This is a genomic window from Lactobacillus sp. MRS-253-APC-2B (assembly GCF_012843675.1).
Classification (GTDB): domain Bacteria; phylum Bacillota; class Bacilli; order Lactobacillales; family Lactobacillaceae; genus Limosilactobacillus; species Limosilactobacillus pulli.
In genome coordinates, this window is sequence record NZ_JABAFO010000001.1 from 230687 (window position 1) to 323559 (window position 92873).

General features: G+C 46.7%; 86 protein-coding genes, 5 tRNA genes, 1 rRNA gene, 1 other RNA gene, 3 pseudogenes and 2 other annotated features (1 of these 98 cut by a window edge). Of the genes and pseudogenes, 8 read left to right on the forward strand and 88 right to left on the reverse strand.

Annotated elements, in window-relative coordinates; genetic code table 11:
• From HF864_RS01115 to HF864_RS01130, 4 genes are all read right to left on the reverse strand, one after another.
• Positions 1 to 721, reverse strand: partial view of an APC family permease gene (locus tag HF864_RS01115; RefSeq protein ID WP_169461291.1) — the 5' end (the start) only. Its footprint begins 881 nt before the window's first position; only the first 721 of its 1602 coding nucleotides appear in the window; it begins with the start codon at positions 719 to 721; the stop codon falls past the left edge of the window.
• Between the two features lie 135 nt (positions 722 to 856).
• Positions 857 to 2479 (reverse strand): chaperonin GroEL, encoded by a 1623-nt coding sequence (gene groL / locus HF864_RS01120; RefSeq protein ID WP_169461292.1) that lies wholly within the window; start codon positions 2477 to 2479, stop codon positions 857 to 859.
• Positions 2480 to 2528: 49 nt separating this feature from the next.
• Positions 2529 to 2813, reverse strand: coding sequence for a co-chaperone GroES (groES, locus tag HF864_RS01125; protein WP_169461293.1), 285 nt, complete (start codon positions 2811 to 2813; stop codon positions 2529 to 2531).
• A gap of 231 nt (positions 2814 to 3044) precedes the next feature.
• A complete protein-coding gene (locus HF864_RS01130; protein ID WP_169461294.1) occupies positions 3045 to 3692 on the reverse strand; it encodes a redox-sensing transcriptional repressor Rex in 648 nt (215 codons plus the stop codon).
• A 340-nt stretch (positions 3693 to 4032) separates the two neighbouring features.
• Between HF864_RS01130 and HF864_RS01135 the strand changes: the two genes are divergently transcribed.
• A complete protein-coding gene (locus HF864_RS01135; RefSeq protein WP_169461295.1) occupies positions 4033 to 5964 on the forward strand; it encodes an ABC-F family ATP-binding cassette domain-containing protein in 1932 nt (643 codons plus the stop codon).
• A 50-nt stretch (positions 5965 to 6014) separates the two neighbouring features.
• Here the strand turns inward: HF864_RS01135 and HF864_RS01140 are convergent, their stop codons facing one another.
• The 38 genes and pseudogenes from HF864_RS01140 to tadA all read right to left on the reverse strand — a co-directional run bounded on the left by HF864_RS01140 (position 6015) and on the right by tadA (position 40418).
• On the reverse strand, positions 6015 to 6977 hold the full coding sequence (locus HF864_RS01140; protein WP_169461296.1) for a ketopantoate reductase family protein: 963 nt from the start codon (positions 6975 to 6977) through the stop codon (positions 6015 to 6017).
• Between the two features lie 124 nt (positions 6978 to 7101).
• The gene (locus HF864_RS01145) at positions 7102 to 7401 is read right to left on the reverse strand and encodes a CHY zinc finger protein (protein WP_205882236.1); all 300 of its coding nucleotides are present in this window, start codon (positions 7399 to 7401) and stop codon (positions 7102 to 7104) included.
• A complete protein-coding gene (locus tag HF864_RS01150; protein ID WP_169461297.1) occupies positions 7398 to 8384 on the reverse strand; it encodes a biotin--[acetyl-CoA-carboxylase] ligase in 987 nt (328 codons plus the stop codon). Before HF864_RS01150 ends, HF864_RS01145 begins: the two co-directional genes overlap by 4 nt.
• An 11-nt stretch (positions 8385 to 8395) precedes the next feature.
• The gene (locus tag HF864_RS01155; protein ID WP_169461298.1) at positions 8396 to 8947 is read right to left on the reverse strand and encodes a biotin transporter BioY; all 552 of its coding nucleotides are present in this window, start codon (positions 8945 to 8947) and stop codon (positions 8396 to 8398) included.
• A 105-nt stretch (positions 8948 to 9052) separates the two neighbouring features.
• The gene (locus HF864_RS01160) at positions 9053 to 10240 is read right to left on the reverse strand and encodes a pyridoxal phosphate-dependent aminotransferase (protein ID WP_169461299.1); all 1188 of its coding nucleotides are present in this window, start codon (positions 10238 to 10240) and stop codon (positions 9053 to 9055) included.
• 41 nt (positions 10241 to 10281) lie between these two features.
• Positions 10282 to 13725 (reverse strand): pyruvate carboxylase, encoded by a 3444-nt coding sequence (locus tag HF864_RS01165; protein WP_169461300.1) that lies wholly within the window; start codon positions 13723 to 13725, stop codon positions 10282 to 10284.
• Positions 13726 to 13937: 212 nt separating this feature from the next.
• Positions 13938 to 14702 carry an enoyl-ACP reductase FabI gene (gene fabI, locus HF864_RS01170; protein ID WP_169461301.1) on the reverse strand — a complete coding sequence of 255 codons (765 nt, stop codon included), beginning with the start codon at positions 14700 to 14702 and terminating at the stop codon, positions 13938 to 13940.
• A gap of 15 nt (positions 14703 to 14717) precedes the next feature.
• The gene (gene accA, locus HF864_RS01175) at positions 14718 to 15491 is read right to left on the reverse strand and encodes a carboxyltransferase subunit alpha (RefSeq protein WP_169461302.1); all 774 of its coding nucleotides are present in this window, start codon (positions 15489 to 15491) and stop codon (positions 14718 to 14720) included.
• Positions 15484 to 16335, reverse strand: a complete 852-nt coding sequence (locus tag HF864_RS01180; protein ID WP_169461303.1) for a carboxyl transferase domain-containing protein — start codon at positions 16333 to 16335, stop codon at positions 15484 to 15486. Before HF864_RS01180 ends, accA begins: the two co-directional genes overlap by 8 nt.
• Entirely contained in the window at positions 16332 to 17702 is a 1371-nt protein-coding gene (gene accC, locus HF864_RS01185; RefSeq protein WP_169461304.1) for an acetyl-CoA carboxylase biotin carboxylase subunit, read from the reverse strand. Before accC ends, HF864_RS01180 begins: the two co-directional genes overlap by 4 nt.
• 9 nt (positions 17703 to 17711) lie before the next feature.
• Positions 17712 to 18146, reverse strand: coding sequence for a 3-hydroxyacyl-ACP dehydratase FabZ (gene fabZ, locus HF864_RS01190; protein ID WP_169461305.1), 435 nt, complete (start codon positions 18144 to 18146; stop codon positions 17712 to 17714).
• A gap of 3 nt (positions 18147 to 18149) precedes the next feature.
• The gene (gene accB / locus HF864_RS01195) at positions 18150 to 18575 is read right to left on the reverse strand and encodes an acetyl-CoA carboxylase biotin carboxyl carrier protein (RefSeq protein WP_169461306.1); all 426 of its coding nucleotides are present in this window, start codon (positions 18573 to 18575) and stop codon (positions 18150 to 18152) included.
• 7 nt (positions 18576 to 18582) lie between these two features.
• The gene (gene fabF / locus HF864_RS01200) at positions 18583 to 19815 is read right to left on the reverse strand and encodes a beta-ketoacyl-ACP synthase II (protein ID WP_169461307.1); all 1233 of its coding nucleotides are present in this window, start codon (positions 19813 to 19815) and stop codon (positions 18583 to 18585) included.
• Positions 19816 to 19824: 9 nt separating this feature from the next.
• The gene (gene fabG, locus HF864_RS01205) at positions 19825 to 20556 is read right to left on the reverse strand and encodes a 3-oxoacyl-[acyl-carrier-protein] reductase (RefSeq protein ID WP_169461308.1); all 732 of its coding nucleotides are present in this window, start codon (positions 20554 to 20556) and stop codon (positions 19825 to 19827) included.
• Positions 20547 to 21479 (reverse strand): ACP S-malonyltransferase, encoded by a 933-nt coding sequence (locus HF864_RS01210; protein ID WP_169461309.1) that lies wholly within the window; start codon positions 21477 to 21479, stop codon positions 20547 to 20549. Before HF864_RS01210 ends, fabG begins: the two co-directional genes overlap by 10 nt.
• Position 21480: 1 nt before the next feature.
• Complete coding sequence (locus HF864_RS01215; protein ID WP_169461310.1) at positions 21481 to 21729, reverse strand: acyl carrier protein; 249 nt, start codon at positions 21727 to 21729, stop codon at positions 21481 to 21483.
• Positions 21730 to 21769: 40 nt separating this feature from the next.
• Positions 21770 to 22744, reverse strand: a complete 975-nt coding sequence (locus HF864_RS01220) for a beta-ketoacyl-ACP synthase III (RefSeq protein WP_169461311.1) — start codon at positions 22742 to 22744, stop codon at positions 21770 to 21772.
• Between the two features lie 16 nt (positions 22745 to 22760).
• Positions 22761 to 23190 (reverse strand): annotated as a pseudogene (locus tag HF864_RS01225) (MarR family transcriptional regulator).
• 72 nt (positions 23191 to 23262) lie between these two features.
• Positions 23263 to 23709 (reverse strand): 3-hydroxyacyl-ACP dehydratase FabZ, encoded by a 447-nt coding sequence (gene fabZ, locus HF864_RS01230; RefSeq protein WP_169461312.1) that lies wholly within the window; start codon positions 23707 to 23709, stop codon positions 23263 to 23265.
• Positions 23710 to 24011: 302 nt separating this feature from the next.
• Positions 24012 to 25064, reverse strand: a complete 1053-nt coding sequence (tsaD, locus tag HF864_RS01235) for a tRNA (adenosine(37)-N6)-threonylcarbamoyltransferase complex transferase subunit TsaD (protein WP_169461313.1) — start codon at positions 25062 to 25064, stop codon at positions 24012 to 24014.
• Positions 25065 to 25066: 2 nt separating this feature from the next.
• Positions 25067 to 25633, reverse strand: a complete 567-nt coding sequence (gene rimI, locus HF864_RS01240; RefSeq protein WP_169461314.1) for a ribosomal protein S18-alanine N-acetyltransferase — start codon at positions 25631 to 25633, stop codon at positions 25067 to 25069.
• A complete protein-coding gene (gene tsaB / locus HF864_RS01245) occupies positions 25617 to 26342 on the reverse strand; it encodes a tRNA (adenosine(37)-N6)-threonylcarbamoyltransferase complex dimerization subunit type 1 TsaB (protein WP_169461315.1) in 726 nt (241 codons plus the stop codon). The genes rimI and tsaB overlap by 17 nt, the downstream gene beginning before the upstream one ends.
• A 106-nt stretch (positions 26343 to 26448) precedes the next feature.
• Complete coding sequence (galE, locus tag HF864_RS01250) at positions 26449 to 27447, reverse strand: UDP-glucose 4-epimerase GalE (RefSeq protein ID WP_169461316.1); 999 nt, start codon at positions 27445 to 27447, stop codon at positions 26449 to 26451.
• A gap of 108 nt (positions 27448 to 27555) precedes the next feature.
• Positions 27556 to 28515 (reverse strand): Ppx/GppA family phosphatase, encoded by a 960-nt coding sequence (locus tag HF864_RS01255; protein ID WP_169461317.1) that lies wholly within the window; start codon positions 28513 to 28515, stop codon positions 27556 to 27558.
• Complete coding sequence (locus tag HF864_RS01260; RefSeq protein WP_169461383.1) at positions 28508 to 30757, reverse strand: RNA degradosome polyphosphate kinase; 2250 nt, start codon at positions 30755 to 30757, stop codon at positions 28508 to 28510. The genes HF864_RS01255 and HF864_RS01260 overlap by 8 nt, the downstream gene beginning before the upstream one ends.
• A gap of 4 nt (positions 30758 to 30761) precedes the next feature.
• Positions 30762 to 32261, reverse strand: coding sequence for an exopolyphosphatase (locus HF864_RS01265; protein ID WP_169461318.1), 1500 nt, complete (start codon positions 32259 to 32261; stop codon positions 30762 to 30764).
• A 353-nt stretch (positions 32262 to 32614) separates the two neighbouring features.
• Complete coding sequence (locus HF864_RS01270) at positions 32615 to 33376, reverse strand: acyl-ACP thioesterase domain-containing protein (RefSeq protein ID WP_169461319.1); 762 nt, start codon at positions 33374 to 33376, stop codon at positions 32615 to 32617.
• Positions 33377 to 33394: 18 nt separating this feature from the next.
• Entirely contained in the window at positions 33395 to 34261 is an 867-nt protein-coding gene (gene rsmI / locus HF864_RS01275; protein ID WP_169461320.1) for a 16S rRNA (cytidine(1402)-2'-O)-methyltransferase, read from the reverse strand.
• An 11-nt stretch (positions 34262 to 34272) separates the two neighbouring features.
• Complete coding sequence (locus HF864_RS01280; protein WP_169461321.1) at positions 34273 to 34623, reverse strand: DNA replication initiation control protein YabA; 351 nt, start codon at positions 34621 to 34623, stop codon at positions 34273 to 34275.
• 18 nt (positions 34624 to 34641) lie between these two features.
• Positions 34642 to 35658, reverse strand: a complete 1017-nt coding sequence (gene holB, locus HF864_RS01285) for a DNA polymerase III subunit delta' (protein WP_169461322.1) — start codon at positions 35656 to 35658, stop codon at positions 34642 to 34644.
• Positions 35659 to 35694: 36 nt separating this feature from the next.
• A complete protein-coding gene (locus HF864_RS01290) occupies positions 35695 to 36015 on the reverse strand; it encodes a cyclic-di-AMP receptor (protein ID WP_169461323.1) in 321 nt (106 codons plus the stop codon).
• Between the two features lie 34 nt (positions 36016 to 36049).
• Complete coding sequence (gene tmk / locus HF864_RS01295; protein WP_169461324.1) at positions 36050 to 36691, reverse strand: dTMP kinase; 642 nt, start codon at positions 36689 to 36691, stop codon at positions 36050 to 36052.
• Positions 36692 to 36704: 13 nt separating this feature from the next.
• Positions 36705 to 36956, reverse strand: coding sequence for a YaaL family protein (locus HF864_RS01300; protein ID WP_169461325.1), 252 nt, complete (start codon positions 36954 to 36956; stop codon positions 36705 to 36707).
• 9 nt (positions 36957 to 36965) lie between these two features.
• Positions 36966 to 37565, reverse strand: coding sequence for a recombination mediator RecR (gene recR / locus HF864_RS01305; RefSeq protein WP_169461326.1), 600 nt, complete (start codon positions 37563 to 37565; stop codon positions 36966 to 36968).
• Between the two features lie 12 nt (positions 37566 to 37577).
• Positions 37578 to 37886 (reverse strand): YbaB/EbfC family nucleoid-associated protein, encoded by a 309-nt coding sequence (locus HF864_RS01310; RefSeq protein ID WP_169461327.1) that lies wholly within the window; start codon positions 37884 to 37886, stop codon positions 37578 to 37580.
• A gap of 32 nt (positions 37887 to 37918) precedes the next feature.
• Entirely contained in the window at positions 37919 to 39652 is a 1734-nt protein-coding gene (gene dnaX, locus HF864_RS01315) for a DNA polymerase III subunit gamma/tau (RefSeq protein WP_169461328.1), read from the reverse strand.
• Positions 39653 to 39782: 130 nt separating this feature from the next.
• Positions 39783 to 39879, reverse strand: an RNA gene (gene ffs, locus HF864_RS01320) — signal recognition particle sRNA small type.
• A 47-nt stretch (positions 39880 to 39926) separates the two neighbouring features.
• Complete coding sequence (tadA, locus tag HF864_RS01325) at positions 39927 to 40418, reverse strand: tRNA adenosine(34) deaminase TadA (protein WP_346774600.1); 492 nt, start codon at positions 40416 to 40418, stop codon at positions 39927 to 39929.
• 263 nt (positions 40419 to 40681) lie between these two features.
• On the opposite strand from tadA, the gene nrdH reads away from it, so the two are divergent.
• The 3 genes from nrdH to nrdF all read left to right on the forward strand — a co-directional run bounded on the left by nrdH (position 40682) and on the right by nrdF (position 44224).
• Positions 40682 to 40903, forward strand: coding sequence for a glutaredoxin-like protein NrdH (nrdH, locus tag HF864_RS01330; RefSeq protein WP_169461329.1), 222 nt, complete (start codon positions 40682 to 40684; stop codon positions 40901 to 40903).
• An 87-nt stretch (positions 40904 to 40990) separates the two neighbouring features.
• Positions 40991 to 43162, forward strand: a complete 2172-nt coding sequence (gene nrdE, locus HF864_RS01335) for a class 1b ribonucleoside-diphosphate reductase subunit alpha (RefSeq protein WP_169461330.1) — start codon at positions 40991 to 40993, stop codon at positions 43160 to 43162.
• 42 nt (positions 43163 to 43204) lie between these two features.
• A complete protein-coding gene (gene nrdF, locus HF864_RS01340) occupies positions 43205 to 44224 on the forward strand; it encodes a class 1b ribonucleoside-diphosphate reductase subunit beta (RefSeq protein WP_169461331.1) in 1020 nt (339 codons plus the stop codon).
• Between the two features lie 68 nt (positions 44225 to 44292).
• On the opposite strand, the gene brnQ is transcribed toward nrdF, so the two are convergent.
• The 5 genes and pseudogenes from brnQ to rplJ all read right to left on the reverse strand — a co-directional run bounded on the left by brnQ (position 44293) and on the right by rplJ (position 51110).
• Positions 44293 to 45663 (reverse strand): branched-chain amino acid transport system II carrier protein, encoded by a 1371-nt coding sequence (brnQ, locus tag HF864_RS01345; RefSeq protein WP_169461332.1) that lies wholly within the window; start codon positions 45661 to 45663, stop codon positions 44293 to 44295.
• A 110-nt stretch (positions 45664 to 45773) separates the two neighbouring features.
• Positions 45774 to 46007: a binding site (T-box leader), on the reverse strand.
• A 171-nt stretch (positions 46008 to 46178) separates the two neighbouring features.
• Entirely contained in the window at positions 46179 to 48818 is a 2640-nt protein-coding gene (gene adhE, locus HF864_RS01350; protein WP_169461333.1) for a bifunctional acetaldehyde-CoA/alcohol dehydrogenase, read from the reverse strand.
• A 335-nt stretch (positions 48819 to 49153) separates the two neighbouring features.
• Positions 49154 to 50053: pseudogene (locus HF864_RS09585) on the reverse strand (phosphatase PAP2 family protein).
• A gap of 110 nt (positions 50054 to 50163) precedes the next feature.
• Complete coding sequence (gene rplL / locus HF864_RS01360; protein WP_169461334.1) at positions 50164 to 50529, reverse strand: 50S ribosomal protein L7/L12; 366 nt, start codon at positions 50527 to 50529, stop codon at positions 50164 to 50166.
• 74 nt (positions 50530 to 50603) lie between these two features.
• Positions 50604 to 51110, reverse strand: a complete 507-nt coding sequence (rplJ, locus tag HF864_RS01365) for a 50S ribosomal protein L10 (protein ID WP_169461335.1) — start codon at positions 51108 to 51110, stop codon at positions 50604 to 50606.
• Between the two features lie 28 nt (positions 51111 to 51138).
• Positions 51139 to 51258, reverse strand: a sequence feature (ribosomal protein L10 leader region).
• A 321-nt stretch (positions 51259 to 51579) separates the two neighbouring features.
• On the opposite strand from rplJ, the gene HF864_RS01370 reads away from it, so the two are divergent.
• Positions 51580 to 52908: an amino acid permease gene (locus HF864_RS01370; protein WP_169461336.1), complete on the forward strand. Its 1329-nt coding sequence runs from the start codon at positions 51580 to 51582 to the stop codon at positions 52906 to 52908.
• Positions 52909 to 53445: 537 nt separating this feature from the next.
• Here HF864_RS01370 and rplA read toward each other — a convergent pair.
• The 16 genes from rplA to HF864_RS01450 all read right to left on the reverse strand — a co-directional run bounded on the left by rplA (position 53446) and on the right by HF864_RS01450 (position 67658).
• Complete coding sequence (rplA, locus tag HF864_RS01375) at positions 53446 to 54138, reverse strand: 50S ribosomal protein L1 (RefSeq protein WP_006500486.1); 693 nt, start codon at positions 54136 to 54138, stop codon at positions 53446 to 53448.
• A 94-nt stretch (positions 54139 to 54232) separates the two neighbouring features.
• Entirely contained in the window at positions 54233 to 54658 is a 426-nt protein-coding gene (gene rplK, locus HF864_RS01380; protein WP_033934284.1) for a 50S ribosomal protein L11, read from the reverse strand.
• 148 nt (positions 54659 to 54806) lie between these two features.
• On the reverse strand, positions 54807 to 55358 hold the full coding sequence (gene nusG / locus HF864_RS01385; protein WP_033934283.1) for a transcription termination/antitermination protein NusG: 552 nt from the start codon (positions 55356 to 55358) through the stop codon (positions 54807 to 54809).
• A 114-nt stretch (positions 55359 to 55472) separates the two neighbouring features.
• On the reverse strand, positions 55473 to 55652 hold the full coding sequence (secE, locus tag HF864_RS01390) for a preprotein translocase subunit SecE (protein ID WP_169461337.1): 180 nt from the start codon (positions 55650 to 55652) through the stop codon (positions 55473 to 55475).
• Positions 55653 to 55664: 12 nt separating this feature from the next.
• Entirely contained in the window at positions 55665 to 55814 is a 150-nt protein-coding gene (gene rpmG, locus HF864_RS01395; RefSeq protein ID WP_169461338.1) for a 50S ribosomal protein L33, read from the reverse strand.
• A gap of 59 nt (positions 55815 to 55873) precedes the next feature.
• Positions 55874 to 56455, reverse strand: coding sequence for a sigma-70 family RNA polymerase sigma factor (locus HF864_RS01400; protein WP_169461339.1), 582 nt, complete (start codon positions 56453 to 56455; stop codon positions 55874 to 55876).
• Between the two features lie 232 nt (positions 56456 to 56687).
• Complete coding sequence (locus HF864_RS01405) at positions 56688 to 57926, reverse strand: MFS transporter (protein ID WP_169461340.1); 1239 nt, start codon at positions 57924 to 57926, stop codon at positions 56688 to 56690.
• A gap of 3 nt (positions 57927 to 57929) precedes the next feature.
• Positions 57930 to 59225, reverse strand: coding sequence for an ectonucleotide pyrophosphatase/phosphodiesterase (locus HF864_RS01410; RefSeq protein WP_169461341.1), 1296 nt, complete (start codon positions 59223 to 59225; stop codon positions 57930 to 57932).
• 56 nt (positions 59226 to 59281) lie between these two features.
• Positions 59282 to 60028 (reverse strand): 23S rRNA (guanosine(2251)-2'-O)-methyltransferase RlmB, encoded by a 747-nt coding sequence (rlmB, locus tag HF864_RS01415; protein ID WP_169461342.1) that lies wholly within the window; start codon positions 60026 to 60028, stop codon positions 59282 to 59284.
• Positions 60018 to 60431: a Mini-ribonuclease 3 gene (locus tag HF864_RS01420; protein ID WP_169461343.1), complete on the reverse strand. Its 414-nt coding sequence runs from the start codon at positions 60429 to 60431 to the stop codon at positions 60018 to 60020. The genes rlmB and HF864_RS01420 overlap by 11 nt, the downstream gene beginning before the upstream one ends.
• Before the next feature lies 1 nt (position 60432).
• Positions 60433 to 61845: a cysteine--tRNA ligase gene (gene cysS / locus HF864_RS01425; protein ID WP_169461344.1), complete on the reverse strand. Its 1413-nt coding sequence runs from the start codon at positions 61843 to 61845 to the stop codon at positions 60433 to 60435.
• 307 nt (positions 61846 to 62152) lie between these two features.
• The gene (locus HF864_RS01430; RefSeq protein WP_169461345.1) at positions 62153 to 62761 is read right to left on the reverse strand and encodes a phosphatase PAP2 family protein; all 609 of its coding nucleotides are present in this window, start codon (positions 62759 to 62761) and stop codon (positions 62153 to 62155) included.
• A gap of 129 nt (positions 62762 to 62890) precedes the next feature.
• Positions 62891 to 64390: a glutamate--tRNA ligase gene (gene gltX / locus HF864_RS01435; protein ID WP_169461346.1), complete on the reverse strand. Its 1500-nt coding sequence runs from the start codon at positions 64388 to 64390 to the stop codon at positions 62891 to 62893.
• Between the two features lie 74 nt (positions 64391 to 64464).
• Complete coding sequence (locus tag HF864_RS01440) at positions 64465 to 65655, reverse strand: PIN/TRAM domain-containing protein (protein WP_346774599.1); 1191 nt, start codon at positions 65653 to 65655, stop codon at positions 64465 to 64467.
• A gap of 46 nt (positions 65656 to 65701) precedes the next feature.
• Positions 65702 to 67078, reverse strand: a complete 1377-nt coding sequence (radA, locus tag HF864_RS01445; protein WP_169461347.1) for a DNA repair protein RadA — start codon at positions 67076 to 67078, stop codon at positions 65702 to 65704.
• A gap of 40 nt (positions 67079 to 67118) precedes the next feature.
• The gene (locus HF864_RS01450) at positions 67119 to 67658 is read right to left on the reverse strand and encodes a dUTP diphosphatase (RefSeq protein WP_169461348.1); all 540 of its coding nucleotides are present in this window, start codon (positions 67656 to 67658) and stop codon (positions 67119 to 67121) included.
• A gap of 158 nt (positions 67659 to 67816) precedes the next feature.
• Between HF864_RS01450 and HF864_RS01455 the strand changes: the two genes are divergently transcribed.
• The 3 genes from HF864_RS01455 (at position 67817) to HF864_RS01465 (ending at position 70263) form a co-directional block, all read left to right on the forward strand.
• Entirely contained in the window at positions 67817 to 68116 is a 300-nt protein-coding gene (locus tag HF864_RS01455; protein WP_169461349.1) for a GNAT family N-acetyltransferase, read from the forward strand.
• Positions 68117 to 68129: 13 nt separating this feature from the next.
• Positions 68130 to 68810, forward strand: a complete 681-nt coding sequence (gene rpiA / locus HF864_RS01460; RefSeq protein WP_169461350.1) for a ribose-5-phosphate isomerase RpiA — start codon at positions 68130 to 68132, stop codon at positions 68808 to 68810.
• Between the two features lie 115 nt (positions 68811 to 68925).
• On the forward strand, positions 68926 to 70263 hold the full coding sequence (locus HF864_RS01465) for a C1 family peptidase (RefSeq protein WP_169461351.1): 1338 nt from the start codon (positions 68926 to 68928) through the stop codon (positions 70261 to 70263).
• Between the two features lie 51 nt (positions 70264 to 70314).
• Here the strand turns inward: HF864_RS01465 and HF864_RS01470 are convergent, their stop codons facing one another.
• The 25 genes and pseudogenes from HF864_RS01470 to rrf form a co-directional block, all read right to left on the reverse strand.
• The gene (locus HF864_RS01470; protein ID WP_169461352.1) at positions 70315 to 71184 is read right to left on the reverse strand and encodes an alpha/beta hydrolase; all 870 of its coding nucleotides are present in this window, start codon (positions 71182 to 71184) and stop codon (positions 70315 to 70317) included.
• Positions 71174 to 71869 (reverse strand): 2,3-bisphosphoglycerate-dependent phosphoglycerate mutase, encoded by a 696-nt coding sequence (locus HF864_RS01475; protein WP_169461353.1) that lies wholly within the window; start codon positions 71867 to 71869, stop codon positions 71174 to 71176. Before HF864_RS01475 ends, HF864_RS01470 begins: the two co-directional genes overlap by 11 nt.
• A 178-nt stretch (positions 71870 to 72047) precedes the next feature.
• The gene (locus tag HF864_RS01480; protein ID WP_169461354.1) at positions 72048 to 73001 is read right to left on the reverse strand and encodes an AEC family transporter; all 954 of its coding nucleotides are present in this window, start codon (positions 72999 to 73001) and stop codon (positions 72048 to 72050) included.
• Between the two features lie 111 nt (positions 73002 to 73112).
• Positions 73113 to 74081 (reverse strand): beta-galactosidase small subunit, encoded by a 969-nt coding sequence (locus HF864_RS01485; protein WP_169461355.1) that lies wholly within the window; start codon positions 74079 to 74081, stop codon positions 73113 to 73115.
• Complete coding sequence (locus tag HF864_RS01490) at positions 74065 to 75948, reverse strand: glycoside hydrolase family 2 TIM barrel-domain containing protein (RefSeq protein WP_169461356.1); 1884 nt, start codon at positions 75946 to 75948, stop codon at positions 74065 to 74067. The genes HF864_RS01485 and HF864_RS01490 overlap by 17 nt, the downstream gene beginning before the upstream one ends.
• Before the next feature lie 241 nt (positions 75949 to 76189).
• Positions 76190 to 76275: transfer RNA gene (locus tag HF864_RS01495), tRNA-Leu, on the reverse strand.
• Positions 76276 to 76318: 43 nt separating this feature from the next.
• Positions 76319 to 76768: a SprT family protein gene (locus HF864_RS01500; protein ID WP_169461386.1), complete on the reverse strand. Its 450-nt coding sequence runs from the start codon at positions 76766 to 76768 to the stop codon at positions 76319 to 76321.
• A gap of 25 nt (positions 76769 to 76793) precedes the next feature.
• Positions 76794 to 78956, reverse strand: coding sequence for a Tex family protein (locus tag HF864_RS01505; RefSeq protein WP_169461357.1), 2163 nt, complete (start codon positions 78954 to 78956; stop codon positions 76794 to 76796).
• Positions 78957 to 79072: 116 nt separating this feature from the next.
• Entirely contained in the window at positions 79073 to 79903 is an 831-nt protein-coding gene (gene nadE / locus HF864_RS01510) for an ammonia-dependent NAD(+) synthetase (protein WP_169461358.1), read from the reverse strand.
• A gap of 19 nt (positions 79904 to 79922) precedes the next feature.
• Complete coding sequence (locus tag HF864_RS01515; RefSeq protein ID WP_169461359.1) at positions 79923 to 81386, reverse strand: nicotinate phosphoribosyltransferase; 1464 nt, start codon at positions 81384 to 81386, stop codon at positions 79923 to 79925.
• Between the two features lie 12 nt (positions 81387 to 81398).
• Positions 81399 to 82100 carry a GntR family transcriptional regulator gene (locus tag HF864_RS01520; protein ID WP_169461360.1) on the reverse strand — a complete coding sequence of 234 codons (702 nt, stop codon included), beginning with the start codon at positions 82098 to 82100 and terminating at the stop codon, positions 81399 to 81401.
• A gap of 137 nt (positions 82101 to 82237) precedes the next feature.
• Positions 82238 to 82960 carry an amino acid racemase gene (locus HF864_RS01525; protein ID WP_169461361.1) on the reverse strand — a complete coding sequence of 241 codons (723 nt, stop codon included), beginning with the start codon at positions 82958 to 82960 and terminating at the stop codon, positions 82238 to 82240.
• Positions 82961 to 82988: 28 nt separating this feature from the next.
• A complete protein-coding gene (locus tag HF864_RS01530; RefSeq protein ID WP_169461362.1) occupies positions 82989 to 84641 on the reverse strand; it encodes a TrkA C-terminal domain-containing protein in 1653 nt (550 codons plus the stop codon).
• 103 nt (positions 84642 to 84744) lie between these two features.
• Entirely contained in the window at positions 84745 to 86094 is a 1350-nt protein-coding gene (locus HF864_RS01535) for an MFS transporter (RefSeq protein ID WP_169461387.1), read from the reverse strand.
• A gap of 177 nt (positions 86095 to 86271) precedes the next feature.
• On the reverse strand, positions 86272 to 86916 hold the full coding sequence (locus HF864_RS01540; protein ID WP_169461363.1) for a hypothetical protein: 645 nt from the start codon (positions 86914 to 86916) through the stop codon (positions 86272 to 86274).
• Between the two features lie 69 nt (positions 86917 to 86985).
• Positions 86986 to 87057: transfer RNA gene (locus HF864_RS01545), tRNA-Gln, on the reverse strand.
• A 7-nt stretch (positions 87058 to 87064) separates the two neighbouring features.
• Positions 87065 to 87145, reverse strand: a tRNA-Tyr gene (locus HF864_RS01550).
• Between the two features lie 87 nt (positions 87146 to 87232).
• Positions 87233 to 88081, reverse strand: a complete 849-nt coding sequence (locus HF864_RS01555; RefSeq protein ID WP_169461364.1) for a metallophosphoesterase — start codon at positions 88079 to 88081, stop codon at positions 87233 to 87235.
• A gap of 90 nt (positions 88082 to 88171) precedes the next feature.
• Complete coding sequence (locus HF864_RS01560) at positions 88172 to 89671, reverse strand: peptide MFS transporter (RefSeq protein WP_169461365.1); 1500 nt, start codon at positions 89669 to 89671, stop codon at positions 88172 to 88174.
• A 374-nt stretch (positions 89672 to 90045) separates the two neighbouring features.
• Positions 90046 to 90624 (reverse strand): TIGR01440 family protein, encoded by a 579-nt coding sequence (locus HF864_RS01565; RefSeq protein ID WP_205882240.1) that lies wholly within the window; start codon positions 90622 to 90624, stop codon positions 90046 to 90048.
• Between the two features lie 133 nt (positions 90625 to 90757).
• A pseudogene (locus HF864_RS01570) lies at positions 90758 to 91447 on the reverse strand (zinc-binding dehydrogenase); the annotation flags it as partial.
• A gap of 165 nt (positions 91448 to 91612) precedes the next feature.
• Positions 91613 to 92254 carry a sugar O-acetyltransferase gene (locus HF864_RS01575; protein WP_169461367.1) on the reverse strand — a complete coding sequence of 214 codons (642 nt, stop codon included), beginning with the start codon at positions 92252 to 92254 and terminating at the stop codon, positions 91613 to 91615.
• A 167-nt stretch (positions 92255 to 92421) separates the two neighbouring features.
• Positions 92422 to 92494 (reverse strand) — tRNA-Thr (locus HF864_RS01580).
• Between the two features lie 29 nt (positions 92495 to 92523).
• Positions 92524 to 92596 (reverse strand) — tRNA-Asn (locus tag HF864_RS01585).
• Positions 92597 to 92601: 5 nt separating this feature from the next.
• Positions 92602 to 92718, reverse strand: a 5S ribosomal RNA gene (rrf, locus tag HF864_RS01590).
• Positions 92719 to 92873: the final 155 nt, after the last annotated feature.

The following is a 92873-nucleotide window of genomic DNA, read 5'->3' on the forward strand; positions in this document are numbered from 1 at the left end:
GATAGATGTTTTTTTGTGGATCCTTCATCTCGCCACCCAAATTGACGACCGTTTGAAAGGCATCGTATGAAAAAATAATTCCGGCTACCGTTGTCGCCTCAAAAATCGAACGGCTGCCATAGGGCATAAAGCCTTGAACGCTGTGACCAAAGTTGCCGGTATGAAAACCACTCAGCATCAAAACAACAATCGTCAAAGTCGGCATCAGCAGCTTAAAAATCGAGATCAAGCCCGTAAAATGAGTTAAGATCTTAACTGACCAGAAATTGATCAGCGTAAAAACGATCATAAACGCAAAGACCACCAGCAGCCCTTGATTGGTAATGCTGCCATGGCTGACAAAGCTGCGCGTCCAGTTGGCCCAGCTCCATGGCCATGAGCTCATGTATTGAACCGAGGCTACAGCTTCAATCGGAATCAGTGTAATCAAAGAGACCCAATTAGCCCAAGCAGCTACGAATCCCAACAACGGGCCGTGACTGTATTGAGCATAGCGGCTCATGCCCCCGCTTTCTGGAAACATCGCCCCTAATTCTACGTAGTTAAAGGCAATCACCATGATGATGATCGCCCCTAAAATCCAGGAAATAACCGCTGCCGGCCCCGCAATTCTAGCCGCTTCGCCAGCCCCAAACAGCCATCCGGATCCAATTAATGAATTCAGAGCCAGTAAAATGACGGAAGTTAAAGACATTTTCTGACTAGGTATTTTTGATGACATAAAAATTACTCCACTAAATAAGTTAGCGCCCATCATTTTAATGGACATAACTAACAGAATACCACTAAGTGGCCATTAAACGCAAAAAAGCGTCTCAACTTAAAGTCGAGACGCTTTTTATTCATCCAATAAGGATTACATCATGCCGGCGCCGCCTTGAGGAGCAGCTGGCTGATCATTCTTTGGTTCTGGCTTGTCAGCAACAACGGCTTCCGTAGTCAGCAGCATTGCAGATACTGAAGCAGCGTTTTGCAGAGCCGAGCGCGTAACCTTGGTTGGGTCAACGATACCAGCGGCAACCATATCTTCAAACTTGTCAATGGCAGCGTTGTAGCCAATACCAGGCTTTTCGCTCTTCAAACGGTTAACGATGATTGAGCCTTCAACCCCGGCGTTTTCAGCGATTTGACGAACTGGAGCCTCAAGAGCCTTCTTAACGATGTTGACACCAGTTTCTTCATCGTCACTTTCGGTTTCAACGTTTTCCAGGGCTGGAATAACGTTGATCAGTGCCGTACCACCACCAGGTACGAAACCTTCTTGAACGGCAGCCCGCGTAGCGTTCAAGGCATCTTCAACACGGTACTTCTTTTCCTTAAGCTCAGTTTCCGTAGCGGCACCAACCTTGATTACGGCAACCCCGCCCGACAGCTTGGCCAGACGTTCTTGAAGCTTTTCCTTGTCAAATTCAGAAGTCGTGTTGGCAATGGCCTGCTTGATTTGTTCAACCCGTTCGGCAATAGCGTCCTTGGCACCGTTACCGTCAACGATGGTCGTGTTGTCCTTGGTTACGGTAACCTTGTTGGCAGAGCCAAGTTGAGCCACCGTAGCATCCTTTAAGCTCATGCCCAGGTCGTCAGAAATAACCGTACCGCCAGTCAGAATGGCAATATCTTGCAATTGAGCCTTACGACGGTCACCAAAACCAGGCGCCTTAACAGCGCAAACGTTGAACGTCCCACGGATCTTGTTCAAAACCAGCGTTGGCAGAGCTTCACCAGTAATGTCGTCAGCAATGATCAGAAGCGAGCGGCCTTCTTGAACGACTGCTTGCAGCAATGGCAAAATATCTTGAATGTTGCTGATCTTCTTGTCAGTAATCAGAATGTATGGGTTATCCAGGTCGGATTCCATCTTGTCCGTGTCAGTTACCATGTATTGAGACATGTAGCCGCGGTCAAAGCTCATCCCTTCAACCACGTCAACCGTCGTGTCAACGCCACGGCTGTCTTCAATCGTGATAACGCCATCGTGACCAACCTTTTCCATAGCATCGGCAATCAGTTCACCGACTTCTGGGTTGGCAGCCGAGATCGAAGCGATTTGAGCAATGTCATCTTTGCTTTGAACTTCGTGGCTCATCTTGTGCAGTTCTTCAACGGCTGCCTTGGTAGCCTTGTCAATCCCGCGACGAATGCCGACCGGGTTGGCACCGGCGGCAACGTTTTTCATACCGGCGTTAACGATAGCTTGCGTCAAAACGGTTGCAGTCGTCGTACCGTCACCGGCGTTGTCGTTGGTCTTGGAAGCAACTTCAGAAACCAGCTTGGCACCCATGTTTTCAAAGTGGTCTTCCAGTTCAATGTTCTTGGCAATCGTAACCCCGTCGTTGGTAATCGTAGGAGCACCGTAGCTTTGTTCCAAAACGACGTTGCGACCCTTAGGACCAATCGTCGTCTTAACGGTATTGGCCAGCTTGTCTACCCCACGCAGCATTGCCTTGCGTGCATCTTCAGAAAATTTGATTTCTTTTGCCATTTTAGATTTTCACCTCATTAATATTGATCGAATGCGAAAACAAGTCTACTTAGTCAACAATGGCAACCAGGTCTTTTTCACGAACGACCAGGTACTTTTCACCCTTGTATTCAACTTCATTGCCTGCGTACTTGTCAAACAGGACGCGGTCGCCTTCCTTAACGGCTGGAGCAACTTTTTGACCATTGTCCAGGTAGCGGCCTTCGCCAACTGCGACAACCGTACCCGTCGTTGGCTTATCCTTGGCATTGTTAGCCAATACGATTCCGCCAACCGTCTTTTCTTCAGCTTGTTCCGCTTTAAGAACAACGCGATCTCCTAATGGTTTTAACACGTTAATCCCTCCATCAATCATCATTAATAATTCAGATATTTATTTAGCACTCTTATCACCTAAGTGCTAATTACATGATCTACTATATCATGATCTTGCCAAAATGCAACAATTATTTTGACCAATTTTGACTATTAGACTTTTAAAAACGCTTTAGTTGCTGATATCAAGGCATTTTGACTTTTTGATCAATAATTAAAAAAACACGGCGATTGCTCGCCGTGCGTTACACTATTTTTGACCATCTTTGGCATTGTTGTTTTCAATAAAGTAGATCAGCGTCTGCAGCTCATTGGTCAGGTCAATGTTTTGCACCTGAACGTCTTTTGGCACTGACAGGCGTACCGGCGTAAAGTTCAAGATACCGTGTACACCGGCCTCAACCAGCTCATCAGTAACTGCTTGTGACTTTTCACCGGGAACCGTTAAAATGACAACGTCAATCTGCTGTTCCTTCAGCTGCTTTTTCATCTCACCGACTGGGTAGACAGGAATCCCACTCTTAACGGTATTGGCCAGAGCAGGTTTAGGATCAAAGGCGGCACTGATCCGCAGATTGGTACTTTGATGAAAGTTATAGTTCATCAGGGCACTGCCCAAGCTGCCGACCCCGACCAACGCCACACTGGTCAGCTTGTCTTGATTCAGGATACCCTTGAAAAAGTTTAAAAGCTTTTCCACATCATAGCCATAGCCTCGTTTGCCCAATTCGCCAAAATAGGAAAAGTCGCGTCGAATCGTTGCTGAGTCAACCTTGACTGCTTCTGACAGTTCAGTTGATGAAACCCGCCGCTTGTTGGCATTAAGCAAAACGTTCAGATACCGATAGTAGACCGGCAACCGCTTAGCCGTGGCACGGGGAATTTTACGCGTTGCCATTAATAGATTCCTCCAATTCAGATTCTAGTTTGTGAAAATTATTCCTTTATTATTTTAGCAACTCAGCCAGACTTTGTGAACTATTTTCCAAGAAAAGAATCTTTTTTTCATACTTAACGTGCCTTTTATTATGCTACAGGGATCGATGCTTGTCCATGAGGAATTTGTGAAAAACCGATTGCTGTTTTGATTATGCGCATCTGATCATTTGCTCTCGAACCGATTTTTTACACACTAAATTAAATGCTTAACATTGTCGTCACTCGGCTCAATCTCGCCAGTCCACTCAATCTTGTGCTACAATCTTACTGATTATCTACAATAAAAATGAGGTTGAACTATGCTCTTATTGCAAACCAATAACGTTGAGCGTCGTTTTGGCAGCGATGTCTTGTTTCACAATATGAATATGCAGATCCAAGATCACGGCCGTACTGCCCTGGTTGGCCGTAACGGTGCCGGTAAAACGACTTTCTTAAAGATCGTTGCTGGCCTGACCGAGCCCGATGAAGGCACGGTCACTCATGCTCGTGATCTCACGATTGGCTACTTAGCCCAAAATCAAGGACTCGACAGTCAAAACTCAATCTGGGCTGAATTAGACAGCGTTTTTGCTCCCCTACACGATCTAGAACGTCAGCTGCATGATCTGGAAGAACGATTAGGAACGCTTGCTCCTGACGATGCTGACTATCAAGAAATACTAGCCAGCTATGATCGACTGTCGGAACAGTTTAAAAAGCAAGGCGGCTATGAATATGCCTCCCGGATGCGGGGTGTTTTGCATGGTTTTGGCTTTGGCGAAGAAATGTATGACACCTCAGTCAATGCGCTTTCTGGCGGTCAAAAGACCAAGCTGGCCCTAGCCAAGATTTTGCTACAGTCGCCTAATCTTTTAATCTTAGACGAACCGACCAATCACTTGGATATGGGTGTTTTAAGTTGGTTGGAAGATTATCTTAAAAGCTACCAGGGTGCGCTCTTGATCGTCTCTCACGACCGTTACTTTTTGGATCGCGTCGTTACCGATGTTTATGATCTGGACAACCGGACCCTGATTCACTATACCGGCAACTACACTCAGTTTGTTACCCATAAGCGTGAACGACTGCAAGCGGAATGGAAGCACTATGAGCAGCAGCAAAAAGAAATCGCCAAACTGGAGGATTTCGTCAATCGCAATATCGTGCGCGCATCAACAACCAAACGAGCTCAGGCCCGGCGCAAACAGCTGGAGAAAATGGATCGCCTGGAGCGTCCAGTGACTGATGATGCCTCGATTCACTTTCAGTTTCACAGTGATCATGACTCTGGCAACGAGGTCTTAGATGTTTTTGATCTCAACATTGGCTATCAGGATCAAAAACTGGCTGGACCATTATCGTTTAAGGTCCGCAAAGGCCAGCGCATCGGTATCATCGGACCAAACGGAATTGGCAAGTCCACATTGTTAAAAACGCTTTTGAAAAAGATTCCCAAACTCAGTGGCACGATCAAGTTTGGCGCCAACTTAGAGATTGGCTATTACGACCAGGAACAACAGCAGCTGCACCCCGAAAAAACCGTTTTAGAAGAAGTCTGGGACGATCATCCCGAAGTTTCTGAAAAAGATATTCGCTCGCTTTTAGGCAGCTTCTTGTTTGTTGGCGATGACGTCTACAAACCGGTCAGTGCTCTTTCTGGTGGTGAAAAGGCACGTCTTGAGCTGACCAAGCTGTCATTTATGCCGATCAACTTCTTGATCCTTGATGAACCAACCAATCACTTGGACATCGACAGTCGTGAGGTCTTGGAAACTGCTATCAATGAGTTTGACGGTACCGTCTTATTCATCTCGCATGACCGCTACTTCTTAAATCAAGTAGCTACTGACATCCTGCACATGACGGCTGATGGCATGACCCATTATGAGGGCAACTATGACGACTATCTAACCCAGCAGGCCAAAACATCAGCTGCCATTCAGCCTACAGTCAAGACCAAACAGTCAGCGGGTCAAGCCTCCTATCAGCAGAGCAAAGAAACCCAGCGTGCCCGGCGCAAACTGCAGCGTCAGGTCGACCAATTGGAGACTCAGATGGGCGAGTTGGAAGACAAACAAGCGACCATCGAAGCCCAGATGGCTCAACCAGAGATTGCTACCGATATTGCCAAGCTGACTGATCTGCAAAAAGAACTGGATGCTTTAAAAGCGCAAAGTGAGGAAATCGAGCTGCAATGGACTGAGGCAGCTGAAGCTTTGGAGAAATTTAACCAAGAAAATCCTGAATAATAAAAGACCGCCGAATCTGTCTTAATTCAGCGGTCTTTTGTTGTTTGTAACTATTGACGGAACTTACGGGTATTTTCAGCTAAATGAACCAGCCCCCGCAAGAAATCATGAGTCGTGGCCTCATAATCATACTTTTTGCCCAGTTCGTAGATGTAGCCATTGATGTAGTCGACTTCGGTGTTACGGCCATTGTGCATGTCTTGATACATTGAAGGATAATGTAATGGATTACCAACCCGGCTGACGTATTCAACCGTCTTCCATTCGGTTTCGCGATCATTAAGCAGCTTGATACCGGCTCGTTCGGTCACATCATAAGCCTCATTGATCAATTGCTTGCTCAAGCGTTCGGCACCTGGGTAGTCGATGAATTGACCCATTTGAATCTCAAACAGCGTGCAGATCGTGTTGACAACTGAATTAAAGACAACCTTGGTCATCAACGTTCCCAAAAAGTTGGTCGTCAGTGTTGGATTTAAGTTGGCAGCCTTAAAGTCGGCGATAATCTCATGCGTGCGTTCGTCTGGTTCTTCGGTCTCATTGGCAACATTGATCGATCCGGCACCCGGCTTGCCGATAAAGTCAACGTCACCAGCCTTGTTTAAGACGGTCCCGATCAGACACGTACCGGCCAAGACATGTTCTTTAGGGAAATATTTGTTCAGTTTTTTAATGTGGCCCATCCCGTTCATACCAGAAAAGACGTACTGTTTTTCAGGCTTAAAGAAGTGAGCCGAACGTTCCAGGAGGTCTTGCAGCGTCATCTGCTTAGCAAAAACGATAAACACGTCGGGCTCACCTTGGTATTCTTCTGGTGAATAGATGTTGACCGGTACCAGATGGCGGTTTTCATGATCACGGGAAACATAGACCCCGCCTTGTTTTTTGATGGTCTCAACTTCTGGTGCCCAGTTGTCGACAAAATCAACCTGTGCCCCCGCATTTTCCTGCAGCAGCACCCCAAAGCGCAATCCCATTGCACCTGCACCTAAAACCGTATATCGCAGTGTCATTTTTATCACTGATCCTTTCGTAACCTTAATTAAAATATGTTATTGGGCTTAAATCATTATTCATCTTAATCAACGCCTCATATTCTAATCTTGTTTTAATTAAAAATCAATGATAAAAAGTGATTTATTTAAAATAGATCTGGCCATGCAGACTGCATTTTGGATTAAAAGCATGCCCACAGCGCGGACAGGTTCCCAACTGATATTGATCGAATCTCATCAGACAGCCACAGATACCGCACATAACCGGCCAATCATCTTTATTGCTGGCGGCAAAACGATGGTTCTCCAGTGCATCATGGCACTGATAACAGGCATAGTATCTTTGACAGCGCGCGCATTTCATTGCTGCCACGTCAACTGACAGGTGGTAATGGATACAGCGACCCGCCTGATCCAGATCCAAGCCATAAATCCTCATCATGACATCATCCCTGGCAGATTAACCTTGGTAACCTCGCCACTGATAAATGATTGCTTGGTTCCATCGGCAAGCTCTACTACCAGGCCACCTTGCTCATCAATATCAATTGCTGTTCCAACGACCTGACGATTGCCAATTTTGAGTTCGACTGGCCGATTCAAGACCAGTGAATGATCACGATACTCCGGCAAAAACTTTCCAGAATCATACTCGTGATAGATGCTCATGATCTCTACCAACAGTTCAGCAGCCAAACGATTACGATCAACGGTCTGGCCAGGAACAATGCTGCCGGCCTTTTGGGCAAATTCATTTGGGAAATCTGCTGTCGATAGATTGATGCCAATACCGACAATCAATGCTGCCGACGAGGCTGATTCAAGCTCCAGCGTAGCTTCGGTCAAAATGCCGCAGACTTTGTGACCATTCATGTAAATATCGTTGACCCATTTATATGAAAAATCATGATCGGGAAAAGTCCGTTTAAGCACGTGACCGACCGCAACGGCGACCCCAGTTGTCAAAAGACCGATCTTAGGCAAGGCACTCATTGGGTTGTGCGGCAACACCAGACTGAAATAAAGCCCGGTTTTTTGCGGCGAATAGAACTGACGCCCCCGTCTGCCATAACCAGCTGTCTGCTGATCAGCCAAAAAAGCAACCGGTCGATCGGGCTGATGGCTGCTGAGATACTGCTTAGCCCAGTTTTGCGTTGAGTCAATCGATCTGGCAGTATGAATCTCACCTGCAAAGCGGCCCTTGGTCTGCATTTTAATTACAGCACTATCCAAGTGATCAGATCCCAAATAGCGATAGCCAAGCGAACGCTGACTTTCAATCCGATGTCCTTGTTTACGCAAGGCATCGACGCCTTTCCAAATGCTTTCGCGACTAATGCTCAGCTTTTGGGCCAACTGACTGCCTGAAACCCACTGATTTTCATTAAGCAAAAAAATCTTCAGCAGCTCATCTTTGGTACTCATCGTTATTCCCCCTAGTCTAGGTTCAGCGTTGGTACGCTGCGCAGCTGACGAGCAATGGCAACGGCAACGCCTGCTTTAATCAAATCACCGGGAATAAAGGCCAGGTTAGACATCAAAGCGGCTGCCAGCGTCATATGCGACTGCCAGCTGAGCCAGACCGAGCCCGTAACATCAATAAACACCACGCCAGCAACGATCACCATTAAAAATTCCTGCCACCAGTTCCAGCTGCCGCCAAAATGTCTCCGCAGACTACCAATCAAAAGCGGCGTAAACAGCCATGCCAAAAGATAGCCACCGGTTGGCCCGGCAAAAACGGCAATACCACCGCTGCCACCAGTCAAAAATGGAAAACCAACCGCTACCAAAAACAGCAGCAATGCAACTGAGGTCGTTCCCTCTTTGGGACCAAGCAGCTCACCAGCCATCATGACTCCCATATTTTGCAAAACGATTGGTACTGGAATAAAACCCAATGGAATTCCTGGAATCATGCCTAAAACGATCAACATGGCCGTCATCAAAGCAGTCTGTGTTAAATGAACTATATTTTGTCGTTTCATTTTATCCCTCTTTTTCTTGTCACCCACTTTTTTAAAAATGGGTGACAATATTTTTAAAACAAGAGCTCAGCTCGCATTGAACTGAGCTCAGTAATTGACGATTAATTATTTTTGATGGTTGGCCATAAAGGCTTGAATCCGCTGTACGGCTTCTTTCAAAACATCCATGCTGGTTGCATAGCTGATCCGTACATGATTTTCCATCCCAAAGGCGGCGCCGGGAACGACTGCCACATGGGCCTCTTCAAGCAGGGCATTGACAAACTCGTCAGTTGAGGCAAATCCGGTCAGCTTAACTGCCTCGCTGACGTCTGGAAAGGCATAGAAGGCACCGGCTGGCTTAACGTCCAACTTAAAGCCAGGAATCTCATTTAATAATGGATAAAGCGTGTTGATGCGTTCTTCGTAAGTAGCGCGCATTTCTTCAACACAGGACTGGTCACCAGTAATAGCTGCCAGAGCTGCATATTGACTAACAGCGGCCATGTTGCCGGCTGCATGACTCAAGAACGTCTTCAATCCCTTGACTACGTCAGCATCAGCAATTGCGTAGCCAACGCGCCAGCCGGTCATTGAATAGGTCTTGGACATTCCGTTGACCAGAATCGTCTGCTGGCGAATCTCAGGCGACAGATCCAACAGTGAAACAAACTTGGTACCATTGTAAACCAGCTTGCCATAGATATCGTCGGCAATCACGATCACGTTATGCTCAACGGCCCAATCACCAATTGCCTGCAGCTGCTCACGCGTATAGACGGCACCAGATGGGTTGTTTGGCGTATTTAAAATCATGGCCTTGGTCTTAGGCGTGCGAGCGGCTTCCAGTTCTTCTGGCGCAACCGTCAGACGGCTTGCTGCCGGCTTGACGAACACCGGCTTGGCACCGGCCAGCTTGACTTGTTCGCCATAAGTTACCCAGTAAGGCAATGGGATCAAAACTTCATCGCCTTCGTTAAACAGTGCTTGTCCCAGGGCGTACAGCGTCATTTTGGCACCATTCATTACTACTACGTTGTCGGCTGTGAAATTGGTGCCATGATCAGCGTTTTCCTTATCGGCAATTGCTTTTCGCAAAGGCTCGATACCGACTGCCGCGGTGTAGAAGTCAACGTCACCGGATTCAATTGCCTTGATAGCGGCCTGACCGATATGTTTTGGCGTATTGAAGTCTGGCTGACCAATCGAAAGGTTTAAGACGTCAATACCTTGTGCCTTCATCGCCTTGGCCTTGCCGGACAAAGCCAGCGTTGCTGAGGGTTGAATGTTGCTTACGCGTTCTGAAATTTCCACTGTTTTAACCTCGCTTTACAAATCAATGCTGCTAAATCTGATTAGCTTAAAGGACTCATCTGAATCAAAAGATCTTGACTTTCCATCGTTGAACCAGCCTTGGCGTAGACTTTGTCGATCTTGCCGTCAAATGAAGCCTTGATCGTTGTTTCCATCTTCATGGCCTCAGTTACGACCAGCGTCTGGCCCTTCTTGACCTCATCACCGTTTTCGACCATCACGTCAACGACCGTTCCGTTAAGCGGCATCCCAATCTGACCTGGATCGTGCGGATCGGCTTTTGGTACGCTAACCTTGGCCGTAGCGGCATGCGTTTGATCCTTGACCGTCAAGACCAGCTGCTGGCCGTTTTCAGAGAACAGCAGTTGACGGTTACCATCAACGTCCATGTCTGAAACGGTATTAAGCTGCAAAATTTCGGTCCGCCCTGGCCGCAGGTTGACGTAGATCTTTTCTCCTGGCCGCATGCCTTGGTAAAACGTGTTCGTATCCAGGACGCCAATCTGGCCATACTGGCGATTGCGCTTGACGTAATCCAAAAAGACGTCTGGATAAAGCACGTAGCTGATGACCTCTTCGGCAGTTGGCTGACGCTTCAGCTGTTCAGCCAATTCCTTGGTCGTCTGATCAAAGTCAACTGGCTTGGCCAGACTGCCGGGACGTACTGTAATGGCAGGATGATCCTTTAAGACAACTTGCTGCAGCTGCTTTGGAAAGCCACCATATGGCTGTCCCAAATCACCAGCAAAGAAGTTGACGACTGATTCTGGGAAGTCCAGCGTCTTGCCACGTTCCAAGATATTACTGCTGTCCAGACCATTTTGAATCATAAAGATGGCCATATCGCCAACCACCTTGGAACTTGGCGTAACCTTAACGATGTCGCCGAGCAGGGCGTTAACTTCACGATACTTGGCCTTGACCTCATCAAAGTCGTCCAGTCCCAGTGACTTGGCCTGCTGCTGCAGATTGGAGTACTGACCACCAGGCATTTCCGTCTGGTAGATATCGGTCTGTGGCGACGTGATGCCGTTCATGAAGTCTTGATACAATGGCTTGACCTGAGCCCAGTAATCATTGATCTTTTCAACCGTTTCAATATCCAGTTCTGGTTGCCGCTCATTGCCAGCCAGAGCATAGTAGAAGCTGCTCATGCTTGGCTGACTCGTAGTCCCAGAAAGTGCGCTGGAAGCCACGTCAACCACGTCAACTCCGGCTCTGGTAGCCTGAACGTAGGTTGCAACCCCATTGCCGGTCGTGTCATGCGTATGCAGGTGAACCGGTACGTCATACTTGCTCTTCAGCTCACCAACCAGCTCATAGGCTGCCTGTGGCTTGAGCAGACCGGCCATGTCCTTGATCCCGATGATCTGGGCGCCGGCATCAACCAATTGACCAGCCAGCGTCTTGTAGTAGTCCAGCGTGTACTTGTGCTCGTCAGGACTAAGCAGGTCACCAGTGTAGCACATCGTTCCTTCCGCAATCTTACCGGTTTGACGAACGTATTCAATGCTTTTTTGCATCTGTTCAATCCAGTTCAGACTGTCAAAGATCCGAAAGACGTCAACGCCATCTTCAGCACTCTTGTCGATAAACTTCTTTAAGGCGTTATCTGGATAGTTCTTGTAGCCAACCGCGTTTGATCCCCGCAAGAGCATCTGCAGCATGGTATGTGGCATCTTTTCACGCAGAATCTTCAGACGTTCCCAAGGATCCTCACCCAAGAAGCGATAGGCCACGTCAAAGGTTGCGCCACCCCATACCTCAGCAGAGAAGACGTTTGGCATGGCACGATCATAAAGATCTGCAATTGGCAGCATGTCCTTGGTCCGCATCCGCGTGGCAAACAGACTCTGGTGGGCATCCCGCATCGTCGTATCAGTAATCAAAACGCGCTTTTGATCACTAACCCACTTCATAGCAGCCTCAGCCCCGTCACGATCCAAGATGTCCTTGGCATTGACGATTGGCAGGCCATTGTGACGTTCCAAATTGATCTTTGGTGCCTTCAATTCAGCAGCATGGACCTGTTCGCGTGCCTTAACGCCATTAAAGCCATTAACGGTAACGTCACCAACGTAGGTCAGCAATTGCTTGGCTGAGTCTGGCTTTTCGTGCTTAAAGTCAAATAATTCTGGTGTCTGATCAATAAACGTCGTGTGGGCCTGCCCAGCCTCAAAGACTGGATGGTGCAGCACGTTTAGCATAAATGGAATGTTGGTCTTAATCCCGCGAATCTGGAACTCATGCAGTACCCGAATCATACGACGGACGGCTGACTTAAACGTCCGTGCATGAACGCAGGCCTTAACCAGCAGTGAGTCAAAGTATGGCGTGATTACGGCTCCCGCATAGGCATTGCCCCCGTCAAGCCGCACGCCCATCCCACCAGGTGAACGATACGTTTCAATGCGACCCGTGTCTGGCATAAAGTTGTTTTCAGGGTCTTCGGTCGTAACCCGACATTGGATCCCATAGCCGTTGTGCTCCAATTGATCTTGAGCCGGCAGCTCGAGATCCTTATATAAATCAGCACCATCGGCAATCAGGATCTGTGACTGCACAATGTCGATATCGGTAATCAATTCCGTAACAGTGTGCTCAACTTGAATCCGCGGATTGACCTCAATAAAGTAAAAGTCATCATCGGTTACCAGAAATTCAACCGTCCCGGCATTTTGATAGTGTACGCTTTCCATCAGCTTAACGGCTGCCTGGCAGATTGCCTGGCGCCGTTCTTCATTTAGAGCCAGGCTGGGCGCAAACTCGATCACTTTTTGATTCCGCCGCTGAACCGAACAGTCTCGCTCAAACAGATGCATGACGTGCCCGTGTTGGTCAGCCAGAATCTGAACTTCAATATGTTTAGGATTCTTCAGATACTTTTCAACGTAGAGCTCATCATCGCCAAATGACTGCTTGGCCTCGCTGCGAGCTCGGTCGTAGGCGCCATCAAGCTCATCATCATTATGAACGATCCGCATCCCGCGGCCACCGCCACCCATGGCTGCCTTGATCATAATCGGATAGCCATGCGTATGAGCAAATTTGCGAACCTCATCAATTGACTGAACTGGCTCATCCGTACCGGGAATCGTCTTCAAGCCAGCCTTGACCGCAACTTCCTTAGCCGCAACCTTGTCACCAAACAGCTGCAGCTGACGAACGGTTGGGCCGATAAAGATAATGCCGTTGTCCGCACATTTTTGTGCAAACTCTTCATTTTCAGCTAAAAAGCCGTAACCGGGATGCACCGCATCGGCACCGGTCTGCTTAGCGACCCGAATAATGTCATCCATGTCCAGGTAGGCTTCGATTGGCTTTTTGCCGGCACCAATCTGATAAGCCTCATCCGCACGGAAACGATGGACGCCATATTCATCTTCCTTGGCGTAAACGGCAACCGTCTTCAGACCCAATTCATGACAGGCCCGTATGATCCGGACTGCTATTTCACCACGATTGGCAATTAAAACTTTCTTCACGAAATACACCACCTTGAACAATCGTCAACAGTAACGAACTTTCTCCCTACCTCAAGGCAAAATTATATCATAAATTTTTAGCTTGATTGTCTAAAAAATGAGAAATCAATAAGATTTATCGAGCAAAAACGAACCATTTTTTTATTTTTAAAACTGCCTAGCAATTTTTCGCAAAATTAAAAGGATTCAGAGCGCTGAATCCTTTTAATTAGTTAGATTAAATGAACACCTTTGTCAACGTAAATGACATCGCCGGCGATTCCTTTTGAAAGATCACTCATCAAAAAGGCACAGGTACCGCCGATCTCTTCCAAAGTCACAGATTGACCATCAGTCGTCCGATCCTGCGACATCTTTAAAAGATCGCTATGGTTGTCGATTCCAGTAACGGCCAGCGTCTTCATGGCCCCTGCAGAAATAGCGTTTACTCGTACACCCATTGAACCCATGTCGCGAGCCAAATAGCGAACACTGGCCTCCAGTGCCGCCTTGGCTACTCCCATAACGTTATAGTTTGGAATTGCCCGCTCCGAGCCAAAGTAGGTCAGAGTCGCAATGCTGGCCGGATCATTAAGCAGATCCAGTTCATGAGCAGCCTTGGCAACGGCAATCAGTGAATAGGCCGAAACATTTTGAGCCAGGGCATATCCTTCACGACTGACGTTTAGAATCGAGCCACTCAGTTCTTCTTTTTTTGCATAGGCAATTGCATGCACCAAACCATCAACCTTGCCAAATCGCTTCTTAATGGCCTTAAAAGCTGTCTGAATGCTGTCATCGTTGGCAACGTCGCATTCAATCAGGCGCTGTTCGTCATTTACCAAACGACTGATGCTTTTTTTCATGCGTTCATTTTGGTAGGTATAAATGACGGTTGCCCCTTGTTTTTCCATTTCCTGGGCACATCCCCACGCAATTGAGCGCTTATTGGCCACGCCCATGACAATGATTCGCTTATTGCTTAAAATTCCTTCCATTATTTTCTTCCCTCACTAAAACTTTCTAAATCGCTGCTGACGACGCTGTAACAGCTCAGTAGGCGTTAACTGCTGCAAAGCTGCCAATTCACGAGTCAAGACTTCATCCAGATTGGCAATTACGGCTTGATGATCAGCCGGTTCAGCAATGATCCCTTCTATGATCCCTTGCTTTTTTAGAGCCTGAGGCGTCAGCTGCATGATTTCAGCGGCCTCAGCTGCCCGTGAACTGTCTTTCCACAGAATCGATGCAAAACCTTCTGGTGAAAGAATCGAATAGGTACTGTTCTCAAGCATCCAAACCTCATCACCGCATGCCAAGGCCAGCGCCCCGCCACTGCCGCCTTCACCAAAAACGACCGTAATAATTGGAATGGCCAGCTGGCTGATTTCCAAGAGATTCTGAGCGATTGCCGCACCCTGACCGTTTTCTTCGGCTGATTGCCCCGGATAGGCACCTGGTGTATTGACAAAGCAAAAGACCGGCCGTTTGAATTTTTCAGCCTGCTTAATCAAGCGCAGCGATTTTCGATAGCCGCCTGGTTCCGGACAGCCAAAATGGCATGCCATGCGTTCTTCAATGGTCTGGCCGCGATCAGTAGCAATCACGGTGACTGGCTGACCATGAAAATCGGCAATTCCGCCTTTAATGGCCGGATCATCAGTGCCATTGCGATCACCGTGCAGTTCAATAAAATCAGAAAATAATTGCGTTAAAATCTCGGCACTGGTGATCTTTTCCTCGCTGCGGGCAGCTTTAACAATCTCAACAGCTGTTTTTTCAGACACGCATGGCACCTCCCATCTTAAGCAGGCGCTTTAGGACTGCCTTTTCATCGGACCGCTTGACGATTGCATCAACAAAGCCATGTTTGAGCAGGTTCTCAGCTGCCTGCAGGTCATCAGGAATCTTTTGGTGCATCGTCTGTTCAATCACTCGCCGACCGGCAAAGCCAACCAATGCATGCGGCTCAGCCAAGGTAACGTCGCCTTGCATAGCAAAGCTTGCTGTCACCCCACCAGTCGTCGGGCCCGTTAAGACAACCGTGTAGAGCAGGCCGGCCTGATCATGAATAGCGACGGCATTGCTGATCTTGGCCATCTGCATCAGCGAATGAATTCCTTCTTGCATCCGTGCCCCGCCAGAAGCCGTAACAATGATGACCGGCAGCTGATGTTTGGTTGCATATTCAAACAACCGCGTAATCTTTTCGCCGGCTACGGTCCCCAAAGATCCCATGATAAAACCAGGATCCATGATGCCTAAAGCCACTCGATAGCTGCCAATTTCAGCCACGCCGGTTAAGACGGCATCATTGAGTGCTGTCTTTTCCTGGGCGGCTTTTAACTTGGACTGATAGCCAGGAAACGATAATGGATCCTTGGTCTGCAGATCATTATCCATTTCCTCAAACTCATCAACCAGCCATTTGAGACGCTGTCTGGCACCAATTCGAAAGCCATAATAACATTGAGGACATTGAGCATAGCAGTCCAACTGACGACTGACGATCGTCAAGCCGCACTGCGGGCACTTGCGCAACAGGTCATCGGGAACCTTGGCATCGGCTTTGCGATCAGCTTTGACGTGGCGTTCGCTAAGCGTATTCTTTTTTTGAACGTAAAGCTTCACTTGCCGTCCTCTCCTTTCCAACACGGCATGAAGTCCTGCTCCAGATAATTGGTTGTCATCGTCCCTTGCAAAAATTCAGAATCATTTAAGATTGCCAGATGAAAATTCTGATTGGTCGTAATCCCGGTAATCACCATCTCACCAAGCAACCGCTTAAGTTTTTCAATCGCCTCAATTCGATCATGTCCCAAGGCAATTACCTTGGCAATCATCGAGTCGTAATAAGGCGTTACCTTTGCTTGCGGATAGAGTGCGGTATCGATTCGCATCCCCAGATTGCCGACTGGCAGATATAGATAATTGATTGTGCCAGTCGAAGGCATAAAGTCTTTTTGTGGATCCTCAGCATTGATGCGACATTCAATTGCCACCCCATGCAGCTTGATGTCGTCTTGCTTAAAAGGCAGCTGCTCACCGGCGGCAACCATCACCTGCGCTTTAACCAGATCAATACCGGTTACCATTTCCGTAACGGTGTGCTCAACTTGAATACGCGTATTCATTTCCATGAAATAAAAATGATGCGTCTGATCCATTAAAAACTCCAAGGTTCCGGTATTCCGATAGTCGATTGCTCGCACTGCCTTGAGTGCCAGTTGTCCTAAATACTGTCGCTCATTTTGAGTAATCAGCGAACAGGGACTTTCCTCGATTACCTTTTGCTTATTGCGCTGCAAAGAGCAGTCACGCTCTGGAAACCAGACGGCATGGCCAAAGTCGTCACAAAAGACTTGAACCTCAATATGCTTGACGTTTTCTAAAATCTTCTCCAGATACATTCGGTCATCATTAAATGATATCCTGGCCTCGCTTTGCGCCTCATCAAACGCACGCTGCATCTGCTGCTCATCTTCTATGCGCCGAATTCCCTTGCCACCACCACCAGCAGCGGCCTTTAGCAAAACCGGATAGCCGATCTTTTCAGCTACTGCTCTGGCACTGGCTGCATCGCTAAGATAACCATCACTGCCGGGAATTACCGGAACGCCGCTTTTTTTCATCTGTTCTCTGGCATGTTCCTTGTTGCCCATCAGATCAATCGTTTGCGCCTTAGGACCAATAAAGACGATTCCACAGGCTTCACACATCTCAGCAAAAGCCGCATTTTCCGAAAGAAAGCCAAAGCCAGGGTGAATTGCCTGGGCACCCGTACCGATTGCGGCCGCTAAGATATTCTGCATATTCAAATACGAATCCTGGGGCCGAGCACTGCCAACACAGACAGCCTCATCAGCCAACTGAACGTGCAGACTGTCGCGATCTGCTGTTGAATATACGGCTACGGATTTGATCCCTAGTTCCCGTAAAGAGCGAATGATCCGCACTGCGATCTCGCCACGATTGGCTACCAATACTTTCGAAAACATACTCTTCACCTAGCCAATCAAAAAGGTAAGCTCTGCTGTGCAGGCCTTTTTCCCGTCAACCGTTGCAATTCCCTTGCCAAGTCCCACGTGACCACGAACCTTTTCCAGCTCTACTTCCAATCTCAGCGTATCTCCGGGCCGCACAACCTTACGAAACTCGGCGGACTTGATGCCGCCAAAATAAGCCGTTTTGCCCTTAAACTCCGGCTCAGACAAAAGCGCTACAGCTCCAGTCTGTGCCAGCGACTCAACGATCAGCGCACCCGGCAGCACCGGATTTTTTGGAAAGTGGCCATTAAAGACCTCCTCATTGATCGTAACGTTGCGAATTGCTGTCGCCTTCTTGCCTGGTTCCAGCTCAACCACACGATCGATCAAAAGCATCGGATAACGATGTGGAATAATCTTTTGAATCGCATTTGAATCCAAAATCGTTTCAGTCATTGACTAATCCTCCGTAACTTCAAACAAGGGCTGATCAACCTCTACCAGTTCGCCATTTTTAACCTTGACTGCACTAATGACGCCATCCTGATCGCTTTTAACCTCGGTCATCATCTTCATCGCCTCAATAATGCAGACGATATCACCCTTATGCACGCGATCACCGACTTTAACATAGGCCGGCTGCTCTGGCTTGGCCTGCAGATAGACCGTACCGACCAGCGGTGCTTTGATCTGCTGAGCAGCTGCAGTAGTTGCTTGCGCCGGATACTCAACGGGCGGGATCGTTGCCGCACTTGTAGCCGTCGTGCTGACTGCCTGCTGATTCTTGCTTAGGTAAAGATGAAAGGATCCGTCATCGATTTTTAGTTCTCTGGTGTCAGAGGCTTCAAACGCCTTCATTAAGTGTTGAACGTCTTTTAATTCCAATTAAAAATCACTTCCATTTTCGAAAAGCCAATACGGCATTATGTCCACCAAAACCAAATGAGTTGCTCAGCGCATATTCGGCTTCTGGCTGGTTTTGATTGGTTTGATCAACCAGATTGACCTGGCAATCCGGATCTTGATTTTCACAGCCAATGTTTGGCGGCAAGATGCCTTTTTGCAATGCTGCAACGGTAATTACTGCCTCAATAGCTCCAGCTGCCCCCAGCAGATGACCTGTCATTCCTTTGATTGAGCTGACCATTACCTTGCTTTGATCGCCAAAGACCTTGTTGATTGCCAAGGCCTCACCGGCATCATTGGCATGCGTAGCCGTACCGTGTGCATTAATGTAGTCGACCTTGTCTGGTTCAATTCGGGCCTCGTCGATTGCCTGCTGCATGGCTCTTGCCGCACCACGACCTTCTGGATCAGGAGAAGTAATGTGATAGGCATCGCCAGTCGCACCATAGCCAACAATCTCGCCCAAGATTTTAGCACCGCGCTTTTGGGCATGCTCAAGGCTTTCCAAGACCATCGCAGCACCGCCTTCACCAAGAACGAATCCATTACGATCCTTGTCAAATGGTCGCGAAGCTTTCATTGGGTCAGTCGTTGTACTAAGGGCCGTTAAAGCCGCAAAGCCAGCAATGCCAATCTCGTTGACGGAAGCTTCCGAACCGCCCGCAATCATGACTTGGGCGCGCCCTTCCTTAACTTGACGATAGGCCTCACCAATCGAGTTCGTTCCTGTTGCACAGGCCGTCACGATTGACGTACATATATTTTGGGCATTAAAGCGGATGGCAATGTTGCCGGCTGCCATATTGGCAATCGCCATTGGCACAAACATTGGCGAAACCCGCTTAGGACCCTTGTCGTGCATCTTGATCACTTGTTCTTGGATCGTGGTCAGGCCACCGATCCCCGATCCATAAATAACGCCCAGATCCTCAGGGGCCGTATTTTCCTCATTGATACCAGCCATCGCAACTGCCTCAGCTGCTGTTTGAATGGCATATTGTGAATAAAGATCCATCCGCCGCGCGGCTTTTTTGCCAACAACTGCGCCGGGATCAAAATCGTCAATCTGACCGGCTACCGTAATGCCAGTTGGCTCTGCGTCAAACTTGGTGATTGGCTTGATGCCGATCTTACCAGCTAAGGTGTTCTCAACAAACTTATCAAAGCCATTGCCGTTTGGGGAAACAGCCCCCATACCTGTAATTACAACTCTTGTCATAAGCTTCTCCTAAATCGTCATCCCGCCATCAACTACGATCGTCTGCCCGGTTACATAATCATTCTGGGCTAAAAACAAAGCCGTCTGCGCGATTTCTGCCGGTTCGCCAAAACGCTTTAAAGGCAGGCTCTCTAAAATCTGGTCCTGCGCTTTTTGCGGCATAGCAGCCGTCATGTCGCTGGCAATCATCCCCGGTGCAATGGCATTACAGCGAATCCCTCGCAGTGCGCCTTCTCTAGCTACCGTCTTAGTTAAGCCAATGATTCCCGCCTTGCTGGCTGCGTAGTTGGCCTGACCAGCATTACCATGCAGACCAACAACGCTGGCCAGATTGATAATGACACCGTGCCGTTGCTTATACATCTTTTTGAGCAGCGACTGAATCATCAAAAATGGTCCTCTTAGATTAACTTGCAAGACCTCATCAAAATCAGTCGTTTTCATGCCAATCAAGAGCTTGTCGCGTGTAATGCCGGCATTATTGATTAATACGTCAATACCGTCAAATTTCTCCCACGCAGTCTTGGTCAGTTCCTTGACGACCTTTTCATCACTGACATCGCCAGGTAAAAAGGCGTATTCAGCACCCAGTTCATCCAGCTGCTGTTTTAAAGAATCTGGCAGCTCATGTCTGGCATTTAAGATCACGCGGCTGCCAGCCTTAGCAAATGCCAGGGCCGTGGCAGCACCGATTCCTCTTGAACTGCCAGTAATCAGTACCGTCTTGTCGGTTAGCTCCATTGGGCATGCTCCTTTACAAAGTTCTCATAGTCCTGACGCGTTTCAATATGCTCTCTTGTCAGCCCCGCAGCAACTTGCTTGGCAAACTTGCTAAGCGTCTTGCCAGGACCAATTTCTAACGTCCCATCGATTTGAAAGTGATCGATCAGATACTGCAGATCCTCACCAAAATGCGTTGGCACAGCCAATTGACGCTCCAAAATTGCAACCGTTGCTTCAGGTTGAAAAGGTGCAATGATCGTATTGCTGATAACGGGTAGCTTAGGCTGAGCAAACCCAACCCCTTGCAGGCGCGTCTTCATTTTTTGGCGCGCCCCATTAAATAATGGCGTATGGAAGGCCCCGCTGACGTTTAATTTGATGACCCGCTTGGCTGCTTGATGCTCATTTAAAAGATCAACGACTTCTGCAATCCCTGCTTGCTTTCCACCAATTACCAATTGCCGTGGCGAGTTGTAGTTGGCGACCCAAGCATTTGCAGCTTGTTCACAGATCTTTTCAACTTTTTCAACGTCAGGATCGATTACGGCAGCTAAGGTACTTGAAACCTCATCCGCATCTGCTTGCATGTATTCACCGCGATCCTTGAGCAGTGCAAAGCCAGCATCGATTGACAAGGATTCAGCCGCCATCAAGGCTGGATATTCACCTAATGAAAGTCCGATCATGCCGGTTGCTGGCAAGTTGGGCAAATCTCGCTGCAACATGCGCCAGATTCCCAGACTGAAAGCTGCCAAAGCTGGCTGGACGTATCTGGTCTGGTTCAACTCGCCATGCTCGCTTTTCAAGAGCTTGATGATATCAAGGCCTGCAGCCTCACTAGCTTGACTGAGCGTCTGTGAAAACGTCGCGTCTTCAAGCAGGTCGCAACCCATCTGCGGCTTTTGTGCTCCTTGACCGCTAAACAGAATCCCCAGTCGCATCCTAGTCTTCCTTAGCTGCCAATTGCTTAGCTACCAGTTCAACGACATCGTTGATCGTTTCGGCACCGTCTTCAACGTCCAGTTCAATGTCAAACTTGTCTTCCAGTTCGTTCATGATTTCAAAAACATCCAGGCTGTCGGCTTCCAAGTCTTCTTTGATCTTGGCATCCAGCACGATCTTAGCTTCGTCGATGTCCAGTTCTTCAGCTGCGATTTCTTGTACCGTTGCAAAAATTTCTTCTTTAGTCATTTGTTTGTCCTCATTTCTTTTGTTAGTTAATTGTTAAAAACTAATATCTCAAAATAATCGTTCCCGTCGTCAGACCGCCGCCAAAACCACTCAAGGCTAAAATATCGCCTCGTTTGATCATTCCTTTTTCAATACATTCGTCTAAAAGAATCGGTTCGCTGGCGGCAGAAGTATTGCCATATTCAGCAATGTTGATGGGAAACTTTTCTAAAGGCTGATCGAGGCGCTTGGCTACCTGCTTAATAATGCGGGCATTGGCCTGATGCAGCAAAAAAACATCAATCTGATCCAGCGTCAGACCGCTTTGTGAGCTGGCAGCCAAAATCGATTTGGGAACCTCATGCGTGGCAAAACGGTAGACCTCTCGTCCATTCATCTTAAACGGCGTCAGTCTCGTCAGCTGCTTGGGAAAATCACATCCTGACGTCGTATTGCCAGCACTGAGCTCATCGCTGAACTCACCAAACGTCTTGAGGTGGGTACCAAGCAGCGTTGGTGTCTCAACCAGCGTCTGTTCCAGTAAAACGCCACCGGCTCCATCCCCGAATAAAACAGCCGTCGTGCGATCCTGCCAGTCAATCAGCTTGCTTAAGACCTCACTGCCGATCACCATAGCCTTTTTAACCATTCCTGAACTCATCATCCGACTGGCAATCGTCAGTCCATAGACAAATCCCGAACAAGCTGCTGAAATATCAAAGGCGATTGCATTTTCTGCCTGCAGCCGTCCTTGAACAATCGCCGCCGTTGAAGGCGTATAGGCATCTGGCGACATGGTGGCAACCAGAATCAAATCAAGATCCCTTGCCTGCCAGCCGCTTTTTTCCAAGAGCAGCTGACCAGTCTTAAAAGCCAAATCAGCCGTATTTTCACCGGTACTGATATGACGCCTTTTGATCCCCGTTCTCGATTGAATCCATTCATCAGACGTATCCATGATTTTGCTCAAGTCGTCGTTTTCAACGATTTGATTGGGAACCCAGCTGGCCGTCTGTACGATTCTTAAGTCTTCCAAAGGCTTTCTCATCCTCTCAGGCATGTTCATCCAGAAAATCTTCCAAGTTGCGTAACGCCTTGCGAACGACTTTCAGTTCTTCATCGTTCATATCTTTTAAAAAGCCCTTAACCATCATGTTGTGAAAGGCACGGTGCGCACGAAACAGCACGCGGCCCTTATGAGTCAAGCCAAGCCGAATCACGCGCCGATCCTCTTCATCACGGTAGCGTTCCACATAGCCCTTTTTCACCAATCGATCAGCCGTTGCCGTCATCGTGCCTGGTGATACATGCAACCTGTGAAACGGTCTGGTGATTGTACATGGTGATTGCATCGATTGCGTGCATTTCCTTGATCGTCAAATCACGAAACATGCTTTTACGCAGCTCGTGTTCTTCAACCCACAAGATTCCGTTATAGGCCCGCACCAATGCCTGATTAATTTCTTGGTAGTCGTCATTCATAATGTATTTTTCTCCTTTGCTTATCAGCTCAAATAGTTTGATTATCAAAATACATTATAGACTAAACCGCGGCTAAATCTTAGCTTGGCGATCCGCCACAATAAAGACTAATTCAGCGCTGCAGACCTTTTTGCCCAAGACCTTGGCTACTGCCTTGACAATTCCCATTTGCCGCCGCTTTTTAATCATTTCGATCTCAAGCTTCACTACATCGCCGGGGCGAACCATCTGGCGAAACTTAGCATTGTGAATTGCTCCCAGATAGGCCGTTTTCTTGAAAAACTCTGGTGATTTCAGAATCAGAATCGAAGCCGCCTGGGCCAGCGTTTCAATTATCAAGACCCCCGGCATGACCGGATTGCCAGGAAAGTGACCTTGGAAAAACGATTCATTGATCGTAACGTTTTTGGTTGCGATAATGCTTTTTCCAGGTTCCATGGCATCGACATAATCGATATAGCAAATCGGGTAGCGATTGGGAATCAGATCCATGATTTCTTGTGCCGTCATCAGTGCCAATTTTGTCACCTGCCTTCAAAAAAGTATTTCGAGTATCAAAGTATTCGATATTCGAATTATATGTCATTCAAATTTTTAGTCAACCGTTTTCGAATTAATGTAAGCGTTTGCTAGATATGTAATAATATCTTTTGATGTCTCAAAATACCGTTGTTGATGACAGTCTGGGGGCTTAATAAGGAATATGAGAACAAAATCATATCTTGTGGAAAACTTTTTAAAAAATATTTCGAATATCAAAATTTTATCATTAAAAAAACTCGTGTTCAGATCAAGAACACGAGCTTTTGATTTTCGATCATCTATTCGCTTAACGCAAGATCCGGATTGGCATTTTTTCTAGCAAACGACAGACCGGGAACCGCGTTAAGATCCCAGTCGGCTCGATCACCATGCTGATAATCCACCCAACCGGCTGCTCCAATCATCGCCGCATTGTCGCCACAAAGCTTCAATGGTGCCATCAAGAGTTCAACATCTGGATGCTGAGTCTTAAGATCTTGTTCTAATCTTGTGCGCAGTCCGTGATTGGCCGCCACGCCGCCAGCCAAAATCAGCTGCTTAACCGGATAGTCGCTTAATGCCCGCATCGTCTTTTCTGCTAGCACATCAACTACGCTCTGCTGGAAGCTGGCTGCCAGATCATATTTATCCAGCTCCTGTCCACGTTGTTTGGCATTGTGAACGGTATTGATAAAGGCGCTCTTTAAACCACTAAAGCTGAAATCGTAATTATCCTCTTTTTCCATTGCCCGCGGAAAATGAAAGGTATCTGATCCCTTGGCTGCCCATTCATCAATCGTCTTACCGGCCGGATAGTTGACGCCCAGCACCCGACCAATCTTGTCATAGGCTTCACCGGCTGCGTCATCACGCGTTTCGCCAATAATCTCATATTCATGCTCGCTGGCCATATAGACCAGTTCGGTATGCCCGCCTGAAACCAAAAGCGCCAGCTGTGGGTATGCAAACTCGCTTTCAAAACGAGCCGCATACAAGTGCCCTGCCATATGATTGACCGGCACCAATGGCAGATGATGCGCCCAAGCAACCATTTTGGCAGCCGTTACGCCAACCAAAAGCGAGCCGACCAGCCCTGGTCCATATGTAACGGCAACTGCACTCAGCTCATCATAATCAACTCCTGATTCAACCAGCGCCTTATCAATGCATTTGGTAATCTGTTCAATATGATGGCGACTGGCAACTTCAGGTACAACACCACCAAAGCGCTGATGACTCAAAATCTGGGTTGCTACGATATTGCTCAAGATCTTTTGTCCATCCTCTACGACGGCCACGCTGGTTTCGTCACAGCTGCTCTCAAATGCCAAAATCAAGTTTCTCTTTGCCACTTTTATTCTATTCCTTTCAAATTTTCCAGCTGAGCGACCATGTCCAATGCATCTTCATGATCGTCCAGATAATAATGCCGTTTGATCTCACCATCGATAAAGCCCATCTGCCGATAGAGCCGCTGAGCCTGGTAATTTGATACTCTAACCTCCAGGCTCAGCGTTTTCATTTTCTGAGCTAAGGCAAGCTGTCTAATCGTTTGCAGCAGATAGGTACCAATACCTTGCCTTTGATAAGCCGGATGGACGGCAAAATTGGTGATATGCGCATCGGCTTTATCCTGATCAAAGGCACAGCCAATAAAACCCAGCACATCGGCTTCAGCGTTTTTCAACACCAGATATAGCCGATCATTACGCTTCAGATCCGCGGCAAACGCGGCTCGATTCCACGGTGCCACGCCATAAATCAGTTCTTCGATATGGACCATGGCGGCAATATCGGCTTCTTTGGCCTGACAGATCATCCCTGGCTTTTGATTGATACTGATTGAACGGCTGGCAAACGTCATTGGTACCCGGTCAATACCGTTAATCTGCTCTAGCCAATTTTTAAACTTCTCGAACATAGTCCTGCTTGGGTGCATCTGGATGCTGATGCTGCCAGACTGCTTCAGCCTCTGTAATTCTCAGATATTGTGGCACAAAGTCGTCGATATCTTGGACCGGAGTTTCTTTTGCGCCCAGCAGTGCCAGCTGATAGGTTGACGGAATCGCAAATGCAGACGGTAAAAACTGCATTTGTTTAGGGACAGCGGTCAGCTGTTTTTTGAGACGATCAGTCAGCTCCCCTGCCAATAAGACCGGTTTTTCAAATTTTACCAATTGCTCCAGTAAATCCTGCATTGAAAGGTGCTGATCATTAAGCACACTGATCAGCTGACCATCCTTCCATTGATAGGCCCCGGCAAAAACGTTTCCGCGCCGAGCATCAAAAAATGGTACGATCAAGGCATTCGTACCTGGATTAACGTTGGCAGCTACCGTCTTGAGACTGGAAATACCAACCAATTCGATTTTTAGTGTATCGGCCAATACCTTGGCACTGGTAACTGCGATTCGAATTCCAGTATATGATCCGGGACCCTGGGCAACGACAATACGATCCAAGTCTTGCGGCTGCCATTGTACTTTTTGGAATAGATCGTCAATTACCGGTAAAAGAAAAATGCTGTGATTACGTACCATGTTTAAAGTCGTCGTGGCCAAGAGCTGATCGTTTTCTACCAGGGCCACACTCATGGGATGATTAGAGGTATCAATTGCAAGTATTTTCATGTCATTCTCGTTCCTTTCATACTTAGCAATTTTATCACACTACTAAAAAATGAGTGAGCCAAGCATTGCAAGTCTTGTCACACTCATTTTAATAATCAATCAAAGATTAGTTGTTACGGTCATCGTAGCCCTTTGGATGAGTGGAATGCCACTTCCAGGCTGTTGCAATGATATCGTGCACGTCATCGAACTTTGGCTTCCATCCCAAAACCTCACGTGCCTTTTCACTGGCTGCAACCAAAGAGTCTGGGTCACCAGGACGACGAGGTGCCATCTTGGCAGGAATCTCCTTGCCCGTAACCTCACGCGCAGCTTCTAGCATCTGCTTGTTGGAAAAACCAGTTGACGAGCCCAGGTTGAACTGGTTGGACTGGTTGTTCTTCTTTAAGTACTGCAGTGCCAAAATGTGGGCATCGGCCAGGTCCATAACATGAACGTAGTCACGCACGTTGGTACCATCCGGCGTGTTGTAGTCATCACCAAAGATGCTCAGTTCCTTGCGCTTGCCTTGAGCAACCTGCATGATGATTGGAACCAAGTGCGTTTCTGGTCCATGGTCTTCACCAATCGTGCCATCAGGAGCCGCACCAGCCACGTTGAAGTAGCGCAGAGCTACGAACTTAATGCCATAAGCCTTGTCAGCCCAAGCCATCATTTGTTCCATCATCAGCTTGGACAGGCCGTATGGGTTGATTGGCTTTTGTGGATCGGTTTCCTTGATTGGCATGTGTTCTGGCGTACCGTAAGTAGCTGCCGTTGAGCTGAAGACGATGTACTTAACGCCAAAGTCACGCATCGCTTCCAACAGCGTAACCATACCACTCGTGTTGTTGTCAAAGTACTTCAAAGGCTCACTCATTGATTCGGGAACGATTGAAAAGGCCGCAAAGTGAACAACGGCTTCAATGTCTTCGTTGACAAAGATCCGGTCCAAAAAGGCGCGGTCGCGAATGTCGCCATAGTAGAACTTAGCCTTTGGATTGATTGCTTTTTTGTGTCCAGTTGAAAGGTTGTCTGCTACGACAACGTCATAACCATGTTCAATTAAATCTTTAACCATGTGTGAGCCAATGTATCCGGCCCCACCTGCAACTAAAATAGCCAAAGTGTTTTCCTCCCTTAACTTGACAGGTTTACCTCATCGTTTCTCTCTTGGTAAAATTATAACATAAAATTTTAGTAAAACCCTAGTCTAATTCAAACTTTAAAAATTTTAATCATTTAATGGCTGCACAATGCTGCTCATAATCTCGTGATCCAAAAACTTGAACAACAATCCTTCTCTAAGCCCATTGTTGCTAAAAGTCAGCTCCTTGACATCCAATTGACGCAAAATTGCCATCAATGGCAGCAAGCCCCCAACAATAACGTCTGCACGTTCAGAGGCAATGCCGTGGACGCTGGCACGCTGCTTTTTGTCCATCGCCAACAGCGAGTGCATAATCCGGTTGGCATCATCAGTCGACATTTTCAAACCATGAACCGGCAACCGTCCTTTGCCCTGTGATTCCAGCTGCCAGCGATAGATCTTAGCCAGGGCCCGATTGCTGCCGCCTAGTGCCACGACTTCTTGATGCCGTGCTCGCTGCAGCCAGTGCTGAGGTCCCAAGGCGTGATCGACTCTGACGATGGCATCGAACAGATCGGCTGAGTTGATGCGATCATCAAGATGATACTTTTGAGAAAGCAGCACTGAACCAATTGGTAGACTGATAATCTCTTCAGCCTGCCCGTCATCGACATAGATCAGCTCCATGCTGGCCCCGCCCGTATCAATAATCAGACCATTTTTAATTGGCAAGGTTCTGGTGACGCCAACATAGTCTAGATAAGCCTCTCGCTCACCAGAGATTACTTTAATGTTAAAACCGGTTTCTTCTTTAACCCGCTTTAAAAACTCGATCTGATTGGCTGCTTGACGAACCGCGGCCGTCGCCACTGCGATTACGCGGACGTTTTCCAGTACCATGCAGATCTGCTTGAAGTCTTTAAGAGCTGCAATCGTTCGTTCCATCGGCGTCGGCTTAAGCATTTTTTCTGGGCCCATATTTTCCGAGAGTCGAACGTATTCTTTTTCGTAGCGCACCAGATTATAGTTGCCGGACTCATCAATTTCAGTAACTCGCAGTCGAACCGAATTCGAGCCCAGATCGATAACCGCCAGATTAATCATTAGTTTCGCCTTTCTTATCGTCGCTCAAGTGCAGATTGGAATCATGACGCATCATTGGCTGGAAAGCACTGGCTGCTTGATGCTGCTCGGTTTCCTTCTTGTCAGCTCGGTTGGCTGCTTGAGCCTGCTTAATAAAGTACTCCTGGCAGCTGAATGGCTGTGCCTTGCCGCGATCAATGCGGTCATATTTGTTGCCATGCAAAATCCGTGTTTTGACATTGTCTTGCCACATCTTGTCAAAAATATCAATTGCTCGGGCCTTGGTATCACTTTCCAAAACTGGGAACAGCTCCTCAACGCGCCGGTTTAAGTTCCGCGTCATCATATCGGCACTGGCCAGATAAATCTCTTCATGACCGTTGCCTTTGAAGTAGTAGATTCGTGAGTGCTCCAAAAAACGTCCAACGATTGAGTGCACCTCAATGTTTTCGTGCAGCTGTGGCAGATCGTTACGCAGACAAGTAATCCCACGAATCAGCAGCTGAATCTTAACGCCAGCCGCAGCCGCTTCATAAAGTCGTGCAATAATCTGCTTATCAGACAGCGAATTCATCTTCATGCGGATCAAAGCTGGGCTGCCGGCCTTGGCGATTTTGATCTGTTCATCGATCTTGGTGTCGATAAACTCACGAATGCCATCAGGCGAGACACGTAGCTTGTGGAAATATCTTGGCCGTGCAAAACCCGAAAGCATGTTGAACAGGTTGGTCATATCCTCACCCAGCTCGTAGTCGCATGTAAACAGTCCCATATCGGTGTAGAAATGAGCCGTAACATCATTGTAGTTACCAGTTCCTAGATGCATGTAGCGCCGGATGCCATCCTCGTCACGCCGAATAACCAATGCCAGCTTACAGTGCGTCTTTAAGCCAACCAGCCCGTAGATGACATGACAGCCCATTCTTTCCAGCCGTCGTGCCCAGCGAACGTTGTTTTGTTCATCAAAGCGTGCCTTGACTTCAACCAAAACCGTTACCTGCTTGCCTTGCTGAGCAGCCATCCCCAGATACTTGATGATTGGCGAGTTGCCCGAGACCCGATACAGCGTCATCTTGATGGCCAGTACTTGATCATCGGTAGCTGCTTGATGAATGAAATTGACGACTGACTGGAAATCATCATAAGGATGCTGAACCAGATGATCCTTGTTTCTAATCGCAGCAAAAATATTGTGATCCATATCAAAGCAAGGAGCAAGATGTGCTTTGAATGGTTGGTAGCGCAAGTCATCGTGTCCCTTAACCATGCCGGAAAGCTTCTTTAAAAACGTCAGGTCGACTGGTCCGTTGACGCGATAGACTGCTGTTTCATTGACATGCAGGTTCTTAATCAGATGATTTTCCAACCATGGATCGATGTCGCGCTCAACTTCCAGACGCATGACGTGCCCATGCTCACGTTCCCGTAATTGATGCTGAACCGCCCGCAAAAGATCTGAGGTATCTTCTTCGGCAACGTCTAAATCCATGTCTCGCATGACCCGATAAGTACCAGATGAGATGATCCGGTATCCTGGGAACAGCACCGACAAAAACTCTTTAATCAGCTCATCCAATAAAACGAATTGATTTTCGCCCGGCAGCTTGACCAAGCGTTTGTAGATCTCAGGTACCCGCACCGTGGCAAACTTTTCCTCATTTTCGGTATTTTCGTCATGCGGCTCTTGCGAACGACCTTGAATCTCTTGATCGCCTTCCAAAATCTCGTGCTCTTTGACGTGTAGGCTTTCAGGATCGCGTTCCAGTTTGATGGCAATGTTGAGCGAGTTGTTGGAAATAAATGGAAATGGTCGTGACGTATCATCGGCCATTGGCGTCAAAACCGGCATCAATTCCTCATTAAAGTAGCGACGCACGTATTCGTACTGTTCTGCTCCCAGCTCTCTGATGTGCAGAATCCGAATGTCTTGGGCCGCTAATTCTGGTAGCAGTTTTTCATTATAGACCTGATAGCGCTGCTCGACCATGCCATGCTCTTTTTGATTAACCGCATCCAGCTGCTCTTTGGGCGTCATCCCCGAAGCATCGGTAGTCGTAACATTGGCAGCCGAAAGCTTATGCAGTGAGGCTACCCGTACCATGAAAAACTCATCAACGTTGCTTTGCGTAATCCCCAAAAAATTGGCCCGTTCCAGCAATGGATTTTCAGATGCCAAAGCTTCCTCTAAGACTCGGCCATTAAAGTCGATCCAGGAAAGCTCACGGTTGACGTAGTTTTGTGGTTGATAGAAATCTTTGTACATCATATTACTCCCCTTCCTTGGCAATCAATTCCGGCTTAAGGCCATATACATCGGTAAACAGCTGATTCTTGCGCTGAAAGGCCCATTTTTCCAAGACCAGATCATCATTGGCATGTGCCGTAATCAACAGACGATCATCCTGCAGCTTTAACTCAATTCGCGAAATCTTTTGCAGACGCGAATCGTCCAATGAGTCGGCCACCCTTAAAATTGCCGCCAGCTTGGCTACGGGCATCTGAATGTCATCATCCATATACCGATAGTGAGCCTGAGCAACATCGGGACTTTCCGAGCTATGATAGCGGGCAACTTCGGCAATCGTGCGGTTGTCATCAGCCGAAAGCCCAATCAGCGGATTGGCTTCTAAAATATATTGCGAATGCCGATAGTGTCCTTGTGGATTGATAAAATTACCAATGTCTTCAATCTTGCAGGCAATCTCCAACAACAAGCGATCATGCCGATCAAGGCGATGAATTGGCTGCAGCGCATCAAACAGCTGCAAAGCAACGTGCGTAACAAACGTCGAATGTGCCGTATCGGCTCCATAGCGCTGGGCCATGTTGGCAGCCGAGGTTCGAATCATGTTGTCAACCAGTGAATGATCCCCCAGCTGCATGATCGTTAGACCATCAAGAATATGCAGACTGGTAGCATAAATCTTTTGTGCATCCAACAGGTGAATCGTCCGCGAGATAACCAGATAGTTTGGCAGCACCCAATTGACGCTTTGCTCATCGACGTTATAGTGATTGATGATGAACTGATTGGATGAGCTGACGATTCGCTGATAGCGTTTTTCAAAATCTTCTCGTGGCACCTTGCCCAGCATTTCACCAGGCTTAACATAGCTTTGTGCCATTGTGCCAACGTTATGAATCAGCAGGTTGGAGTTTTTAACGTGGCGCAGTTCTGGTACCAGGTACTCTAACTTGCTTGAGATGTAGTCTAAGATGATCTCACTTGGCGTCGTCGTGGTCTGACGCAATGTCTGTGCCAAATGATTGACGTGCGCCTCGCCTAGATCGATATCCCATGACGTTTGAAACTTGCCATGGCGGAAATAGGAAAGGCGCGTAGTATTCAGGCCGATCGTCAAAACGTACAGGGCCTTTTTGCTTAATTCATTGAAACGCGGCATCCGTGCCATTACGGCTGCCAATGCACTGGCCATCAATTGATCGTTGCTGAGCCACTTGATGTCAAGATTAGTGCGAACCTTCAGTTGATCAGCAATGTAGCGGGCCTCAACCAGATTCAGATCTTCTAAGGATCCATAAAAAGTGAATTTTTCAACTTGATATTCATGCAGAATCCGTTGAAATCCCTGCAGATTATCAACGATTGCCTGCATGTTTTGCGCATAGTTGGCAACGTTGTGGCTGCCAACGATCAAGGCTCCTGATTGAACCTCAGTAATAATCTTAAGGGTTGGGAGCTCTATAATCCGAAGCGTCAAGCGATCCGGCTCTAGGAAAATAATCCCAAATAACGAATTTTTCAAGATAACACTCCTCACATGATTTTATTCATTTGAATGCCCTTTTTTCTATTATATGTTTAAGAATACCACCAATTCCAGACCGTTTGGGCCTTAAACGTTTTTTGCACGACAAATAAAACAAAATCTCCACTTTGCACTGAATAAAACAGCGGAAAAATAAAAGAGGCTGGGAATTAACTCAACCTCTTAACTACGTATAGATAACAATGCCTCAGCGCAGTAGCTGGCTGGCAGTTCAAACACTGATAAATCAGCATTTGACCGACCTAGCCATCCTTGCGGAGGTTCGAAGACAAACTTCGAAAATCGGTTGCAAGCTGATTTTCGGAGTTTTTTCTTACTCTCTTTTTGATTTATTCATGCCAGATCATTGTTGAGGCAGCTGCCAGTTGACCGTCAAAAACAATCCGGTGATCAGTAGCCAGCTCACCATTTTCATTATAATATGGGCTGCTGATCTCACTGGTAATGGTTTGACCATAGCGAACCTCTTTTTCATAGCTCATGGTCATGTGCTTGAGCCGATGACTGCTTAAAAACTCAGCCCCCAGTGGATCCTGCATCCAATCAAAGTAGCGAGCATTATTGACGTGACGATTTGAATCGATGTCAAAGAAGCGGACGTGATAGTCGTTTTTAAACTTAACGTCTTTCAACTCGCACGCCTTGGCCAGCCTTGGCAACCGCTTTTTTTCTGGACCATGGTAAGGCTCAATGATTGCTGAAGGAATCGACATCAAATGACGAGTCTTGAGATTCATATAGACAAACAAGCCTGTCAAGTGTGCGTATTCAATTTTATGATCCGCTGATTGAATCCAAAATTCACGCAAGGCAAAAAAACGATTATTGGCAATTGCTCGCGTACCAAGAATTATTTCTTCACCATTGACCGGCTGCTGCTTGGCAAAACTGCCTTCGTAGCTGGTAATCACCCAGCCACCGCCATAACTCTGCACGACTGCCGTATCCAGTCCTAGTAAATTACCATGATCTTCTGATACCTGCACGGCCATGCTAATTAGCATGCTCAGGCTGGGATGGCCGGTAGCATCACATTCATAGTAGCTTAAACGATGCCTGGCTTCATATACCAATGGAGATTCCAACGTCATTTCACCTCTTTTAGCGTTTTAAAGCTCGTGATACTGTTTATAAAGATCCTGACGCTTGATCTGATTGCGTTTGGCAACCAGCTTAATGGCTGCATTGGTGGAAAGACCATGCTGAATCTCTTGATCGATCTGCTCTTTTAAGCTTAGCTCAGCTGATGCTTCAACTGGCTGATCAGGATTATCGTTGCCCGCCACCAACACGACGAATTCACCACGCATCTGATTTTCAGCAGCCCATTGACTGAGCTCTTTTAACGAACCACGACAAAATTCCTCGTAGCGCTTGGTCAGCTCACGAGCCAAAACTGCCTGTCGACTCTCGCCAAAGACCTCGACCATCGACGCCAGCGTCTTGGCCAAACGATGTGGTGCCTCATAAAAGATCATCGTTTCCTCATGTCGATTCAAAGGCGTCAATTCCGCGATCTGCTGTTGATGCTTACGGCTTAAGAAACCATAGAAATAAAACGGCTGTGGCGCAAGGCCAGAAGCAATCAGCGCCGTCAACCCAGCATTGGCTCCCGGCAGCGCTACAACTTGCAGGCCTTCTTTCACTGCGGCTGCCACTAACTCTTTGCCTGGGTCAGAAATCGATGGCATTCCGGCATCACTGCATTGGGCAATTGATTGACCCTGTTTTAAAAGCGCAATCAGCTGTGGAATTCGCTGCTCGGTATTATGCTCATGAAAGCTGATCTGTCTGGTATCGATCTGAAAATGATTCAACAGCATCTGCGTGTGCCGCGTATCCTCAGAAGCAATCAGGTCTACGTCTGCCAGCGTCTTGACCGCCCGAAACGTCATATCGTCAAGATTGCCGATTGGCGTAGGTACTAAGTAGAGACGACCCGTTTCGTTTTCAGTAAAGCTTCGAATCTGTTGCATAGATATCACCCTTATTTTTGCGGCTGATCATGACGTCCATAAATTGCATCCAGACAAAACGCACATGAGTCATCCTCATCCAGGCGTTTGCCATAGTACTCGTTGCAGACGTGGAATCCCTCTTGATACAGTTTCTGCAGATTGCGCCGTGAATCGGTCAAACCATCCTTGGTTGCCTGCTGGTGCTTTTGCTTGAGCATTTGATGCAGATGCTCGTTTTCAATCGACAGTTCGGCATTTTCTTCCAAAACCGCCGTCATCATCGCCTGCAGTTCTTCCATACTGTCGACCAGATCCTTGGTCTGTTTGGTAACCCTGGTAAATCGTTCGTAAATCTTGCTTTTGTCTACTCGCTCGCTCATTTGTGTCTTTCCCCATTTCTATCGCTGCAAGACATTAATAATGCGCAGTGAAAGCTGCTCGGCCGTATTCTGAAATGAAACGTTCTGATCCATTAGATGTCTGGTCTCAAGCGTCAGCTCACTGACTTGCAGCAGCTGATCCAATCGATAGCGTTGTGCAGTTTCTTGAATGATTGCCAATTGATCGATAAAGTGCAGACTGTCGTTTTCGCTGATGCCACTAGCCACCATCAAAGTATCACGCCAGATCAAAGCCATCAGATCCAGGAGCACCATTTGTCTTTCCCGATCAGCAGCTGTTTTTAAAAGCGTGGTCTGAACCATAACGAAAGCAATCAGATCCGTGCGGCTGCACTCCTTGTACCACTGGATGACGGCTTGAACCGCTTGATTGAACCAGTCGTCTGCCATCCACTCTTCGATCTGCTCGGTTGAATCAGTCAGTCCCAGTGCGATCGCCTGTAGACCGGTGGGAATTTTTATTTGATTCAGCTTCTCTTTTAGAATCTTTTTGGGCAATGGCTGCAGCTCGATAATCTGCGTTCGGGAACGAATCGTTGGCAAAACGGCACTCTTGTTGGTCGTCAGCAGCAGAATATAAATGCCGGGCAGCGGCTCTTCAATAAATTTTAACAGACTATTGGCAGCACTTGTCGTCATTTTTTCAGCATCTTCAATTATAAACAGCTTTTGACTGCCTTCCATAGCACTTTTGCCAAACTCGGCCTTTAAGCGTCGAATCGTATCCACTTTAATCTGGCGGCCTTCTGGAGCGGCAACGACAACATCCGGGTGGTTACCGGACAAGATACGCTGACATTCGCTGCAGGTTCCATCCGGCTCACCAGCCTCTGAATGCTCACAAAAAAGGCGCAGGGCCATCCACTGCGCCAAAGCTTTTTTCCCTGATCCAGACGGGCCAGCAAATAGATAGGCATGGGCCAGCTCGCTTTGCGCCATGGTTTTTTTGAGACGCTGACTGATTGCCGGCTGCAGCTGCTCAGCTTGCCACTCTGATTGTGTGGCATGTTCCATTTTGAATCACCTCGTCTTGATCGGTCTGCTAATTTGCTAAAACTGTAAAAACTTTTCGACTGGGAGAATAAAGACCGTAGCACCACCAATTTGAACATTAATTGGAATGGCCGATGAACCGTTGTCGATCTGAGCCGCTGGTGTCATGTACTGTTCACGCGACTTGGCATTATGCTTAATGATTTCCAATACCTCGTCAACGCGTTCGTCTTCTACAACCACCATAAAGGTCGTATTGCCTTCTCTTAAAAAGCCACCGGTTGATGATAGCTTGGTTGCTCCAATGTTGTTGTCGATAAATGCATCGCGCAGCTTACCGGCATCTTTTGGTTGAACGATTGCCATAATCATTTTCATAATGAATTCCCCCTTTAAGGTCACGCTAAGTCATTTAAAACAATTGCGAAAATCGCTGATGAATTGCCTGTTGAACCTGCAAAATTACCTGGTCCAATGGCTGGCTGGCATCAATAGTAACGATTCGCTGCGGGTTTTCTTGAGCCAGTTTCTGATAGGCACTTCTTACCTTGCGATGAAAGGATAGTTTTTCCTCATCCAAGCGATTGACCTCATCGGCTCGATTTTGTGCAATCCGCTGCAGGCCCAGTTCTGAATCAATATCCAGATAAATCGTCAGTTCCGGCATCAAGCCATCAATGGCAAACTGATTGATCTGCCAGATATTTTCTTCTCCAAGACCGCGCCCGGCACCTTGATAGGCTATTGAGCTGTCAACGTAACGATCACAAAGAATCACCTTGCCGTTTTGGAGCGCTGGCAAAATATCAGCAATCAGATGCTGCCGCCGGGCCGCTGCAAATAACAAAGCCTCCGTTCGTGGATCCATGTCAGTATTATCGGCATCAAACAAGACATCGCGAATCTGTTCGGCAATATGGTTGCCACCCGGCTCTCTGGTGTATACAACGCCATCGCTTCCCAGCTGCTCTTTAAGATCGGCTGTAATCTGCCGCATCACGCTGGTCTTGCCTGCTCCATCCGGTCCTTCAAACGAAATAAATTTACCATCCATTGCTATTCCTCGATTACTGCTTGATCACGCTGTCGTTTAGATAGCCATGCAGATGACCGCGCCGCGCCTTGCCATAAAGATACAGATATTTTTGCTCCTGCAGCTTGGTACGACTGTAGAGCTCGTTGTCAACCTGGCCTTCATAGACGGCATGCTCGGTTTCTTTGGCATGATCCCAGCTGTCTTTGACGTTATAGATCAATTCCAGCAGGTTCTGGTTGCCAAGCTCTTCAACTGCATGGGGATTACGATGCTTAAAAAACATAGTCTTCACCTACATTTCCGTTCGACCCTGAACTGCTCTGAACAAGGTTACCTCATCGGTATAGTCGATATTGGCACCGGCTGACAGTCCATGGGCCAGCCGTGTAACTCTGATTCCGGCTGGCTTAATCAGTTTGGCTAAGTATTGGGCCGTTGTCTCACCATCCAATGAGGCATTGGTGGCCACAATGATCTCCTTGACCGTTGTATCTTGCTGCAGTCGTTTAAGCAAGGCCGGAATATTGATATCCATTGGTCCGGTTCCCTCACTTGGCGAAATTGAGCCATGTAAAACATGGTAGAGACCATGGTATTCATGCATACGCTCCATGGCCATAATATCTTGAGAGTGCTCAACCACCAAAATCGTTGAGCGATCACGTGACTTATCTCTGCAAATTGGACATGGATCGTCTTCGGTAATAAAACCGCAGATGCTGCAATAGTGCAGATCCTTTTTTACGCTGAGCAGCGACTTGGCAAAATCCTCAACGTCGCTTTGATCCATCCCCAGCGTATAAAAGGCCAGGCGAGTCGCGGTCTTTTCACCAATTCCCGGCAGTTTCATGTAACTGTCGATTAGTTTGGCGATTGGCTCAGGATACTGCATCGCCAAGCCTCCTTAAATATTCAATCCCTTGGCATACTTACCGAATTTCTGCTGCGTTGCGGCATCGACTTTTTCCAGTCCATCGTTGACGGCTGCCAAGACCAGGTCTGCCAGCATGTCAACGTCATCTGGGTCAACGGCTTGTGGGTCAATCTGCAGGTCAGTCAGTTTCTTGTCACCGGTAAAGGTTGCCTTGACCAGCTCATCAGGTGAAACGCCTACAAATTCTTCTTTGGCCAGATTTTGCTGTTCTTCCATCATCTTTTGCTGCATCTTCTTGGCTTGCTTCATCATCTGCTGCATGTTCATTCCGCGCATCATAGTATCATCCATCCTTTATCTATTATTATGGTTTAATTATCTTCTATTTTTACCAGATCGCCAAACATTTGCCTAGCTTTATCAACGATGGGATCTTTTTTCTCATTAGCTGTCGACTGAACCGGAGCTGCTTTTTTATCGGTTCCGGTTGTTTTGCCCTTATTCAAGTAGCCATGCTCAACCAGATAGTTGTGTCGGATTTTTGGCCATTGATCCATCGGTACGAAAGCCACGCGCATCTCATTGCCAGACAAACGCTGCAGGCCGGCTTCCATATCAGCCGCCAGACTGCCGCTATTGGCTCGCTGCAGTAAAAAGCTGCTGTCAAATGAGACGACGACGCCTTCTGGACTGGCGGCAACTGGCTGCGACGTATTGATTAAAGCTCTTTGCGGCGTATCCAGCATATTGAGCAGATCGCCCCAGATTTCCTGGAGACTGCGCAGATTCTGTTTGGTAGCATGTTCCAGAATCGGGTAAACACGATCCAGCTTTAGAACTGTCTTAGGCTGCGATCTGACTCCAGCCGCACTGTTTTGACGCCGGGCCGCTCGTGGCTGAGTTGCGACGCCATTTTGTCTTAGGTTGGCAATCGTTGACTGCAGCTGTTGAATCTCTTGCTGGAGATGACCGATTGTCTGGCTGATCTGCGGATCTACTTCACCGGTTTGAGCGGTCTTAGGTTGAATCTGACTTAATTTAACGGTCAGAACCTCCAAATAGACGTCCGGATGCGTCGTAAAGCGCATCTCTTCTTGAATCTCGTTTAACTCGTCAATCATTTGGTAAAGCTCATCGGCACTGGCTGACTGGCTTAATTGCTGAAAATCGGCTTCCTTGAGTCCAGAACCGGCGACATTGACCAGCTGCGGTGATTCTTGATACAGCAGCACATCGCGAATAAACGAGATCAGATCTTCAATAAAGCGCTGACCATCTTTGCCCTGGTCCAAAATTTCTTTCATGGTGTGCAGAGCCGCTGCACTTTGATGCTCAGTAATCTCATCAAAATATTTTTTCAACAGCTGCTTGGTGACGCTGCCGGTAACCAAAAGCGCGTCATCCAGTTTGACTTGATTATCGCTAAACGACAGAACCTGATCCAAAATACTTAATGCATCACGCATCCCGCCCTCGGCCGCATTGGCAATCACCCAGAGTGCGTCTTCTTCATACTGGGCATGCTTTTGATCCAGAATGTACCGCATTCTTTCAAAGGCATCCTGCGCTGAGATGCGGCGAAAGTCAAACCGCTGCACTCGACTGATGATCGTCAACGGAATCTTATGCGGCTCAGTGGTGGCCAAAATAAAGATTACATTGGCTGGCGGCTCTTCCAAAGTCTTTAACAGCGCGTTGAAGGCACCAGTTGAAAGCATATGCACCTCATCAATAATATAGACCTTATAGTCGGCTTGGGTCGGTGCATACTTGGCCTTATCGCGAATATCGCGAATTTCTTCAACCCCATTATTGGAAGCAGCATCGATTTCAATAACGTCTCCCAGCTGCCCGTTGGTGATTGCCCGACAGATCTCACATTCATTGCAAGGCTCACCGTCTTTTTGATGATGACAGTTGATGGCCTTGGCAAAGATCTTGGCAGCAGAGGTCTTACCAGTTCCTCGTGGCCCGGCAAACAGATAGGCATGACTGATCTGATTGGTTATAATTGCGTTTTTAAGCGTCTGGGTAACCACCTGCTGACCGACAATCTCGTCAAATCGCTGTGGCCGCCAGACCCGATAAAGCGCCTGATAGCTCATCTTATCTGCTCCCTTTCTGATAAAAGTCCATATTGTTTTTATTATACTAGCAAAAGCGTGCCAATTCGATTTAAAAAACGTTCAATGCATAAAAAAAGCTGTGCGAGACAAGCCACACAGCGGTTGATTTTTCAAAAAAACATGGGGCACAAGCTGTAGCGAACTTAGTGCTGCTTCCTTCCGGACCTGACACGATTCGTAGGCACAACCTTGCCCCATGACCTTACGGCAAATAATATCTTACACTATTTTGAATTTAAATGCCAGTCTTCAATTAATTCTTTTGCTGAGCAGCTTTTTTTGCAGCCTTGCGCTCTTTACGAACACGTTTAAAGAACCGCTTCAGCATCTGCTGGCATTCGGTTTCCTTGACGCCTGACACAATCTCGACTTGATGATTAAGCCTTGAATCACTCAGCAGATGATACAGACTGTCGACCGTTCCGGCTTTAGGATTTTTGGCTCCATAATATAACGATCGGATTCTAGAGTTCATGATTGCGCCACTGCACATCATGCATGGCTCCAGCGTTACGTACAGATCACATTCTTCCAGCCGCCAGCTCTTAAGATGCTCACAAGCTTCCATGATTGCCAGCATCTCAGCATGATAGGCAGCGTTTTGAAATCTTTCCCGCATGTTGTGACCAGCCCCGATTACCTCACCATGGTAAACGACTACCGCTCCGATCGGTACCTCATTTAATAATTCGGCTTGGTGAGCCTCAGCCAGTGCCATTTCCATATAATCTTCCGGTTGCAAAATTTTTCTCCCTTATCAATTGTTATTAATCAGTGTATAATGGTTTTTGTGATTTTGCTACTGCATGAGTTATGAAGCAATCATCATTGAAAATAAAAATTTCCGCAGCATGTAGTAATGCCTCAATCCCTTATCAGCTAGCCACTACATGTTGTGCTAACATTTTGTAAGCATACATCATATGGTGCGTCAATGCTTGTAATTTCTTTATAACCCGCTATACTAGAAAACATTAAATCACGAAAAGCTAAAGGGGATTGAGATTCATGATTACCGTTTTTTCTAAAAACAACTGCATTCAATGCAAGATGACCAAAATGTTTTTAACGCAGCACCACGTTGACTTTATTGAGCACAACATCGATGAGCATCCAGAATACGTTGATCAATTGAAAGCTGATGGTTTTAAGGCCACGCCTGTCATCAAGCTGCCAGATGGTCAATCCTTTACTGGTTTCCGTCCCGACATGCTCAAGCAATTGGCCTAACAGTCAATTATACTGCGTTATCTCCGGGGATCGTTCAATTATTTTGCGCGATGCCCGCTTTTTATTGCACTGAAAAGGAGTTATTCAATGGCATTATCAGACATCGACCTTACCAAGGTAAAGTACTACGACCTCAACAATGAGCTCAACATTCCTAAAAACGGCCAGATTCAACTGGACAAGGATCGCGAGGCATTAGAAGACTTCATCAAAGAAAACGTCGTGCCAAACACCAAGCATTTTTCCTCATTAAAGGAACGCTTTGACTGGCTGGAAGCAAATGACTACATCGAAACCGGCTTTATGCATAAGTATCGTTTCGAGTTTATCGAAGAGCTTTATGCCTATTTAAAGGCTCAGGATTTTCACTTCCATTCATTTATGGCTGCCTATAAGTTCTATGCCCAATACGCGCTGCGGACCAATGACAAGGAATACTATCTGGAAAACTACATTGATCGCGTTGCCATGAATGCGCTGTTTTTGGCAGACGGCAATGAACAATTGGCCATGCAGCTGGCCGATGAACTGATTCACCAACGCTATCAGCCTGCCACGCCAACGTTTTTAAACGCTGGCCGCAAGCGTCGTGGCGAATTCGTCTCCTGTTTTGAGATTCAGGCAACTGATGACATGAACTCAATTGGCCGCACGATTAACTCTGCTCTGCAGCTTTCCAAAATCGGCGGTGGGGTCGGCATCAATCTTTCAAACCTGCGTGAGGCCGGTGCTCCAATCAAAAAGATCAAAGGCGCTGCCAGTGGGGTCGTTCCGGTTATGAAGCTTTTGGAAGACTCATTCTCTTATTCCAATCAGCTTGGCCAGCGACAAGGTGCCGGTGTGGTTTACCTTAGCGTCTTCCACCCTGATATCGTGGCTTTTTTGTCTGCTAAGAAAGAAAACGCCGACGAAAAGATTCGGATCAAGACGCTATCGCTTGGAATTACCGTCCCTGACAAGTTTTATGAGCTGGTCGAAAGCAATCAGGACATGTATCTGTTCAGTCCTTATGATGTTGAACGAGTCTACGGCGTTCCTTTCTCATATGTTGATATTACTGCTGAATATGAAAACATGGTCGTAAACGATGCGATTACCAAATACAAGGTTAACGCGCGTGATCTGGAAGATGAGATCTCCAAGCTGCAACAAGAATCAGGCTACCCATATATCGTCAATCTGGATACCGTCAACCGTGCCAACCCAATTGATGGCAAGATCGTCATGAGCAACCTTTGTTCTGAGATTGCTCAGGTTCAACGCCCATCAATTGTCAACGATGACCAGACGTTTGCCAAGCTGGGTACTGACGTCTCATGCAACCTGGGATCCACCAATATCGCCAACATGATGGAGTCACCAGACTTTGGCCGTTCCGTCAGTGCCATGGTACGTGGTTTGACCCATATTAGCGATATCGAGCATCTTGACGTTGTACCATCAATCAAGCACGGTAACGATATGGCCCATGCAATCGGTCTGGGGGCTATGGGACTGCATGGCTATCTGGCAAAACACCATATCCAATACGGCTCGCCAGTCGCCCTTGAGTTTACCAGCGTCTACTTCATGTTGCTCAATTATTGGACAATCAAGGCTTCAAACGATATTGCCCGTGAGCGTCATGAAACGTTTGCCGAGTTTGAAAAGAGTACGTACGCAGATGGTTCTTATTTTGACAAGTACGTCAGCCAAGACTGGGGTCCAAAGTCGGATGCCGTCAAGGAACTGTTTGATGGTATCTTCATCCCTGGCATTGAGGACTGGCAAGCACTTAAGGCTGCCGTTCAAAAAGATGGTCTTTACAATGCCTATCGTCTGGCCGTTGCTCCTAATGGCTCAACTTCATATATCGGCGACTCAACTTCCAGCCTGCACCCAATCATTAACCGGATTGAGGAACGTCAAGAAAAGATGATTGGTAAGATCTACTACCCTGCGCCATACCTCAGCAACGATACCATGCCATACTACAAGTCAGCCTACGACACTGATATGCGCAGCGTCATCGACACCTACGCAGCGGCTCAAGAACACATCGATCAATCGTTGGCTATGACGCTGTTTATGCGTTCAACGATTCCAGCTGGGATGTATGAATGGAAAAACGGCCGCACTGATAAAATGACTACACGCGACTTAAACATTCTACGCCATTATGCCTACCAAAAAGGCATCAAGTCCATCTACTACATTCGGACGTTTACCGATGATCAAGATGAGATCGGTGCCAACCAATGCGAAAGCTGCGTTATCTAATTTTTACTACCTCAATTAAGACTAAAGGAGTCCAATTTAACAATGAAGATTGAAAATTTCGTGCCGATCAAAAACTATAAGGCAATCAATTGGAATGAAGTCTCTGACATGATCGACAAAGCCACTTGGGAAAAACTGACTGAACAGTTCTGGCTAGATACGCGAATCCCGGTTTCCAACGATATGGACGACTGGCGTGAACTCGATGTTGATCATCAATGGGTCGTTGGTCACGTATTTGGTGGTCTGACGCTTTTGGATACGCTGCAGTCCGAAGCTGGTCTGACCGCATTGAAAGAAAACGTCAAGACACCACATGAAACAGCTGTCTTAAACAACATTCAATTTATGGAGTCCGTACACGCCAAGTCCTACTCTACAATTTTTTCAACGCTGAATACGCCAGAAGAAATCGATGAGATCTTTGACTGGTCTGATACCGAAGAATATCTGCAAAACAAGGCCACGCGGATTGGCAACATCTACCTTGATCCAAGCGTCAATCCATTGAAGAAAAAGGTTGCCAACGTCTTTTTGGAAACGTTCCTTTTCTACTCAGGCTTTTACACGCCACTTTACTATTTGGGCCACAACAAGCTCAACAACGTAGCCGAAATCATTAAGCTGATTTTGCGTGATGAGTCAGTCCATGGTACCTACATCGGCTACAAGTTCCAAGTCGGCATGAAGTCTCTGACTGAAAAACAGCAACAGGATATGAAAGATTGGATGTACAACTTCTTGTACGAGCTCTACGACAACGAAGAAAAGTACACTCATCTGCTGTACGACCAGGTTGGCTGGACTGATGATGTCTTGACCTTTATTCGCTACAATGCCAACAAGGCTTTGATGAACCTGGGTCAAGATCCACTGTTCCCTGATACGGCCAGCGACGTTAACCCCGTTGTAATGAACGGAATCTCAACGACGACTTCCAACCATGACTTCTTTAGTCAAGTCGGCAACGGCTATCGACTGGGTGAAGTTGAAGCCATGAGCGACAGTGACTATCACGTTGCTGATCCAAACGCCGGCAAGAGCCTTAACGACAAAGACTAGTTTTTACCAATCAAAAAACGTGTGAATGCTGAATGCATCCCGCACGTTTTTTATTTATACGTTTATTGCTAATCTTCACTGATTGCTGGAGAGGTCATCCATTCCTTGGCAAAATGGATAATCAAACCTAATGCCAGACCAGCGATGCCAAATGAAAGCCAGCCAAAGCCCAGACTGAAGAATGGGAAGAACTTGGCAGCAAAGCCAATCATTGCTTGAACGGCAGCCGTATTATGCAAAATAGCCGGCGTTGCGTTCATCATATCAAAGAAGGCTGGAATCAAAGTAAAGCCAGTCGTAATCCGGTAAACCAACGGATCGTTCTTAAAGAGCGGCGACATGATGCCCATGATGATCAAGGTAATTGCCAGCGGGTACAGGAACATCAAGATTGGCGTTGACCAGGCAATAATCTGGTCCAGACCCAAGTTGGCAACCAAGAAAGAAAGGCCACAGTTAAAGCGCAAGAAGGCCTTGTAGGAAATCTTAGGGAAGCGACGATGGAAGTCTTGTGAGAAAGCAACAACCAGTCCCATTGCACTGGTCATGCAGGTCGTTGTTGCCAAAACAGCCAGAATTGCATCACCCGCCGTACCCAGGTAGTAATTGGCAATCTGTTCCAGCGTCGTACCACCGTTGTCTGCCATTTTAAAATGGGCCAAACTGGTAGCACCAAGCCAGATTAAAGCAATGTAGATCAAAGCAATCCCCGCAATTCCCAGTGCGCCACCTTTAGCAGTTGCCCAGGAAACGTCACGCTGACGCTTGATGCCCAGGCCCTTGATGGCCGTGATAACCGTAATGCCGAATGCCAAAGAAGCCAAGCAGTCCATCGTGTTGTAACCTTGCAGAAAGCCATTGGTAAACGATGCATGACGGTAGGCAGAAGTGATAGCGGCCGTGCCAGCGTGTCCCATTGGGCTGATAAATGCCATAAAGAAGATGATGAACATCAAGCCTAAAAACAGTGGATTAAGCATCTTACCGATCATGTCGGTGATTTTACCTTCACGAGTGGAGAAGTAGTAGGTCAGACCAAAGAAGGCGGCTGAATAGATTAAGATTCCCCATTTATTGGCACCAGCTGAAAGATGTGGTGCAATGCCGATTGCATAGGAAACGGTTGCCGTTCGTGGGGTTGCAAACAGTGGTCCCAACGTTGCATGAACCAAAATCAAGAAAATAAGTGCATACCAGGCACCGTTGGGACGCGCCAGATCATAGATACCATTAGATCGCGTAATACTGATTGCCAATAAGGCCATCAATGGCAGCAGCACCCCTGAGATCAAAAAGCCACTTGCGGCACTAAACCAATGTGCACCAGCCATTTGTCCCAGGTGAACCGGAAAAATCAGATTGCCAGCCCCAAAGAGCATCCCAAAAATCAAGGATCCAATCAATAGCGTATTGCGAAAAGTCAGTTTGTTCGTATTCATAAAAGTCAATCCCCTTTCAATCAGTAAATAAGTTTTAAAAAGAGATCTTAGCTAAGATTTCGTGATCAACGGAAAATAAAAAGCGCCTTTTTCAAATCATAATTTGATTTGAAAAGGACGCTTTTGCGTGTTACCACCTTTTTTTGCTCAACCGTCACCAATTGAGCCTCAACGCGTACGTGTTCATACGCTGGCGCGATCACGGGCGCACCCGTCCGACACTTCTTACGTCGCATCGGCCACTCACCGGCTACTTTCCAGTTATGGCTCCTGTCCCCGCTCACACTTCATCGGGGTCGCTGATCAGTCAGCCATAACCTTACTCTCCGGATCACTGTGTTTTGTTCCGTTGATTAACTTGTTTAATACTCTAAGGCATAGCTGAGAATTTGTCAACCTATTTCTCATGCTTTTTTAATTATAATCAAAAAAGACGGTCGTGGATCCGCGACCGTCTTTTAAAGTTGAGAATTTAAGTTGAGAAAATTAATTGAGGATAACCAGAAAACTTTAAACTATTCTTCCGTTTCAACGCCGGTACCATCGTAGCAGCGTTCCAGCAGTTCTTTGAGCTGGCTGACCAGTGGTTCGACTGGGTTAGCCGTCGTACATTGATCTTCATAAGCCAATACAGCCAATTGATCAACGACCTTGTCAAAGTCTTCACGCTTGACGCCATTAGCCTTCAAGCTCAGCGTTACACCACACTTGTGAGCCAGTTCGATGATCTTTTGAACGTAGGCTTCGACCAGCTCTTCAGTCGTGTTACCCTTCAAGCCTAAGAAGCGAGCGATTTCGGCGTAATCCTTATCAGCACGGTAGTCTTCGTAATGTGGCCACATTGCCAGCTTGGTTGGGCGCTTAGCGTTGAAGCGGATAACCTGTGGCAGTGCAATAGCAATTACCAGACCATGAGGCAGATCAAAGGCACCACCCATCTTGTGGGCCAAAGAGTGCGTAATCCCTAAGAAAGCGTTGGCAAAGGCCAGACCGGCAATCGTGGAGCTGTCGTGCATCTTCTTGCGGGCCAGCTTATCACCCTTGACAGATGCCTCCAGATTTTCCATAACGCCCTTGATGGCTTCCAGCGACCAGCCACGCGTGTAGTCAGTTGCCATTACGGAAACATACGATTCAGTAGCGTGTGTCAAAACATCCAGACCAGTCCATGCCGTCGTGTTGGCAGGCACGGATTCAACGAATTGCGAGTCAACGATAGCAATATCTGGCGTCAGAGCGTAGTCAGCCAGTGGGTACTTAACGTGCGTCTTAGAGTTGGTAATAACTGCAAATGGCGTAACTTCAGAACCCGTACCGGAAGTCGTAGGAATCCCGATAAATTGTGCCTTCTTTGGCCGACCGATCTTGTAAGCCCGCTTACGGATATCAAGATACTTTTGCCGAACCCCATTCCAAGTCGTGTCTGGGTGCTCATAGAACATCCACATTGCCTTGGCAGCGTCCATTGGCGAACCACCACCCAGTGCGATAATCGTATCAGGCTGGAAGTCATTCATCCAAGCTACACCCTTGTCAACCGTATCCGTCGATGGGTCTGGTTCGATATCAGAGAAGATCTCGTATTGAACCCGATTGTTACGCAGCCGCAGCTGGTCAATAACCCGTTGAATATAGCCACGCTTAACCATTCCTGGACCGGTAACGATAAATGCCTTGTTGATGTTTGGAATTTCTTTCAGGTACTTCAGTGAGTTCCGTTGGAAGTATACCTTTGGCGGAATCTGTACCCATTGTGGATTTTCACGACGCATAGCAACCTTCTTAATGTTCAGCAGATCCCAGTCAGAAACGTTGTGTGAGATCGAGTTGCTGCCGTATGAACCCGTCCCCAGCGTAAATGATGGCGTCATGTTGTTGTAGACGTTACCAATACCGCCCAGACCAGATGGTGAGTTGACGATGATCCGAGAAGCCTTCATCTTAAGTGAGTATTCTTTAATCAATTCATCGTCATTAGTGTGAATAGCGGCCGTGTGACCTTCACCACCATATGCCAGCAGCTCGCTACAGATACGGAAGGCATCTTCACGATCCTTGGCACGGTACATCGTCAACACTGGTGAAAGTTTTTCAGCAGACAATGGATACTTAGGACCAACGCCATCCAATTCGGCAATCAGGACCTTAGTGTTAGCCGGAACGTTCTTCAAGCCACACATTTCGGCAATATCATTGGCAGAACGACCAGCAATTGGGCCACGGACCTGGTGACGATCTGAGTCAATAAAGCCGTTGGTAAAGGTTGGAATTTCGCTTGGCTTCAAGAAGTAGCAGTTCCACTTCTTGAATGCTTCCTTAACCTGGTCGTAGATTTCGTCATCGACAACAACCGAGTTTTCAGTAGCACAGATCATCCCGTTATCGAAAGTCTTTGAAAGGACGACGTCGTAGATCGAACGATCGATATTGGCGCTCTTTTCAATGTAGGCCGGACCGTTACCAGGACCGACACCCAGTGCAGGATTACCAGAACTGTAAGCTGCCTTAACCAGGCCAGGGCCACCAGTAGCCAGAATCGTAGCAATGCGTGGATTCTGCAGCAATGCCGTTGTATTTTCACGGCTGCATTGTGGAATCCATTGAATAACGTCCTTTGGTGCACCGGCAGCTTCAGCAGCGGCTTCCAGAATCTGACCAGTCTTTACACATGACTTGAAGGCTTGTGGGTGGAACGAGAAGATGATTGTGTTCCGCGTCTTCAAGGCAATGATTGACTTGAAAATTACCGTTGACGTTGGGTTGGTAACCGGTACGACCCCAGCAATTACCCCCAGCGGATCAGCAATCGTAATCATTTGGTTTTCATCATCTTCATCAATGATCCCAACCGTCTTGTCGTTGCGAATGTTGTTCCAGATGTATTCACTGGCGTAGATGTTCTTGATGGCCTTGTCTTCAGCAACCCCACGGCCGGTTTCGTTAGCAGCAGAAACCGCCAGATCCATGTGGTGTTCCTCAGCAGCCAGCGCCAGGTTTTGACAGATCTTGTCGACTTGCTCCTGGCTAAATGTGCGTAATTGATCAAGTGCCTTTTCACTCTTGTCAATCAATCCATTAATCAGTTCTTCAGCAGTTTTTTCCTTGTCTTTAGGCTTTTCAGTGGCCTTAACAGTGGCTTTGGCTTTAACTGTCATTGCACTTACTCCTTCTCAGTTAATTACTTTTCAACAACTTTGTTATCCTTTGAACAATTATTACTATACTCCTTTTTCTAGATTTGTAAACACCTTTTGTGAAATTAATAACAATTGCTGGATTTTGGAAAGCGATTACAACATGATCTCTTCAAGCCTTGTAGCAGTAAGAAAAAGTTTTGATTATTTTTAAAAGCAGTTCGTTGTTTCCTACTTTCATCGTCCTTTATTCGGCGTTTATTGTATTCTGATTCACAGATTCAAACCACTAAATTTTGGATTAATGTTAATTATAATAGTCAAATTAACGGATTTTTGTATGATAAATTTAAAACTTAGCTCAATGATGAACTAAGTTTTTGTAAGCAAAAGCCTCTAATCAGTTTCTTGCCAAGTCCGTTCATCACAAAGATGATCAATGCCGTCAGGAAAAACGAGAACGTAACGTCAGAGAAGAAATGGGCTCCTACAATTACGCGGCTCAGTCCGATCAAGACACCATAGACGATCCCACCAATAAAGAATCCCTTGCGCTTGACTTTGGAGACGAACCATAAAAAGACGATGCAAAGCGTTGCCGCCATCGTATGTCTTGATGGGAACGACTTATGCCCATTAACGCCATTGATGGTCAGCCAGTTGGTAAACTCATGATTGCCAGCCGTCAGTTCATAAGGGCGATAGCGTCCTCACAGTTCCTTTAAGGTCAGATTAACTTCCAGAGCAAACCAGACCGTAAAGGATGCCAGTACAGCAATCTGCATATAGCGCGTCAGTTGGCCTTGCGTCTTATTCTTCAACCACCATTGCGCCAGCAGCGTAAAGGCAGCAAAAAACAATATCCAGACGGTGATGATTACCGATTCTGAAAAGCCACCCGTTGCCGAGTCGCTGTTGGCCATTGCAATCGCCGTACCATTTTTGAGATTAGTATGAGCTGAATAAAGATAGTCCAAGAACTCATTAACGTATTGCTTGCTTTGCTAAAGTGACAATGTCAGCCCACCGACAAACAATGGTACTGTCATCAGTTTTTCAAAACCGCCCCGCCAAGCATAAGTCATCGCAATTTGGCCACATAAGGCAAAAATCAGATAAACTGGAAATTCCCCGAACGTCTGGCAGATGATGCCGACCCAGCTGTGATAGTTGATTAATGTATTGCTGATGGCTAAATCGCCAAAATAGGCATTCGCTAATAAAATAATGCAGATAATTGCTGAAATGCCAAACAGTTTCTTTTGATTTTCTTTACAAAGAAATTAATCCATAAAAACATCAATATTTACATATACAAAAAAGACGACCGCTAACAGCGATCGTCTTTTTGTTATTTAAGCTGAGACTACTTAAGGGTAACAGTAGCACCTGCGGCTTCAAGCTTTTCCTTGATGTCGTTGGCTTCGTCTTCCTTAACGTCTTCCTTGACAGCGGATGGTGCGTTGTCAACCAGGTCCTTAGCGTCCTTCAGACCCAGACCAGTAATGTCCTTAACAGCCTTGATGACCTTAACCTTTGCAGAACCTGCAGAAGTCAGTTCAACAGTGAAGCTGTCCTTAGCAGCAGCGTCGCCACCGGCAGCACCGGCAACAGCAACTGGAGCAGCTGCAGAAACGTCGAATTCTTCTTCGATAGCCTTAACCAGGTCGTTAAGGTCAGAGATTGATGCTTCCTTCAGAGAAGCAATGATAGCATCCTTATCAAAAGCCATGTTAATTTTCCTCCAATATTTCGGTTTATGCGCTCAGGCGCAGATTTTTAAAATTAGCGGGTACGCTATAAAGCTTAGGCAGCTTCTTCTTCGCTCTTCTTGTCGGCAACAGCCTTGACTGCACGGGCAATCTTCCGCATTGGATCTTGCAGAGCACTTGCCAGCATGGACAGCAGGTCTTCGCGACTTGGCATCGTAGCGTATTCGTTGATCTTGTCGAGGGTTTGAACCTTCTTTTCGATGAAGCCACCCTTGATTTCCAGAGCTTCGTGGTCGTCAGCAAACTTCTTCAGAATCTTTGCTGGGGCAATAGCATCTTCGTCTGAGAATGCTACGGCCGTTGGGCCAACGAACGTGCTCTTCAGATCTTCGTAGTCCGTACCTTCAACGGCACGTTCCAGAATCTTGTTCTTGATAACCATCATCTTGATGCCTGCATCACGCAGCTGCTTACGCAGATCCGTAACTTCAGCAACCGTCAGACCACGGTAGTCAACAACAATGGCCGTTTCAGCGTTCGTCAGCATTTCATTGACGTTCTTAACTACTTCAGCCTTCTTAGCAATCGTTGCTTCGCTCATGAATTTCACCTCCTGCGATGTATTTTGATCGGATTTAAAAAAATCCCTATGACCGGCAGACATAGAGAAGGAACATTTCATTTCTTCCTCGGCAGGCATTCATTAAGGCTTACGCCACCTGAGTCTTAGGCAGAGTCATATTTAATCAACTTTGCCAGTATAACAGGATTGAGCCGAGATTGCAAGGATGTTTTTTGAATTTATTTTCATTGATAATTTGTTGCGTTTAATTTTTTCTCATGTTATTGTAAGAATCGTAAAATTTTCCAGCGTCTGGAGGAGCGATTTAATGACTCTGCATTATTTCAAACTTCATCAATCTTCATCCTCAGCTTCAATCTGAAAGCAGTTGAGGATCTTTGACGCGCTCAAATTACCAGCGACACCGAGCATGCCCGACTGCTTTTGAACCTTCTTGGCAGTTGGACGGCTCGGTTTTTTGTTGGACTAATGAATGGAGGAAATTCCTATGGAAAAACAGCCGCAAACAGAGCTTAAACGCTCGTTAGGCTTCGGTTCGGCGCTTTCAATCGTAATTGGTACCATCATCGGCTCCGGTATCTTTTTTAAGCAAGGTTCAGTCCTGGACAGTGCAGGATCTTCAACCATGGCCATTCTCGCCTGGGTTCTGGGTGGTATCATCACGCTGACGGCTGGCTTGACGATTGCTGAGATTGGCTCACAAATGCCATATACCGGTGGTCTGTATGTCTATATCGAAAACCTTTATGGACGCATTTGGGGCTTTTTAGCTGGCTGGATGCAGATCATTGTCTATGGTCCCGCAATTATTGCCTCAGTTGCCGGCTTTATGAGCATTCTGATGGCCAACCTTTTTGGGCTTAGTGCTGCCTGGCGCATTCCGTTGGCTGTAATCACAATCCTAGCCATTGGTGCCATGAACATGCTGGAAAATCGCGTTGGTGCGGCATTTTCCGTGATCACTACGATTGGAAAAATGGTGCCAATTGCCGCTATTATCATCTTTGGTCTATTCTGGGGCCACCAAGATGCTTTTGGCCAAACGCTCAGTCAGGTTCATCAATCGGCCGGAAATTTTGGTGTTGCTATCTTAGCAACCTTGTTCGGTTATGATGGCTGGATTTTGATTGCCAACTTGGGCGGTGAGATGAAAAATCCCCAAAAACTGCTGCCAAAAGCGATCATCCTGGGAATCAGTGCGGTTTTGCTAATCTATACTTTGATTACAATTGGCGTTTTACGCTTTTTGCCAGTTCAAACGATTCATCGGCTCGGCGAAAATACCACTGCCTATCTTGCCGTCAAAGCATTCGGTACGATTGGCGGCAAGCTCTTATCTGCCGGTATCATTATTTCAATGATGGGAACGATCAACGGTAAGATGCTGACGTTCCCAAGAATCGTCTATGCAATGGCCAAACGACGTGATATTCCATTTTCACGTACGCTTTCCTATCTAACGCCAAAAGGTAAGTCGCCGGTAGCAGCAACTTTGTTTATCATTATTTTGGCTACAATCATGATGATGTTCTTTGATCCAGATCATTTATCCGATTTGTGCGTCTTCACCGTTTATTGTTTTTACATTCTGGCGTTCTTTGGTATCTTTATTCTGCGCAAGACCAATGAAGCACCACGACCATTTTCCACCCCACTTTACCCATGGATTCCGATTATTGCCATTGCTGGTGGCATCTTCGTTTTGGTCAGCGAAATCATCAATGATCCGGCCGGCGTAATGCTTTTTGCCGGTGTCGTGATTATCGGCTTGCCAGTCTTTTGGATCGTCAAAAAGCTCGACCAGCCAGCAAAATAGTTTACGACATAACAAAAGAAGCGACCGTGTTTTGATTTCACGATCGCTTTTTTGTTTCAATTTCTTTTATCATATTGATTTTTATTAATTTATCGATTTGCCAGCCATCTTGCGTTGTTCAAATTATGGTGGTTTATACATAAGATCGCCCCATTTTAAATGGTCATCAGCGCCAAATATTGAACCTGACTAACTAAATTCACTGCCCATCGGTATCAGCTCCATTCATTTGACCATGCGACGAGGCTATTTTGTTACTGCGCGAATCATCTTAACCATTAGGCATCACCTCAGATCTTCATCCAAAGCGTCTAGTTAAATTCACTGCCCATCGGTATCAGCCCCATTCATTTGACCATGCAACGAAGCTATTTTATTACTGCTCGAATCATCTTAACCATTAGGCATCACCTCGTTTGGTTCTTACCTTTGCTACATCTATATTATAGCACATGTTGTTAGCGCTTACATAGATTTCGAATAAAAAAAGTCATCAAAATCAATTGATGACTTTTTTATCGATTTTAAACCGTCAGCTTAGAAGCTAGCCAGGTCAATCGTTACGCTAGGACCAAAAGTCGAAGCTACAGAAACGTGCTTGATGTAAGCACCACGAACGGCGGCTGGACGAACCTTAACGATCGTTTCTTCGATCGTCTTCAGGTTTTCAACCAGCTTGTCCGTGTCAAAGGATGCCTTACCGAATGGAACGGCAACGTTGCCGTCACGGTCAGTCCGGTAGGTAACCTTGCCGGCCTTAGATTCAGAAACGGCCTTGGCTACATCCATCGTAACCGTACCCGTCTTAGGGTTTGGCATCAAGCCCTTAGGACCCAATACACGACCCAGACGACCAACCAGTGGCATCATGTCAGGCGTTGCAATGGCAACGTCAAAGTCCAGCCAGCCATCTTGAATCTTGTCAACCAGGTCTTGGTCGCCAACGAAGTCTGCACCAGCAGCTTCGGCTTCCTTAGCCTTTTCACCCTTAGCAAACACAACAACGGTTTGGTCTTTACCAGTACCGTTTGGCAGCACAACGGCACCACGCAATTGTTGGTCCGCTTGCTTCGTGTCTACGTTTAAGTTAAATGCAACTTCGAGGGTTGAGTCGAAGTTTGCAAAGTCAATGTCTTTTACTAATTGTACCGCGTCGCTGACAGCGTATTCCTTCTTGGAATCAACCTTCTTCAGGGCGTCTTGGTACTTCTTACCGCGATGTTTAGCCATGTTGATGTTTTCCTCCTTGCAAATGTGGTCTAACGGAGTGTATACCTCCCACTAGGACTGTTCACTTTCATGAATCAGCCCGGTACGAGAAAGCTTAGCCTTCAACGACGAAGCCCATGCTCCGTGCCGTACCTTCGATCATGCGCATCGCTGCTTCAACGTCAGCGGCGTTAAGATCTTGCATCTTAGTTTCGGCGATTTGCTTAACTTGATCCTTGGTTACAGTAGCAACCTTCTTCGTGTTAGGTTCACCGGAACCGTGTTCAACACCAGCAGCCTTCTTCAGCAGTACTGCAGCAGGTGGCGTCTTCGTAATGAATTCGAACGAACGGTCTTCGTACACCGTGATAACAACAGGGATAATCATACCCTTTTGATCAGCAGTCCGTGCGTTGAACTCCTTAGTGAAGCCCATGATGTTAATACCTGCCTGACCAAGTGCAGGACCCACTGGAGGAGCCGGCGTAGCGGCACCTGCAGGGATTTGCAACTTGACAATGTTAGCTACTTTTTTTGCCACGAGACAAAACCTCCTTAGTCCGTGTTGTGGTAATGATGGGGTAGTAAGATTTGCCCCTCCCACTGTATGCCTTTAACAGCACACTCGAGAAGAATACCACTAAATTAATGTTTTTTCAATAGTCAGTCTCAAAAAAACATTTTGACTATTATTCAACAGAATCAATTTGGTCAAAGCCAACCTCAGCAGAGGTCAAGCGACCAAACATTTCAATTTCGGCACGCAGTTTCAGCTTATCATGATCAACTTCGGTAACCTTACCGACCATATCAGCAAACGGCCCCGCAATAATCTTGACCGTGTCGCCGACTTTAACGTCGATATCAGTACGTGGTGCTTCTTCAGAGTCGTCCATCCGCTTTAAGATCCGGTCAACTTCTTCAGGCAGCAGAGGAGTTGGCTTGGAGCCACCACCATGAGAACCCAAAAAGCCGGTTACGCCTGGGGTATTCCGAGCGATGTACCATGCCTGATCAGTCATAACCATTTCAACCAAAACATAACCAGGGAAAGTCTTTTCTTCAATTTCCTTGGCTTCGCCGTCTTTAACCTGGCGAACCTTTTCTTCAGGTACGACGACCCGGAAAATGTAGTCTTGCATGCCCATTGACTGAGCCCGGGATTCCAAATTGCTCTTAACTCGGTTTTCGTAGCCAGAATACGTGTGCAGCACGTACCAGCGCTTTTCAGTTGATTCCACGTTGTTCCTCCATTTGTGTAAAACCAAAAAAGTTCAAAATAAAAAACCTCGCCCAAAGCGAAGTTTTTTCAACCAAACAGCAGTATACCAGATTCTGCATGATTTGACCAATAATTAGCCAACGATCAGTAGCATAAACTGGTGCAGCAGCCAGTCGATAATCGCAAAAAAGATAATAAAGAAAATCGTCAGCGAAACTACCGTAGTCGTGTCCCGTCGCGTTTCCTTAGCTGTTGGCCAGACCACCTTATGCATTTCAGCATTGACGCTTTTTACAAATTTTGTAAGTTTCATTGAAATCGTCCCTTATTTAGTTTCTCGATGCAGAGTATATTCACCGCAGTGCTTGCAGAATTTACTTAATTCTAGGCGCGACTCACGATCAGGCTTAACTGTTACCGTGTAGTTGCGTGCACCGCATTTGGTACATTCCAGTGCCGCTTTTTTTTGAGTCATTTTATGCCTCCAATATACTTGTCTAGCCTATCATGGACTTGGGATAAAAAGCAACTCACTTAAGCTTGCAAAGCCAAAATCAGTTTTTTGCGACAACGCGACAATGCTGATTGGATCGTTCGCTGACTGCAGTTGAATCTCTGACAAAGTGCCGGCATATCAATAAACAGGCTTGCGACCAGCACCTCACGCTCAAATTTTGAAAGATCATCAATCAAGAATCTTTCAAAAATCAAGCGACAACAAATCTGATCTTCCAATGATTCTTGACAAGCAACCGGCAATTGATCACTCAAGCTCACTAGACAATCAGCTGGGATTCTTTTCTTGGCTCGACATCTGCGATATTGACCCTTAGCCAGATTTTCCAGCGAACGATACAGATAATGACCAAACGAAGCACCCTGGCTGCCGTCATAATGTAAGGCAGCCTGATAGAGCAGTTGATACATGTTTGAAAGCCAGTCATGCAAAGATACGTCTGCTGGATGATACTTTTGCCATGCGTAACAAAAAAGTCCCTGATAATTAACGAACAGCTTTTGAATTGCTAGTGGGTTGCCACTTTTCGCCTCACGTAAAATTGCTTTTTCAGCGGTCAGCGCTTGAAAATCAGCACTGCCGATTCTTGCTTTCGCCATTTTCTTCCTCTCGCTAGCGAATAGATTTGGGTTGCCATGACTGATCAGTAAACTGATAGAAAAGCAGCACGCCTTTACCTGATGCACTGCTCCGGCGGTTTTCGTCTAAGGTCTGCACCCCTGTTTGTCATTTTTAATATACACGAGAAGTAAAACGGTTACAAGCAGTAACTATACTTTCATAAATTTACATTTAAGGCGAATTTGCTTACGAATAAAAAGCAATGTTCAATTATTTTGAAAGTGTCGGCAACCGCAAAAAGATCAGCAGACCAATTGCAAACAAGATTGCCAGCGAGCCCGCCCCAATGGTTGACTTGCCGGTCAATTGCGTTACGATGCCGACTAGAATCGGACCGATAATCGCTGAAAACTTGCCCAAGATATTGTAAAAGCCAAAAAATTCACTGCTGTTTTCTTTAGGGATCAGCTTGCCAAAATAAGAACGGCTCAATGCCTGGATCCCGCCTTGACTGGTACCGACCAATATCGCCAAAACCCAAAAATCATGCAGTGTCTTTAAATGCAGCGCCTGTAGACAAATGAACAAATATATGCAGATTCCTAGGAGCAATGCCTTACGCGTCGAGGTGCGATTAGCCAGCCAGCCATACCAGATTGAAAATGGAAAGGCGATCAGCTGCACAACCAACAAGACAACCATCAGCATCGTGGTACTAATCCCCATATCCGCTCCAATCGAAGTAGCCATTGTAAAAATCGTATCTACGCCATCAATATAAAAGAAATATGCCACCAAGAACCAAAATGCATCCCGATAGCGACGAATGTGCTGCAAAGTTCTTATGACACGAATCAGACTAGCTTTAAATGGGTGTGCCTCGGCAGGAACGCTGTAATGCTGCTGAGCATTTTTCAAAAATGGCATGCCAAAAACAAGCCACCATAATCCTGCCAAAATAAAACTGAACCGGGCAATCCCATAATCATTCAACCAGCCAAAGCCGTGTCCCAGCTCAACAATCAAAAAGATCAAAAAAGCCACTACGCCGCCTAAATAGCCCATCCCATAGCCAGTCGATGACAGCGCGTCGATCTGACGACGGTCGGCTACATCAGTTAAAAAACTGTCATAAAACAAATTACCACCAGAATAGCCGACTGCTGATATCACATAAACAACCAACAGCCATTGCCAGTTACTTGGTGAAAGAATTCCCAAAATCAGCGTCATGACAATCCCGAGACCAGCAAACCAGTTCAGCCAGCGTCGCTTAGCATGCGGATAGTCGGCCATCGCTCCCAAAAACGGTGCTAAAAGCGAAACGACCAAAGTCCCCGCGCTGTTGGCATAACCCCACAAGGCCGTTGACGTTGCTGCTGAGACCCCATTCTGGTGAGCAACGGCCTTAAAATAAACCGGTAAGACGGCCGTGACGACTAAAATTCCATAGCCAGAATTGGCCCAGTCATAAAAAATCCATTGCCACTGCTGTTTATTGAATCGCATGTTTCACTTCCTTAAGATTCCCTTGATCGGTTTACCCGCAGTTGGTTTTGGATAGTGCAGTCCCAAAAGCTGCGCAAATGTCGGACCCTCATCTACCAATGCGGCATGTTCTACTGCAGCCCCTGATTTAATATCAGGACCATAAAAAACCGCGGTCGTAAAATAATTAGGCTTATCGGCACCATAGCCATGAACGCCACGGTAGCGATCTGGCTGACCCATCATTGCTGGCAGGACTGGTTCAACGACTGCTGGCCGCTGTGATTCATCCGTAAAGTAATAGCCTGCTTTAGCTTCAACCAAAAATGCACAGTACGGATCGGTCCCCAACTTGACGGTCTGCGCGCCATCATAGATTTTTTCGATCCCCTTGACTCCAGCAATTGCTCGTCTGATTTCGTCTTGATCAACGCCTGGTTTTACGTAGACGTAGGTTTCGCCATCACACGTCTTAGCCATTACCCGCCAGTCGTTTTTAAAAGTCTGCTGATCTTTGATTGGCCTTAGCCAGCCTTTTTGTGCAAACAGCGTATTGAGATGAATCATCTGGTCAACATCAATCTGATAATGATCACCCAGACAAACAAAATCAGTCTGATCAAACGTTCCAGCATCCCGCGTTGCCTGAATGATTCTGCCGACACGAGCATCTAGTCGCTGCAGTGCTTCTTTTGCCTGCTTTGATCGAACGCCATAGCGATGCCGCATGCTGTCCATATCAACCAGATGAATCAAAGTCAGATCCGGTTGCTTGTGTTGAAGCGTCCAAGTCGCCATTGCCGTGACAAAATCATCCAGCCAGGGCTGCTTGATGCCGTGACGCAGGTGGCCAAATTTGCGATTCATCTGATATAAAAACCATGGTGAGCTGGCTTTTAAGGATACCAGTACCTGGTTGGTCCAAATTCGATTGGGAAAAATCTCAGCAACGTTCCAATCGATTTTACTGCCAGCAGTTACCGGCCATAAAAAGGCTGCCGTCTTTAATCCAGCCTGGTGTGCAACATCATATAGCGTTGCTGCCTTGATCTCTTTTCTTTGATACCAGTACCAGTCTGGCGATTTTCGCGTTGGCTGCAGCTTGGTGTTGTTAACAATACCATGAACGGCTGGATACTGCCCAGTAATAATTGACGTGTGTGATGGATAGGTCAGCGTTGGAAAAATCCCCCGCACTTTTTTAACCCAGGTTCCTTGGGCAATCAGCCGATTTAAATTGGGCGTCAGATCACGTTGTTCATTTAGATCGGCAAAGCCCAGTGAATCCAGTGAGATCACCACTAGTCGGCGTTGTTTCATAAATAATCACCTCTAAATAGTAAAACCGCAGCGCGAAGTGACGCTGCGGCATTGTTTTAAAGCGGGTGCCGTGAATTGAATCCTTGATAGATCAACAGGCTGGCCGCAACACTGGCATTCAGGCTCTGCACGTGGCCGATCATTGGAATCGTCAGCATCTCGTCACAGGTCTTTTTCAGCAATGGCGAAATGCCCTTGCCCTCATTGCCAATTACCAAGGCCACTGGTCCCTTGGCATCCCAGCGGCGGTAGTCGGTTCCCTTCATATCCGTACCAAAAAGCCATAAACCACGTTCCTTTAGTTCGTTGGCCGTCTGGACCAGATTGGTTACCCGTGCGACCGGAACGTGTTCAATGGCACCAGTCGACGTCTTGGCAACTACCGAGGTCAGCCCCACTGAACGCCGCTTGGGAATAATCAGACCGTGAACCCCAGCAGCATCGGCGGTTCTAAGAATTGACCCTAGATTATGCGGATCTGCCAGCTCATCTAAAATCAAAAAGAATGGTGCCTCATCATGCTTGGCCGCATTTTCAAACAGGTCATCAATCGTAGCGTAGCGATAGGCAGCAATTGCCAGGGCAACCCCTTGGTGATTTTGGTGGTTGGTCATCTGATCCAGCTTGTTTTTAGGTACGTTTGAGATCACTAAATGCCGTTCCTTGGCCAATTTTACGATTTGACCAATAATATCGGCTTTAAGATCTTTTTGAATGAAAACCTTGTTGATTTCTTGATCGGATTTTAAAGCCATGACCGCAGGATGGCGGCCAATAATAAATTCTGGTTCGTCAGTCTTCATGTTTTGTTCTTCCTGTCTCTACTTGCTTAATACACCATTGCGCTAGTTCACTGATTCGTTCATTTTGACCCGAAAGCTGCAGATAGCCAAACAGAGCCTCAAAGCCAGTTGACATACGATACGTCAAAACCGAGGTGTGCTTGGCATGCGTGTAGCTGTTGGCGTTGCGACCACGTTTAAAATAGCTCCACTCCTCTTCAGACAACAGGTTATCTTCTTTCATCAATTCAATCAGTGCCGCCTGCGCCTTAGCTGAAACGTAATGCGTTGCTTGATGCTGCAGACGATTGGGCTTGCTCATCCCAAGTGCCAATAAGTGTTGGCGAATAAATACCTCATAGACGGCATCCCCCAGATAAGCCAGGGCAATTCCATTCAGTTGCTGATAGTCGGCTTTTTCCATTTTATTCCTTTCTGTAGCGCGTTCCTTGTGGGGTATCTTCCAAAATGATCCCTTGTGCTTTTAAATCATCACGAATCTGATCGCTTAAGGCGAAATTCTTGGCAGTGCGGGCCTCATTGCGCTTATTGATCAGGTCCTTGATGGCTTGATCATCAATCTCGCAGTTGGACGTTTCCAGCTTGACTCCAAAGATTCCCAGCAGATTTTCCAGTTCCTGTTTTAAGGTTCTGAGTGCCTCAGCTTTTACGACCGGCTGCTGGGCATAGACGTTGGCATACTTAACCAGCTCATAGACAGTAGCAATCCCATTTTGAACATTGATGTCATCATCCATCGCCGTAATAAACTGTTGCGTAAATGCTGCTACCCGTTGTGCCACGTCTTCGTCATTACCATCTTGAGCATCACGCTGCCGATAGGTCAGATTGTCATAGGTATTGCGAATATGTTCCAGATTGTTTTGGGCATCCTGCAGATTGGCCTCGCTGTATTGAATTGGCCGCCGGTACTGCGTAGTTGCCATAAAGAATCGCAGTACCTGTGGATCAACATGCTTGATAATGTCATGAACCGTAATAAAGTTGTGCAAAGATTTGCTCATCTTTTCATTGTCCTTGCCAATCGTGACAAAACCATTGTGCATCCAATAACGAACAAACTTTTGACCGGTTTCGGCCTCGCTTTGGGCAATCTCATTTTCATGATGAGGGAACTGCAGATCCTGTCCCCCGGCATGAATATCAATCGTTTTGCCCAGATAGCGCGTTGACATGACCGAACATTCAATGTGCCAGCCAGGGCGTCCCTGTCCCCATGGCGAGTCCCAGTTGATCTCACCGGGCTTGGCTGCCTTCCACAAAGCAAAGTCAAGCGGATCTTCTTTTTGCTGAATTTCTTCGGCAGTAACGTGCTCGCTGGCACCGGTTTCCAAATCATCGATTGATTGGCCGGAAAGCTCACCATAGTGTTTAAACTTACGCGTTCGATAATAGACGTTGCCATCGACAACATAGGCATAGTCCTTTTCAATCAGGACTTTGATAAAGTCGATGATTTCAGGGATGCTTTCCGTTGCACGTGGCCGCTTGGTAGCTGGTTCAATATTTAAGGCAGCCGTGTCCTCCATGAAAGCCTTGATAAATTTGTCGGCCAGCTGAGGAACCGTAATTCCCTGTTCAGCAGCGGCCTTGATCATTTTGTCGTCAACATCGGTAAAATTGGAGACGTAATTGACCTGGTAGCCTTTAAACTCCAGATAGCGCCGAACGGTATCAAATGCGATGGCACTGCGCGCATTGCCGATGTGGATGTAATTGTAGACCGTGGGACCACAGACGTACATGTTAACAACTCCAGGATGCAATGGCTTGAATTCTTCTTTTTTACGGGTAAGCGTATTATAAATAGTCAACATAACGCCGTAATCCTCCTTGTAAAAGTAGTTGCAATAACAGTATTTTACCACAATTCACTGCGATTCCTGATTGACGTATTAAAAATAAATTGTTAAGCCTTTGTTCATACTTTTTTCATAAAAGGGTGCTAGTATTACAGATGTAGTCAAACGAGATAGCTTGGCTGCAATCAATTTAACCGAAACCTATTATTTTTCAATTACTCCTCCCAATAGTAACCGAAAAATACACATTTTACGAAATCTCCCCCAAGATCTTCGTAATACTCCTCAAGCAGTGGCTCCCCCGGCCGCTGCTTTTTCTGTTTCAAAATAATCTGATCAGCCAATCGACCATTGGCGCATACATTCTTCTAAATAGCGCTACCCAGCCAGCAGCCATAACCATTGTACTGAAGACGTCGCTTGGATAATGGGCTCTTAAAACCAGGCGGGAAACAACCACCAACAACAGCCAGATCAGGCCTGCCATTCCAATTAAAGGCGTTGGCCAAAGTGTCCAAATCATCAGCACCAAAACCGTCGTTCCCAAAACATGGCCGCTTGGAAAACTGTAGCCATCGTCTATTGACAGGTGACATTGGGGACGCTGGCGCTTAAAGAATCTCTTAACGCCAATTCCAATTGCATCCAAGCTGCCCAAAGTCGCCAGTACCCAGAGTGCCGTTATCGAATCAGCCGTTAAATCAACCAGTCCCGCTAAAATAAAGGCATAGCCAACCGTCAGTTTAGGTTGACCAATAAATGCCACCGCGCGCCAAAAAAGACTGTTCTGCCGATTGGGAATCTGATTATGCAGCCTTTGATCAAAGCGATGAAAAGCTGGCCAGCATTTTAACGACCACCCCATAAAAATCAGCGTGACCAAGGCTGCCAGCATCTGCAGCACGTCGTTTTGTGCCGGAATGATTCGCATTTTCTTTTCCTTTCGTTTTCAGCATCAATGATTCCAACAAGCAAAATGGGACCCTTATTCGGTTAAGCCGAATATTGGATCCCATTTTTTATTTAATCTGACTTTGGATCGTCTGCTGATCGTTAAAGCTTAAAGCTTGCCGTTTTCAACTCGGTCGATCATGTCATCCAAACGAGCCAGCGTTTCTTTTTGACCAATCAGCTCGATGCTTTCTGGCAGCTGTGGACCGTGCGTTTCGTGCGTAATTGCGATTCGCAGTGGCATCCAAAGCTTGCGACCCTTAACCTTGGTATCGTTTTGCACGCTCTTGATGCAGTGCAGAATAGACGTAGCATCCATGAAGTCCAAAGCAGCAATCTTGTCACGGAAGTCGCGTAATACAACGGCCACCGTTTCGGCACTCATTTCTTCCTTGGCTTCATCAGTCAGAATTTGTGGCTCTTCAACAAATGGCTTGGCGTATTGCAGGATTTCCTCACCATAAGAGATTTCGCGCTTGAAGATCTCAACGATTCGACGCATCCATTCAATCTTGTATGGATCAGCGTGCTTTTCGATCAGCCCAGCATTGATCAGTAATGGCATAGCAACGTTGAAGACCTCATCAACTGCGGAGTTCTTCATGTACTGGTTGTTGATCCAGCGCAGCTTCTTACGGTCAAAGGCAGCTGGTGACTTGGACAGCCGCGTTTCATCGTACATCTTGACAAATTCTTTGAGTGAGAAGATTTCATCTTCACCAACTGGCGACCAGCCCAGCAGAATAATGAAGTTATCCATGGCTTCTGGCAAGTAGCCCAGGTCGCGGTACTGTTCGATAAACTGCAACACGGATTCGTCACGCTTGGAAAGCTTCTTGCCCGTTTCGTTGTTGATGATCAGAGCCATATGACCAAACTTTGGTGCTTCCCAACCCAGTGCCTCGTAGATCATCATTTGCTTAGGCGTGTTGGAGACATGGTCGTCACCACGAAAGACGTGACTGATCTTCATCAGGTGGTCATCGATAACTACGGCAAAGTTGTAGGTTGGCATGCCATCCCGCTTCATAATTACGAAGTCGCCGCCAACTGAAGCCGAGTCAAACGACAGTGGACCCTTGACGATGTCGTCCCAGGCGTACGTGTGGTCTTTTGGTACACGGAACCGAATAACCGGCTTTAAGCCTTTTGCTTCGGCATCAGCTTGAGCTTGTTTGATTTCTTCATCAGTCATGCCGGCATATTCGTATTCGTAGTGTGGCATCTGGTGAGCTGCTTTTTGACGCTCACGCTGGGCAGCCAGTTCTTCTTCAGTCATGTATGACTTGTAGGCCAGATCCTTGTCCATCAGTTCTTGAACGTACTTTTCATAGATGTCCTTGCGTTCTGATTGACGATATGGACCGTAATCGCCGCCAATGTCAGGACCTTCATCCCAGTCCAGTCCCATCCATTTCAGATTGTCCAGCTGACTGCGTTCACCATCCGCGATGTTACGCTTCGTATCAGTATCTTCAATCCGAATGATGAATTTGCCATGGTAGTGTCGAGCAAACAAATAATTGAACAGTGCCGTCCGTGCATTACCAATGTGCAGGTGTCCAGTCGGGCTAGGTGCATAGCGAACCCGAATTTCGTTTTTTGACAAGTTGTTCCGCCTCTTTCATAAAAATTGAAAATATTTCTATTCTAGTGTACCGTGCAATGCTTAAATTGCAAATACTAGTTTTTGTGATTATTGTGATCGTTATTCTTATGATCTGTCTTTTTGGTTGATTCTGCCAAACGTTTTTGACCTTGACTTTCATTGCCATTGATGCCATGAGTTGAGTGCAGTGGCCGCGCAAAAATCATTCGTCCGGCATCAGTCTGCAATGCACTGGTTACCTCAACATCCAGCTGCTCATTCATGTAGTAGCGACCATCCTCAACTACGACCATCGTACCATCATCGAGGTAGGCAACCCCTTGCTGACGCTCCGTACCTTTTTTGACAACGACAACCGTCAGCTGTTCACCAGGAATTACGCGTGGCCGCAATGACTTGGCCAAGTTGTTGATATTGAGCACCTGGACGTTTTGAAACTGGATGACCTTGTTTAAATTGTAGTCGTTGGTAACGATCACGCCATCGACTTTTTTAGCCAGCGCGATCAATTTTTCATCGACTTCTTTAATATCTTCAAAGTCACCTTTGTACATTTCAACCGGCACGATTTTTTCACTGCGCAGCTTATTTAAAATGTCCAGACCGCGCCGCCCTCGTACGCGCTTGATACTTTCGCCGGCATCCGCAATGTATTGCAGCTCGTAAAGCACAAAATTCGGCACCAAAAGCGTTCCTTCCAAAAAGCCGGTCTTGACCAGGTCATAGATACGACCATCAATCAAAATATTGGTATCTAAGATCTTGTAATGATGATAGTTTTCATCTTGACGCTTAATCACCTGAGCATCCTGATCGTCGCGACCACGCCGCATTAAAAGTTTGCGCCATTCATCTTGACGCGTGGTTCCCAGATGAAAGCCCAGATAACTGAACAAAATCATCAAGAGTACCGGCAAGACGTTGTTAACGACTGGAATACTCAGACGCCACAGCGGAATTGAGATCAAAATTGCTAATATCAGGCCAAAAATCGTTGAGATGGCCCCAAAGAGCAGATAGGTCACGCTTTTTTTAGTCAGGGCGTTTTCAACCTGTTTGAGCATCTTAATCGTCCAGTTGGTCAACGGCAGCGAGATCAGCCAAAAAACAAGTGCTCCAACCAAAAAATCAATTACTGACTCGATTGGCCGTACCAACTGAATGCTAAACTGATTGCGCATTGCAATCCAGATTGGCGGTAGATAATAAAAGCCAACCGCTGCCCCAACAATTACGAACAGCAGTCTGATAATCTTCTTTCTCACCGACAGTCCCCCTTTATTTAATTATTGCTGAGCTGCAGGTACTATTTTACGCTAATGCCAGCCGTAATGCTTCATTTATAGTCGCCACCCCGACAACTTCAATATTTTTTGGTGGATTCCAGCCCTGCAGATTATTCTTTGGTACCAAGATGCGCTTAAAGCCCAGCTTGGCCGCCTCGGCAACCCGCTGCTCAATCCGGCTGACGCGGCGAATCTCACCGGTCAGACCAACCTCGCCAACAAAAGCATCATCAGGGCGCGTCCCCTTATCACGGTAGCTGGATGCAATCGCAATGGCAATTGCCAAATCAATCGCCGGCTCATCTAATTTAACGCCCCCGGCTGCCTTAAGATAGGCATCTTGATTTTGCAGCATAAGATTGGCGCGCTTTTCTAAAACTGCCATAATCAAAGAGACCCGATTCCGATTCAAGCCCGTCGCCGTTCGCTGAGCATTGCCAAAGACAGTCGGCGTAACCAAGGCTTGGATCTCGACCAGGATTGGCCGCGTCCCTTCCAATGAAACTACGACTGCTGAGCCAGTAGCATCCTGAAGTCGTTCCTCTAAAAAGATCTCAGATGGATTTTTAACCTCCGCCAGCCCCGCCGTACGCATTTCAAAGATGCCCAGTTCATTGGTCGAGCCGAAACGATTCTTGACCGCCCGTAAGATTCGATAGGTATGATGCAGATCACCTTCAAAGTACAAAACAGTATCAACCATATGCTCCAAGATTTTAGGTCCTGCCAGCGCGCCACCTTTAGTAACGTGACCAACGACAAAAATCGTAATGTTCTTGCTTTTGGCAATCTGCATCAGCTGCGCGGTAACCTCTCTGATCTGTGACACGCTCCCAATCGCACTGTTGACATCGGTTGCCTGCATGGTCTGCACCGAATCAATCACCACGTATTCAAGATTCAGATCATCAATCGTTGCTCGAATGCTGTCCATGCTGGTTTCTGGGTAGATATAAAAATCATCGCCAGAAACCGATAGCCGCTCAGCACGCATCTTGATCTGAGCACCGCTTTCCTCTCCGGAAACATACAGCACCGAGTGACCCTCGCTGCTGAGCTGGCCAGAAACCTGCAGTAAAAGCGTGGACTTGCCAATCCCAGGATCCCCACCAATCAGGATTAATGAACCAGGCACAATGCCGCCACCGAGGACGCGATTGAGCTCGTTTAGCCGGGTTTTGACGCGGGGCAGTTTTTGGGCATCAATGTCTTTGACTCGCTGTGGCTTGGCAACGATACCGGTCAAAGTCGAAGCATGGCGTGCCGTAGTCTGCGTTCCGGCTGTCTCAACGCGTTCTTCAACCAGCGTGTTCCATTGACCACAGTTGGGACAACGCCCCAGATAGCGAGGCGAATTATAGCCGCAGTTTTGGCAGATGTATTGGGTTTTAATCTTTGCCATATGCAACCTTCTTTCCTAATCGTAAGAACTTGTTCCGTAGCTATTTTTGAGTTGAGCCAAAGCCGCCTGCTCGATCGTTTTTAGGCATTGATTCATCATCAGCCGTTAAATAAGGCATAAAGATCCCTTGAGCAATCCGCTCGCCTTTTTTAACGTGGTAGTCAAACAAGCCATAATTAATCAGCTGTACAAAGATCTCGCCTTCATTGGCTGGATTATCATAATAGTCGGCGTCAATGATGCCAACGCCATTGGGCAGAATCAAGCGCCGTTTCAACGGACCGCTGGAACGATTAACCAGCACCAAAACCTCATCTGGCTGCATATAGGCCTTAATGCCAGTCGGTACCAAGACCGGCTTTAAAGCTTGGTCGCCAGCTTTTTTTTCAGCTTCTTCCAGCTTGCCAACATGCTTTAGGACATGCAGCGCCTTGAACAGTCCTTGTTTCCAGATTGAAGGCACCACAAAATCAGCAGCGGCCTCAAAGTCATAGCCGGCTGCCTGCTTGGTCTGACGCTGTGGCAGATTTAAATTTTCGTTGGCATATTTGGAGACGATCTCAAATCCTCTTTTTTTCATTATTTTCACCTCTAAGGTTTTTAATCTTAATTTTTTAACTGTCATTATCTTCATTAATTAGTCTAGCATTTAATTGTAGCATGTTAATCCTTGACAATCATTTCAGAAACACGGAAAATCAAGGAGGATTAAATTTATTAATGATGGAGGGGACAAAAATGCAATTTGTAACGGAACCGCATCGCATCAGTGCTATCGATGACAATGGTAAATGGATCGGCGACATCAGCTTCCCGCCGGTTGCCGGCTATCCTGACCGCGTCGTGGCAGAGCGTGTTTTTGTCGCTCCAGAAGGTCGTGGCCATGGACTGGCAGCCGAGCTTACCAAGCGCTTCGTTGATTATGCCCATGAACGCCATCTGACGGTTAAACTGATGTGTCCATATGTTAAAGCGGCATTCCGTGATCATCCGGAATACCAGGATCTGCTATTGCCGGATGATCGCTTTAATCAATAAAGGAGCGTTCTATATGGACCAAAATGAATTGAAATCACTGGTTGGACGTGCTGCCGTTAAGTACATCAAAGACGGCATGATCGTTGGCCTTGGTACTGGATCGACTGTTCGCTACATGGTTGACGCGTTGGGCGAACGCGTTAAAAACGAAGGCTTGAACATTGTCGGCGTTACTACTTCCAACCGCACGACCAAGCAAGCACAAAGTCTTGGCATTACGATCAAAGACATTGATGAGGTCGACCACATCGATTTGACAATTGACGGTGCCGACGAAATCAGTGACGATTTCCAAGGCATCAAGGGTGGTGGCGGTGCCCTGCTTTGGGAAAAGATCGTTGCCGATATTTCTGATCATTACATGTGGATCGTCGATGAAAGCAAGATGGTTCACCAACTGGGGGCCTTCCCGCTGCCAGTTGAGGTTATTCCATTTGGTGCCCAGCACGTTTTTGACAAGCTGGCTGCCAAGGGTTATCAGCCAACCTGGCGCATGGATGGCGATCAGCGCTACCGAACCGATGAAAACGACTATATCATCGATCTGCACTTGCAAAAGATTGATGACCCTAAAGCCATGGCGGAAGAATTGATTCACATGGTTGGGGTCGTTGAGCACGGTCTGTTCTTAAACCGAGTTAATGACGTAATCGTTGGTCGGCAAAACGGACCAGAGATTCTGCACGCGCGTTAGTCACCTTAAAAGGCTCAATCAGGCAATTGTCTGATTGGGTCTTTTTTGATCAGTTTTTTGGCGCGAATCAGACATTCGATTATAATAAAATCAATATTATAAAGGAGTGATTTTTTTGAGTTTTGTCATTAACGCCGATCAATTAAAAGATTTTAAGCAAGACTATGCCAATCGTCATGATGCCCGTATTCTGGAGCGTACCGTAGCCAAAAACGGGGTTAAGGCTGCCAGCTTTGACTGGCATTCCATTGCGGATAACGATCAGCACTTCTCTATCGACCTGGCAACCGGTGACGTTGCCGATCAAAAGCAGTCGGGACGCTGCTGGCTGTTTGCCGCTTTAAATACGATGCGTCACAATATGCAAGCACGCTTCAATCTGCCGGATGATTTTGAGCTATCGCAGTCATATGCCTTCTTTTGGGACAAGTTCGAAAAGGCCAACTGGTTCTATGAAAACATCATCAAAACTGCTGACTTGGACATTGATGATCGCAAGGTTGCCTGGCTTTTGGACGCTCCGCAATCTGATGGTGGTCAATGGGACATGCTGTGTGCACTGATTGAAAAATACGGGGTCGTACCAAAGTCAGCACAACCCGAAACCTACAATTCAAGCCGCTCCAACGAGATCAATGCCGTTTTGAACAACCAGCTGCGTCATGATGCCGTGATCCTGCGACAGCTGGTTTCCAATCAAGCCAGCGAAGATCAGCTCAATGCCAAACGCAAAGAAATGCTTAATACCATCTACCGCATGCTGGCCTATGCCTTTGGCGAGCCGGTGCAAACGTTTGACTTTGAGTACCGTACCAAAAAGGACAAGCAGTTCCATCGCGACAGCAATCTGACGCCGGTTGAGTTCTTTGACAAATACGTTGGCTGGGATCTGAGCGAATACGTCTCAATCATTCAAGCACCAACCAAAGACAAAGCCTACCACAAGACCTACACTATCGATATGCTGGGCAATGTGGTCGGCGGTCGTCAGGTTAAGCACTTGAACCTTTCGATGGCAGAGTTAAAGGAACTGGCCATCAAGCAACTGCAAAACGGCGAAAGCGTCTGGTTTGGCTCGGATGTCATCAAGTACTCCGAAACCAAGCTGGGAATTTTAGCACTTAACACCTATGGCTACGAAGATCTGTTTGATACCAAGCTGACCATGACCAAGGCCGATATGCTGGACTATCACCAGTCAATGATGGATCACGCCATGGTCTTGACCGGAGTTGACCTGGTAGATGGCAAGCCAACCAAATGGAAAGTTGAGAACTCATGGGGGCCCAAAGTCGGTGAAAAAGGTTATTTCGTTATGAGTGATGAATGGATGGATCAATACGTCTACCAGATCGTCGTCAATAAAAAATATCTCAGTGATGAGCTCAAGGCTGACCAGGCTCAAGAACCAATCGTCCTCAAGCCATGGGATCCAATGGGAACGTTGGCTTAAAATTTATGGCAATCAAAAACTCATTGTCCAGCCGGGCAATGAGTTTTTTGATTATTTTGACTTAACGTTGCGATCCAAGAAATCTTGGGCAATATCATAGATCTGCTGACTCCAGAAGTCGCGCTCGTGAACGGCCCTATGCACACGGTAGGCCTCAACTGACGCATCATGTTTTTCCAGTTCATGATACATGTCTTCCATTTCATGATATGGCACGGTCTTGTCAGCATCCCCATGCATCAGTAGAAATGGTGGGTACTGCTGGCCATCCTTAACTTGATACAGTGGGCTCATTTCTTTTTTGATCGCCGGCCATTTTGCTGGATCGGTACCAAACAGACACAGCTGCATGGCGTCTGCACCTGGAACGCTCTTGGAAAACTTAAAGGTATCATCAACATCCGTTGGAGCAAAGCAGCTGATCACGGCATCAACGGCATCCGATTGGTCAACATAATCAGCCGTTTTATAGCGCGGATCATTTGGCGTTAGGGCAACCAAAAGCGCGGCATTGGCACCCGAAGAGGTTCCCCAGATACCAACGCGCTCTGGATCGATCTGATATTCAGCCGCGTGAGCTCGCAGATAGCGAATTGCCGTCTTGACGTCTTGCAAAAATGCTGGAAAAGCATGACCATCCAAGGCGCTGCGATGCTGGACGGTCGCGACGATATAGCCAGCATGAACAAACTGAACCAGCTGAGGGATCTTTTCACCCAAAGTTGGCGTCGTCCAAGAACTGCCCTGCACAAAAACCAGCAGTGGGCGTTTTTCCTGTGGCAGATCCTTATAGCGCTGCGTCCATGGTGCCAGAATCGACATTTTCTGTGCCTCACCGTCAGCAGCTGAATAGACGATATCTTCAATCAGTCTGACTTGACCGGCCAGCGTAGGATTGTTGGAAATTTCTTTAATTGACATGCTGTTCACCATCCGTAATAAATTTTTTCTCAATAACGTTCAAATGATCGTCAAACCGGTACAGGATCGGCTCACCATTAGGAACTTCGACGTGATCAATTTGATCATCGGCAATGCCATCCAAATATTTGATTAAGGCTCTTAATGAACTGCCGTGAGCTACAATCAATTGGTTTTTACCATCTAAAAGTCGTGGCGCAATTTGATCCTGCCAGTATGGCAAAAGCCGTTCTTGGGTCATCTGCAGACTTTCACTCAATGGCTCTTTGACTCCCAAGCGATCATAGCGGCGTTCATGACCGCGATTTTTAAGCATTGGTGGACGCTCTACAAAACCGCGTCGCCAGCGATGTAAAGTTGCCGCACCGACTTCTTTTTTGACTGCATCTTTGTTCAGACCGCTCAAGGCTCCATAATGCCGCTCATTTAATCGCCACGTTTTGTGAATTGGAATCCAAAGCTGATCGATAGCCTCTAAGATCAGATCAGCCGTCACGATGGCTCGCTGCATATAAGAAACATGCACGTCATTAAAATTTAGTCCCAGCCTGGCCAAGTGCTTGCCGACCAGCTTACCCTGCTCGACTCCAAGGGGCGTAAGCGGCACATCGCTCCATCCCGTAAAAACATTGTCTTGGTTGGCCTGACTCTGACCGTGCCTAACGATTACCAGTGTTGCCGTCATCACTAACCTTCCCCCTTATGCTGCTTCTTTAACTATAACGCAAATCACCAATTGAAACGACTAATCAGACCAATAAAACTTTTTCTTAAAGATAAATGCCAAACGGCCAGCCTGTCTAGACTCGACAGGCTGACCGCTCATTTTTATCTATGCTTAAAAGATTCAGCGACTTGATTCATTAATGGACCAAAGTTTTAATTGCTACCATTAAAATTGGAATCACAATGATTGAAAGCGTGGTAGTCTCAGTTACCATAATCGCGGCATAGTTATAGTCAGCATGATACATTCTGGAAACAACCGGTGCATTGGTCATGACCGGCATTGCCGCCTGCAGAATAAAGACCTGCTTCATCATTACCGGCATATTGCTTGGCAACACCAAAATCGTCATTAGAATTGGTGCCAATAAGAACCGGCCCAGCAAAATCCCCCAGGCATCGCGCGTAAAACGAATTCTTGACAGGCCGGCATTAGACAGCACGATACCAATAAACAGCATCGACATTGGAATCGTTAAATTGCCCAGATAAGCGCAGGTACTGATGATAAATTTCGGTAGCTTAATATGCAGTGCCACTAAAATCACAGCTAGGATAAAGCCTAATAGTGGCGGTGAGAACAATTTGCCCAGGGCCTGTTTGAAATCAATTTTGGCTTCTTTCATACCATCGTGTTGAATCAGCCAAACACCCAGCGTCCAAAAGAAAGTCGTATTGGCCATGTAGTAGACCAGTACATATGGAACTGAACGCGCCCCAAACAGAGCCAGGTTGATCGGCAGGCCGATAAAAACCGTATTGGAATTAAAAAACATCGAACTGAACAGACCAATGTGGCTCTTTTTGATAGCCAATGCTCTAGCGACGGCAAATGACAATGCAAACAGGATCAGCATTGATAAAACCGGGTAGCGCAAGTCAGGCAAAAGCGTCTTTAACTCGGTAGCCGTAAATTTGGTTGTAATCGTACTGATCATATATGTTGGCAAGGCAACCTGGGTCACAATCTTTGAAATAACCTTGGGCGAGTTGGGCGTAAACCAGTGCCGCTCGTTCATGACAAATCCAGCTGCAATCATGATTAAAATGATCAAGACCCCCGACAGACTTGACCAGAATATGCTTAACATCTCTATAGCCTCTCTTTATGCAAAATAAACACCGTTAATTTTACACCCGTTAGTCACTTTACAAAATAAAAAATGGGAACTTCTTTAATCAAATTCCCATTTTTCTCAAATCTATTCAATTGTCTCCGGTTCAATTTCAAAACTGAACTGATAGTCGCGATCAGAAGGCAGCTGATACTGATCCTCAACATCAGCACCCCAGCTGTCGATCCCACCAACACCACGTACGGCTCCAGCCACAACCAAAACCGTGCGGCGCTTGAGTGGCAATTCTTCAATATGGGTTGCGTTTTCCAGTTCCAGCGACGTATATGGCAACATGCTGAAATTGAATGGCTGCTCGGTCTGCTTGATGGTCAAGGCAAACGGCGTCTTATCATGATCGGCATTGTTTTGCGTTTGATTGCGAACAATCTTTAGACGTGAATTTTGCATGTGCATGCCCATTTCCTGTGGCGTTAGGTAAGGCGTTACCGGAACCCCATCAACGTGCCAGGTCCCCTTGATGCCACCTGCCATTCGATCTGGATAAGTTTCACCAGACAGACCGTCGTATTCAAACTCAGTCGCCAGCGTTGGCATGATCAGCCGGACCCCAAAAACCGGTAGTTCCGGCAAACCTTTTTGACCCAAGAAATGGGCAGCGATTTGACAGTGCCCACTGGCATCGACCGTGTAGGCAACTTTAGCCTGAGCCGCTGGATTAGTCGGTGTTTCATAAGTGAATACGATTTTGACTTGGTCGGCAAACTCATGATTGGTAAACTGATTGGTCAGTGGTGCGATTGGCAGCTGATCAAAGTGATGATCATCAACGGTCAGATCAATGTTGATGCACTTTGGCGCCAGATCCGCTCCCAGCCACTGAGCACTTCGATAGTTGAAGCCATTGCCGCGATCATTATCCGTAGTTGCTCGCCAATAGGTTGGATAGATTGGGCGGTACAGCCATTCTTTGTCGTTGAATCGCATCGACTCCAGGCTGCCTTTTTCATAACTGAACAAATACTGATAACCCTTGCCGTTTAATCCCAACATCCCATCATCATAAACTACGTGAATTTTATTTGTGCAGTCCATAGTAGTATCTTACCTCCTGCATTGCTGGCTTAGGCGTCCGGTCGGCAAACATCAGACCATCGCCGGAAAATTCATTGTCACTGTGGCGGTCATCAAAATCGCCACCATAGCGCATGACGTCTTGTCCGCTGATTTCATCATGAACCAATAGGGCCTGGTCAATAAAGTCCCAGATAAAGCCACCGACATATTGTGGATACTTGTCGATCAGCTCAATGTATGACCCCATGCCACCATCTGAGTTGCCCATGTCATGCATGTACTCACATTCGATAAACGGCTTGTCAGGATTGTTCTGCAAATATTTTTCAACGTCTTTTGGCGGCAGGTACATCCAGCTTTCCAGATCCGAGATTTTGTCGCGGTAATCTGGTGTGTGCACGACACCTTCATAGTGAACCAAACGGCTGTCATCATGCTCTTTGTAAAATTTCTGCATAAAGACCAGATTGTCACCGGCATATGATTCATTCCCCAAAGACCAGAACAGAATCGAAACGTGGTTTTTAAACGTTTCATAGTTGGTACGTGCCCGATCAACAACCACGTCTTTCCATTGCGGAACCGAGCCTGGTACGTTAAACGATGGCTCGTCTTGCCCCATCTTTTGCCAGGTGGCATGCGTTTCCAGATTGTTTTCGGCCATCATGTAGATTCCGTTTTGATCACACATAGAGTACCAAGGCAGCTGATCTGGATAATGACACGTTCGTACCGCATTGATATTGTTTTCCTTAAACGTGGCCATATCCTGTTCCATGTCCTGCATCGTTACGCAGCGTCCCGTTTTACAGTTCCACTCATGACGGTTGACACCGTTAATGATCAAACGCTGGCCATTAAGCAAAACGACGTGATCGGCATTGATCTCAATTTTACGGAACCCAAATTGATAAGGAACGACTTCCAGCAACTGACCATCTTGATCATGCAGTTCAATAAACAGCTGATACAGGTATGGATGGTGGTTGTCCCAAAGATGCACGTTTTGCACCTTAACGCCATGAACGGCCACATGCTCGGCTGCCGGCTGAACTTCATCAACGATTGAATTTCCTTGGGCATCAAAAGCCTTGATATGAACCTGGCCGCCATTGCCCTGTAATTTAAGGTCAACGTTAAAGATCCCGTCTTTAAAGTCATCAGAAACACGTGGCGTAAGATCCAGATCCTCAAGATGCAGCTTTGGCTGACCCAAGAGCTCAACGCTTCTAAAGATGCCCGAGAAACGGAACATATCTTGATCTTCAAGATAAGAGGCCGTGCTGTGCTTGTATACACGGACGGCCAATACGTTGTTGACGTCTTTTAAATAAGGCGTCAGATCAAACTCGCTTGGCGTAAAGCTGTCTTCTGCATAGCCGATAAAATGACCGTTGATCCAGACGTACATTGCGCGCTCAACACCTTCAAAGCGAACGCGTACGTTTTGATTGCGCAAGGCTGGCTTTAAATCAAAGTGCTTGACGTAAGAGCCATTGGTATTGTCAATGCCTTGGCTAAATGAGCCTTCCTGTTGATCATCTGGACTCAATCCATAGGCTGGACGACGAAAAATCTTGCCAGCCCATGGATACCAGATATTAGTATATTGATTCTGAGCATAGTCATTGAGCTCAATCATACTTGGAACCTTGATCAAATCCCAGTCGGCAGTGTCAAAATCTGGTTGATAAAAGTCCTTGATCCGTGCCTGCGGATCCTTGGCAAAGGCAAAGCGCCATTGACCATTCAGGCTCTGAACAAAGCTGCTGTTTTTTTGATCAGCTTCGGCATAGTCGCGATACCATTGATGATCACTGTGAGCGGGCAGCTGATTGACCCGGAACGTCTGTGGATCATCCAGCCATTTTAAATCTGCTTGCATTAAAAAAACGCCTCCTCAAATCAAATGCTTCTCTGTCATTTAAGTATAGCGCTTTCACGATTGATAAAACAGTGTTATTTAACTAAAAAATTTACTAAAGTAATTGAAAAGATGGCCCTGTTCCTATGGTGATGGGACTGAATTAAATAACAAAAAAGTTCGGGTTTTGATCATTCAGCCCTCGAACTTTTAAAATTTAGTACAAAAAAAAGCACCTGACTATCGCCAGGTGCAATCGTAGTGCGGCAAAGAGGACTCGAACCTCCACGGTCTAAAACGACCACAAGATCCTTAATCTTGCGCGTCTGCCAATTCCGCCACTGCCGCATCAACAAATAACATTCTACCAGAAATGCTACCTGTTGGCAAACTATTTTTTGATTAAAAGCTTAAAACGACTATTGCAGCGACGGCAGACAAACCGCTGCACGTTAAAACGCCGCATACGACCGATCTTGATGCCGCAGCCACGGCACTGATAGACCCACTTAAAACGTGTTTTCTTTTGACTGGTTACTGGAGCGTATCGTAAGCCACCTACTTGATTCAGCAATGCTTTAAACTCCGACGTATGATGACAGTCATGGCCCGCTAAATGCAAGTGATAATGACACAGCTCATGCAAGACAACGCCGCGCAGGGTTGCCAGATCAAACTCTTCATACATCAATGGATTGATATCGATATGGTGATCTTTTAAATGATAGCGACCACCCGTAGTCTTGAGGCGCCGATTGAACCAGATGCGATGTTTAAATGGACGTTCAAACGCCTGTTGTGACCATTTTTCAGTCAGTTGCTGCAGCTCTTCATCACTCATTTTTCCTGACTGATCCATAACTGTTTTATCCTTTTGGCGCAACCATCGTCAGCTGTACGCGCTGGCGTTTGAGATCCACGCTTAGTACCCACACGTCAACGATATCGCCAACGGCCACGACTTGTCGCGGATCCTTGATAAACTTTTTGGTCAGATGCGAGACATGGACCAGACCATCATGCTTGATGCCGATATCAACAAACGCACCAAAGTCCACAACGTTGCGGACCGTTCCTTGCAGCTGCATCCCCGGTTTGAGATCCTCAATCGTTAAAACGTCCTGTCTTAAAAGTGGTGCCGGCAAAGAATCACGCAGATCCCGACCTGGTTCGCAAAGTGAGTCGACAATGTCTTTTAGCGTTGCCAGCCCGGCATTTTCACTGACAAATGCCTTAAGATCCAATTGTCTTAATCGCTGGACAGCCGTTTTTGAGCCCAGTTTACCATCAATTTTGGCAACCTTCATTAATTGACGAGCGATGGCATAGCTTTCGGGATGAATATCAGTATTATCCAACGGCTCATCGCCATCCACGATTCTCAAAAAACCTGCTGCTTGCTGATATGCCTTTGGTCCTAGGCGCGGTACTGATTTAAGCTGGGTACGGCTGGTAAAGCGGCCATTTTCATTACGATACTGAACGATATTTTTGGCTAAGGTGGCATTTAAGCCGGCAATGTGGGCCAGCAGCTGATAACTGGCGGTATTGAGATTGACCCCGACTCGATTGACGGCCCGCTCAACGACAGCATCCAATTCAATTTTGAGTGCCGTCTTAGGCAGATCATGCTGATACTGACCGACTCCGATGGCTTCTGGACTGATCTTGACCAGTTCAGCCAATGGGTCTTGCAAACGGCGGCCAATACTGATAGCACTGCGCTTTTCTACCGTCAGATCGGGAAACTCGTCACGCGCATCCTGACTAGCCGAATATACCGAAGCCCCTGATTCATTAACGATCACGTAATAGACCGGTCGCTTGATTTTTTTGATAGCTTGAGCCACGAAACGCTCTGATTCACGACTGGCCGTACCATTACCAATTGCAATCATCTCAACTTGATAATCCTCAATCAACTGCAGCAGCTGTCCTTCAGCCTGCTGACGCTGATTTTCTGGCGCTGGTTGATGCGGATAGATAACGGCAACCTTGAGCAGCTTGCCGCTTGGATCAAGCACTGCCAATTTACAGCCGGTCCGATATGCCGGATCAAAGCCTAAAACAACCTTGCCTTTGATTGGTGCCTGCATTAAGAGATTATAAAGATTTTCGCCAAACACCTTGATGGCCTGCTCATCTGCTTGTTCAGTCAATTCGCGCCGCAGTTCCCGTTCGATTGCTGGCCCCAAGAAACGTTTGTAGGCATCGGCAGCCGCGTTTTTGACAAACTCAGCGGCCTTTTGGGCACTGCCTTTTTTGACCAGCCGGAAATTCAGATAGTTCTGCACGATCTGCTCATCAGCAAGAATCTTGACGCTTAAAATCTTGGCCTTTTCTCCACGATTAATGGCTAGGACACGATAGGAGTTCATTGCGGATAATGGCGCGGAAAAATCATAATATTGTTGATAGACGCCTTCTGAATCAAGTTCTTGGCCGTCTTTTTTTACTGTCGCGATCAATTCGCCATGCTGTTTGGTATAGCTGCGCAGCCAGGCGCGAATCGTGCTGCTTTCACTGATCGTTTCGGCCAGAATCTCATGGGCCCCTTCCAAGGCTGTCTGAACGTTGGAAACGTCTTGGCTGATAAACTCAGCAGCCTTCCCGTCCAGATCATCACCCTTAGCCATAAAAATCCAGTTGGCAAGTGGCTGCAGGCCTTGTTCACGCGCAATCTGGGCCTTGGTGCGACGCTTTTTCTTATAAGGCAGGTAGAGGTCTTCGACAACGTTTATCTCAGTAGCTGACTCAATCTGTGTTCTTAAAGTTGATGTCAGCTTGCCCTGTTCTTCAATTGCCTTGATCACGGTCTGCTGACGATCGCGCAGATTCTTTACCCGATGCCACTGCTCTTGAATCCCCTGCAGCTGAACTTCATCAAGACTGCCGGTTGCCTCTTTTCGATAACGGGCAATGAATGGAATCGTATTGCCCGCTTCCAAAAGGCTCAAAGCGGCTTCAATTTGCCGATCTCTTAATTCTGGCAGCTGCTGGCTCATTAATTTAAGATCATTTTTTTCCATAAAAAACTTAAAAACCTTTCTTAAGTCCATCGTATCTTAACGTCAGACTTATTGCTTCATGATCAATTAATTAAGGTCCGGTGTTCGGCAATTGCCGATCCTGGACCCTATTTAAACTAATTCTTCCACCAAGTATCCAAGGGACTGACTGGCAGATGACGCTTGTGGCCGGTCTTAAGATACCATCCTTCGATTTTTTCGGCCGCCGTATCGGAAACGTTTCGTCCTTCAAGATAGTCGTCAATTTCTTGATAGGTGACGCCTAGTGCCTCTTCATCGGGCAATGCTGGTCGATCTTCTTCCAGATCAGCAGTTGGCGTTTTTTCATACAAGGCCTTTGGTGCTCCTAGATATTCCAGGATTTGCCGACCTTGACGCTTATCCAGCTGTGACAGCGGCGTAATGTCGGCACCGCCATCGCCAAACTTGGTGTAAAAACCGGTTACCGCTTCGGCAGCATGGTCGGTACCAACAACCGCCCCGCCAAACTCGCCAGCAATTGCATACTGAGCAATCATTCGCTCCCGTGCCTTGACGTTGCCCTTGTTAAAGTCGCTGATTTTCAAATCATTTTGCTCAACTGAGGCAACCATAGCATCAACGGCTGGCTTGATGTTGACGCGCATGGTTTGATCCGGTTTGATGAACTCATTGATTGAAAGCATCGCATCGTCTTCATCGGCCTGTTCACCATAAGGCAGTCGTACGGCAATAAACCGATAAGCCACATCTTTGGTCTCTTCTCGCAGGCTTTCAACGGCCAATTGTGAAAGTCGCCCTGCCAGACTGGAGTCTTGTCCACCAGAAATACCGAGCACCAGCGTTTTTAGTCCTGTTTTTTTCAAGTAGTCCTTTAAAAACTCTACACGTCGCTTGACTTCGACTGCCGGATCGATTTCCGGCGTTACGGCCAAGGTATTGATGATTTCTTCCTGCAGCTTACGCATAACTCTTTCCCTCTTTTTATTAATTCAAATGCTTAATGTAGTCCTTGACGTCTTTAATGATTTTCATCTTATTGTCGTAGCACTTTTGCGATAAGTCAACTGGGTATACTTCTGGATTAAGGTTACGCTTATATTCTTCCCATAGCCGATCCAGGTGCCGCTGCCGCGCTTGGCGAATCTCGCTCATACTTGGCTCTTGGTAAACCTGCTGGCCATCAACGAAAATATCCTTCAAAAGCGGCCGGGCAATGAAGTCCTCAACCGTTTTGTTTAAGAATGGGTAGTTAGGATCAAACATATACAGCGAATCCAATTGGCGCGGATCCTCGTCAGCCAGCGTTACGTAGTCACCCTCGCTTTTTTCACTGCCACGATCGGTAATTCGCCAAACCTGATGCTTGCCCGGCGTGGACATCTTGGCTGCATTGTTGGAAAGCTTGATCGTGTCAACCATCTGGCCATTCTCGTCTTCTAAAGAGACCATCTTGTAAACGGCCCCCAGCGTTGGCTGATCATAGCTGGTAATCAACTTAGTACCAATGCCCCAGACATCGATCTTGGCTCCTTGGCGTTGCAGATCCATGATTGTACGCTCGTCCAGATTGTTGGAGGCAAAAATTTTGGCATTTGGATAACCAGCCTCATCCAGCATTTGGCGAACCTGCTTGGAAAGATAGGCCATATCGCCAGAATCAATGCGGACTCCTTGGAAGTTGATCTTATCGCCGAATTCATTGGCGACCTTAATAGCGTTTGGCACCCCGCTTTTTAGCGTATCAAAGGTATCAACCAGGAACACACAGTCATGGTGCGTTTGTGCATAAGCCTTAAAGGCATCATAGTCGTTGCGATATGCCTGAACCAGTGCGTGAGCATGCGTACCAGAAACCGGAATGCCAAACAGCTTGCCAGCTCTCAGATTGCTGGTGGCATCAAAGCCGCCAATATAGGCTGCCCGCGTTCCCCAGATGGCCGCATCAAACTCTTGGGCACGCCGCGAGCCAAATTCCATCACAGGTTGATCGCCAACAATCGATTTAATACGCGAGGCCTTGGTAGCAATCATAATCTGATAGTTGATGATATTAAGCAGCGCCGTTTCCACCAACTGGCATTCCAAAAGCGTACCCTCGACTTGAATAATTGGCTCATGACTGTATACCAGATCACCTTCAACGGCACTGCGCAGCGTTCCCTTAAATCTAAAGTCGCGCAGATACTCGACAAAGTCAGGATCAAACTGCTGCGTGGATTTTAAATATTCAATATCAGAATCCGAAAAGTGCAAAGCGTTTAGGTAGCGGATAATATGGCTCAAACCGGCAAAAACCGCATAGCCATTGCCAAACGGCATCTTACGGAAAAAGGCTTCAAAGACAACGTGACGATTGCCAATCCCTTTTTGCCAATAAGTCTGCATCATCGTTAGTTGGTAGGCATCGGTGTGTAGTGCGATGCTGTCATCTGGATAATCAAACTTCATAAATATTTCCTCTTATTTTTCTAGCACGAACTCAAAGCGGCTGCCGACATATTGGGTATGCACATATTCAAAAGGCCGGCCATCCTGTAGATAAGAAAGCTGAGTCAACCGTAGCAGTGCATCCCCGCGCCGAATTTTCAGATACTCGGCAATCTTTTCCGTTGCATTGGTAGCTGAGACCCATTGCATGGCATGACCAGGATATAAATTGGCCTTTTTCTCCAGGGTACGATAAAACGATGAAGTGATCTCGGCCTTGCTGAAGTTTTCCACCAGCTTAGCCGGCACGGTTGCCACCTCATAACAGATTGGAATCTCATTACCATAGCGAATACGCTCCATTCTTAAGACGCGCTCATCAGGCTCCAGCTTGAGTCGCTCGATTTCGCTTTGCGAAGGAATCGTTAAATGATAAGAAATCGTTTTGCTGGAAGGTTTTTTGCCTGCTGCCAGCATCAGTTCGGTAAAACTGGTCACGCCGGTCATTTTGTCTTGGACCTTGCGGCTGGCGACAAACGTTCCTGAGCCAACGCGCCGCTCCAAGACTCCTTCATCAACCAGCGTTTGAATCGCTTGCCGCAGCGTCATGCGGCTGACGCCAAACTCGGCCGCCAATTCACGTTCAGCTGGTATTTTTTGGCCGACTTTCCAATGACCATTTTCAATATTTTCCCGTAATTGGTTATGAATTTGAATATATACCGGTGATCCCATATCTTTTTCCTCTCTTCAGACCAGTCGTCCATAATTTATCTTTTTTTATTTTAACACGATTGTTAGCTTGCCTAGACCAATTTAACCTACAAAAATAAAACGACAGCCCATGCTGCATGGCCTGTCGCTTTAAATTGTCAATTATTGTTGTTTTGATTACGAATTGCCAAGGCCCGCTCCAAAGAACGATCAACGATGACCGATTGTGAATCGGCAACCGGAAATTCAGTCTCTGGGTTCATCTCATTGGCATAGGAAAGCTCGGTACAGCCTAAGATTACCACATCACACTTTTGATCCTCAATCATCGTCCGTACCAACTCATGAAATTTTTTGCCATCAGAATGACCCGCCTCTTTGATGTCATGATAGATCAAATCTTCCGTGGCATCCAGAATCTCAGGGGTTGGCTTGACCTCTTCATAGCCCGCATTTTGAATGTAGGAGTCGTATAGACCTGATGCAATCGTGCCTCGCGTAGCCAAAACGCCAACTCGCTTGGCATTTGGAGCAATGTTTTTGATTTCATTGACCGTTTCTTGTAGCATGTTCAAAATCGGAATCGAAGTAGCTGCCTGTAGACGATCAAATGCATAATGAGCCGTATTGCAGATTAAAACGAAAAATTCCGGCTGTAGCGGCGTAATCTGCTGGATGTCTTCGATCAACAGCGGATTATAGTCTGGCTTGCTGTGATCCAAAATCCATTCCGTTCGATCGGGAACCGTTGCATGATTCAAAACCATGTAATCAAGATAATCCTGGTCGCGGTGCGTTGGCGTACGCTCATCCAACAGCCGACAATAGCTTTCGGTTGCCAGCGTACCCATCCCGCCTAAAACGGTAAAGAATTGTTTCATAAAAATTCAACCTTTCTGATAATGACCATCATGACAAAACTGCAACAAACAAAGGTCCCAATAGCGTAATACCTATATTACCAACAACAAATGCTGGCGTAAATGCAGAAGCGATATAAGCGCCACCTTCCAAACCGGCTTGCTCAGCCAGATCATTCATCGCAGCCGCCACGGTTCCTGATCCGCACAGCGCCCCTAAAAGCGCAAGCGGCTCAACATGCAGCACAAAGCGGCCAAACAATAACGTCAGCAGATGCGGAGCCACTGAAACGATTGCTCCAATCAGCAAAATACCCAACCCCAGCGATTTGATGGCGCCGGTAAAAGCTTGTGCAGATTCCAGTCCTACACTGCCGACAAATACGGTCAGACCAAAGCTTTGCCAAAACGACGTTACCGTGGGTGGAATCGAGTGATAATCGCGATGTCGATCAATCCAGTTGCTAAGCAAAAGGCCCATGATCAAAGCAGCCGTTCCATTACCCAGCTGCAGCGGCATGCCATTGAGCTTAAAACCAGCCAGCCCCAGCAGTGATGCGCCAGCGATTCCCAGTGAAAAGACCGTATAATTGATGGCTTGCTCACTGGTATGCCAACGACCGATCTTTTTGAGCAATGGTGCTGATTTGCTGGTATTACCAGTCAAAGAGATTACATCACCTGGCTTCAGTTGATTGATCAGATGCTCTTGACCGCTCAGCGGATCATGGATATTTACAAATACACCATTTTGTCTGATTCTAGCCAGATCACTGGGATTAAAGTTTTTGCCCAGCACAAATTTTCGCTCTCGCGGTGCATTGGTTGGCGTTAAGACCTCGGTGAGCCCCGCCACGCCAGTCAAATCATCAAAATGCAGAGCATATCCAATCAACGTCAGGCGATCACCTGGCTGCAGCACATATTCCAGCTTATCAGTCATCCGGTCTTGATGAAATGCCGCGAGTGCAATTAAACGCAAATCAAAGAATTCATTGACTTCGCGAATCTTTTTGCCAACCAGCGGCGATTTTACCGACAGACGATAGGTCCGGCGCCAGGTTGGGTCAGGATCGGGAGCATGAAAGTGATACTTTCTTGCCATCCGGTCTCCTTGTCTGGCAACATCGATTTTTAGCAGACGCGGTGCTACATCACGCAATAAAATGATCACGCCCAGCGTGCCAAAGACATACGTCAAGGCGTAGGCGACCGGTAACTGTGCCTCATAGGACAGCCGCACTGACTTGCCAATTGGCAGGTTTTCCAATGCCTGCAGTGAACTGGCCACTGTGGCTGACTGCGTTAAAGAACCGGCAATCGTTCCGGCAGCAACACCAGGTCCGATATGAAACAGTACAAAACAGCCCCACGCGGTAAAAAAAGCTGCCAACAGCCAAAATAAACTAACGGCAATCATTCGGCCACCGAATAGCTTCATGCTGACCAGAAATGATGGTCCAATCCGGTAGCCGATTGAAAACATAAAAGCACCAAAAAAAATCGTCCCCAGCATCTTATCGCGTGGAAAACTTCCTGCCTGACCAATAACCAGCGCCACGGCCAGCGTGCCAACGGTTGAGCCCAATGTAAAGCTGGAGCCAAACAGTCTGATATTTCCCAGGACATAACCAATCGCCAGGCAGATGAACAACGTAAAAATCTGCTGACTAACCAAAAAATGCTGAATCTGCGCAATCATGACATTGTCTTCTTTCTGGCAAATATTTGCCGATTAAGTGTCAATCAAGATTATATCATTTTGCAGATCATCACGCGAACGGCTTGGCCATTTTATCAACAGGTCATTTTTCAGTCTGAGTTTGTAGTCTTCGCTGTAAAGCAAAGTTGCACCAGATCGCAATCAATGCACCCAATGCCAGCACCACCAATATTACAAAGTCAACTCGGCTGCCTTTAAACGTTTTAAGCGTCATCGACCCATGACCCTTATTTTGACTAAGCGCAATCAAAGCCGTCATAATGCCGACACCCAGTGAGCCGGCAAACTGCTGCGTCATGTTGAAAATTGAATTGACATCAGTTGATTTTTCTTTTGACACCAAAGTTGAAGCATTGGCAATCGTGTTGGAAAATGCTGCATTAAAGCCCAGTCGCATTATGATAAACAGGCCCATAACGAGCAGTGGCGTCAGATTGGATTGAAAAATAAACAGTCCCGCAGTTCCCAAAACGATCAAAATACTGCCTAGCCGCGTTGGCAATCCATAGCCATATCGATCAGCCAAAAAGCCAGCAGCCGGTGCCATTGCTGCCCCTAAAAGCGAACCTGGCAGCAGCACTATCCCGGCAACCAGTGACGAGGCATGCAAAACGTATTCACAATAAATCGGCAGTGCCAAAGAGGCGCCGATGTTAATGAACTGCAGACTGAAATAGGTCCATTCCGCAAGCCGCACCGTTGATATTGAAAAAATGCTCAGATCAAACAGTCGGGTTTTTCCATGCTGATTTTGCCAGATAAATGCAATCAACAAAATCAGCCCCAACAACATCAATAACCAACACGAACTTGTCCAACCTGCCTTACCAAATCTTGCAACGCCAATGACAAAACTGGTCAAACTGGCAGCCAATAGAATCAATGCAAAAAAACTGAATGGCTGTGAGTTTCCAAATGGTTGATTGCGAATCGTCAACTGACCAACGATCAGACTCCAAAACGCAATCGGCAAGAGCAGCCAAAAGATCAAGTGCCAGGAACCAGCTGCCAAAACAGCGCCACCATACGTTGGTCCAAGCGCTGGTGCCAAAGAAATCACCATACCAGCCACGCCGTTCATTACACCCAGACGCTCGCGCGGAAGCTGAGTGAAGATCAAAAAGAACATCATTGGCGTTGAAAAGCCGGTTGCAACAGCTTGAATCATTCTTCCAGCCAGCAGCATTGGAAAATCGATTGCCAAGGCACCGATCAAATCACCAATTATAAAGGCCAAAACCGCTGCCAGATGCAGCCAGCGAGCCGGCCACTGTCTCAGACAATAAGCCGTAGTTCCCATCACGATCGTTACCATCAGTAGATAGCCACCGGTAATCCATTGCACAACGTCAAGCGAAACACCAAAGTCCTTAGCCAGGATTGGATAGGCGACGTTCATGGAAGTCTCGTTTAAAACGCCGACAAAAGTCATTAATGCTACCGAAAAGATCGCCCAGTATGGATGTCTGCTATGCAAAAAAATCCCTCCTAAAACTTAAAAAAGCACGCAAAAAGGGCTATGGCAATCAGCTCCGCCACAGCCCTTTATTAACTTACTTTAAATTAGTGAAAATATTATAACTCATCCGGTCTCAAAATGCACGCTTTTTTATAATGCTGCCAGATCCTGCAGCCATTGTCTGGTTGTTTCATCAAGACCGTCGTTGGGCACAAATCCAAACGGTACCAATAATTTTCGTACCTTGATCCAGCTCAAATGTGCTCCTTCATATAGGCTCGGTATCATCATATCAGTCAGCTGTTTGACCTTGTGCTGATCAACTCGTCCTTGCCCCAGCACCATTGCCATTGCGATTTTTTGAGCCAACGCTCGTGCCAGCAAAGCGTCTAAAGCGGCTTGATCAAGCGTCTGTTTGATCAGAATGCGTGATTTAAGCGGTACGGCCGGCACTTCTTTTTGTAAAAACCTTTGTACCAACGGCCAAAATTCATTGAGCTGCCAAAAGAACTGCCAAGGCGTCTTGGCATTGAGCTCATTAATCAGCTCAGCCATCAAGTCTGGTAGCTGGCCATCAAAAGAACGCAGCCTTGGTACAACTTCTTGAAGCAAACGCTGCGCCGACTCACGCTGGGTTAACGGCAGCTTTTTCTTGGTTGTCAAGGCAAAACGAACCGTCAAGAAATCCGTCAGCTGCGACTCATCAATTACCGTTCCTTGATCATGACGCTTAACTTTAAAATCATTCAGTCGTTTTTGACGCACGGATTTGGCAAACTGTCCTTGTTTTGGCATCAATATCCTCTTTTCTGGCAATCTAAAAAAGCATACAAAAAAAGCACCGCCAGCGCGATGCTTTATCAGTTGGGCTAGCTGGGTTCGAACCAGCGCATGACGGTACCAAAAACCGTTGCCTTACCACTTGGCTATAGCCCAATAATAATGGAGGAGGGTGGATTCGAACCGCCGAACCCGAAGGAACGGTTTTACAGACCGTCGCGTTTAGCCACTTCGCTACTCCTCCATAAGAGCTTAACTGTTAATGAAAACAATCAGTAACAATCAACAATAATTATAATAACTAATTTAGCCAATAAAAGCAAGCCCTTTTTTAATTATTTAACTCGATTATCTTCAAACGATGTTCCCATTGCTCCGCAAACTTATCATACTGCCACTCGGTTCGCTTGGCTTTTTTGACGCCAACCGCCTGATTAAGATAAACCAGATTGGCTGCTTTTAATGGATCATGAATGCCATGCAGATGACCATAAAAGACATACTTTACGCTCGGAGTCTTTTCCAACAGCTCGCCTAAACGCTCGCTGCCCATCATTGCATTGATCATCTGGTAGGTTCTCAGCTGTCGTTGGCTTTGGACAAATGAAGGTTTGGGACTCAGCAAAGCTTTTCTAGGTGCGAAATGCGTTAAAAAAATCACTTTTTTGCCAGCCGCCTGGGCCATTGCCAGCTGCTGCTCAACCTGATTCAGCACCAACCCCATTCTTTGCGAATCAGGCATGGGCTGTTTGACTGCAGCATCAACCCAGTAGACCTTTTTCCATTGAGCTACTTTCTGTGGCTGCTGAGCATAGTCAGAAAATGAGTAGTCATACCAGCCATTATTGCCGATTAAGCGCCAGTCTGTCCCTGGCAGATCAACGTATTGATTGTGCAGATACATTGGATCCGCTAGGTGCTCAACGTCTTGGTATGACGCGTGCGACAGCATATCATGATTTCCCAGGACATAATAGATCTGAACCCGTTCGCCAACCAATCGCTGCAGCGCAGAAAAATAGCGGCGCGTGCGCGAAAAGCTATTGTAAAGATCACCAGCATATAGATAGTAGTCAATATCATGCCTTAACAGCCAGCTTGCTTGAATATGCAAAGCCCGCGTAGACAAGATTCGATTGACATCCAGGTGATTATCGCTGCTGATTGCCAGCTTAACCATTCTTGATCCCTCCTTGAAAGTAAGGATAACATAATCCTAGATAAATTAAAAAACGTCCGCGAAGCAAATCGCGAACGCTAATTAATTTTATTAGTCAACGCCTTCCATCAAGCCGTGGATTCGCTTAACAAAGAAGCACAGCACAATCCCAAAGACGATTGCTACGCCACCAACGATCAGGAAGTATTGGATTTCCGTACCTGGCGTGTAGAACTTAACGATTTGTGCGTTGACGGCTTGACCAGCTGAGTCGGCCAAGAACCACATACTCATCATTTGTGAGCGGAAGGCAACTGGTGCCAACTTGGTCGTAATCGACAGACCAATTGGCGAGATCAGCATTTCGGCAATTTCACAGATGAACCATGAGCCAACCAGCCATAATGGACTGACCTTACCAGAAGTCGTGCCATGAATAATCCCTGGCAGTGCCATCCAGGCAAATGAGAGACCAACGATGACCAGACCAGCGGCAAACTTACCAGGAGCACTTGGCTGATTCTTCCAACGGCTCCACAGTTGAACGAAGAATGGCGTCAAGATCATGATAAACAGTGGGTTCAAAGTCTGGAAGTTTGCTGCAGCAAAGTGCCAGCCGCCAATGTGCAGAACCGTCCGCTGAGCAGCAAACAGTGCCAGAACAACTGAACCAGATTCTTCAATGGCCCAGAAGATTGCAGCGGCGATAAACAGCGGAATGTAGGCAACAACCCGTGATTTTTCAACCTTGGTAACCTTCTTGGAGTTCAGCATCATGATGAAGTAGATGATTGGCAGTGCAATAGCAATAACCGTAATCAGGTTGATGATACCATTGATGTTCAGCTGACCCATGGCGCCCATCAAACCAAGAACAATTGCCAACACGACTACGGCAACAATCGTCCAGTTGATGATTGGCTTAAGATCTTCTTTGTCAATTGGATCATCTGGGTACAGACTGTCTTTTGGCAGGTACTTCTTACCATCAATGTAGTATTGCAACAGACCAAAGAACATCCCAATGGCAGCCAGTGAAAAACCAGCGTGGAAGTTCATTTCGTTGCCAAACAGGTGCAGGCCAAAGCCATTGGCAGCCCAAGGAACCGCAATTGGCGAGATAGCGGCCCCGAAGTTGATCCCAAAGACAAACATCGAGAAACCGGCATCCCGGCGCCGGTCTTCTTCACTGTAAAGACCACCGACCATTTCAGAGACGTTTGGCTTCAAAAGACCAGTCCCGATAACGATCAGGATAATCGAAGCATACAGCGCCGTCGTACCGGCCGGCAGTGACAAGGCAATGTGACCAAACATGATCAAAACACCACCAATAAAGACGGTCTTACGTGGCCCCCAAAGCCGGTCAGACAGCCAGCCGCCGATTACACCAGAAAGGTATACCAGCGAACCATAGATCGACATGATTGAAGCAGCCGTTGCCTGATCCATGCCCAAACCGCCCTTATTAACGGCATAGTACATGTAGAACAGCAGGATGGCACGCATCCCGTAGTAACTGAACCGTTCCCACATTTCAGTGAAGAACAGCGTAGCCAGTCCTCTTGGTTGCCCAAAGAAGGACGTGTCTAATTGTTTTTGCTTATCCATTCCATTTCCTCCAAATTTTGATTGAATCTAATAAAAGTTCAATCAAATTATTGAAAAAGTCAAAAAGATTAAAGGAAGGTAATAAATTCCTTAAAATAACGTTTACTATTATATACTGATCATCTACATTCCGTCAAACCAGCAGCCGCGTTTTAGTGCCTTAAATCGCTATTTCAAGGCATTTTGAAACCGCTTGCACAAGATCTTAAAAAGCTATCAGCGTTCACAAAATTTTAAAATCGTATGCTAATTTACACTCCAAGTTAATAAAATAATTATTATAGCTCAATGTAAGCGATAACAATTATTTATTGAGATTTTCGCTAAAAAAAAGCCTTAAAATCATGCAGATGCACAATTTCAAGACTGCTTTTTTACTTTTCGTTAAATGGATCCCACTCATACTTTGCTCGCGGCCCGCCGATGTATTTTGGCCGCGAGCGCAGGTAGGTCACATGAGCCTGACCAATTTCTTTGACTGATGTGCGTACCGGCACCTGAACAAACTTGACGTGCATGCCAATAAACGTATCACCAATATCCATACCGGCATTAGCCACGACATGCTCAACTTCAACCGGATCAGCAAAGTTTTCAAATGCTGCAATCTGTCCAGCCCCACCGGCATTGATCTGTGGAAAAACATTGACGATCTCAAATCCTTTTTCTTTGGCGACGGATTTTTCGACTACCAATGCTCGGTTTAGATGCTCACAACCCTGCACGGCTAAATGAATCCCCATTGGCGTTAGCGTTTCTAGCATTGTTTTGACGATCGTACGGCCAATTTCGATGTTGGAATGCTTACCGATCATCTTGCCCTGAACCTCACTGGTACTCAATCCCAAGACAAACAAATCACCAGACTCCAGTTTAGCCTGTTCCAACAGCTCATTGAGTCCTCTTTGCGTCAGCTGGCGGATCTCTTCAATATCCACATCCACGTTGCTCATTAGTTTCGCCCCTCTTATGTCTTTTAGGTGATTATATCATCAAAATTTAATTTGATTAAGAAAGACATCTTGAGGATTTCATAATTCAAAAGTAGCGCTTAGCAGACTGCTACTAGTTGCCAATGACCAGCAGCTACTTGATGGCCTGGCGCTGATCCATGGCAGCATAAGCGTCAGCTACGTGGTCGAGATCAAAACTCTTGGTAAAGACTTTGCCTGGGTTGATCTGACCATCCAAAACGGCTTTGAGCAACACTTCTTTGTCTGGCTTGGTTACCGAAGCAATGCCGCCTCGCAAACCAATGTTTTTCCAGAACAGCAGGTTGGATTTGGGTTCGGCATGCGGCACGCCTACACGACCAATCACTGCCCCAGGGCGCGCAATTTGGCCGGCCTGTTCAATAGAGCTGTCAGCACCTACGCATTCCAAACCGGCATCGGCACCTGCATTTTCTTTAGTCAGTGCCAAAACATGCTTGACGGCATCCTCACCTTTTTCAGCAACAATTTCATCAGCACCAAATTCCTTGCCTAGTGACGCGCGATCTTCATGGTGACTGAGTAAGATTATTTTTTCAGCTCCCAGCAGCTTGGCACCAATCACGCCGCACAGACCAACTGCGCCATCACCAATTACCGCAACCGTATCGCCTGGCTTAACCTCGGCACTCTTAGCTGCATGAAAGCCGGTTGCCATAACATCGGAAAGCGTCTGCAAAGAAGCCAACTGATCATCGGTATAGCTGGCTGGCGTACCTGGAATCTTGACCAATCCAGAATCAGCTGATTCATACTTCATGAATTCTGCTTGGTAGCCACCAGATCACGATGATCAAAAAATTTATTTTTATTAAGATTTGCCATCAGTTTCATACACAAAGCGAATAGTACTCCTGCTAAAAAATCCTTACTATCGTTGCTGATAGCAAGGATTACTCAAATTATATTTCAACGCTACACCACCACTACAGCCATTGATGGCATATTTCTAACCGTCCTCTTTTTCTATTTTTTTCAATAAGGCCGATTCAATCTGCATTTCTTGGTGATAGAACCGACGATCATGAGCCCCAATTTCTCGTACCACATGACATGGTGTTCCAAATGCTACGACATTTGCCGGAATATCTTTGGTAACCACGCTGCCGGCACCAATTACGGAATTATCACCGATCGTTACGCCAGGCAGCACTGTAACGTTAGCGCCTAGCCAGCAGTTTTTTCCGATATGAATTGGTAGGTTATACTGATAGCCATTCTCACGCAATTCGGGCAGAATCGGATGTGCTGCCGTCGCCAAAGTAACGTTTGGGCCAAACATGGTATGGCTACCAACAAAAATCTCACCATCATCAACCATGGTCAGATGAAAGTTGACATAGATATGGTCGCCAAAATGAACGTGTCGTCCGCCCCAGTTGGCGTAAAATGGCGCTTCAATATAGCACCCTTCGCCACATTCGGCTAACATCTGCTGTAGCAATTCAGCACGTTTTTCTCCCTCATCGGCTCGCGTGGCGTTATATGTATACATCAAGCGGGCTGCTTTGCTTTGTACCTTAAGCAGATCCGGACTGTCTGGCTGGTACAGCTTACCGGAGAAAAGCATCTCTTCAAAGTTTTCAGTCATGTTGATTCCACCTCTCAATTTTAATAATTGATATTAATTTCATCACATTAAATAAAAACGTTTTTTATTCGCTTTACCTATACACAATCGATTTGATAGACAAAATTTCAAATAAAAAACAAAAGGCTTGATGCATCAACATTTGATACATCAAGCCTTATTAATTATGCCAACTATAGGAGTCGAACCTACGACCTTCTCTTTACGAGGGAGATGCTCTACCAGCTGAGCTAAGTTGGCAAAAGAAATACCGGTAAGTATTTCAATGACTCCGGCAGTCAGACTCGAACTGACGACAACCTGATTAACAGTCAGGTGCTCTACCAACTGAGCTATGCCGGAATAACGCATGGCAATGCCCTATCCTCGCAGGGAGCGATCCCCCAACTACTTTCGGCGCGTTGAAGCTTAACTTCTGTGTTCGGCATGGGAACAGGTGTATCCTTCAAGCCATCATCACCACACTTAATCCTTAACGGATTGAGAGCTTGCACTCTCAAAACTAAACAATATTCATCTCTTATCACGCTTAATGAGAACAGCCAAAACTTGGTTAAGTCCTCGACCGATTAGTAATGGTCCGCTCCATGCCTCGCGGCACTTCCACTTCCATCCTATC

What these genes read in the sequence shown, in the direction of transcription:
- HF864_RS01270 (WP_169461319.1), bottom strand. Translation starts at nt 33,376, where the DNA reads ATGACGTTGGAATCTCCATTGGTATATGAAGCCAGGCATCGTTTAAGC.
- HF864_RS01430 (WP_169461345.1), bottom strand. Translation starts at nt 62,761, where the DNA reads ATGCGAATCATTCCGGCACAAAACGACGTGCTGCAGATGCTGGCAGCC.
- HF864_RS01210 (WP_169461309.1), bottom strand. Translation starts at nt 21,479, where the DNA reads ATGCGACTGGGGATTCTGTTTAGCGGTCAAGGAGCACAAAAGCCGCAG.
- HF864_RS01565 (WP_205882240.1), bottom strand. Translation starts at nt 90,624, where the DNA reads ATGAGCAACGTGGATGTGGATATTGAAGAGATCCGCCAGCTGACGCAA.
- HF864_RS01530 (WP_169461362.1), bottom strand. Translation starts at nt 84,641, where the DNA reads ATGATTGCGCAGATTCAGCATTTTTTGGTTAGTCAGCAGATTTTTACG.
- HF864_RS01535 (WP_169461387.1), bottom strand. Translation starts at nt 86,094, where the DNA reads ATGACTTTTGTCGGCGTTTTAAACGAGACTTCCATGAACGTCGCCTAT.
- rsmI (WP_169461320.1), bottom strand. Translation starts at nt 34,261, where the DNA reads ATGCAACAGATTCGAAGCTTTACTGAAAACGAAACGGGTCGTCTCTAC.
- HF864_RS01215 (WP_169461310.1), bottom strand. Translation starts at nt 21,729, where the DNA reads ATGACTAAAGAAGAAATTTTTGCAACGGTACAAGAAATCGCAGCTGAA.
- HF864_RS01290 (WP_169461323.1), bottom strand. Translation starts at nt 36,015, where the DNA reads ATGAAAATGATTATGGCAATCGTTCAACCAAAAGATGCCGGTAAGCTG.
- tmk (WP_169461324.1), bottom strand. Translation starts at nt 36,691, where the DNA reads ATGGATGGTAAATTTATTTCGTTTGAAGGACCGGATGGAGCAGGCAAG.
- HF864_RS01500 (WP_169461386.1), bottom strand. Translation starts at nt 76,768, where the DNA reads ATGAGTGATGAAGAGCTGCAGCAACTGACTGAAAAATGGTCACAACAG.
- fabG (WP_169461308.1), bottom strand. Translation starts at nt 20,556, where the DNA reads ATGGAGCTAACCGACAAGACGGTACTGATTACTGGCAGTTCAAGAGGA.
- HF864_RS01150 (WP_169461297.1), bottom strand. Translation starts at nt 8,384, where the DNA reads ATGAGTACCAAAGATGAGCTGCTGAAGATTTTTTTGCTTAATGAAAAT.
- HF864_RS01480 (WP_169461354.1), bottom strand. Translation starts at nt 73,001, where the DNA reads ATGTTAAGCATATTCTGGTCAAGTCTGTCGGGGGTCTTGATCATTTTA.
- rlmB (WP_169461342.1), bottom strand. Translation starts at nt 60,028, where the DNA reads ATGAAGACTGACGAACCAGAATTTATTATTGGCCGCCATCCTGCGGTC.
- recR (WP_169461326.1), bottom strand. Translation starts at nt 37,565, where the DNA reads ATGCAGTATCCTGAGCCAATCGCCAAACTAATCGACAGTTACATGAAA.
- HF864_RS01505 (WP_169461357.1), bottom strand. Translation starts at nt 78,956, where the DNA reads ATGGAAAAAAATGATCTTAAATTAATGAGCCAGCAGCTGCCAGAATTA.
- HF864_RS01540 (WP_169461363.1), bottom strand. Translation starts at nt 86,916, where the DNA reads ATGCCAAAACAAGGACAGTTTGCCAAATCCGTGCGTCAAAAACGACTG.
- cysS (WP_169461344.1), bottom strand. Translation starts at nt 61,845, where the DNA reads ATGTTGACTATTTATAATACGCTTACCCGTAAAAAAGAAGAATTCAAG.
- holB (WP_169461322.1), bottom strand. Translation starts at nt 35,658, where the DNA reads ATGGAACATGCCACACAATCAGAGTGGCAAGCTGAGCAGCTGCAGCCG.
- HF864_RS01420 (WP_169461343.1), bottom strand. Translation starts at nt 60,431, where the DNA reads ATGGAAAAAGCCGACTATCAGCAACTGAATGGAATTGCCCTGGCTTAT.
- HF864_RS01130 (WP_169461294.1), bottom strand. Translation starts at nt 3,692, where the DNA reads ATGGCAACGCGTAAAATTCCCCGTGCCACGGCTAAGCGGTTGCCGGTC.
- brnQ (WP_169461332.1), bottom strand. Translation starts at nt 45,663, where the DNA reads ATGAATACGAACAAACTGACTTTTCGCAATACGCTATTGATTGGATCC.
- HF864_RS01575 (WP_169461367.1), bottom strand. Translation starts at nt 92,254, where the DNA reads ATGACTGAAAACTTTGAAGAGATGCTTTTCTCCGGTAAGCTGTACCAG.
- rplJ (WP_169461335.1), bottom strand. Translation starts at nt 51,110, where the DNA reads ATGAGCGAAGCAACGATTGCTAAGAAGGCTGAAGTAGTTAAGAACGTC.
- HF864_RS01490 (WP_169461356.1), bottom strand. Translation starts at nt 75,948, where the DNA reads ATGCAAGCAGATTTAAAATGGCTGGATGATCCACAGACGTTCCGGGTC.
- fabZ (WP_169461305.1), bottom strand. Translation starts at nt 18,146, where the DNA reads ATGACTGAAACGATTTTGGATTCAAATGCGATTCAAAAGATTATTCCA.
- HF864_RS01145 (WP_205882236.1), bottom strand. Translation starts at nt 7,401, where the DNA reads ATGATGAGGATTTATGGCTTGGATCTGGATCAGGCGGGTCGCTGTATC.
- HF864_RS01135 (WP_169461295.1), top strand. Translation starts at nt 4,033, where the DNA reads ATGCTCTTATTGCAAACCAATAACGTTGAGCGTCGTTTTGGCAGCGAT.
- accC (WP_169461304.1), bottom strand. Translation starts at nt 17,702, where the DNA reads ATGTTTTCGAAAGTATTGGTAGCCAATCGTGGCGAGATCGCAGTGCGG.
- HF864_RS01450 (WP_169461348.1), bottom strand. Translation starts at nt 67,658, where the DNA reads ATGAAAAAAAGAGGATTTGAGATCGTCTCCAAATATGCCAACGAAAAT.
- fabF (WP_169461307.1), bottom strand. Translation starts at nt 19,815, where the DNA reads ATGACAAGAGTTGTAATTACAGGTATGGGGGCTGTTTCCCCAAACGGC.
- rpmG (WP_169461338.1), bottom strand. Translation starts at nt 55,814, where the DNA reads ATGACTCAAAAAAAAGCGGCACTGGAATGTACCAAATGCGGTGCACGC.
- HF864_RS01155 (WP_169461298.1), bottom strand. Translation starts at nt 8,947, where the DNA reads ATGAAACGACAAAATATAGTTCATTTAACACAGACTGCTTTGATGACG.
- HF864_RS01280 (WP_169461321.1), bottom strand. Translation starts at nt 34,623, where the DNA reads ATGAGCGAGCGAGTAGACAAAAGCAAGATTTACGAACGATTTACCAGG.
- HF864_RS01525 (WP_169461361.1), bottom strand. Translation starts at nt 82,960, where the DNA reads ATGAAACAATTCTTTACCGTTTTAGGCGGGATGGGTACGCTGGCAACC.
- HF864_RS01475 (WP_169461353.1), bottom strand. Translation starts at nt 71,869, where the DNA reads ATGACGGCAACACTGGTAATCGTTAGGCACGGTCAGAGTCAGGCCAAC.
- HF864_RS01370 (WP_169461336.1), top strand. Translation starts at nt 51,580, where the DNA reads ATGGAAAAACAGCCGCAAACAGAGCTTAAACGCTCGTTAGGCTTCGGT.
- nrdH (WP_169461329.1), top strand. Translation starts at nt 40,682, where the DNA reads ATGATTACCGTTTTTTCTAAAAACAACTGCATTCAATGCAAGATGACC.
- HF864_RS01255 (WP_169461317.1), bottom strand. Translation starts at nt 28,515, where the DNA reads ATGATTAATCTGGCGGTTATCGATCTGGGCTCGAATTCGGTTCGACTG.
- HF864_RS01560 (WP_169461365.1), bottom strand. Translation starts at nt 89,671, where the DNA reads ATGGATAAGCAAAAACAATTAGACACGTCCTTCTTTGGGCAACCAAGA.
- HF864_RS01410 (WP_169461341.1), bottom strand. Translation starts at nt 59,225, where the DNA reads ATGAAACAACGCCGACTAGTGGTGATCTCACTGGATTCACTGGGCTTT.
- rimI (WP_169461314.1), bottom strand. Translation starts at nt 25,633, where the DNA reads ATGTTCGAGAAGTTTAAAAATTGGCTAGAGCAGATTAACGGTATTGAC.
- tsaB (WP_169461315.1), bottom strand. Translation starts at nt 26,342, where the DNA reads ATGAAAATACTTGCAATTGATACCTCTAATCATCCCATGAGTGTGGCC.
- secE (WP_169461337.1), bottom strand. Translation starts at nt 55,652, where the DNA reads ATGAAACTTACAAAATTTGTAAAAAGCGTCAATGCTGAAATGCATAAG.
- adhE (WP_169461333.1), bottom strand. Translation starts at nt 48,818, where the DNA reads ATGACAGTTAAAGCCAAAGCCACTGTTAAGGCCACTGAAAAGCCTAAA.
- HF864_RS01520 (WP_169461360.1), bottom strand. Translation starts at nt 82,100, where the DNA reads ATGGGATCACCGGTATATATTCAAATTCATAACCAATTACGGGAAAAT.
- HF864_RS01470 (WP_169461352.1), bottom strand. Translation starts at nt 71,184, where the DNA reads ATGTCAATTAAAGAAATTTCCAACAATCCTACGCTGGCCGGTCAAGTC.
- rpiA (WP_169461350.1), top strand. Translation starts at nt 68,130, where the DNA reads ATGGACCAAAATGAATTGAAATCACTGGTTGGACGTGCTGCCGTTAAG.
- radA (WP_169461347.1), bottom strand. Translation starts at nt 67,078, where the DNA reads ATGGCAAAGATTAAAACCCAATACATCTGCCAAAACTGCGGCTATAAT.
- HF864_RS01455 (WP_169461349.1), top strand. Translation starts at nt 67,817, where the DNA reads ATGCAATTTGTAACGGAACCGCATCGCATCAGTGCTATCGATGACAAT.
- HF864_RS01140 (WP_169461296.1), bottom strand. Translation starts at nt 6,977, where the DNA reads ATGACACTGCGATATACGGTTTTAGGTGCAGGTGCAATGGGATTGCGC.
- HF864_RS01310 (WP_169461327.1), bottom strand. Translation starts at nt 37,886, where the DNA reads ATGATGCGCGGAATGAACATGCAGCAGATGATGAAGCAAGCCAAGAAG.
- nadE (WP_169461358.1), bottom strand. Translation starts at nt 79,903, where the DNA reads ATGCGTAAGCTGCAGGAAGAAATCATCAATACCTTGGCCGTAACGCCG.
- HF864_RS01515 (WP_169461359.1), bottom strand. Translation starts at nt 81,386, where the DNA reads ATGAAGTTTGATTATCCAGATGACAGCATCGCACTACACACCGATGCC.
- groL (WP_169461292.1), bottom strand. Translation starts at nt 2,479, where the DNA reads ATGGCAAAAGAAATCAAATTTTCTGAAGATGCACGCAAGGCAATGCTG.
- fabI (WP_169461301.1), bottom strand. Translation starts at nt 14,702, where the DNA reads ATGGAAGGAATTTTAAGCAATAAGCGAATCATTGTCATGGGCGTGGCC.
- rplA (WP_006500486.1), bottom strand. Translation starts at nt 54,138, where the DNA reads ATGGCTAAACATCGCGGTAAGAAGTACCAAGACGCCCTGAAGAAGGTT.
- HF864_RS01555 (WP_169461364.1), bottom strand. Translation starts at nt 88,081, where the DNA reads ATGGTTAAGCTGGCAATCAGCAGCGATAATCACCTGGATGTCAATCGA.
- nrdF (WP_169461331.1), top strand. Translation starts at nt 43,205, where the DNA reads ATGAAGATTGAAAATTTCGTGCCGATCAAAAACTATAAGGCAATCAAT.
- rplL (WP_169461334.1), bottom strand. Translation starts at nt 50,529, where the DNA reads ATGGCTTTTGATAAGGATGCTATCATTGCTTCTCTGAAGGAAGCATCA.
- HF864_RS01485 (WP_169461355.1), bottom strand. Translation starts at nt 74,081, where the DNA reads ATGGACTGCACAAATAAAATTCACGTAGTTTATGATGATGGGATGTTG.
- nrdE (WP_169461330.1), top strand. Translation starts at nt 40,991, where the DNA reads ATGGCATTATCAGACATCGACCTTACCAAGGTAAAGTACTACGACCTC.
- HF864_RS01405 (WP_169461340.1), bottom strand. Translation starts at nt 57,926, where the DNA reads ATGCGATTCAATAAACAGCAGTGGCAATGGATTTTTTATGACTGGGCC.
- HF864_RS01300 (WP_169461325.1), bottom strand. Translation starts at nt 36,956, where the DNA reads ATGTTTTTTAAGCATCGTAATCCCCATGCAGTTGAAGAGCTTGGCAAC.
- HF864_RS01260 (WP_169461383.1), bottom strand. Translation starts at nt 30,757, where the DNA reads ATGTACAAAGATTTCTATCAACCACAAAACTACGTCAACCGTGAGCTT.
- dnaX (WP_169461328.1), bottom strand. Translation starts at nt 39,652, where the DNA reads ATGAGCTATCAGGCGCTTTATCGGGTCTGGCGGCCACAGCGATTTGAC.
- HF864_RS01400 (WP_169461339.1), bottom strand. Translation starts at nt 56,455, where the DNA reads ATGGCGAAAGCAAGAATCGGCAGTGCTGATTTTCAAGCGCTGACCGCT.